Origin of the sequence: Pseudomonas silensiensis, from assembly GCF_050434865.1 — a bacterium.
In the GTDB taxonomy this organism is placed as follows: Bacteria; Pseudomonadota; Gammaproteobacteria; order Pseudomonadales; family Pseudomonadaceae; genus Aquipseudomonas; species Aquipseudomonas fluorescens_W.
On record NZ_JBNDJH010000013.1, the window covers coordinates 1 to 114,982 of the forward strand.

Consider the following 114,982-nt stretch of genomic DNA (forward strand, 5'->3'; position numbering starts at 1 on the left):
TCTGTCGGGTGGCATTCGCCCTGATGAAAAATCAGAGCGAATACTTGTCAGCCTGAGAATTCAGGGTTGCGGGGCAACATAGAATCTCCCACAGGGGGGTAGTGTTGTTTGGGCATCAGTGGATGTCAGGACCTTTTGTCATCGCCTGGCTCGCCACCCACATGCACACCATGGTCGTCACCCGGTTCACCGCCGACATGTACGCCGTGGTCGTCACCGATTTCACCCGCGCGATGCACGCCGTGATCGTCGCCGATTTCACCGGTGTGATGAACCCCGCGATTGTGGCCCACTTCACCGGCGCGATGCACACCGTGATCGTCGCCGATTTCACCAGCGCGATGAACCCCGCGATTGTGGCCCACTTCGCCCGCTTGATGAACGCCATGATCGTCACCCGGTTCGGCATGAGTGCCGCTACGCCCGGAGGAGGCTGTATTCCCTGAGTGTCCCGAGCCATGGTCGCTGCCGGCGTGACCGCTGCCACTGTTGCCACCACTGCCGCTTCCACCGTGACTGCCGCCATTGCCATTGCCACCGCCACCGCTTCCACCACTGCCGCCGCCACCGCCAGAGCCGCCCCCGCCACCACCAGAGCCTCCACCGCCAGAGCCACCACCGCCCCCGCCACCAGAGCCGCCACCACCTCCGCCACTCCCGCCGTCCTTGGCCTGTGCGCTCGATACACCGGACAGGCTGTCCGGAATCAATACGGTAGACGCCGACAGAACTGCGCCAATCGCTACTGCCAGTAAAAGCTTGTTGATGTGCATGTCGTTCTCCGTCTTCTTGATTCGGGTTGGAACGTTGATGAACAATGCAACGTGCTGCTTGATTCAATGGGTAAACACCGCAGCGCGCTGATTAATTCAGTGGCAACGTGGATGAACGATGAACGGTACAACTCGACCCCGCTCCAGAGGGTCAGTGAATACTCGAGGCCAGCTCGAAAATCGGGATGTACATCAGGATCACGATCACCCCGATCAGCAGACCGATGAAGGTCATGAGCAAGGGCTCGAACAGCCGCACGAACCATTCGATCCAGCGGCTGATTTCTTCGTCGTAGAAGTCGGCGCTACGCTCCATCATTTGCCCCAGGTTGCCGGACTGCTCACCGGCACGCAGCAAGCGCAGGGACACGGGGGTCACCAGATGATTGAGTTCCAGGGCGGTCGACAGTGACTGGCCCTCGCGCACCCGTTCACTGGCCTGGTCCAGGCGCGCGCGGGAGGCGACGGTGAGCAGGCCGCGAACCATGCCCATGGCGGTGACGAGGGGAATGCCGCCTTGCAGCAGAATTCCCAGCGAGCGATAGAAGCGCGCCAGTTCGTACATGAAAATGCGTTGATGGACCGCCGGGAGTTTTTCAATCACACGGTCCAGGCCTCGACGAAAGGCCGGTTGGCGCTGGAGCAAGGTGAGGGCGACGATGATCGCCAGCAATGCGCCGAAGAATTCGCCCTGATGGGCGTGCAGAAACATCCCGCTGCTCATCAGGATCTGCGACAGCCACGGCAGGTTCGATCCCAGCCCTTCGAACACCAGGCTGAAACGCGGCACCACGTAGCCCATCAGAAACAACACCACGCCACCGCCCACCACCAGCAACAGCAGGGGGTAGATCGAAGCGCTGACGATTTTTTGCCGAACCTCGTCCATGCGCTGGCGATAGCTGACATAGCGGCCCAGGGCATCGCCCACGGCGCCGGTCTTCTCGCTGGACTGAACCAGCGCTACGTAGAGCGGAGGGAAAACCGCCGACAACTGGGCCAGCGCCTGGGAGAACGATTTGCCTTCATAAAGCAGGCGCACCAGTTCGCTCAAGGTCTTGCGGGCCTGGGGCGCGTTCTCTTTTTCCGCGAGGCTTTCCAGCGCATCGATCAGCGGCAGGCCCGCATTGAGCAACGTCGTCAGTTCCTGGCTGAACAGCACCAGGTTGAAGGACTCGCGCTGTCGAACCCGCAGCGCACGCCAGTGACGTTCGGCGTACAGGCTGATCACCCGATAGCCCTGGTCTTCGACGATGCGCCGGGCTTCGCTGTGGCCCAGCGCCTCGACAGTCATCGAGACGACGCCGGCCTTGCCAACGGCTTTGAGATGAAAACGCATGATCGCCTCCCGTCATTGCCAGCTGGTGACTTCGGCGTTTTCGCCTTCGCCGCCGGGTTGACCGTCCTTGCCCATGGACAACAAGTCGTATTCGCCGTTTTCGCCGGGGCAGCGATAGGTGTAGTTACGGCCCCACGGGTCCTGCGGGAGTTTTTTCTGCAAGTAAGGACCGGTCCATTTGGTTTCATCGCTGGGCGCGGTGACCAGCGCCTGCAAACCCTGTTCGGTCGACGGGTAATGACCGACCTCCAGACGGTACAAGTCCAGTGCTTTGCCCAGGCCTTCTATTTGCGCCTTGGCCACCTTCACTTCGGAGCGGCCCAGTTGGGCGAAATACTTCGGCGCGACGATGCCAGCCAACAGCCCCAGCACCACCAACACCACCAACAGTTCGAGCAGGGTGAACCCGCGTTGAACACGCGGGGCGGATCGCAAACGCTGATTCATGATGACCTCACACAGTCGGCAGAAGGGTCGCCGTGAAGGCTTATGCAATTGCCATGCACATGCCCGGACACTCTTCTGCAACCCCTGAATTACCGGCCTTTGCGCATCCGGCGCAGGGCTTGCATATGGCTGGTTTACTACCGGCCATTGGGGCAATAGCCCCGTTTTTCGGGGCCGGGCAGGGGAGGCAGAAAAATGAAAACACTCACCACAGGACTGCTCGGTCTGCTGGTGCTGACCGGCGTCGTACAGGCCGATGTGTTCGTTTCCGTGGACGCCAAGGGCAGCTACGTTCTGTCCAATGTCCACCGTCCCGGCCGCACCTATGAACGGGTGATTCACGAGCCAGAACCCACCCGGGTCAGCATGGATCAACAACCCCAGATGATTGCCCGGCAGCCCTATGCCGAGCTGGTTTCGGCGGCTGCCACGGCCAATGAATTGCCGGCAGCGCTGTTGCATGCGGTGATCCAGGCCGAGTCCGCGTATGACTCCCGTGCGCGGTCACCCAAAGGCGCGGGCGGGTTGATGCAATTGATGCCTGGCACCGCCCGGGATTTGGGGGTGAAGAATGTCTACGACCCGAAAGCCAACATTCAGGGTGGCGCCAAGTACCTGAAGCACCTGATGACCCTGTTCGATAACGACATCAGCCTCGCCGTGGCGGCCTACAACGCCGGGCCGCAAGCGGTGCTCAGCCGTGGCGGGGTGATCCCGCCGTTCGCCGAAACCCAGCGTTACGTGCCCAGTGTCTTGCGCCAATACCGACGCTTGCAGGGCCTGGCCGCGGATGCGCCGTTGTGATTGGCGACAGTGGGGCACGTTCCCCAATAGTGGGGAATGATGGCCCCGACCGGAAAGTGGGGGAAATGGGTGGGGAATATCCCCCTAGTTGTTAAGTCGTTTATCTAACTGTTTGAAAAACAACAAAATTATTTGTGGCATGCGGATTGCTCAAGGGGATTTGTCGAGACTTATTCCTAATGAGTACCCCAGCGAGGCCCGTGATCATGACCGGCATACCCCACGCTCCGTCCTTGTTAAATCTGCTGCTGTTGGTGGCATCGATGCTGGGCATCGAACTGGCTGAGGCAGCCGTGCGCTGCGAGCGCAATCTGGTGGCCAACGTCGTGGCGCTGGATCAGCCGCTGATGTTCAACCGCCTCGGCGCGCAGAACGCCAACGGCATGATGTTCGCCCTGCGCCGCGATGTGGTCGATGACCACCAGATGTCCCTGGCCCAGGGCGGTGCGGCGGTGCCGGGCAAAGTCTCGCTGCGGCCCGACAAGCGTCCGCGTCCACTGGTACTGCGCGTCGCTGCCGGTGACTGCCTGACCATCAACCTGCAGAACCTGCTCGCCTACCAGGCCAACCCCGGCAGTCATGAAAACGGGGAGGAGGGTGAGATTGAGGGCGAAGTCGCCATCGGCAACGAAGAAAACTTCAAAGTCGATGAGCAAGTCACCGACCGTCACGTCGGCTTCCAGGTCAATGGCATGCAAGCGGTCAACAGCATCGACGACATTGCGTCCTATACCGGGCGCAACGCCAATACCCTGATTGCCCCCGGCGCCACCCGTTCCTACACCTTGTACGCCGAGCGCGAAGGGGCGTTTGCCGCCAGCAGCCGTGGCGCGACCTTCGGCGGAGAAGGGGATGCGGGCAACGTGGCCAACGGACTGTTCGGCCAAGTGGTAGTGGTGCCCAAGGGCGGCCGCACCTATCGCAACACCGTGACCGAAGAAGAGATGCGCCTGGCCAGCGTCGGCCGCACCCCGGCCGGTCAACCGATTGTCGATTACCAGGCGCGCTACCCGCAGCGCGAGCCGTGGATACGTGAAGGCAAGGCCGGCACGCCGATCATCAACATGGTCGACGGCAATGAAATCATTTCCAGCGAGAGCGACGCGATCGTGATGGGCAGTAACGCCGACGGCAGCTTCCCGCCCTCGACCTATCCGCTGGAAGCCATCGGCAAACGCAACCCGGCGATCCCGAATCGTCTGGAACCGTTCCGCGATTTCGCCTCGCAGTTCCAGGATGAAACCGCCGCGACCCAGGCGTTCCCCGCTTACTGGGCGGACCCGGTGATGGCCCATGTGCTGGAGCCGACCCGCGATTCGTTCATGATCAACTATGGCTCCGGTGGCATGGGCGCCGAAGTGGTCGCCAACCGTTTGGGCGTCGGGCCGATGCACGATTGCCTGTCCTGCGCCTATGAGGAATTTTTCCTCAGCTCGCACACCGTCGGCGACGTGGCGATGCTGGTTGACGTGCCGGCCAACGCCGGCCTGGAAAACATTCGTCCCGGTGAAACGCCGAGCGCCGATCAGATCGGGGTCAAGGCGACCATGGCGCTGTACCCGTCCGAGCCGTCCAACGTCAACCACAGCTACATCGGCGACTTCATCAAATTCCGCAACACCCACAACGGTCACGAGCAGCACATTTTCCACCTGCACGGGCACCAGTGGTTGTTCAACCCCAATGACGACAACTCCGACTATATGGACGCCCAAGGCATCGGTCCGGGCGCCGGTTACACCTACGAAATCGCCAACGGTGGTTCGGGCAACCGCAACCGGGTCGCGGGCGATGCGATCTATCACTGCCATTTCTATCCGCACTTTGCCCAAGGCATGTGGAGCATGTGGCGGGTGCATGACGTATTCGAAGAGGGCACCAAACTCGAGGTGTCCCAACAGGGCGCCGACGGTTATCACAGCGAACCTTATGCACTGCGCAGCGGTAAACCGGCCGCTGGCGCCCGGGCCTTGCCCGATGGCGAGATCGTTGCCGGTACACCGATTCCAGCCGTTGTGCCGCTGCCAGGCAAAGCCATGCCGCCGATGCCGGGCAAAGTCGCGGTCGTGCCGAAAATCGGCGAAACCCTGGTGGCCGGTGGTGATGACGACGATGACGAGGAGGATGACGACGAAGAACAACTCAGCGGCAACGGCGGCGCTAAGGCCATTGGTTCCCTGGCCCTGGTGGATCGCAGTGCAGCCAACCGCAATGCCGACGGCAGCCTGAAAAACCCAGGCTATCCGTTCTGGATCGGCGGCATGGAAAGCTCGGTCGGCCAACGCCCACCGACCCCACCGCTGGACATGCTCGACGCTGCCAAGGCACAGGCCTTGAAAACCAGCGGCAACGCTTTGTGGGCCAATCTCGACCCGGCTCAGTCCGGTGGCTGGGACGGCGGCCTGGGGCGCCATTCTCTGGACGGTTTCTCCTCCGGTGGCCAGGCGCACACCATTACCACGTCCCTGGATTTCTCCAAGGAAGTGACGCGCGCCAAACCGATTTACATGCCGGAAGAGGGCACCGAAGTCGAACAGGCGGCCATGGCGTTCCACGCCAAAAAAGACCACCCAAGCTTCGCCGTGCTGCCCGGTAATCAAATCGTGGCGCGCAACTTCCGCACCAACGGCGCCTTGCCGATCGCGGGCGCACCGTATTACGAACCGTGCATGGATGACCGGCAAAAACGCCTGACCAGCAGCGCCGGCACCGGTGAGTTCAACAGCGGTGAACGGATTGACGGCCTGTCCTTCAGCGGTTCCTCGACGTTCACCGCCGACCGTCCACGGGTCTATAAAGCTGCGAATATTCAGTTCGATGCGGTCTACAACAAGGTCGGTTATCACTTCCCGCAAGCGCGCATTCTCGCGCTGTGGGAAGACGCCTGGCCGGTGATTACCAAGCAGCGTCCGCCAGAGCCTTTGGTGATGCGCATGAACACTTTCGATTGCGTGCAGTACCAGCAAACCAACCTGGTGCCGGCCACTTATGAAATGGACGACTATCAGGTGCGCACGCCGACCGACGTCATCGGCCAGCACATTCACCTGCCGAAATGGGACCTGACGGCCGCCGACGGCTCGGCCAATGGCTGGAACTACGAAGACGGCGTGCTTTCCCCCGGTGCCGTGCAAGAACGCATCCACGCCATTCGCGAGTTCAACCAGTGCCAAGGCACCGATCCGCGTGACGGCACGCCGGCCTGCCCGAAAGCCAAGGCTCACCCGTTCTTCGGCCAATACGGCCGGGCCGACTGGGTCGGCGCGCGCACCGCGATGCAGCGCTGGTTTGCCGATCCGGTGGTGAACGCCAAAGGTGTCGACCGTGGCCTGGGAACCATTTTCACCCACGACCACCTCGGCCCATCGACTCACCAACAGATCGGTCTGTACGCCACCGTGTTGGCAGAACCGGCCGGTTCGACCTGGTTCCACGCCGAAACCGGCGAGCCGTTGTACAGCGGCGCGCGGCAGGACGGCGGGCCAACCTCGTGGCAAGCGGTGGTGTCCACCGGTGACCTGGACGGCGACGGCAAGAACGACAGCTTCCGTGAGTTCTTCCTCGAATACAGCGACTTCCAGCACGCCTATGAAGCCGGTGTGTACGTCGGCGCTGGCCCTAACGGCGTGCCGAATGCTCAAGCCTTCCCGGCCACCGCTGACAGCTTCCGCTACGCAATCAACCCGCCGGTGCGCAAAGAAGCCGAGACCTTGCTTGAACAGGTGGTCGAAGCCCGCGGTGGACTGATGCCCGGTTGCCCAAGCCGGCCATGCCCACAAGCCATCTCGGTCGATGACCCTGGCATGTTCGTGGTCAATTACCGCAACGAACCGCTGGCCCTGCGGGTGTACGACCCGAACAAGGTCGGCCCGGACGGCAAGCGCGGCATGCAGGCCGACGGCCTCGGTGGCGACCTGGCGTACGCCATGCAAAGCCGTACCGACCGCGCCATCCCGGCGATGAACCTGGCGCCGAACCTGGTGACTGCAGCCACCGGACCAACCGGCGGCACCACGCTGTTTCCGCCACACATCAACCGTGGCGGCGCCGAACCGGGTGACCCGTTTACGCCGATGCTGCGTACCTACACCGGTGACAACGTGCGGCTGCGGGTGCATGCCGGTGGTCATGAAGAAGAGCACAACGTGACCCTGCACGGCGTGAAGTGGCTGCAGAGCGGTTCCGGTTTCGGCAACAGCTCCAACTCCGGCTGGCGCTCGTCGCAGATGATCGGGATCTCCGAGCAGATGGGCTTCAATGCACCGGTGTCGATGATCTCCAGCGCGGCCGCGACCACCGGGGATTACCTGTACTCGATGGACGCCTCCCTGGAAGGTTACTGGAGCGGGATCTGGGGCGTGATGCGCAACTACACGGCCCAACGCAGCGATCTGTTCGCGCTGCCGAACAACGCGAAACCGGCCGGTATGCGCAACACCGTGGCGTTCGATGGCATCTGCCCACGGATCGGCGCCAACCCCAATGGCATCGGCACCCGGCCGACACCGCAACGTAATTATGAAGTGGTCGCGGCACTGGCCAACGACATCCTTCGCAATCCGTTGAATCTGTCGATGGCTGATCCAGCCGGCATCGGGCAACACGTCGGCGGGGCGTTGAATCCGGCGGGCGGAACCCTGGTGTACAACTCGCGGGCAGTGAACATTCCTCAGGTGACGGTGAACGATCCTGAGGATGGGACGACCTTCACCATCGGCGGGCAAAGTGGCCCGTTGCATGACCCGACGGCGATTCTTTATGTGCGCAAGGGCGATCTCGATCCGATCACCGGCAAGCTTAAACCCGGTGTGCCAGTCGAACCGCTGGTGCTGCGTGCGGCCGCCGGCGATTGCATCAACATCACGCTGGAAAACCGTCTGCCCATGGTGATGCCGGATCTGACTCAGACGGCTACGGTGATGGGTATGGTCAAGCGTGACCGCAATGATGGCGAGGGCTCGACCACCTTCAGCAACAACCTGTTGCGGCCATCCAGCACAGTGGGCCTGCACGCACAACTGCTGGCGTACGACATCACCAAATCCGACGGGACTAACGTCGGCACCAACCCGATCCAGACCGTGCCGCCGCGTGTCGGCTCTGTCGGCGCGTACCCGACGCGTACCTATCAGTACTACGCCGGGCACCTGGAGCGTGAAGGCAAACCGGTCACGCAATTGGGCCGCAGTGTCGACAACATCAACGCCACGGCAGTGGAGTTTGGCGGGTTGAATTTCACCCCGGCGGACGTCATCAAACAGCCGCAGAAAGGCCTGGGCGGGGCGATGAGCATCCTGCCGGTCGGCGCGACCTGGGTTGACGATGCACGCAAAGTCTCGGCGACGGTCACCGCACCGGGGCAGACCACCTACCGCGATTTTGCGATGGTCTGGCAGAAAGCGTTGAACATGCGCTGGGCCAATGGTCGTCCAGTGGAAGGTATTGCCTCGGAGGCCGGTGTACCGACCGATCCGCAGGACAACTCGAGCATGGCCATCAACTACAAGACCGAACCCATGTGGTTCCGCTTCGGCCTGCCACCGGATGCGCCGTTCGGGCACGCCGACGGTCATGGTTACGGCGACGTGCCTAACGCACACATGGCCTTCAGCAATGCGCTGGTGGGAGGCGATCCGCAGACGCCAGTGCTCTATGTGAAACCGGGGCAACCGTTCCGCACCCACATCATGATGCCCACCGGTGGCAGCCGTGGCACGACCTTCCAACTCGATGGTCACGTCTGGTCGCTCAACCCGTTCCAGTCGGAGAAGAGCGATACCGGTGGCTATCCAATGGCTACCCCAGGGGTGGGTTCGGTGCGGTTCGGTTTCAACCCGATGTCGATGTACATCGGCGCCCACGAAAGCATCTTGCCAGCGGCGCACTTCAGCTTCATGCACCCGAGCGCCGGGGGCAGCAACGCGATACCGGGCGACTACCTGTTCCGTGACTACGGCGCCTACGGCAACACTGCCGGGCTTTGGGGATTGCTGCGGGTGACCAACGAACCTGAACCGGCTCCGGCACCGTAGGTGTAGGAGCGAAGCTTGCTCGCGAAGGGTTCACCTCGGTTTTGGTGGGGTAGCGGATGACGCCTTCGCGGGCAAGCCTCGCTCCTACAAGGGAAAGGCAGACACAGATCTGAAGGGGAGAAGCAGTATGAACAGGACCATCAAAATCGCCGGATGTGCGCTCGTTTTAGGGATGGGGCTGATCTGGCTGGGCGTGTGGCGCACGGCGCACCCGGTCATGCTGAGCGAGGTCGCGCTGCCGGACACCTGGAGCGGCAAGACGCTTGAGCGCGACGGGGTGTCGGTGGCGCTCGAGGTGCGGCCGCTGGCGCAGGACGGCGTGCTGCGCGAGGGTGGATTCGCCGACGTGCGCTTTCGGGTCGCTGACAGCGCTTCGGGCCAACCACTGTCGGGTGTCGCACCCGGTGCCTGGCTCGATCCGGAAACCGTCGCCGCCGACCAGGCCCAGGGTCGCGAACACAGCTGCAAATCCCGGGTCGGGGTGTTTCTGAAATCGAGCATCGGCGCACGGCCGATGCTCGATCTGAACAGCTACTTCCTGCTGGTGATGAACCGCGATGCCAGCGTTTCGGTGGTCGATCCGTCGGTGTCGGTGGGCGGGATCACCAGCACGATGGCGCGGATCGATATCAAGCAGCCGCCGATGGATTGGGTCACGCCCAGAGACAACAAGCGGGCGTTCGTCTCGATGCCAACCGCCGATGAGATTGCGGTGATCGACAGCGAGCAATTCAAGTTGATCGACTCGGTGGCTGCCGGCAGCCACCCGGTACGGTTGGCATTACAACCGGATGAGCGTTTGCTGTGGGTCGGCAACAACGCTAAGTCGGCCGAGGCGTCCGGGGTGACGGTGATCGACACGCGCAGCCTCAAGACCCTCAAGCACCTGGCCACCGGTGCCGGGCATCACGAAATCGCCTTCAGCAAGGACAGTCGGTTTGCCTTCGTCACCAATCGCGATGACGGGACGGTGAGCCTCATCGACATCGCCAGCCTGACCATCAGCAAGCAACTCAAGACCGGCTCGCACCCGTTGTCCGTGGCGTACTCGCCGCTGTCCCAGGCGGTGTATGTCGCCGATGGCAAGGACGGCACGGTGACCGTGGTCGACACCGCCAGCCTCACGGTACGGCGGGTGATCAAGATGAAACAGGGCCTGGGCCCGATGGGTTTCAGCGCGGACGGTCGTTTCGGCATCGTGCTCAACACCCTGGAGAACCAGGCCTCGGTAATCGACGCGGCCACCGACTCGTTGATCCATGAACTGGACGTGTCCGCCGAACCTTATCAAGTGGTGTTCACCAAGGCCTACGCCTACATTCGCGGACTGGCCTCGGCCAAGGTCACGATGATCAATCTGTCGTCCTTGGGTGAAGGCCGCACGCCCATCAGCCAGGGCTTCGAAGCCGGGCCTCAGGCGCCACGGCTGGCCGGTGACCTGCCGCTGGCATCGAGCCTGGCGGTGTCTCGGGATGACAACGCGGTGTTTGTGGTCAACCCGGTGGACAACACCACTTATTTCTACGCCGAAGGCATGAACGCGCCGATGTCCGGCTACCCCAATCGCGGGCAAGTGGCGCGGGCGGCGATGGTCATCGACCGTAGCCTGCGCGAAGTCGAGCCGGGGCTGTACAGCGCCCGGATCAAACTGCCCGCCGCCGGCCGCTACGACGTGGCCTTCCTGCTGAACCAGCCGAACATCATCCATTGCTTCACGGCTTTGGTTGAGCCGGATAAAACCCTCGCCCGGCACCCGGGGGTGCCGAAGGTGGAATTCATGCTCGGCACGTCCACGGCCGCCCTCGGCAGTCCTTACGTGGTGCGTTTTCGCATCGTTCAGGGCCAGCAGAAGGCACAGCGCAGCGGGGTCAAGGACGTTCAGGTGCGCTATTTCCGGGCCCCGACGTCCCGGGTCCAGCAAGTCGCCGCGCAGGAAGTGGGCGACGGTGTTTATGAAGCCCCGGTGACCCTCGATCAGAACGGCGCCTGGTACCTGCACGTACGCGCGGCGTCGCTGGGCGCGAGTTTCGATGACAAGACGTTTGCCAGCGTTCGGGTCCTGCCCGGCGATGCCCACTAGAAAGGAGTTTCGACATGAACCGATTCGCACACCGTGGACTGCTGATGTTCTGTCTGCTGGCCGCCGGTATCGGCCAGGCCCTGGCCCACTCGGCGGATGAACACGCCGGTCACGAAATGCCAGCCCAAAGCACCCGTTCGGAAAGCGCCCAGGTCAAGTTCGCCGACGTGATGCTGGTGGACCAGAACGGCAAACCGGTGCGCCTGGAAAAGGACCTGGTGACCAACAAGATTGTGGTCATGAGCTTCATCTACACCAGCTGCACCACGGTGTGCCCGGTGGTGTCGTCGATCATGGGCAAGGTGCAAAAACAGCTGGGTGCCCGGGTCGGCGGCGAAGTGCAACTGGTGTCGATCAGCATCGACCCGCAGCGCGATGACGCCAAACGCCTGAACGACTACGCCCGCAGCTTTCAGAAAGGCCCGGGCTGGAGCTGGCTGACCGGCAGCTCGCAGTCGATCGACGAAACCCTCAAGGGACTGGGCACCTTCAGCGGCGACTTCAAAAGTCATCAGCCATTGATTCTGGTGGGGGATGGCAACAGCCGCCACTGGACCCGCTACTACGGCTTCACCGACCCGACGGTGCTGGCCCGTGAAGTGGAGAAACTCAGCGGCCAGCGCAACATCCACGCCAAGCACACGGTCATCGCGATGGAGCAGCAGCCATGAGAGCCGTCGACTGGATCTCCCTGACGGTTTGCTTTTGCCTGTTCAGTTCGCTGGCGTCCGCGCATGAAGGGCACGAAGAGCCGGCATCGGCGGTGGCCGCTGTTGCCGCACCGCCAGCTAGTGGCACCCGCGATGCAAAAACCTGGTTCACCGACACGCCGTTGCAGGACCAGAACGGCGAGACCCTGCGGTTCTACAGTGACGCGCTGCAGAACCGCGTGGTGCTGCTCAATGTGATTTTCACGCGTTGCAACGATGCCTGCCCGCTGATCACCCGCAAGCTCAAGGAAGTGCGTGAGTTGCTGGGCGACAAGGCGGACGGCATCACGTTTATCTCCCTTACCAGTGATCCGCTGCGCGACACGCCAGCGGTACTCAAGGCTTACACCTTGAAGCAGGGCGTCGATGGCCCCCACTGGCTTTTTCTTACTGGCGACAAGGCACAGATGGACCTTGTATTGGGGCGCATCGGCCAGATCGTACCGACCCCCGAACAGCATTCGACACAGCTGATCGTGGGTGACGTGGCCAACAAACGCTGGAGCAAAATCCGTCCCGATGCCCCGGCCGCCGCCATTGCCCAGCGCTTGCAGTTGCTGACAATGCCCGTGGCCGGTCGTTGAGCCCGCGCGATGAGAACTTCACTCGCTCTCGGCCTGCTACTGCTCGGCGGCCTGCATTTTGCCGCTGATGCGTTGCCGCTGAGCCCTGACGAAAGCGCCGGCAAACGGCTGTATCGCGAGGGTGTGTCGGCGAGTGGCGAGCCGATCATGGCGCGGGTCGGGGCGGCGGACATAGTGTTGCCCGCCACCAGCCTGCCGTGTGCCAACTGCCACGGCGCCGATGGCCTCGGGCGGCCCGAAGGCGGGGTGCGACCGCCGGATCTGCGCTGGTCGCGGCTCACCAGCACCTACGGCCAGCAGCACATCAATGGCCGTGCGTACCCGGCGTATACCGAAGGCACGTTGGCGAGGGCCATCCAGGAAGGACGTGATCCGGGCAACAACCGGCTCGACCCGGCGATGCCGCGCTTCGTCCTGTCGATGAATGATCAGCGCAACCTCACGGCCTACCTCAAGCGCGTGACCGATGACCGCGACCCCGGCCTGACCCCCGACAGTCTGCACCTGGGCACCTTGTTGCCTAGCCAGGGACCGTTGAGCGAGGAGGGCGCCACGGTGGCGGCGGTGCTCCAGGGCAGCGTGGCGCGAATCAACGAAGCGGGCGGGATTCATGGCCGGAAGTTGCGCCTGACCATCCTCGATCCGGGCCCGGACCGCGCCAGTGCCGAGCAGGCGCTGGATCAATTGATCGATCAGGAGCAAGTGTTCGCCCTGATCGCGCCGCTGGCACCGGCACTGGACTCGGACCTGGCCGCGCGCCTGGAACGGGCCGGCGTTCCACTGATCGGACCGTTGTCATTGCTGGGCACGGCGCAGGCCAGTCGGCAGATTTTCGAACCGCTGCCGGGGTTGCGCGAGCAACTGATCGCCCTGGCCGATTACGCCATCGCTAATTTACGGGTGCTCCAGGGACCGACGCTGATCACTTACCCGGATGAACCCAGTCAGCGGTTGGCGGCGCAGAGCCTCGGCCAGTACTTGCAGGACCACGACTGGCAAAAAGTCAGTCTGAAAGTCTACGACTCGGCGCAAGACGAATTGCCACTGGGCTCGCGGTCGGTGTTTTACCTGGGCAGCGGCGGCGGTTTCAGTCGCCTCGCCGAGCGTTTGCAGGCAGCGGGACAAGTGCCTTATCTGTTCGCTGCGTCGAACCAGGTGGCGGGTGATCTGTTGCAGGTGCCCAGTGAATTTTCCCGGCGGGTGTTTCTGGCTTATCCGTTCGTGCCCAGTGACTGGACGCTGGCCGGACGCCTGGCGCTGACCCAACTGCGCCAACGCCAAGGGCTCGGCGGTCAGCATGCGATGCTGCAAGTCGGCGCGTTCAGTTCGATGTTGCTGCTCAGCGAAGGCATGAAACAGGCCGGGCGCGACGCCAGCCGCGAGAAACTCATCAGTGCGCTGGAAGGCCTGCATGACTTCGATACCGGGCTGACCCCGCTGATCAGCTTCGGTCCGGGCCGCCGCCTCGGCTTGCGGGGCGCGCATATCGTCACCGTGGACCTGCCCGACCAGCGATTTTATCTGGTGGCGCCCTATAAACCCGTTGCCGCTACACCCTGACTGGAGGTCTCGATCATGGCGCTCAAGACTCTGTTGCTCCTGCTCACGCTGTGGGTTCCCGTGGCGTTCTGCAGCAATGGCCCGGCCGCCGCGCGGGTCAATGGCGAGGTAATTTCCGCGTTTCGCCTGGAGCGTTATTTCGCCGAATACCTGGAGGATCAGGGCCGGGCGGTGGGCAACATCCGCAACCCCAAGGCCTACAAACAATTACGTCAGGCGGCACTGACAGCCTTGATTGACAAAGAACTGCTGTGGCAGGAAGCCGTCAAGCGCGGGGTGGTGGTCAGTGACGCGGTGGTGCAGCGCCAGGTCGATCAGACCCGGCAGGCTATGGGCGGTGCCGACGTGTTCGCCCGGCGCCTGGAAGACGCCGGTTTCGACGAAGTCGGCTACACCGAATACACCCGCCGTGAGCTCGCGGCCCAGCAAGTGTTTGCCAACCTCACGCAGGTCGCCGGGCCTGACGAAAAACAGGTCCGTGCGTTCTATGAAGAGCATCGCGCCGAGATGAGCCGGCCGGAACACATCCAGGCACGGCATATCCTGATCAAAGTGCCTCAAGGCGCGGATGCCGCCGCAGTTGAAACTGCCCGGCTACGCTTAGAGGAGATGCGTGTGAAAATCAGTGCGGGTGAGGATTTTGCCAGCGTGGCCCGGGCCGGTTCCGAAGACGCTTCCGCCAGCGAGGGCGGTGATCTGGGCTATTTTCCTCGTGGGCGGATGATGCCTGAATTCGAAGCAGCGGCTTTTGCCCTGGCACCGGGGGCTGTCAGTACACCGGTGCGAACACCGCTGGGCTGGCATTTGATCTACGTGCAGAACCACTTGGAGGCGACCGATGTCTCAGAGGTTCAAGGGCTTGAAATGGTCCGGGCTTACCTCGCCCGACAGCAACAGGCTCAGGCTCGCCTACAGGTGCTCGCGCAACTGCGATCAAACAATCGAATCGAACGGGTTGATGATGATTGAAGGTTCCCCCCCAATAGTGGGGAAATGCTTCAAGGTACATCCGAGTGCTTCCCCGCCTTTGGGGGATGGAGTTTCTGGACGAAATGGTTTTTTCATGAAAATCAAAGACGTGCAACGGTAAAAAACCGACGCTCAGCCTGGCATGAAGTGTGCGTTAGCCTCAGTGAAGGCGCGTACTCCCAGGGCTGGAACATCGGACCTGCGGCTTCAAGGAGTCGACCTTGTTAAACAAAATACTGGTTGTCGAAGACGAACAGCTACTTGCCGAAAACCTCAAGGATTACCTTCAGGCGCAAGCGCTGGACGTCCGGATAGCTCACGACGGTGCGATGGCAATCGGCGAGGCCGAGCGTTTTTCACCCGATGTGATGGTGTTCGATTACCGCTTGCCTGACATGGAAGGCTTTGAGGTGCTCGATGCTGTCCGCCAGAACAGGAAGTGTCATTTTGTGCTGATTACCGGGCACCCAACCGCTGAAGTCTGTGAGCGGGCCCGGCAACTGGGAGTCAGCCATATCCTGTTCAAACCGTTTCCAATGGCGGAATTGGCCCGAGCAGTCTGCGACCTTCTGGGGATGGAGCGCGAACCCAAAGCAGGCATGAGCCATTCGCAAGGTTTTGTCGAACGACGCCAGAGCAGGTCCGAGAGTTTCCCGCTGCAGTTGTACGACGGCAGTTGGGTGCTGGCAGATCGTCGACGGAACACATCGACCTCCAAGGCACCAGACGACGAACAATTGCTCACCGGGGAGTAGTGGCGCGACAAGACGTTCCGGCATCTGCCGCAATGGCCTGCCGCGTCGACAGGGCTCAAAGCCCCCGGCGTTGGAGAGCATGCCATGGACCGTCTATTCCTTGCCGTCGAACCGGCGCTGTTGGACTGTGTACCGTCTCGCTTTTCCAGTGAACAACTGGCCCAGGCACGCTCCCTGGCCGCCAGTTCCGGCGAACGGGTACTGGAAGCCCTCGGGGGGTTGTGTGAACTGGCCCCCATGCCCTTCATCCAGTGCCTCGGCGCGACCCTGCATTATCCGGTGCTCGACACCGACAGCCTGTTCAAAGCCACCCCGGTGTTCGACCGGGTCACCCTGGCCCAATGCCTCAAACGCGAATTCATCCTGCTGCGTCACGACGATGCGGTCATTGGCGTGTTTGCCGACCCCTTCGATACCTCACGCCTGGCCTGGATCGACGACTGCCTGCACGGCGCGCCGCTGTACCTGGTGCATACCGACGACCTGAAAGCCTACCTGGCGCGTCATGAAGAGAGCTTCCACGCGGTGGAATCGCTCAACGCCCAGGCCGACGCCAATGTCGAAACCGATACCCTGCAAAGCCTGTCCCTGACCAGCATCAGCGAGGACGCCAGCGTCGTCGTCAAACTGGTCAACTCGACCCTCTACGACGCGCTGAAAATGCACGCCAGCGATATCCATCTGGGCACTACCGGTAGCGGCCTGGTGATCAAGTACCGGATCGATGGCGTGCTGAACAACATCAGCAAAATCCAGGGCAGCGAATTTGCCGAACAAGTGATTTCCCGGGTCAAGGTCATGGCCGAACTGGACATCGGCGAAAAACGCGTGCCCCAGGACGGTCGCTTCAAGATCGGCATCAGCGGCCGGCAGATCGACTTTCGGGTGTCGATCATGCCGAGCATTTTCGGCGAAGACGCGGTGCTGCGGGTCCTCGACAAACAGGACCTGGCGGACAAGGTCTGCGGCGTTCAGTTGCAAGCCTTGGGTTTTGAAGAAGAAACCCTGCGCCACCTGCGTCGGCTGGCGGCCGAACCTTACGGCATGGTGCTGGTGACGGGCCCCACCGGTAGCGGTAAAACCACCACGCTGTACGCGATGATCACCGAGATCAACCACGGCGTGGAAAAGATCATCACCATTGAAGACCCGGTGGAATACCAACTGCCGGGCGTGCTGCAAATCCCGGTCAACGAAAAGAAAGGCCTGACCTTCGCCCGTGGTTTGCGCTCGATCCTGCGCCATGACCCGGACAAGATCATGGTCGGTGAAATCCGCGACCCCGACACCGCGCAGATCGCCGTGCAATCGGCGCTCACCGGGCACCTGGTGTTCACCACCATTCACGCCAACAACGTGTTCGACGTGATCGGCCGGTTCACCCAGATGGAAATCGACCCTTACAGCCTCGTGTCGGCACTCAATGCGGTGCTGGCCCAGCGGCTAATCCGCCTGGTCTGCTCCAGTTGCAGCGCGCCGGCTTACCCGACCGATGAAGAATTGCGCCTCTCCGGTCTCGATCCGCAGCAGGTCGATCACTACCACTTCGTCCACGGCAAGGGCTGCGGTCATTGCCGGGGCACCGGTTACCGCGGGCGTACGGCGATTGCCGAACTGCTGCACCTCGACGACGAGCTGCGGCAAATGATCGTCGAGCGCCAACCCATTTCGAAAATCAAGGCCCTGGCGTGCAGTCGTGGCTTGCGTCTGTTGCGCGAGTCGGCACTGGAGCTGGTTGCAGAGGGGCGGACCACGCTTGAGGAGATCAATCGTGTCACTTTTATCTCGTGATCGTTTTGTCGCCGTGCTCGGCGCCAGTGGTGTCGGTCTGGGCCAGCGCCGTGGCAGTGAAACCTTGTGGCTGGGCAGCGTCGGTTTTATCGACGAAGGTTTCCATGCCTGGGCCGTGGCGCTGGAAACCCTCGACCGTCTGCTGGGCGAACACACCCGTCCCGGTGCCGAATTGAGTGTGGTGATCTCCGGCCACTTCAGCCGCTTTTGTCTGGTGCCCTGGAGCGAACAAATCAGCAGCCCGGCCGAATTGCTCGGGTTTGCCCAACTGTGTTTCGAAGACCTATATGGCGTACCGACGCAACCCTGGAGCATGGTTCTGTCGGCTGAGCCGACGGGTTATGACCGGGTCGCCACCGCGCTGCCGCAAGACTTGTTGACGCATCTGCGCACGCTGGTCACGGGGCGTGGCCTGCGCCTGCGCTCGGTGCAGCCGTACCTGATGGCGGCGTTCAATCACTTCGACAAAAGCTTCGACGCCGGCGACTTCCTGTTCGTGGTCGCCGAGCCGGTGCGCAGTGTGTTGTTGCTGGCGCGGGAAGGGCGCTGGGCGGCGGTGCGTTCGGTGGGCAGCGGCGACAGCGACATCGCGCTGACCGCGTTGATCGGTCGTGAAAGCCAATTGCAGGCGTCCACCAGCGAGCGGCCGCTGAACGTTTACCTGCACGCGCCGGCACGCATTGACTCGCGTCCTGACGTACCCGGTGTGCACCTGCGCACCCTCGAAGTAGACCGGACATCTGTACGCGATGGCTTGTACGTCATGTCCCGGGCGGTGGCCTGACATGCGCGCCCTGATGCTCGACTTCCAGCCGCGCCGTCGCTCGGGCCCTTTGGGCTGGAGCCTGCTGGTCGGTGGCGTGGTGCTGACGCTGACCTGCGTGCTGGTGCAGCAGCACCTCAGCGAACAGGCCGCGCAACAGCAAGGCCACTTGCAAACCACTCAGCGCGTACTCACCGGCGACACGGGCGGCAAGGTCAGCCTGACCCCGGCCGAAACCCGCGAACAGGCGCACAACCTGGCCGAGATGCGCAAGGTGTCCCAGCAATTGCGCCGGCCTTGGGAGCGTCTGTTCGCCATGCTCGAAGCCATGCCCCGGGACGACATTGCGTTGTTGACCCTGACCCCGGATGCCCGCAAAGGCCAGGTGCGAATCAGCGCCGAAGCGCGGGATCTGGAAGCCATGCTCGACTTCCACCGCCGCCTCGAAGCCAGCGACGAGTTGTCCGATGTGTCGCTGCTCAGCCACGAAATCGTCGCGAACGTGCCGGAACACCCGGTGCAATTCAACCTGTCGGCTAGCTGGGAGATTGGCGATGCAAATCCCTAGATTGATCGTCCACGAATACCTGCAAGGCCTGGGCATTCCCGGCCTGGCAGGGCTGGCGATGTTGCTGCTGGCGCTGGTGTATGGCCTGGCCGGCCTGTTGCCGGACTGGCAGTCGCTGCAAACGCTTAGCCAGCAGACGCGCGAAGCCGGTGAATACCTGGCCAAAGTCGAAGACGGCAGTATCGCCGCGCCGGTGGTGCCGCAACGTCAGCTGGATGATTTCCGCAGCAAGTTGCCGTCCCAGCCGCAGGCCACCGTCGCCATCGACAAGATTTACGCGCTGGCGGCTCAGGAGCACATCACCCTGGCCCGTGGCGAATATTCCCTGGGCATCGACCCCAAGACGCACCTGGCCCGTTATCAGATTCTGCTGCCGGTGCGCGGCAGCTACCCGCAACTGCGGCGCTTCCTGCATGCCTTGCTCGGCCAGTTACCGGCGGTGGTGGTGGAGGACGTGGAGTTCCAGCGTAAAAAAATCGTCGACACCGACCTGACCGGGCGGATCCGCATGACCCTTTACCTGTCGAGGTCATGATGAATATCAAACGCGTAGGGGGGTGGGTGGCGTTCTTCGGCGTGGCGGCGGCGCTGACCTGGTTGCCTGAATACTTCACGTCGTCGTCCGAGGAGGGCGATGTTTCGGTGGCCGCCGTGGCCACCCCGACCCAAAGCAAAATCCGTGGTGCGTTGCCCGCCGCATCCGCCGGTAAAACACCGGCAGAGGTCAAGGACCTGAGCCCGGTGGGCGACCTGTTCGCCGCCCGCAGCTGGAAGGTTGAGCCGCAGGTCGCCAGCGTCACCGAACAACCCGTCAACCTGACCCAGGTGGTGCAAGTCCCCACGGCTCCACCGATGCCTTTCCAGTTCATTGGCAAGCTGAATGACCGTTCCGACCTGCAAGTGTTTTTGCAGAACGGCGAAAAAATATACGTCGTGCGCAAGGGGGATGTGATCGACGACACCTGGCGGATCGAGGGGATTTCCGACGTGGAACTCAGCTTCGTCTACCTGCCTCTGCATTTGTCTCAGACTTTGTCTGTGGGGAGCACGCAATGAACAGAACCCGTTTGCTGATGAACCTTTGCCTTTGTGCAGGACTGGCCGCGTGCAGTTCGGCGCAGGTTGCCAAGCAAGAGGCGACCGACCTGATGGAGTCGGGGCAATACGAAGCTGGCCTGGCCCGCATCGAGGAAGGGTTGAAGGAAAACCCTCGCGACACCGAGCTGCACCTGGCCCTGAACAGTGGCCGTGCCCGTGCAGTGACGGCGCTGTTGACCCAGGGCGACATGGATCGCGCCCAGCGTGATTTTGCTTCTGCCCGCCAGGCTTTCAGCCGGGTATTGACCATCGAACCGAACAACCGCCGTGCCCAGGACTCGCTGCGCCAGCTCGATCACATGCGCAGCCTGGATGAAAAACTCGAACTGGCCCGTGGCGACCTGCGTCGCGGTGACATCTACGGTGCCGACCGCCAGGTGAAACAGATCCTCGAACTGGACCCGACGAATGAAGGGGCGCTGGAGCTGCAAAGCGACATCCGCTTGGTGCAAAGCCGCAACGTGATTCCGTATCCACAACTGCGGACCCGACTCGATCGGCCGGTGACCCTGGAGTTTCGCGAAGCCAACCTGAAGACCATCTTCGAAGTGCTGTCGCAGGTCGCCGGTTTGAATTTCATCTTCGACAAGGACCTGCGCCCGGACATGAAAGCCACCATTTTCGTGCGTGACGTGCGCATCGAAGACGCGGTGGAACTGCTGCTGCAACAGAACCAGCTGCACCAGAAAGTGGTGAACGAAAACACCTTGCTGATCTACCCGGACTCACCACAGAAGCTCAAGGATTACCAAGAGCTGGTGATGCGCACCTTCTACCTGACCAGCATCGATGCCAACACCGCGCTGAACATGATCAAAACCATGCTCAAGACCCGCGATGTGTTCGTCGACGAGCGCCTCAATACCCTGACCATGCGCGACTCCGAAGACGCTGTGCGCATGGCTGAAAAACTCCTGCAATCGCAGGACCAGTCCAACCCTGAAGTGGTGCTGGAAGTGGAGGTGATGGAAGTCGCCACCCAGCGGATTCTCGACCTTGGCCTGCAATGGCCGAACACCTTCGGCGTGGTCAACAGCGACGGCTCGGCCGTGACCCTGCTCGATCAACTCAAAGGCATCAACTCCAGCCGGATTTCCATCTCGCCGTCGCCGCAGGCCAAGATCAACGCCCAGGACAATGACATCAACACCCTGGCCAGCCCGGTGATTCGCGTCAGCAACCGCGAACAGGCGCGCATCCACATTGGTCAGCGCGTACCGATCATCAGCGCCACCTCGGTGCCTTCGACTCAAGGCCCGGTGATCACCGAAAGCGTCACCTACCTCGATGTCGGTCTTAAACTTGAAGTACAGCCGACCGTGCACCTGAACAACGAAGTGGCGATCAAAATCGCCCTGGAAGTGAGTAACGCCACGCCGCTGGAACCGACCCGCCAAGGCACGATTCCGGTTCAGGTCGACACCCGCAACGCCCAGACCACCCTGCGTCTGCATGACGGCGAAACCCAAATCCTCGCCGGCCTGATGCGCAACGACCATGGCGCCACCGGCAACAAAATCCCTGGCCTTGGCGACATTCCAGGTCTAGGCCGTTTGTTCGGCAGCAACAAGGACACCGTCGGCAAGTCGGAGCTGGTGCTGTCGATCACGCCGCGGATTGTGCGCAACCTGCCGTACCAGAGCCCGTCGGACATGGAGTTCACCACCGGCACCGAAACCAGCATGCACATCCAGGCGCCGGACCGCCGCATGGAAACGCCGATCCAGAACGAACACATCGATCGGCCGGTGGCTTCCACTTCCACCACTGTTGTCGTCAAGAAGCCTTGATCATGAACGCCTCGCAACGTGGTTTTACCTTGATCGAAGTTGTGGTGACGCTGGCCCTGATCGGCCTGCTGGCCGGCATGGCCGCGCCGCTGACCGAGACCGTGGTGCGTCGGGGCAAAGAGCAGGAATTGCGCACGGCGCTGTATCAGATTCGCGATGCCATCGACGCCTACAAACGTGCATTCGACGCCGGCTACATCGAGAAAACCCTGAACAGCAGCGGCTACCCGCCGAACCTGCAAGTGCTGGTGGACGGTGTGCGCGATGTGCGCAGCGCCAAGGGGGCCAAGTTCTACTTTTTACGGCGCGTGCCGCATGACCCGCTGACGCCGGTCAAGCGTGATGACGAAGGTGGCTGGGGCATGCGCTCCTACGACAGTACGGCTCAAAACCCGCGCGAAGGTGAAGACGTTTTTGACGTCTATTCCAAGGCGCGCGGCAAGGGGCTCAATGGCATCGCTTACCGGGAGTGGTGAGATTATGCGTCGGGAAAAGGGTTTTACCCTGCTGGAACTGATGGTGGTCATGGCAATTATCGCCACCCTGATGACGATCGCCTTGCCACGCTATTTCACCAGCCTCGAGGTCTCGAAAGAGACCACGCTGCGCCAGAGCCTGTCGGCCATGCGCGAAGCACTGGATCACTACTACGGCGACACCGGGCGCTATCCCGACTCCCTCGAGCAACTGGTCGAGCAGCGTTACCTGCGCAATCCGCCGATGGACCCGATTGCCGAACGCAAAGACCTTTGGGTGCTGGTGGCGCCGCCGGACGGCGTCCCGGGCGGAGTCGCCGATATCAAAAGCGGGGCCACAGGGAGGGCGCGGGATGGCAGCCTTTATTCCGAGTGGTAAGCCCTCGAACGAGGCCGGGTTCACTTATCTGGGCGTGCTGTTTCTGATCATGCTGATGGGCCTGGGCCTGGCCAGCGCCGGCGAGTTGTGGTCCACCGCGTCGCGCCGTGATCGTGAACGTCAGTTGCTCTGGGTCGGTACTCAATACGCTCAGGCATTGCGCAGTTATTACCGCAGTTCACCTGGCCTGGCCCAGTACCCGAAAGAACTGGCGGACCTGTTGCAGGACGAGCGTTTCCCATCGCCCAAACACCACTTGCGCAACCTCTACCCGGACCCGATTGGTGGCGGCGAATGGACATTGATGCGCGGGTTCGACGGGCGCATCACCGGCCTCAACAGCCCCTCCACGGACACGCCGCTCAAGCAGGCGGATTTCCCCAGTCAATGGTCGGACTTCACCGGTATGGCGAGCTACAAGGACTGGCAGTTCGTGGCCGAGAAAGCCTTCCTCGATGGCGCGTCCGCGCCCAAAGGCCAATCCAATACGCCTCAGGCACTGGGGCAGTGACGCCATGAACAGACACTGGCTGCCGGCCCTGGTCCTGATGCTGATGACGTCCTTCGTCTCGGCCGCCGAAGAAGACGAAATGCTGGGTTTTATCGTCGACGACACGATCTCGCACATCGGCCACGACTTTTACTACTCGTTCAGTGAACGCCTGCGCGCCACCAGTCCGATGGACTTCAACCTGGTGGTGCGTGAACGACCTTCGGCACGCTGGGGTAGCCTGGTGACCGTGGAATATCAGCAACGCCTGGTTTATCGGCGCTTCCTGCCGCCGAACACTGTGGAGTTGAAGGACGAGGCCTATGAGGCTGCCGATCTGGTCCGCGTGCAGATCGTCCAGCGCAGGCTGGAAGCCTTGTTGCAGGACACCACCGACCTTGAGAGGGACGAACTATGAGTACTGGAACTTTCTCGAAACGCACGGGCATGTGGTTGTTGGGTTTCTGGTTTGCAGGGGCAGGCAGCTGTGGGCTGGTCCAGGCCACGGAGCTGGTCTACACGCCGATCAACCCGTCGTTTGGCGGCAACCCGTTGAACGGGACCTGGTTGCTCAACAACGCCCAGGCGCAGAACGATTATGACGATCCTGACTTGAAGAACCGTACCGGCGCGGCCGGCACGTCGGCCCTGGAGCGCTTCACCAGTCAACTGCAATCACGGCTGCTAGGGCAGTTGATGGACAACATCTCCGCGGGCAATGCCGGGAGCCTGACCACTGACGCTTTTGTTGTGAACGTCATCGACGACTCCGGTGCACTGACTATTGAAGTGACCGACCGAGCGACCGGTGAAGTTTCCGAAATCCAGGTGAATGGCCTGGCCCCTTGACGGGGACTTGGATCGATTGGGGAGTTAAGGACATGAAAAAAATAATAGCGCTGGGGCTGATGTTGGCGGCATTGCAAGGGTGCAGTTTGCGCGAGCCGGTGGGGGCTGAGCAGGACACCGAATCACCGACCCTGACACCTCGGGCGTCGACCTATTACGACTTGCTGAACATGCCACGACCCAAGGGGCGGTTGATGGCGGTGGTGTATGGCTTCCGGGATCAGACCGGGCAGTACAAACCGACCCCGGCCAGTTCGTTTTCCACCAGCGTGACCCAGGGCGCGGCGAGCATGTTGATGGATGCGTTGCAGGCCAGTGGCTGGTTTGTGGTGCTGGAACGTGAGGGGCTGCAGAACCTGTTGACCGAGCGCAAGATCATTCGCGCCTCGCAGAAAAAGCCGAATACGCCGGTGAATATCCAGGGTGAGTTGCCACCGTTGCAGGCGGCCAATTTGATGCTTGAGGGCGGGATTATTGCCTATGACACCAACGTGCGCAGCGGCGGGGAAGGGGCGCGGTATCTGGGGATCGATATTTCCCGGGAGTATCGGGTGGATCAGGTGTCGGTGAATCTTCGTGCGGTGGATGTGCGCAGCGGGCAGGTGTTGGCCAATGTGATGACCAGCAAGACGATTTACTCTGTCGGGCGCAGTGCGGGGGTGTTCAAGTTTATCGAGTTCAAGAAGTTGCTGGAGGCTGAGGTCGGGTACACCACGAATGAGCCGGCGCAGTTGTGTGTGTTGTCGGCGATCGAGGCGGCCGTTGGGCATTTGCTGGCGCAGGGGATTGAGCGGCGGTTGTGGCAGGTGGCCGGGGACAGTGCTTCGCCGGATAACAATGCGACGCTTGACCGCTATTTGACTCAGAACAAGGTTGTGCCTGAGGGTGAGGAGGAGTGAGCCGAGGCGGCCTTACAGCCGACCAGTCTCCCCCGGATGTACCCAGATCAACTGTGGGAGCCGAGCTTGCTCGCGATGGCGGCCTGACAGCCGACCAGCCTCCCCCAGGTGTACCCAGTCCAACTGTGGGAGCGAGCTTGCTCGCGATGGCGGCCTGATAGCCGACCTGTTTCTTTCAGGTGTACATATCCATTCCTGCGGTAACGGCCACTTACGGTTTCGCTCTTACAGCGAGTCACTTTTTCAAACGACAAAAAGTAACCAAAAGTCTTCGCCCCAAGCGTCCGGCCCCTCGCTGAGGCTCGGCGTTCCTTCGTTCCGGTATCCATCCGGGGACACTGCCCTCCGGTCTGCTGCGCGACGACCTACATGCAGCGTGTTCGACTGCGTCGAACGGCGCTGCGCGCCACTCCCCGGATGAACACCTCCACTCAGCCTCCCGACGGGGCGGGCAGATCAAAATCAAAAGCCAGATCAAGAGCTGCAGGCGAGCTAACGCTCGGCCTGTTGAGTGGTGAAGGGCGGAGTGTGCGCCGATTCGTTGTGGGAGCTGGCTTGTCGGGTCTCCGCATCGCTGCGAAGGCGGCGTGACAGCCGACCTATTTCTTTGAGGTGTACATATCCATTCCTGCGGCAACAGCCACTTAGGTTTTCGCCCTTGCGGCTAGTCCTTTCAAGGACTTCGCGTTTTAGCGGTCTTTAGTATCTGGATGAAAAAATCTAGATATGCGTCTAAGCGTTGCGTGTTAGCCCAGTAGTCCAGTGACCTTCCCCAGACCCCAAAGTGCTACCAAACCGAAGAATGAACAGGCAGTAAATTTCTGCGAGATTTCGATCCATCGTCGAAGATGGCCAGGAAACGTCTTAACGGCTTTTATCACCTGGGCATCACTGCCAAAAACAAAATCGCTATCTGGTGCCAGCATCAAAGAAATGTGAGTCAAGCGGCGGAGGCGACCGAGTACCCCATCACCCAACACCCGGCGGTTGCGGCCGATGAAGTATGAACTCTCAAGATAGGATTCGAATTCCTCAAGCTTGAAAAAAGAGAGTCCGGCGCGCAATGACATAGCCATTAAAAAGACGATCGCGGAAGCAGCCCAAGCTGCAGTGAAGGCTAACGCCATTTCACCCATAGGATTGGAGATGGTCCAAATTAAGTTCAAATATCCGTCGCATACCCACCAAAACAAGATGATTCCAAATGCGATAAATATTAAGGTTCTCGGGATGACGACCCATCGCTTCAGCTGCGTTGGCAAAAGCTCCGCCTCTCGAAAGGACTCATGATCAAACATGCAAAAACGATTGGGTGTGCCCATTAATTCACCAATTTCCCTAAGTCGCCTCATTCGATCAATCGGGCCATTTCGAACATTTGATCGAGCGCGCCTCCAACCATAAGAACTGAAGTGTTTTTCAATGTGATCGAGCTTGAAATAGGCGGCGTACAAAAGAATCCCTTGGCTGATAAAAATTAATAAAAACATACCCATACCTAAGATAAGAGAAATGTCTTTGGCTTCATTCATGACTGTAGGGACTCGTATTGGGGCGTAGAATTAGCTGCTGGTTCTTCATTTGAGTAGGCCGGTGTATTTCCCATATAACCAAAGAACCACCACCGCACCTGTAACGAAATAGGCAATATGAAATGGATACGCTGCCCAGCGCTTAAGCCTTTTAGGTAACCGTTTCACTTCTTCAACTGATAAGGGTTCCTGGCGCTGAATTTTTTTAGACGAGATTAAAGCGCTGATTGCGGCCAGACGAAAAATTCTTCCATGATGCCCCTTGCCCCACGTGAGGCGGTTGACGCATATGGAATCCAGTTGTTTGAAATGCTTTTCCAGCGCTTCGAGTTTTGTGTGAGCAGCATAAAAAATGATAACTACGTCGAAGAGGCTCAGCAGGATAAGTGCTCCCCAGACCCAGGCGAGTGTTGTTCTAGTGAGTTCCATTATTCAGAGTGCTCATAGAGTTCTTGCCCAATCAGTTCGCTGCCGTCGGTCATCAGCGTTCCGGTTCCGGTGGCGCCTACCGCGCCGGCAACGAGTACACAAACGAGTTTTCCGAGTCCTTTTACTTTTGCACACACAGCGGTGCCTATTTTCGAGCCTGCTGCACCCCCGGCAACAGCTCCGGCTGTACCGCCCACCATTTTTGCGCCCTCAACAAATTTCATTTGCTTGCATTCATCCTCGCGACCAGTAGTGCATACCTCGTGAATTTTTAAACTGGATGCGCCTAACTGCAGACCAATCCCGACATAACCACCAGCTTTGATATATTTTGCCGCTCGTGAGACACCCTCAATGTTCGTTGCGTACCCAGGCAACTGTGTTGGTGCCCCAGCCTTGTCCCAACGATGAATGGTTCTGCGAGTTGATAACCCCAAGGCTCGCTTGAGTTTCGGGTGATCCGCAATGCCGGTGCCTTTGCGTACGAGTGACCCAAGGCTGGCATCAAGCTTCGCCATAAGTCGTTTACGTTTGGAAAAAAACTCTGGCGAATGCAGATTGCGGTACTGGCGATATTGTTGCTGATGCAGCTCCTCCAGTTCTCTGAGGGCATTTTTCAAGCCCTCCAGATGCTGCCCAATCATGAACGACGCCACACCCAACGATCCCGCCGACACCTCCAGAAACGGCTCAATCACTTCATGGTGTTCAACCATAAACGAAGCCTCTTCATCACTCAGATCCTTGAGCGCCTCGTTGACCTTCTCGGCAGCGATCATCATCTGTGCCTCTTCACGCCGGCACATGTAATGCCGTGAATCGCTGAATATCACCATTTGCCCCGGTTTCACCCGCTCGCCGAGATGGCGATTGAGCGAACGAAATTCGCGACGCAGTGCATCACTTGGCGAGCTCTCGTACAGCGAGCGTTCCAGCGCCTCAAGACTCATGGGCTTTTCAATTATGTGAAATCCGGACTCCGCCGGTTTGGGCTGCGTGAAGGCGTGATCTTCGATCAGATGTTGCGCTGGTGGTGGTTCGGGTTTGGACTTGAAACCATTCCATGAACCGCCACTGTTATCCAGATTGACGCGAGGCGTGACCATTACCCAATCGCCGTTGCTCACGGCCTGAATCAGTTTTTGCTGGTGGGCGGCTTGCATGTAGTTGGAGCTGTTGGCGCCCACTGCATTCAGTAGGTCGTCGAAGCCTTGCAAGTCGTATGGGTAGTTCAGGGCCTGACGAAGAGCATCGGCAGCTTGATGGCTGTCGAGTACTTGGCCGCTCTGGCCGGCGAGTTGGAGTTGGGGGATAAGTTTGGTCACGCTTTGTGCCCGGTCCTTGGAAACGGGGCACTTTGGCGATAGGGCTCAGGAGTGGATGCCGGGGGATTCTGTTTGGCTTGTAGGGGAAGTCCGAATTTTTCTCGGTGTTTGGGGGAGGGTGGTTTGTCAGTAGGTTATTGGCTGAATGACAGGGCCAATCGCGGGCAAGCCACGCTCCCACAGGGAATGTGTGCTGTTTCGAGGGGTGTGTTTAATGGCGTTTAGCGTTACTTCCTGAAAGCTACGGATCCTTGCGCCGTTGCCTACGACTACGCCAGAATCCGCCGGCTTGTGCGCTTTGTACCTGGTCTTTATCGTTTTCGGGCCGCTGAATTCAACGGCCGGGTTTAGCGACCCGGACTATCCAAAGTGCATCAGTGCTCCAGACTTTCTTGCAGACTTTTGATGTCTGCAATTACGTTATGGTGGCTGTATGCGGGAGATCTTCGGGTCTACCGGGTGCCTTTGGCCGGTTCGCTAACCTGCATACAGTCGCCACCCTTACTTGTTTAGCGACAGGTTCTGGTGGCGCTATTTTCCAAAGGAGCTTCACCATGTTCAAACCCACACCCAATCCCCCCGAATCAGAAACCGAAAGCACTACCGCCGCCCCCCACCTCAACCCCGCCATTATCAAAAACTCCGCCCCGCACAACCCAAGCAGAATGTTCGCTATCGCCCCGGACATCGACACCGAAAGCCTGTTGGCCCACGCCTGTGAATCGTTGGCTTCGGCGAGTGTCATGGCCAGTGATTTTGCGGTGTTTGTGGAGGGGCCACAGCGCAGCATGTTATTGGGCATCCAGCAGGTCATCATGCTGGCCGACCTGGCGGTGAATCGGGCGATGGATAATATTGATCCGCAAAACTCACCCATGTAGCTGATCGGCACAGACAAAAAAACCGCGACCCTCCAAGGGCCGCGGTTTTTTATGCAGTGCGATTATTGCTGCAGCACAGTCGCCTTGTTGTCAGTACCCATCTGCTGCACGGTGGCAGTCTGGGTCATGCCACTCTGAGTGACAGTGGCAATGTTGCCGGTGCCGCCCTGAGTGACGTAGGCCACGTTCAGGGTGCCGGACTGGTCGAAGTTGGTGGTGTTGCCGATGCCGGTGCTGCTGCCCTGGGCCAGGTTGGTGGTGCCGCGCTGGTCGGCGATGAGGATGTTGTCGCTGCCGTTCTGGTCGAAGTACAGCTCGTTGTAGTTTTCGGCCTGGGTGACGGTGGTTTTGTTGCCGTAGCCGGTCTGGTGGGTCGTCATCACGTGGCCGATGCCGTCCTGTTTGAAGCTGGCGGTGTTGTTGGTGCCGTTCTGGTAGACGGTTGCACGTTGGTTGCTGCCGAACTGGCCACCCTTTTGCGGGCCTTTCCAGTCGCTGGCGTAGACCTTGTTATCGCTACCCACGGAGGTGGCGTTCAGCACATGGCTGTCGCCCTTCTGGTAGGTGAAGTGCACGTTGCCGGTGCCTTGCTGGTACAGCGCCAGGACCGAGCCGACCGATTCGAACTGGTCAGCGTAGATCGCGTTGAGGTCGCCGACTTGCAGCACCTGGGCGACGTTGTTTTCGCCGAAGCTTTGGTCGACCACGGTTTCGTTGGTTTGCCCGTACTGGTTGACGGTGGCCGCGCTGGCGGTTTGCCCGCCTTGCCAGACTTCGGCGCCGTTGAAGTCGCCGAACTGGTTAATGTTCACGGTGCCGCCATTGCCATCGCGCTGGTCGCCATAGGCGTAGTTGCCTTCGCCCGACTGGTTGAGGTTGATCTGGCCACCCATGTGGGCGATCTGTTCGGCGGTGGCGTAGTTGGCGGTGCCGTACTGGATGATCACGGCGTTGTTGGCAGTGCCCAGTTGGATCTGTTCGATATTGGCCTCGTTGCTGTCACCCAACTGGAAGGTTTGAGCTTGGGTGCCTTCCTGAGTGTCCTGATAAATGAACGAGAAGTTGCCGCTGCCATGCTGTTGTTGCAGCGCTTCGTTGCCGCCCACGCCTATCGACTGGCTGGCGTGGCTGGTGTTGGTGCTGCCGACCTGTTGCTGGGTGATGGTGTCGCCATTTTCGAACAGTTGCTCGGCGTAACCGGCGTTGTAGTCGCCGTGTTGATCCTGGGTGATGGTGCCGGTGGCGTTGTCTTGCACCGCGGCGGCATCGTTACCCTCGCCGAGTTGTTGTTGGGTGGCCGTACTGTACGGGGCTGCGGTCTGTTTCACGTCGGCGATGTTGGCTGTACCGACCTGGTCCTGGGTGGAAACGCTGTCGTCGGCCATCGCCTGGGCACTGATCAGGACCAGGATGGTGGCGGTGAGGGGCGTCAGTTTGAACATGATGAAACCTCCATGTGGTGCAGTGCTTTAGCGGGATTGTTTGACCGAAACGCTCATGCCGTTTCCGGACTGGGTCACGGCGCTTGAAAGCCCCGTGCCGGCCTGATCGATGCTGGCGTCGTTGTTGTTGCCGTTCTGGGAAATCTGCGCGCGGTTGTGGCTGCCGGTCTGGGTGATCGAGGCGGCGTTGCCGGAACCTTGCTGAGTGATCATTGCCATCAGGTCGCTGCCTTGTTGCAGGATGTAGGCTTCCTGATTACTGCCCGACTGGACGATGCGACCGAGCAGCGACTGGCCGTTCTGTTGCAGCAGCGCAACGTTGGCCTGGCCGTTCTGATCGATCAGCGCTTGCTGGCCAATCGGTGGTGGTAGCTCGCCGAGGTCGCCACCGGGACCCACGTCATCGTTTTCCATCAAGTCATCGGCGCGCACACCCGCACTGCTGCAAAGCAGAAGCAGGCAGAGCAGGGCGGCGGTCGAGGTTTTCATGGCTGCGTCCTTTGCAAGAGACCGGCCCCACCCACCGTATCGGCGGGTGGGGCGAGGGCTCAGTTGGAGGTCACCGAGACCGTGCGCACGGTGCCTTGGGACGAGGTGATGGTGGCTGTCGGGTTCGCCGATGGAATCACCGTAGTGGTGTTGTTCACTGTCAGCCTCCAGCGACCGGTCGCCGCTACCGTGGTGGTGCCCAGGGTTGCCAGCCCGGTCGGAGTCGAGACCCTGATGGTGATGGTGTTGCCGGTGACCACCGATGAAGTCCCTGCAAAGTCCCAGGTGAAACGGTTATTGGAGCGAGCCGACACCGTAGCCGTGGTCACCGTGAAGGTTTCCGCAGCAGGCCTTGGCGAGACTTGCACGGTGACCGTGGCCGGTGTCGACAGGGCGCCGAAGCTGTCCCGGGCGATGTAGGTGAAGGTCGTCGTGAAGGCCGTCGTGACCGTGGCCGGTGGGGTGTAGGTGATCACCGTGCCGTTGCTGCTGACCGTGCCTCGGCCGGCCGCAGGTTGGGTCAGGCTGGCGACCGCCAACGGCACGTTGCCTTCCGGATCGGTGTCGTTGGCCAACACGTTGATCGGTATCGCCACGCCCAGTGTCGCGACGGCGTCGGCGACTGCCACCGGTGGCCGATTAGGCGCCACGGTGATGGTCACGGTCGCTGGGGTAGTCGAAGCCAGGCCTTTGATGTCTTGAGCCTTGTAGGTGAAGGTCGTGGTTAACGGCACAGTGACTACGGCGGGCGGGGTGTAGACCACCGCAGTGGTGCCGCTCAACGCCACGGTGCCTTGGCCTGCGGCCGGTTGGGTCAGCGCGGTGATGCTCAGCGGTGTGTTGCCGTCCGGGTCGCTGTCGTTGGCCAGCAGGTTGAGGGTGAGGGGCACGCCGAAGCTGGTATTGCCGGTGTCGGCAACGTTTACCGGCGCCTGATTCTCGCCGCTATCCGGTGCGGTACCGACGACCACGACAGGCTCGGTATCGCTGCCACCCGCGGCGGATTTGACCGTCACAGTGGCGGGTGGTTGAGACAGATCGGCGACGGTGATTTTTTGCAGGGTGCCGGTTTTTGACAGACGTCCGTAACCCTGCGCGACCATGTCTGGCACCGCCACTTCGTCAGTGGACGTGGCCTCGATCAGCAGGCTGTGATTGCTCCAGTTGTAGCGAGCGGTCTGGATTTTCACCAGGTCAACGAGTTTGCTCGAGACCGCCGTAGGGCGGGTGGTGCCGGCCGGGTTGGTGGCGGTGAGCACCACGACCGGGGGCACGGGGCCGCTGAGCAGATGTTGGCCGAAGTACAACCCGGTGCCGTCACCCACCATGTTGGTCAGGCAGGGTGAAGGCGGTGGGCCTGACACAAGGGCGAGGGTTTCGCGGAAGCACAATGTAGAGCTGTTGTCCGCTTTGCCAAAGACTTCGACCCGGGTGCTGGTACCGGTGCCCGAGGTGATGCGACGGTAGGTTGCACGGCTAAGGTCGACATGGGTTTGCGCACGATTGTCGAGGACTTTACCGGACAGCGTGAACAGGTTGCTCTGGATCGTCCCGGCCGGGCCCTGAATGCGCACAAAGTTGGTGTTGTTGGGGCTGCCGGTGACTTGTTCCGTGAGGTTCGGGTCGCCGACGAAGGTTTCGATTGCGCCGGTGTCCGGGTTCACTTCGGTGTAGGGGCCGTTGACGCTGCGCAGGAATGGCCCGATAGCACCGTTAAGTGCCCCGCTGAAATTCCCTGGCGCACCGACGCCGATGTCTCTGGTGATGTTGATTGCACGACGACCGGGTGTGGTGACATTGACCGTTTCCACGCCATAAGGGTGAGTAATGGTGTAGGTTCCGGCGACGGGTACGTTGATCCGCATACGTATCCGCGCAAAGCTGATTTGATCGCCATCGAGCGGATTTCCGCCGGCAAAAGCGGCTTCTATCCCGGCCACGTAGGCGTCCATTCCATAGCCAGCGGCGTTGTTGGGAATGTTGGTCTCGGCGAGGAACCAGAAGGCTTCGTCTGGCCAGTTATCCGGGAACACCATCGGCAGGGTGTCGTCGAAAATGCCCGGTGCCGGCAGCAGGGTACACATGTAGGCCGGTGGCGTGGCCGCCGGCACTCGCGAGCTGGTGGCCCGGGACTGGCACAGTTCCATCGACAGAAGATTGTTGTCCTGATACCACATCGGGAATTTCCCGGTAGCGAAGGTGTAAGGACCGGGGTCAACAGCAGCGAGTTGCGCGAATGCACTGCCGGACAGCGATAGAGTCAGTCCCAGTGCGTTGAGCGCCAGGCGTGGCCAATTGTTCATGATGCCTCCTGATGAGGATCTGGGCATGTGAGCGTTCATTGCACGATGACCACTTCTTCGGTGTCGCTGCCGCCATTGGATGACGTCACTCGAACCTTGGCGGGTGGTATCGGCGAGATGCCGGTGGCCAGGGATTTCACTGCGCCATCGCCACTGAGGGCGCCAATGGCGACACCGGTGCCAGAGGTGGCAGTGAGCACCGGTGGCGAAGTTTCGTCGCTGGTCGAGGCCACGACCGTTATTTGCCCGGTGCTGAGGCTGTATTCGGCACGTGAAATCACCACCAGGTCCGTCAGGGGCATGGGTAAGGTGGTCGGTGTGCTGCTAGCGATGGCCAGGTGGTTGTCGGCGGTCACTTGCAACGTGCTCGGCAAGCTCGGGTTGGTCGAAGACTGCGCATACCAACTGCCGGTGGTGTTGGCCTCGGTAAGGTTCAATACCGGGTTGTTGCTGTCCAGAGTCACTTTGGCCGGTGGCGGCGGGGCCAGGACGAACACGTCTTGCTGGGCCACAGGAGCGCTGGCGCCGGGTTTACGCGAGTAGGTGCTGCGCTGGGTAATCATTGGCGTCGGCCGTGCCATTGTCGCCAACTTGCCGGAGATGGCCATCACCGTAGTGCGCAAATCCAGCCCGTTGGGTCCTTCAATGCGGATGTAGTTGGTATTGAAAGGGCTGCCGGTGAAGGCTTCCACCAGGTTCGGGTCGCCGACGAATTGCTCGGCTGAACCGGTGAGCGGATTGGTCTCGGTGTAGGGGCCATTGATGCTGCGCAAGAACGGCCCGACATCGCCCTTGAGGGCACCGTCGTAGGTTTTCGGCACGCCGATGCCGATGTCCCGGGTCATGTTGATCGCCCGACGCCCGGGGGTGTCGATGTTGAAGACATCGACGCCGTAGGGGTGGGTAATGACGTAGGTGCCCGCGGTCGGTACATCGACCCGTATGCGGATGCGGGCGAAGCTGATCTGGTCACCTTCGATGGGGTCGCCACCGCTGAAGGCAGCTTCAACGGCGCTGACATAGGTCAGGTCGATTCCTCGGGCTGCGTCGACGATGGTGCCGTCGCCGGTGAACCAGAACGCCTCGTCGGGAAAGTTGGTCGGGAAGACGAGCGGTTGCGCGTCGTCGAAAATCCCGGGTGCCGGAAGCAAATTGCACATGTACGTCGGTGCGCCCGGTGCGCTGGGCACTCGCGAGCTTACGGCCTTGGACAGGCAAAGCTCAAGGGTTCGTCCATGAGTGTCCTGATACCAGGCGGCGAACGAGCCGTTGGCTGGCACGTAGGGGCCAGGGTCGACGGCAAACAGCGCCGCCTGGGCGACGCCTTGGGCCAGTGCGCTAACGACCAGGGCGGCCGCGGTTTTGGACAGTAAAGGGTGCATGAGTTAAGCCCTCTATATCGGAATGCCTGCCCCATGGGGACGGGTCAGTTGCGAGGGTTCGGCAACTTCCATACCAACCGGCGAAAACGGCCGGCAGAGGCCCGAGTCATGGGCGTGTCACTCACAAGCGGCATCGGAGCGCGGTTTTTGGGCGCGGGCCACTGTCCCCAGGATTGGGGGTAGATGGGGATGAGGAAGAAGGGGGGGGACGAGACCCAAGGTCGGGCAAACGACCCTGAGTGGGCTATAACCCTATAGGGGATTCGTCGGGGACACGTCCATGAACATGCCTACTCAAACACTCCAGGCCGAGGGGGGTGATATTCGCCTGAGCTCGCGCAAGCAGCCGTTCAATTTACTGCGCTGGTTTTCGCTCATCAGCATGGCGGTGATTGGCACGGTTGCGTTGGCGTTGGGGGCGGTGTCCACCCGGTTTGTGATTACCGAAAGCGTGCAACGCGATGCGTTGTTGACGTCCCAGTTCATTCAGGCGATTGCCTTGGTCGAGGTGCGCCACGTATCGATTCCCAACGTGCGGACCATGGGCGAGCTGCTCGATCCGCGTAACGACAAAAACGTTTCCGACGTCGACCCGCTGGCCCGCGCCATTGCCCGGGGCGAATTCCTCGACCATATCGAGCACTTGCCGGATGTGATTCTGGCCAACATCTATGCCCCCGACCGCAGGGTGATCTGGTCGACCAACCCGGCGTTAATGGGCACCACGATCCACGCCGACGAAGACCTGGAGAAAGCCTTTGCTTCCAGGGTTCCTGTGTCGGCCAGTTATCACGATGTGGACAAGAACCGCCTGGAACAGAAGTTCGTGACGCCTCCGGAATACATCTTCATCGAGAACTACATTCCGTTGTTCGATGCCGACGGCGACAAAGTCACGGCGATGGTCGAGATCTACAAGGAGCCCAAGGACCTGATCAGCCGCATGGAGCGAGGCCTGGTGTTGATCTGGCTGGCCACTGCGCTGGGCGGCGGGCTGATTTACCTGGGGCTGTACTGGATCGTGCGCCGGGCGGCCAATTTGCTGGCCACGCAACAAAAGCAACTGATCACCAACGAAACCTTTGTCGTCCTGGGCGAGATGTCGTCGGCGGTCGCCCACAGTTTGCGTAATCCGCTGGCGACCATCCGTTCAAGCGCCGAACTGGCGCTGGAGTTCGACAGCGGCCCGGCCCACAAGAACATCAACGACATCATCGGCCAAGTGGATCGCATGTCGAAGTGGGTGAGGGAGCTGCTGCAATCCTTGCGTCCGCTCAACGATGACGCCGAGCCTGTCAATCTGGTGGCGGCGCTGCATGACAGCCTGATGGCCTTCGAGCATCAAATCGCCAAAGCCTCTGTCCATGTGGTGTTCGACCCGAAGCTGACGCCCATGGTCCTGAGCCAGCAGGTGCAGTTGACACAGATCCTCAACAGCTTGCTGGCCAATGCACTGGAGGCCATGGGCAAGAGCGGCACGTTAACCATCACATTGGAGCCAACCGATTGCCGTGGCCTCAGCGTGGTGGTGAGCGACACCGGCAAAGGCATGAACGAAGAACAGCGCAGCATGGCCTTCCGGCCGTTTTTCACCACCAAACAAGGTGGGCTGGGTGTCGGGCTGGTGCTGGTCAAACGGATCATGGAGCGGTTTGGCGGTGCGGTGACCCTGGAAAGCCGTGAAGGCGAAGGCACGAGTGTCCGTCTGTCGTTCAAATTGGTCCCCTGAAAACGGGTGTGAACTTTCCCCGTTAGCGGGTGTCATTCCCCAGTCGTTCCCCCGCTAATGGCATGTTGATGTTGATAAGCCATTGTTTTGACAAGTATTAATACTTTCGTAAAAACCGGTAACAACTCTGGCGAGGTCCTTGCACCACCCCCATTACCCCCTTCATAACTTCGAGGCGGCTGGTGATGGACAGAAAAGCGCGGTACCCCTTCAAATGGTTCGGCCTCCTGACGCCTCTGAGCGTTCTTCTGACAATGACGCTGGGCACAGCGACTCTGCGCGCCAGCCCCATCGACGACGAGCGACAGCCAGAACCTTCTGACCCCTCGGCTTACCAAGATGAACCGGCTGACAAAGCGGCGGCGTTGAACGCCATTTTGACCATGCCCGAGGCTAATCTGGATTCCTTCGATTTGCCGGGTGGCGTCAAAGGCAGCAAAGACACCACGCGGGTGGAAAACATCCTGCCGCCGACGGTGCAGACCAGTTTCAACTACCCCACCAACGGCAAGCCGAGCCCGCTGTATGGCGCTCAGCCGTTTACTCAGCAGTTGGTGCTGTTCGAAGAATTCGGCCCGGAAAAACTCGACCCCACCACGCCGGCGGCGCCGTTGGGTTTTCCACCGCCGGCCATCGGCCCGTTGCCACAGCAGGACCCCACCAGTGCAGCCCGCAGTGCGCCACCGAGTGCGGCACTCGACGCCTTTCTCCGTCAACCGGGGCTGACACCGTTCCCGAGTCTGTACTCCAACGTGGTCGACCGTAACCCGTGGCAGAAGCAGATCGAATTTTTCCTCAACCGCCGTATCGGCTCTTCGGCTGAAGGCCGTCCGCCAGGAAAAGGCTGGTCGCACCAGCGCTGGAACGAGTTTTACCCGCAGGCCGCCTACAAGACGGTGCAAACCGGCGCACGGTTGAATACCGGTTTACGTGACAGTCGTCAGATGCACCGCTATGCCGTGGGCGAGTTTGGCCCAGGCGGCCTCTATCACAACGTGGCTGGCATACCGGCGACCGATGGCACCGCCAAGGGCGTCGATGCGCGTTTCCACCCGAAAATGCCGGTGCAGAACCACAACTCTGTCTGGACCTTTGACGGCACCTTGCCGCCAAAATTGTTGATGGTGCGTTACGGGCAACCCACGTTAATGCGTCATTACAACGGCTTGCCGATCGACCCGTCGGCGAACATGGGGTTCGGTTTGCACACCATCACCACCCACGAACACAACGGTCACACACCGGCGGAAAGCGACGGTTATGCCAATGCGTTTTTCTTCCCCGGGCAATTCTACGACTATCGCTGGCCGATCCAGTTGGCCGGCTACGACAGCATCAACACCAAGGCTGAAGACCCGCGTGCAGCCTTTCCGTGCGCGCCGGGCGAAACCCTGTGGACCAACGACCTTATCCCCAGCCGCAAGACCTGCAACAACGGCACGATCAAGATCCGCGGCGACTGGCGCGAAACCATGAGCACCCACTGGTTCCACGACCACATGCTCGATTTCACCGCGCAGAACGTCTACAAGGGCAACGCGGCGATGATGAACTACTACAGCGCCCTGGACCGCGGCAATGAATCGGTGAATGACGGCGTCAACCTGCGCTTTCCCAGTGGTAGCGCCTTGCCTTGGGGTAACCGCGACTATGACGTCAACCTGCTGTTTGCCGACAAGGCGTGGGATAAAAACGGTCAACTGTGGTTCAACCCGTTCAATACCGACGGCTTCCTTGGTGATCAGGTGCTGGTCAACTGGCAGTGGAAACCGTCCCTGGATGTGCGTGCCCGAAGCTATCGGTTCCGCATGCTCAATGGCTCAGTGTCGCGCTTCTTCAAAATGGCACTCGTGCGCGAGATCAAGGGCACCAGCGGGGAGTTCCAAGGGCCGGCCGGGTCGGGAGTGTCGTATGCCCGTGTGCCGTTCCACATGATTGCCAACGACGGCAACATCATGGAACACAGCGTGCCGTTCGACGGCAGCATGGACCTGGATGCCGACGGCGATAAACAGAATCACAACGCGATCCTGCCAACCCTGGGCATCGCCGAACGTTTCGACATCATCGTCAACTTCTCGAAAAACGGGGTCAAAGCGGGCGACAAGCTGTTCTTCGTCAACCTGCTGGTACACGAAGACGGCAAGGGCCCGGAAGAACCCGTCTCCCTGGCTGACGTGCTGTCCGAGAAATACAAGGCGGTCATCAAGCAAACCAGCAAGGGGCCGAAATGGGAAGACGGTGACCCGGCGGTCGGCAAGGTGTTGCAACTCAACGTCAAGGCGTACACCGGCCAGGACCTGGCCATGGACCCGGCCGCTTATGAACCGGCCAAACCGGGCAAGGCTGAAGGCCTGGTGATGATCCCGTTGAAGATTCACCGCGACAACATCGCCGACAAGGCGCTGCTGGCCAAGGCCCGTCACCGCACCTTCACCTTCGGCCGTTCCGATGGCACTGATGAAGCACCGTGGACGGTCAAGACGGATGGCGGTTTCGGTTTCCACATGGACCCACGGCGTTTGAACGCTTCGACCCAACTGGCCAGTGGCCCCACCGATGCCGGTGCCACCGGTTTCGGCACCCTGGAAGTATGGAACATCAAGCTCGGCGGCGAGGGCTGGAGCCACCCGGTGCATGTGCACTTCGAGGAGGGGATCATCCTCAGTCGCGGCGGCAAGGCGCCACCGGAATGGGAAAAATGGGCACGCAAGGACGTGTACCGCATCGGCTCGGAAAAGGATGGCCTGGACAGCGTCGAGATGGCGATCAGCTTCCGCGAATTCGCCGGGACGTACATGGAGCACTGTCACAACACTCAGCATGAGGACAACTCCATGCTGCTGCGCTGGGACATTGAAAAACCCGGGCAATTCCAGCTGATGCCGACACCGCTGCCGAGCTGGGATGGTGTGCGCTACGTGAACTCCGCCGCGCTGCCAACCTTCCGCACCGGTGACGGCTTCGGCCCTAAAGTGGTGGTCAAGCCATGAACCGCGAGGGAGCCGACATGAAACTGCATACGCCGCGCTCCCGCGCCCTGGGCATGCACCTGGTGTTGATGCTGGTCACCTGTCTGCTGGCCAGTCGGGTGCTGGTGGCTCATGAAGTTGCTCCGTCGGGTTCAGCGTCACCGACGGAGTCGGCGACACCCTGGGGCGGCGATTACTTCCCCAACACCTTGCTGACCGATCAGGACGGTCGGCAGGTGCGTTTCTTCGATGATTTGATCAAGGACAAAGTGGTGGTGATCAATTTCATCTTCACGTCATGCAGCGACTCTTGCCCGCTGGAAACCGCGCGCCTGCGTCAGGTGCAGAAGTTGTTGGGGGACCGGGTCGGCCAGGACATTTTTTTCTATTCCATCAGCATCGACCCCTTAAGCGATACACCTGATGTGCTCAAGGCCTACGCACAACGCTTCAAGGTCGGGCCGGGCTGGAAGTTTCTCACCGGGGAATTTGCCGACGTCACCGAACTGCGGAAAAAACTCGGGCTGTTCATCGAAGGCGTCGATAACGGGCGCAGCAAGGACCACAACCTGAGCCTGATTGTCGGCAACCAGACCACGGGCCGATGGATGAAAGCTTCACCTTTCGAGAATCCGTGGATTCTGGCCGACCAGTTGGCCAACACGCTGCACAACTGGAAACAGCCCAGTATTGAAGAAAACTACGCGGATGCGCCCGATATTCGTCCGCCGAGCAACGGCGAAGAACTGTTTCGCACCCGTTGCGCATCGTGTCACAGCCTGGGTCCTATGGACGGGCAGGGCCTCGGCATGCGCAGCATCGGCCCGGACCTGGTCGGCGTCACTCGCCTGCGTGATCCGGCCTGGCTGAGTCGCTGGATTCGCGAGCCGGACCGCATGCTGGCGGAAAAAGACCCGATCGCCATGGAGCTGTTTGAACGTTTCGACAAAATCCCCATGCCCAACCTGCGCCTGGATGAGAACGCGGCGCAGTCCATCCTGGGTTTTTTGCAGGAAGAAACCGATCGTCAGCAACCGCTACAGGCGGCGCAAACGCAATAGCGGCTTAATACTACATTGGGGCCGTCAGTCTCGATCAATGCCACCTACACTGATCCGAAACGCGGCTGAAAAGGCTTGATGCAAGGCAACCGGGAAGGTCCTATGCAGATACCAGAACAACAAAAAACACCTGCGTCGACGATGTCGGCAGCAGAAAGCAAGGGCTGGCGGGGACAGTTCAACTTGCTGCGCTGGTTTTCCCTGGGCAGCTTTTTCATCATCGCCGCCGTGGCGCTGGGGTTGGGCTACGTGTCCACGCGTTTCGTCGTCGATGAGAGCATCGAGCGTGATTCCATGCTGACTGCGCAGTTCATTCAGGCCATTGGTGATGCAGAAATTCGCCATGCCGGCATCCCGCTGCAAAGAACCATGGGCGAAATGCTCGATCCGCGCGATGACATTGCCTATCCCGACGTAGATCCGGCGGCCCGTGCCGCTGCCCGCATAGAGTTTCTCGATCATGTCGAACACCTGCCGGACACGCTGTTGGCGGTGGTGTACGCCCTGGATCGCACCGTGGTCTGGTCGACCAATGCGAAAATGATTGGCATGCGCGTCGAAGGTGATGAGGAACTGGACGAGTCTTTCGAAATGAAGGAGCCCGTGTCCACCAGCTACCACCAAATTGATGAGGAACGTCCCGAGCAGCAACTGCTGCGCGAGCCTGAATACCTGTTCATCGAGAACTACATCCCGATGTTCAATGCCGACAAAAGCAAAGTGATCGCCATGGTGGAGATCTACAAGGAACCCGCGGACCTGGTGGAACGCATCCAGCGTGGCTTCAAATCGATCTGGCTGGCAACCCTGCTCGGCGGCCTGGCCATCTACCTCGGACTGTTCTGGATTGTGCGGCATGCGGCCACGCTGCTGCAGAGCCAGCAGAAACAACTGATCAGCAACGAGACCTTCGTCGCGCTGGGGGAAATGTCCTCGGCGGTGGCCCACAGCTTGCGCAATCCGTTGGCCAACATTCGTTCCAGCGCCGAACTGGCTCAGGAAATCGCCAGCCAGAATGCGCAGAAGAACATCGGCGACATCATCAATCAGGTCGACCGCATGTCGCGTTGGGTCCGGGAGTTGCTGGTGTCATTGCGACCCGTGAACGACGACTACGAAACGGTAGACCTGGTGCTGGTCATCGACGACACGTTGAGTGCCTTTGACGCGCTGATCAAACGCTCCGGCATCGACGTGCGTTTCACCCCGCAGAGTTGTCCGCCGGTCATCAGCCAACAGGTGTTGCTCACGCAAATTCTTAATAGCCTGTTTGCCAATGCCCTGGAAGCCATGCCCAAGGGCGGCGTGCTGAGCATCGATATCGAAACGCCGCAGCCGGGACTTGTGCGCATGACCCTGAGCGATACCGGCAAGGGCATGACCACACAGCAACAACAAATGGCCTTCAAGCCGTTTTTCACCACCAAACAAGGAGGGTTGGGCGTGGGCCTGGCCCTGGTCAAAAGAATAATGGAGCGTTTCGAAGGCTCGGTCGAACTGACCAGCCAAGAGCAGGAAGGAACCCGCGTCTGTCTCAATTTTAAAGTGGCAACGGGAGGGGTATATGGAGCACAGCATTCTGCTGGTCGAGGATGATGAACTCCTTGCCGAGAATATTCAGACCTACCTGGAGCGTAAGGACTTCGAGGTGACGGTCTGCCACTCGGCTGAGGACGCGCTGGACCAATTGGGCACTTTCGTCCCGGACGTGGTGCTGACCGATAACTCGCTGCCGGGCATGAGCGGTCACGACCTGATCCAGAAGCTGCGCATCAGCGCGCCGGATCTGAAAGTGATCATGATGACCGGCTACGGCAACGTCGAAGACGCCGTGGTGGCGATGAAAGAGGGCGCTTTCCATTACGTCACCAAACCGGTGGCGCTGCCGGAGCTCAAGCTGCTGCTGGACAAGGCCCTGGCCACCGACCGAATGGAACGCACACTGTCGTTCTATCAGGAGCGCGAAGCGCAGAAGTCAGGGGTGCAGGCATTGATCGGCGAATCGGCACCGATGCAGTACCTCAAAAGCACCATTGGCCAGTTGATCGACGCCGAGCGGCGCATGGCCAATACCGATCTGCCTCCGGTGTTGGTGGAAGGCGAGACCGGCACCGGCAAGGAACTGGTGGCCCGTGCGTTGCACTTCGACGGCCCGCGCAGCAAAGGCCCGTTCATTGAATTCAACTGTGCCTCGATTCCTTCCAACCTGGTGGAGTCGGAGCTGTTCGGTCACGAGAAGGGCGCCTTCACCGACGCCAAGGACCGCCGCGTCGGGCTGGTGGAAGCGGCCGATGGCGGGACGCTGTTTCTCGATGAAGTCGGCGAGATGGACCTGTTGCTGCAAGCCAAACTGCTGAAGCTGCTGGAGGACCGGACGATCCGCCGGGTCGGCTCGGTGAAGGAGCGCAAGGTCGATTTGCGGGTGATCAGTGCGACCAACTGCAACCTCGAACAAATGGTCCAGCAGGGCAAGTTCCGCCGCGATCTGTTCTTCCGTTTGCGGATCATCTCGATCAAGGTGCCGCGCCTGTATGCCCGCGGTGCAGACATCCTGTTGCTGGCCCGGCACTTCCTGGCGGTCCACGGCAAACGCTATGGCAAACCGAACCTGCATTTCAGCGATCAGGCCGAGGAATTGCTGCTCAGCTACAGCTGGCCGGGCAACGTGCGCGAGTTGCGCAACATGCTTGAGCAAACCGTGCTGCTGGCCCAGAGCGACACCATCGCCGCCCATCAATTGAACGTGTGCCTGAGCCTGGTGGATGAGCCACTGGTGTTCCAGCAAGAGCCGCAACACTACGAACCGCGTCCGGTCTACAACGGCACCGAGTCCATGAACCTGCCGGAAGTGGAACGCGACATGGTGCGCAAGATGCTCGACAAGACCGACTGGAACGTCACCAAGTCCGCACGGCTGCTGGGCCTGAGCCGCGACATGCTGCGCTACCGAATCGAGAAGCTCGGCCTCGCGCGCCCGGAGAAACGCCAGTGGTAGGCCTTATTGCATCAATGGCCCCTGACGGCTGAGGCACGCGAGCAGGCACGTGGGGTCGAAGACTTCTTCGTTCACGTAGACACCGCGTTGCTGATCGTAGGAGCGGATGAACACTCGAACCGTGGCATCCGCTACCGTCGGCAATCTTGAGTCGTAGAAATTATGCTGACTCGAAATGGGGATGAAGTCCTGAGGTGCTGTCGGGATGTACGAGCCGGGCGGCACGGTGCTCAGTGACGGTGGCACGGGGTGAGCGAAGGGTTGGTCGGCCCCGTAATAGTTGAACCCACTGCTGTAATCGGTAGTGGGTGTCAGGCTGTCGTCCGCGTGAGCACCGGTTGTGGTGATCAGGCAGAGGGCGAGCAATAGCCTCGGATCGGTGGTTTTCATGGCAGCACCTGCGAAATCGGTTTTTCCCGCAAATCCCCAAGGTCATTAACTATAGCTGCCGTACGTTGGCGTTGCCGGCTTACAACATTCCAACAAACGCCACATGGGTTCTTCAAAATCGTTGATCTAGACTCGGGCCGGTCAATCAAGACCCGAATTCTGGAGCGAGCAATGGAAATGCCATCAACCGAAACAGTCATCGCCAGCAACCGCGATGCCTGGAATGACTCTGCTAGACACCATAAAGATAATCCCGAATGGCCGTCACTCTTGCAGGACGTGGCACAGCGTGATTTCTGCTGTATCGACGACACCTTGCGCGGCTTGCTGGCGCAGGTCAGTGTCGACGGCAAGGACGTGGTGCAACTGGGCTGCAACAACGGCCGCGAAAGCTTGTCGTTGTTTGCGTTGGGTGCCCGAAGCGTCGTAGGCGTCGACCAGTCCGAGGCGTTTCTTGATCAGGCACGGGAACTGGCGTCACGCTCGCCCCATGCGCCTGAGTTCATCGAGGCAGACATCCATCACTTGCCGCCAGAGCTTCATGGCCGCTTCGACGTGACCCTGATCACCATCGGTGTGTTGAACTGGATGCCGGACATCGGCGAATTCTTCCGCCACGTCGCGCAAACCCTCAAGCCCGGTGGCAGCCTGGTGGTGTACGAAACCCATCCCTTCCTCGAAATGTTCGACCCCGAGTCCGCCGATCCGTATCGGCCGGACAGCTCGTACTTTCGCAGCGAACCATTCGTGCAGGACCAACCGATCGTCTACGAAGGCAAAGTCGACCAGCAGGCGGCGCCGTCCTACTGGTTCGTCCACACCTTGGGCGCCATCTTCACCGGCGCCATCGACGCCGGATTGCTGATCAGCCACTTCAAGGAGTACCCGCATTCCAACCGCGAGGAACTCTATGATCGGTATGAGCAGCAAACGGCGCAGTTGCCGTTGTGTTTTACGTGGGTGGCGGTGAAGCGATAGGTTCCAGGATCGGGACCTATTCGCGGTGCAGCTGTCGTCCGCTATCCTTGCTCCACGCACATCGAACGGTTTTCCCCATGCTTTCGGTCCAAGGCGTCTTCAAAAGCTACGCCACTCCCCAGGGCCCACTGCCGGTTCTGCAAGGTGTCGACCTCACCTTGAAACCCGGCAGCAGCCTGGCGTTGATGGGGGAGTCGGGCAGTGGCAAGAGCACCTTGCTGCACCTGATTGCCGGACTGGACAAGCTCGATCGCGGCAGCATCCGCAGCGGCGAATATCGGCTGGAGCAGATGAACGAAGGGCAACTGGCGAACTGGCGGCGGACCGAAATCGGCCTGGTGTTTCAGCAGTTCAACCTGATCGGCAGTCTGCGCGTGGAGGACAATCTGGCGTTCCAGGCGCGACTGGCCGGGCGCCATGATCCGCGCTGGCAGGCGCATCTGGTGCAACGTCTGGGCTTGGCTGAGTTGCTGCAGCGTTATCCGGAACAGCTGTCCGGCGGCCAGCAGCAACGGGTCGCGCTGGGCCGGGCCCTGGCGTCGCAGCCAAAACTGCTGCTGGCGGACGAGCCCACCGGCAGCCTCGATGAAGCCACCAGCGATGAGGTCTTGAAGTTATTGCTGGAGTTGCTCGACGACAGTCCCACCACCTTGTTGATGGTCACCCACAGCCCTCGGGTTGCCGCGCGGCTGGCAGAGAAGGTGGTGCTCCACGGTGGCCGTCTGGCTGGCGCGGACGAGCGCTGAAGTGCGGGTCTTTCGCGAGACGCTGCGCGCGCTGCTCAGTCATTGGCGACAGCATCCGGTGCAGTTTTTCAGTGTGCTGACCGGACTTTGGCTCGCCACCAGTCTGCTGACCGGCGTGCAGGCGCTGAACAGCCAGGCGCGCGAAAGCTATGCCCGGGCCAGTCAGTTGATCGGCGGCGAACCCCAGGCCAGCCTCAGCTCACCCAGTAGCGCAACCTTTTCCCAGCAGGTGTTTGTCGACTTGCGCCGTTTGGGTTGGCCGGTGTCGCCGGTCCTGCAAGGCCGGGTGACGCTCAAGGGTCATGACGACCAACGCTTGCAGTTGATGGGCATCGAGCCGGTGTCGCTGCCCGCCGGTTCCTCAGTGGCCGGGCAGGCGTTGGCGATTGAGCAGGTTGTCAAGTTTTTCAGCCCGCCGGGCAGTACCTGGATTTCGTCGCAGACGTTGCAGGTTTTGGGTCTGCATGAAGGCGAGCGCCCCCTGACTTTGGGTGGTCAGGCCTTGCCGCCGCTGCATGCCCAACCCGACATGGCCCCCGGTGTGTTGTTGGTAGACATCGGCTTCGCCCAGCAGATTCTCGGCCTGTCGGATCAGCTGTCGCGCCTGCTGCTGCCGAAGGGTTTCACCGCGCCGCTGCCTGAGCAATTCAAGGGACAACTGCAGCTCAAAACCAGCGGCGAAGAGAACAATTTGTCGCGCCTGACCGAGAGCTTTCACCTGAACCTCGATGCGCTGGGGTTTCTGTCATTCGTGGTCGGGCTGTTCATCGTCCACGCCGCGATCGGCCTGGCGCTGGAACAACGCCGTGGCTTGCTCAGAACCCTGCGCGCCTGCGGTGTCAGTGCACGGATGCTGATTGCCTGTCTGGCGGTTGAACTGGGTGGTCTGGCGTTGATCGGCGGACTGGTCGGCGTCGCCAGCGGCTACCTGCTGGCCAGCGTGCTGCTGCCGGATGTCGCCGCGAGTCTGCGCGGGTTGTACGGCGCCGAAGTGGCGGGGCAGTTGAGCCTCAGTCCGTGGTGGTGGCTCAGCGGCGTCGGCCTGAGTCTGTTGGGGGCGTCGTTGGCGGGGGCCAACAGTTTGTTGCGGGCCGCGCGCCTGCCTTTGCTGGCCCTGGCCGACCCGCAAGCCTGGCATCAGGCTCACGCGCGCTGGTTGCGGCGCCAGGGTTGGGTTGCCGCGATTGCCGCGGTGATCGCAACGCTGGCGTTGATCTTTGGCGACAGCCTGGGCAGTGGCTTCGTGCTGATGGCGGCACTGTTGATCGGCGCTGCGCTGGCGTTGCCGGTGGTGCTCAACTGGGTGCTGAACCGAGTGCTGCATCGCAGTCGCTCGGTGCTCGGCCAATGGTTTCTCGCCGACTGCCGCCAGCAACTACCGGCCCTGAGCCTGGCGCTGATGGCGCTGTTGTTGGCACTGGCGGCGAACATTGGCGCGGGCAGCATGACGGCCGGTTTTCGTCAGACCTTCAGCGATTGGCTGGAACAACGCCTGACCGCCGAACTCTACGTTAATCCGCAAAATCCGGCCCAGGCCAGAGAGCTGCAAACCTGGCTCAAGCAGCAACCCGGACTCACGGCGGTGCTGCCCAACTGGCAAGTGTCGATCCAGTTGCAAGGCTGGCCGGCGGACGTCTTCGGCGTGATCGATCACCCGACGTATCGCCAGCATTGGCCGCTGCTGGAAGCCTTGGGCGACAACCCGTGGGACCGTCTGGCCAAGGACGATGCGCTGATGCTCAGCGAACAACTGGCCCGTCGGCTGAAGGTGCGCCTTGGCGATCACCTGACGATCCCCACACCCAATGGCACCTGGTCGCCACGGATCGTCGGCATCTACGCCGACTACGGCAATCCCAAGGGCCACCTGCTGGTCAACGTCAACCATCTGCTGCGCGGCTGGCCGCAGCTGACACCGAGCCGTTTCAACCTGCGCATCGACCCGACGTTGATCCCTGATTTCCTGACCGCGCTGCAAACACGCTTCACGCTGGAGGACAGCCGCATCGTCGATCAGGCCCGGCTCAAGGGTTGGTCCACGCAAGTGTTCGAACGCACCTTTGCCGCGACCGCCGCGCTCAACAGCCTGACCCTCTGCGTGGCGGGCGTGGCGCTGTTCATCAGCCTGTTGACGCAAAGTCAGAGCCGCCTCGGGCAACTCGCCCCCCTGTGGGCGCTGGGTGTGACTCGCCGGCAACTGATGCTGCTCAATCTCGGACAGACCTGGTTGCTGGCGGTGCTGACTCTGGTGCTGGCGTTGCCGTTGGGGATCGCGCTGGCGTGGTGCCTGGACACGGTGATCAACGTCCAGGCCTTCGGTTGGCGCTTGCCGCTGCGGGTGTTTCCGATGCAGCTATTGCAGTTGATGGGGCTGGCACTGCTGGCGACTTTACTGGCGTCGGCGTGGCCGCTGTATTCGCTGTACCGCACGCAACCGGCGAATCTGCTTAGGACGTTTGCTCATGAAGATTAAGGTCGGTGTGTTGATATTGGCGTTATTGAGCGGGTGCGATAACTCGGCGCCGGTTGAGAAAGGCTTCGCCGGGCTGGGTCATCAGGCCGCTGCGTTCACCCCGGTGGTGCCCGGTCGGGTGTTCAGCTTTCCGGCGGATCACGGTCCTCATGACGGTTTTCGCATTGAATGGTGGTACGTCACCGCCAACCTCAAGGACGATCAGGGACGCGAGTTCGGCGCCCAATGGACGCTGTTTCGCAGCGCCTTGAAAGCGACGTCCGAAGTGGCCGGCTGGGGTAATCAAATTATCTGGCTTGGCCACGCAGCCGTGACATCGTCGACCGTGCATCACGCCGCCGAGCGTTACGCCCGTGGTGGCGTTGGCCAGGCTGGCGTGAGTCTCGAACCGTTCAACGCGTGGATCGATGATTGGCGTTTCAGCAGTCAGGGCTCCGAGCCTATGGTGCAGCTTCAACTCAACGCCCGGGACAAGGATTTTGGCTATCAACTGCGGCTGACCTCCACACGTCCTTTGGTGCTTCAGGGCGACAAAGGCTTCAGCCAGAAATCCGAACAAGGGCAAGCGTCGTACTACTACAGTCAGCCGTTTTTTCAGGCCAGCGGCACACTGGAAATCGACGGCAAAACCTATCAAGTCAGTGGCCCGGCCTGGCTCGACCGCGAGTGGAGCAGCCAACCCCTGACCGCTAACCAGACCGGGTGGGACTGGTTTTCCCTGCACCTGGACAGCGGCGAACAGGTGATGCTCTACCGCATGCGGCAAAAGGACGGCGCGCCTTACCTCACCGGCACCTGGATCGACGCTCAAGGCCAGACGCAGCTATTGCACGCTGCCGACATCAGCCTCACACCGCAAGACACCGCGAAAGTCGCCGGACGTTTGATGCCGGTACGCTGGTCGATCAAAATCCCCGACAAACACCTCGACATCACGATCAGCGCGCTCAACCCCAACGCGTGGATGGCTTTGCGCATTCCCTATTGGGAAGGCCCCGTGCAATTCAGCGGCGGGACGGGCTACCTCGAAATGACCGGCTACTAACCCCCTGTAGCAGCTGTCGAGTGAAACGAGGCTGCGATCCTTTGACCCTCCTTCTCACCAAATCCCCCGGAACTCCAAACGGTGCGCAAGCCTCTACCGTTAGAACGCCTCGCAGGAGCTCACTCATGAGCGAAGACCTAAAACCCCCCGACCTCGATGCCTGGCAGCGCCTGTTCGAAGACAAGGCCTACTGGCAACAATCCCCCGACGCCCATTACGCCGAACTGCTGCGGGTGGCCGACGACTTGCTGGGGCAGGGCGCCATTGACCTGGAACAGTGGCAAGCCTTGAAGGCCCAGGCCGATCAATCCCATAAAGATTCGCCTGCCGTGAACGTCGCCCAGGAAGTCGACGATCCCGAGGCTTGAGGAGCGCTCCAAGAAATTTCGAACACTCCCTGATCAGCGTCTATGCTCATTTGCGCAGAGGGCGCTGAACGGTGGTTCAGCGCTCGTTGCTGCCTCCAATTCACAGGGAATGTACCGCTTATGAAACTTCACACACTGACTAAAGCCATCACCCTCGCAACGCTGCTGTCTGCCGCCAGCCTTAGCGCTATGGCTGCGGACATCCCGCTGTCTGCCGTTGTGGAGGCGGATCAGGTCACCACCAAAGTTGTCTCGGTCGATGCTGCCAACCATCAGGTCGTTCTTGAAGGGCCGGAAGGTCGTCAGGTCCATGTGCAATTGACCGAAAAGGCCAAAAACCTCAAAGCTCTGAAAGTCGGCGATCAAGTTAACGTCAAGGTTACCCGCTCCGTCGCTGCCTACCTCGACACCGATGTCGACAAGGGCCTGCCAGGCACCGTCGAACGCGCTGGCGAAGTCCGCGCAGCCCCCGGCAGCGACAACCCGGGCGGCGAAGCCTACCGTCAGGTGCAGGTCCAACTGAAAATCACCAAAATCGACCTGAAGAAAAACCGGGTAACCTTCGAAAACCCCGCCGGCCAGTCCAAGACCGTTGACGTCGTAAGGCCCGAAGTTCAAGCGAAATTGAAAGACCTGAAAGTTGGACAGAGTGTCGTCGTGACCTATACCGACATATTGACAGTGACCAGCAAGCACTGAAGTTGAGTATTAGCTCTATATATTGATTGTTCTTGTACAACTTTTCTGTATAAGAACAATCAGTTTTAATGGTCTAACTGGTGAGTTTGCGGGTTTGTAAAATAGTATTTGGGCCGACATTTAATCAAATGTTGTTTCGATAAATTTCATGTTCATATACGCGGACATATTCGAAGACTTCAATTAAAATACTTCCCGTTCGCCCAGTGTCAGGGCTCTTTACCGGTGCATGGATTGCCAGGCCATTACACTGGGCGAACACCTTATCGACGTGCGACACACACCTGCAGCAATACGTTAAGATGCGCGGCATTTTGCAGATCAAGGAAGAAAACGGCAGCCGCCGTTCTGACACGGATGAAACCACTCTCCCTTTACCACCCGGCGCTCTACTGGCTCCGCGTGTGGCAAAAAAGACTGTTCCGGCACTTGGCGTGGCGCTTCTCCCGCAAGCAATACGCTGTTTCGCTGAACACCGTTTCCCGCTTGCCATTTCGCTACCTCAAGCACACCTCCAAACTGATCCGCAAACTCGGCAACTCCGATCTTGCCCTGCAACACAACAAAGTCATCAACCTGAAACTGGCCGTCGATTCGATGGACGGCGTCATCATCGGCCCAGGCGAGTACTTTTCATTCTGCCGCCTCGTGGGCCGACCCACCCGCAAACGCGGTTATGTCGAAGGCATGGAGCTGTCATTTGGTGAAGCACGCAGCGGGCATCGGCGGCGGGATCTGCCAACTGAGCAACCTGATTCACTGGATGGCGATTCACTCGCCGCTGGTCGTGGTTGAACGGTCGAACCACAGCTTCGATCCCTTTCCTGACGAAGGGCGAGTTCTGCCATTCGGGTCCGGGGCTGCGATCTTCTACAACTACATTGACCTGGTATTGCATAACCCGACTAATCGCCATTTTCAGTTGAAGCTCAATGTCGCCGAGCAACAGTTGGAAGGGGAGTTGTTGTGCGATCAGGCGAGAGAGTTTCGATATCACGTTTATCAACTCGGGCATCGGTTTGTGCGGGACGGTGGGCGGGTTTTTCGCGAGAACGAGATATGGCGGGAGATCAGGAGCAAGGGGCAGGAGAGTCAGGTGTTGAAGAGTGAGCGGCTTTATAAGAATCGGGTGGTGGTTAAGTATGAGGTTGAGGAAGGGTTGCTGACTTGAAATGCATAAAAAACGGGCGATCGTTAGATCGCCCGTACCTGTAATCGTCGGTCGACTACGTACAACTGGTGTGAACCTTCGAGTTCACCGGCCAGGTCAGTGGTGAGCATGTTTGATTTCGCGCCACCTCTGTGAGGTGGGGAGATCGGCCAGATGATTCCTAGATTTATTTTCAGCGGGATTTGCAGTCGAAAGAAGAGAGAGTTATTTTCGAGTGTGTAGAAAAAATCTGACAACTTTATATGAAGTCTAAGTATAAAAAAAGGGGGCGGATTTATTTTCGTGGTTACATAGAAAATAAATCAGTCCCCTTTGTTTTTATTTTCCCTTAAAGAGCCTCTAGTTCGATGGTGCAGCCGTTTCTTTTTAATTTTTGAATTTCTTGATCGAAAGAGTAATTTGGTAGATTTTTGTTCTTTCTGTCGTAATCTTTTCTTAAGAGTCTAAATAGGCGGCCTATGTTTTCTTTGTCTTTTGTCTCGAGGCTCTCAATAAGGTCGTAGTTGTCGGTCGATAAAAATTGAAACATGTCTCTTGCAATGTAAAAGGCTGCTATGTTGGAAAATAGCCCCTCAGCATCTTCGTAGTTTTCATCCAGGCATTGAACGTATTCTTGAAATAAAGTTGTCAGTAAGCTCTGCGCCGTGTTTTGGGTTTTTAGTACGCCGCACATCTCCTGCCAGTTGCTTATGTATAGATGGTCGCCCCATTCGGATCCCTTGGCGAAATAGATGCCATCTCCTTTGAAAAAATCGGAAATTTCATGCTGATTTAAGGCGATTTCAAACGTGGTTTTCATTGGGGATTTTCCCAGTAGGCAAAGTTTTTCAACAGCGCTCCCAAGCCACTATCCATGGGGTGATGCTTTCAGATCCGATCAGCGCTGCTTCTTTGTTCCGCGTTTGATGACTAAAGTGGGACTAACTAAAAGGGCGGGTTTATTTTTGTGAGTGCGTAGAAATTAATCTGTCCCCCCTTAATCTCATTTAATCCGCACTCGTAATGCCTTGTGGCGTTCGATTTTTTATGGTCACAGGTTTCTGAAATTTTTTGGTCCGCCATCATTGGCAAGCTTTGTTATGCGTCGATTGTAAGTTTCAATATCCTGTGCATTATTGATTTTATAAATTTCTTGATGCAGAAATTCCATACAATTGGAAATTATTTGTTTTTCGTTGTGTGATAGGTCGCGAATTAGATCAAACCCGTTTTCAGATAAGGTTGGAATCTTTTTTCGCATGTAGTAGTAGCAGCCTATGTTTTCTAGAAGATCGTTTGCATCCACTATACTGTTTGTGATGGTTTTTAGGTATTTTTCGAATGCGTTTTTCAGGGTTGCAACTGGATTTTTTTGTGTTTTTAGAAACCCACAAAGACCTTGCCAATTAATGACGTGAAGCTGGGTTCCCCAGTCGGGGGCTTTCGTAAAGTAAATGCCACTACCTCTGAAGTATTCCGGGAATTCATCTCTGTTTAGCGCTTTTTCAAAATTGCTGATCATTGAAGTTGCTCCCAGGCATCAAATTGGCTCAACTCAAAAGGGACTATTTAATGGAATTTGGGGATAGCGTATCAATGACTGCAATTTGCTCCGCCATCTGCAACAATTCCTTAACTTCGCCGGCAGAATAGCCTTCCAATTGCACTACCTGTTTATCCTTTAGTGTGATAATGACTTTTCGGCTGGAGCGAACTTTGAGCCAAGCTACAATTATGGTAGCCATTGATCCCGCTATGGCGGCTGTCTGACCAAGAACAATCATGGTACCCGATGCCATTACAGAGCCATAAGCCGGATACAGCTTCTCATAGGAAACATCAGCATCGTTAAGTAGCTGCAAGAAGGATACTTCGCTGTTTTTAAACAATGCTACACGCACTATACTGCCCCCCAACTATCTGGCGTGGTGTATGCAAAACCGGATCACGGGATTGCACGACTTTTTTCGCTACTCCTCCTATTCACTCCACGAGTTAACAAAATCATCAAAATCACTAGCAATAAAGTAAGTACTGCTTGAGTTTGGATCGAAAATCTCAACAGTAATGGAGGGCGTTTTGAAATTCAGGCAAACCAGGTAACCACCTGCATCCCTTGCTATAGGGACCATTCCTTTGGGAAGCCCCGGAGGTTTTCCTGCCCCTAAGTACCATGAGATGGTATATGGGGTCACATCAGGCGAGAACGAAAAGAACTCGCTTATGCAAGTCCCTTCGTCGCCATATGAAAATGCAGATACCTCTGGAGAGGCTTCGTCGGAATATGTGACCAAGTCCAAGTATGACTTTGGAAAGCTTACACCAAGTAGTTTTTGTACTTGGGAAATCGTATTGCTATCAACTGAGGAACCTTGTTCAATCCCAAAAGAGCTCCAGTCAAATTTCATTTCAGACCTCCGTAATTATTTTTTTCCATCTGCAAAGCCCCCTTTGTTTCCAGGATGGAACAGCTTCTGCCAAAGAGCATTCCATTGAGGGCCTTTCGATTGTTCATGTTGATAGCGCCATACCAGTTGGAGTGTATCCGTTCCTGGTACGTGATGCCATGTGACTTCTTTACCAGGGCTAATACCTTTGGTAGGTATCTTGGTGCCCTTTACACGCCTGAATCCTGGCACCATGGTTTCCATGATTTTATTAAAGTCTGCATCGGTGTTGGCTGATTTTAAAAGGCTTTCGTTTGCAACCTTAAAATGTTCTGCGCGGTTTGGAACGGCTAGAACATCCGGGCCAATTTTGGCCTCGTACAAAACGCTATAAGCATGAGGGTCCAATGGCGTTGCCATACCACTTAAGGCTTCGTTGCGGTTTACCGTGGGCGGATCCTCCGCCCCATTAATACTTGGCTTACACCCTGGAGCCCCTGGGCACTGATCCAACCCCAACGGATCCACCCAACTCGTTGGGTTATGTACGTATTGGTAGTTGTTCAACCCACCTGCCAGCTTGATCGGATCCGGCGTCAGAAACCGCCCAGTGCCCGGATTGTAATAACGATGCCGGTTGTAGTGCAGCCCAGTTTCCGCATCGAAGTACTGGCCCTGGAAGCGCAGCGGGTTGTCGATTTCAGCGACATCCAGCGTAGCGAGGTTGCCGTAGGCGCGGTATTTCGCCGACCACATGATCTCGCCGCTGTAGTCGGTGAGTTCCTGCGGGGTGCCGAGGTGGTCGAGTTGATAGTAGAACGGCGTGGCTTTCAGCGGACCTTCGCCATCGAGCATCGCCAATGGGCGGAAGCTACCCGGTTCGTAGATGTAGCTGCGATAGCGGTTGTGAGCGCTTTCGGCGATGAGGCGTTCGCCCTGCCACAGAAATTCTGTGGTGTGGCCGTCAACGGTTTTGGCGATACGGCGGCCAAAGGCGTCGTACTGGTAGCTCGCGACGCTGCCGCCGGGCAGGGTCACTCCAATCAGGCGATGCTGGCAGTCGTAGCGGTACTCGGTAACTAGTTTCTGTCCGACGCCGCGACGTTCGCGGATCAGGTTGCCGTGGGCGTCGTAGTCGTAGTGGCGGTCGCCTTGCATCAGCAGGCGGTTGCCTTTGACATTGACCAGGTTCGCAGTCGGCTGGTCGCTTTGGCCGAGGAGGTTGCCCGCGGGGTCGTGAGCGAAGCTTTCCGGGGTGGTGCCACGAACATTGATCAAGCGGTCAAGCGGATCGTAGTGGTAGCTGCGGTTTCCTTTGCGACTGTCGTCGATTCCGGCGAGGTTGCCGTTAGCATCGTAGGCGTAGCGGCGCTGGAATAGGTAGTGTTCTTGCTGGCTGACGCTGTGGGCTTGCAGGCGACCTTGTTCGTCGTACTGGTATTGGCTGAGCAACAAGCCTTGCTGACGCTGCTGTTCACGCCCGGCACTGAACTTGTGCGTGGTCAGGCGGGAGCCATTGAGGTCGATGCTGCTCAGACGGCCACCGGTTTGGTGGCGGTAGTCGAGTGCGCTGCCGTCGGGGAGGCGGAAATGGCTCAACTGGCCGAGGGTGTCGTACTCATAACGCAAGGTGCCCCAGCCCTGGTGTTCGGTGATCAGGCGGTCTTGACGGTCGTACTCGTAGGCGAGCGGCCATTGGCCGTCGTCGACGTTGACCAAACGGCCGAGGGCGTCGTAGCTGTAGTGAATTTCCTGGCCGTCGGCCAAGGTTTTCACCTGCAGACGGCCAGCGGCGTCGCGCTGGTACTCCGTGACCAGCTCACTACCGTCGTCGCCGAATTCGGTTTTCTTCAGCAGTTGGCCGTTGAGGTCGTACTCATAGGCAGTACGGCGACCGTCGAACCCGATTTCCTGCTGGATTAGGCCGTTTGGGTAGTAATCGAGGTGGTACTGCTCGCCACGTTCGTTTTCGATGTCGCTGAGCAATAGGCGCGCGTTGTCGTAGTGGTAGCGCAGTTGGCTGCCGTCTGGATTGATACGACGGCTGACCAAGTGCAGGCCGTCGGCGTATTCGTAGCGGGTGACGCGGCCCAGTTCATCGCATTCAGCAGTGACTTTGCTATAGGCGTTATAGGTGAAGGTGCGTGTAGCACCACCAGGTAGGGTGATTTGCGCGAGGCGGTTGGCAGCGTCCCATTGGTAGTGAGTGATCGCGCTGCTTTCTTCCTGACGAGTGATCAGCCGACCCAAGGTGTCGTAGCGGTATTTGCGTTGGCCGCCATCCGGTAGCTGTTCTTCGAGCAGTTGGCCAAGGTTGTTCCAGCCCAGTTGATGGCGGCTACCGTCGGGGTGGCGGATCTCCAGCAGACGGCCCTGGCGGTTGTAGCTGTAGTGGGTTGAGTTGCCATTCGGGTCGACTTGTTCGGTGATGTCGCCCTGATCGTTGCGCCAGTATGTCCACTTTGCCGGGCCGCGGTTTACCACACGGACAAACCCGCGGTAGTACTCGTAAGTGGTCGGGGTGTCTTCCGGTGGAATGACCGTGACCAGTCGGCCGGCGTCGTTGTACTGGTATTCGGTGACTGCACCGAGTGGGTCTTTTTCGGCGATCAGGCGACCTTTGTCATCATAGGCCTTGAGGTGTTCCGCACCGTCCGGATCGACTTTGGCGACCAGTCGAGCCTTATCGTCGTGGGTGTAGACCTCTTCGCTGCCGTCAGCGTTGGTAACCGTGACGCTGCCTTTGTCATCCCAGGCGTAATGCGCGTCCATCTGCGAGAAGCTTGCCCAGTGATGGATGCAGCGCGCCGATTTACCTTCTTTTTCCCATTCCCAGTAGAAACTGGCGCCCCCGGCCAGTTGACGCTCGAGAATGACGTTTTGGTCGTTGTAGGCATAACGCTCGGCTTCACCGGCAGCGTTTTTGGCTTCGATCAAGCGGCGCTGGGCATCGTAGCCATAGGTGACCAACGTCTGGATGGTGCTCCAGGCATCTTCCAGATTGTCTGCCGGGCTGAACTGCTGATAGTCGATGGCGACGATGTGTTTTCGATCGTAACGCACGAGGAGGGCGCGACCGGCACCGTTATCGACACGTTTGATTCGACCGTGGATGTCACGGGTAATGTGCAGCCGGTTGTCATAGTCGTCGCTGATAGCGATCAGCGTGGCGCCATTACTGTTGTAGCGGAAGTGGTAGAACCGCGTGCGTTCGTCGGCTTGGGTGAGGATCAGCTCGGAAGGATCGTCACCGATGAAGATTGCAGCTTCTGACAGGCTGTTGGTGATTGCTGGTCGCTGCACAGTGGGCAACGGAAACGTGGTAACGCGGTTTTCGTGGTCGGTCCAGATCACTTCGCCGTCGTTGACGTCGACGCGTTGCGCCAAGGCGTGGCTCCAGCCGTAACCGAGACCGCAATCGATTTCTGCGGCGCTGGTGCGATAGAGGCGCGTCCAGCTGAACGGTAGCAGACCGCCGAGTTCGCCGTCGGTCAGGGTCAGCAGCTCTTCTCCCGTGACCATGGAAACCGGGCAGTTGTTGGTGCAGGTATTCTTGGCGCAGGCGGCACTTTTGTCGTCCGGTGTTTTCGACTGAGTAGAAACGTCGTCGACCTTCTCCTTTGGCTGAAGGCTGGTTTGTTGCTCTGCCTTTTTACGAGGAAACGAAGAAGCGTCTTTCACTTCCTGCTTCGGTGTATCCGTTGTTTTCGGTACCTGACTTTTAGAACCATTGGCGGCGGCCTTGTCGATTTTGAGTGCCGCCGTTTTAGCCGGCTTCATTGGCACATTCTTGGCACTGGCAATCAATGGCTTCGACACTTCGGCGTGGGCTGGCAGGCTGTGTTTGCCGCTCAACGTCAATAGCTTCGCGGCCAGCTCTTCGAGGTATTTGATCGCCGTACCGGTCTTGACCGTGGACAGGGTTTTGGTCCCCACTCGCACTGCGATCCCCATACCACCAGTCAGGCAAATGCCCAGCACCACGTTGATCAGGAACTCCGACGCAATGGCTGTCACTACGTCGACGACGACCTGCGGCGGCAACATGCCGACCCAAGCCACGATCGCCGAGATGTAGATGAACATCAGCGGTTCGTCACTAAGGATCAACAGGCCTGACGCAAGCGATTCCTTGGATGCGGCATAAATCTTGTCGATCTCGGCGTCTGACAAGAAATCGCGGAGCCTTTCGAGGTTTTTCTTAACTTCAGGGTTCGCGAGAAGTTCGAACAGGCTTTTGATGTCATCCCACAGCCTGAGTAATGCTTTCTCCAAGCCATCCATCGCTTGTTTCACGAGGATGACGGAGCGGCCCATGCGATCAGCGGCGGAGTAGCTGGCCCACAGTGGCTGAAACTTGCCCGACCATTCACTTTGCAACCAACCATTGAGATTGCCGATCACGCCCTGGTAGGAGTCGTACAGCGCTTTGACATTGCTTTGGGATACGTTTGGGAAAAAGGTGATGCGGTACATCTGGCCTTTCTTGCAACGGTCGATAACCTTGATGCCGCTTGGGCCAATTGTTGTTTCAATGACAGGGCCAGTGACGTCATCGTAGAAGGTGCCTTTGGTGACAGGTTCCAGTTTCACTGGTGTGTTGCCGATCGGTACAAATCGCGCCGACTCGAACATGTGGATCAGTGTGAAGTCGCCTACCAGCGGGCAGGTGGCGTAGGTTTCAACCGGTCCCGTCTTGGTCTTTCGCTTGGTGAGGCTGACTTCATTGCCTACCTTGAAGGTCTGATCCACGTCCAACGCCCAACCGGTCCAGAAGCCGTCTGCCCAGTCCTTGTAGTCGCTCAGGCAATTCTTGAAGTCCTTGAGGATAAGGCTCACGTCAGGCGTCTTGGCGTCCAGGACTTGAAGGACCAATTTACCGATGGGATCAATCATGACGTGACTTCCTTTGTCAGCTCAGCAGCAAGACGCTCTGCCATATCTTCTGTATTGGATTGTTGGCGCACGAAGCGCTCGACCTTGTGGCGCAAGTTACTTTCGGGGAAGGCGAAGAACAGTTCCGGGCAGTCCTCTCCCAGCCACTGCATCAGGTTGTCGACGACGGTGGTGTGGTCTTTTTCGGCCAGCGTGTCGACTAACTTCTGCGGCACCTCCCACCACGGCCAGGCCTTGGCCGGTGGCACTCCCCTCGGTCCCACTTCCAGTGTCTGGCCATTGATCAGGTAGCGGTCGAACACCGGCAAAACTTCTCCCGCGCCAGCACCCAATCCTTCTAGAATCGGGTAAATATGCCGCCCATCCCAGAACCGAAAAAACACCTCGGTCCCATCGGGCATACGCACCTGAGTCAAACTGCGAAGATGTTCGAAGACCACATCCGGAGTGCTGATGGACACCGCCAGCCAGCCCCAATCCTGAGCGTCGGTTTCAGCAATCCACTGAAGGAAACCGGCGCTGGGTTTTAGCTCGGCGAGGTAGGGCATCACGGGCTGCCAATCGGCGTACGGCGTGCCGCTCCAGATCGAGATCAGTTCCGGTGCCATCTCCTGCTGGTAGAAGGCCTTCAGTGGCTCGGCATCGCTCGACGCACTGACAATCAAATAAAGACGTTCATTAGCCTGCAACGGCCGTTCAGCCAGCCAATCCTGCGGGGTCAAAAGATCAGATCGCACAAGCACCTGCCTTGCATTTTTCGCACTCTTCACAGAACGGCGCGTTGCGTTTGAGGGTGTTGATCTGTGCCGGGGTCAGGACCGCGCCAGCCTTATCCGCGTCGGCCTGTTTCAGCACGCCGGGCATCAGTGGTGCGGCGCCGGTGCCGTTGCCGGGGCTGCCACCCGAGTTCATGTTGATCACCGGCCCGCTCAGGGTCACGCCGCTGCCATCAATCTTGATGAAGCTGCCGCCGCCCTTGAGGGTCAGTTCACTGCCGGCTTCGAGCACGACTTTCATGCCGCTGCTCAGGTGGATTTCCTGGCCGGCTTCGATGAATTGGCCGGTGCCGACTTTGATGTGCTGGTTGACGCCCACGGTGAGGTGGTCGTTGGCGCGGGTTTCGACTTTGCGGTCGGCGTAGACGGTGTGGTGTTCTTCGGCCTTGAATTCGCTGTAGCTGTTTTGCTCGACGGTGTCGTGGCGTTCGTTGCCGACGCGAATCTTCTGGTCGTGTTCGACGTTTTCGTCCCAGTCGCGTTGGGCGTGCAGGAAGATTTGTTCCTGGCCCTTTTTGTCTTCGATGCGCAGTTCGTTGTAACCGCCGCCACCGGGGGAACTCAGGGTTTTGAAGGTGCTGCGGGTTTTGTTCGCCGGCAGGTCGTACGGGACGACGTTTTCCTTGTGGTACAGGCAGCCGCTGATCAGTGGTTGGTCGGGGTCGCCTTCGAGGAAGGTGACGAGCACTTCCATGCCGATGCGCGGGATGGCGATGCCGCCGTAGTGGGCGCCGGCCCAGGCGGAGGAGACGCGCAGCCAGCAACTGGTCTTGTCGTCGGCCTGGCCTTCGCGGTCCCAGTGGAATTGCACTTTGACGCGACCGTATGGGTCGCAGTGGATTTCTTCACCTTTTGGCCCAGTGACCACGGCGCTTTGGCTGCCGAGGATGCGCGGTTTCTTTTGAGTCAGAGGCGGGCGGTTCGGCACGTCCCACGGGGTGGCCTGGAAGCGGTTGCGGTAGCCCTGGTGGAAATCGCCTTTCAGGTTGGTGGTGTCGCTGGTGACCGACTCTTCCAGCACTTGCGGCTGTTTGCCTTCGTGGAGGATTTCGGTCAGCAGCCACAGGTCGTTCCATTTGGCTTTCGGGTGTTGGGTCAGGGCCAGGAAGTGGCCGCTGACCAGCAACGGCTGATCGCTTTTGCCTTCGGCGAGCTGGAAGTCACTGCGGTGGCGTTCGAGGGCGCGTTTGGCCAGGTGCTTGCCGCGTTCGCGGTCGATGAAGCGGCCGGGGTAGTCGTAGTCTTCGAGGTCGGGCAGGGCGTCGCCACGGTTTTCGCTTTCCAGGGTCAGGCGCGGTTTTTCGAAGTCGTAGTCGCGGCGGGTGGTGCGGCTGGTGCGGGTTTCCAGGCGCAGGTCAAAGCGCTTGATCACCGGGTCGTTGGCGACCATGCCGGAGTCTTGCTGGTAGGCCACGGGCGCGAGTTTCGGGAACACCGTCTGGTCATCGCCGAACACCAGCTTGTGGGCCGTGGCGCTGTGCTGGAAGTGGTAGTGGATACCTTCCTCCTCGCACAGGCGCTGGATGAATTGCAGGTCCGATTCATCGTACTGAACGCAGTAAATGCGCTCGGGATAAATCGCCCCGACTTTGAATTCATAGGCATTGCTTTGGATGCCGTGCTCTTCGAGGACGCTGCCAATGATTTTCGGCACGGTGAGGTTCTGGAAGATGCGTTGGTTGATGCGATGCGCGAGGTAAGACAGTTGCGGGCGCAGGGTCACCGCGTAGCGGGTCAGGCGTTTGCCGGAATCACCCTGGGCAGCACGATAGATCTGGCCATGAATGCCGCTGCCGTCAGGCGAGAGCTGCAAAAAGGCCGGTTTGTGCAGCAGGGTCTCGAGGTCCAGGGACGGCTGTTCACTGACAAGCTCCACCTCAAACACAAAAGGCTGGCTGATGGCTTCCCGACCTTGCAGGGAGAAAACCTGGAAGTCGCTGGAAAGACCTTCGATGGTCAGGGCAAAGTGAGTTTGATTGGCCGGCGCGAACATCCCTTGTTCCTCGTGCAGTGCAGCGGCGCTCGCCGGCACCCGTGCAGGGAGCTTGCGGACGCGAAAATTCTGGAAGGGCGAAAACAACATCGACCAGCAGAGCTGGCCGATGCTTGAGACGGTCGGCCTGAGTTAGGCGACCGGCAGACGCCAGTCATCGGAACCCGAAGTACCGGATACTTCGTGGGTCCAGGTGATTTTGCGGTAGGTGAATTGCACTTCTTCCAGGTGAGTGAAGTGCGAGTTCGACGGGTCCTGGCAGTTGTGCATTTTGTTGTTGATGGCGACGATGATCGCGTCTTCCAGTTTGGTGGTGTAGTAGTGCTCTTGGGTACCTTGAGCCGAAGTGCGGTACCACTGGATAACGATTTCGCTCATGCGCTCGCCGGAGGTCAGAGCCGCCTGCAGCAGTGGCGAAGCCTTGTCGTACACCTTGGTGATCACGACTGGCTTGTGGACGCGCTGACCGGTCGGTTGGCCGGACTGTGGGTCACGCGGGATGATCACGTCGTGGCTGAAAGCCTGAACCATGACCTGGTCTTCGTGACCTTCCTGGTAGGTGTTGCCAACCGAGTCGGCGGTGAATGCGCCGGCAGTGATCAGACCTTGTTTTTCGCCAGTGACGGACATGTACGCTGGTGTAGCCATGGATGTGCTCCTTGCTAAAAGTTAGGGTGCCCGGGAGGCGGTATCGCCCGGTGGGTGCCTGACTGTTATCAAGGTCCGTGCCAGAAACGATAAAGGCTATATAAATCAGGTGGTTGAGAGAATTTCAGGAGCTCGCGGAGGATGTTCGGCAGCGATCGCTGGTGAATGTGCGCAAGAAGTTGCGCAGTACTGCGCAACTTCTTGCGCACTTGGCTGGGGCGCCTGACAGGCTGGGCGATCAGCGACCGGGGAAGGGCGTTTGCAGCGCTGAGTGCGCAACTTCTTGCGCATCAAGGCGCTTAGCCATCATTCGGTGACCAATCGTCTCATTCGCCGAAAAGTGGCAGCAGAAGCGCTAGGGTGACAGGTGCAACGAATGCTGCAGCCTGGAGGTCAAACTCAGCGCCGAGATGAATGAACATCTGCGAACTCAAGGAGAACGACATGAAAATCCTGATGGTTCTAACGTCACACGATCAATTGGGTAACACGGGTAGGAAAACCGGCTTCTGGCTGGAAGAATTCGCCGCACCTTACTTTGCCTTCAAGGACGCCGGCGCTCAGTTGACCCTGGCCTCGCCCAAGGGTGGTCAACCACCGCTGGACCCAAAAAGCGACGAGCCGGACGCTCAAACCGCGGCCACCGAGCGCTTTCGCAAAGATTCTGCCGCCCAGTCCGCATTGGCCTCTACCGCTCTGCTGAGCAGCGTGAGAGCTGAAGATTACGACGCGGTTTTTTATCCGGGCGGCCATGGCCCGCTGTGGGATTTGGCCGAAGACAACATTTCGATCGCTCTGATCGAGGCGTTTTACAAGGCAGGCAAACCGGTCGCGGCCGTCTGCCACGCACCGGGTGTGTTGCGTCACGTCAAGGGCGCGGACGGCCAGCCGCTGGTCAAAGGCAAGCGCGTGACGGGCTTTACCAACACTGAGGAAGAGGCTGTGCAACTGACGAAGGTTGTGCCGTTTTTGGTGGAGGACATGCTTAAGGAGAAGGGGGGTGTCTATTCCAAAGGTGCTGACTGGGCGAGTTATGTGCTCACTGATGGTTTACTGATTACCGGTCAGAATCCGGCATCGTCCGAGGCTGCGGCACAAGAACTGCTGGCGAAGCTCCGCTAAATCTAACGTGTAGCAGCCTGCGTCCGGCTGCGCAGCAGTCGTAAAACCGGCAAACACGGTTTGTCTGAAGACCGCGGCGGCTGAAACAACGACTGCTTCGCAGCCGGACGCAGGCTGCGCCAGTTGCTACACGTTCGTGCCACGCCTCAGATCGCGAGGCTCGACGCAGCGAAACATTCCTCGATCGAGCGCCGCTGCGTCTCGGCATACAACGCCAACTCATCAATCGTCGCTCGCCCCAGCGCCTTCTCGAACACCTGCCGGTTTGACTGCACGCCATAGTGGGTTTGCGCCGCATCCCCCAGGTTCGACTGAAAAATCCCCGCAGCGCTCACGGGCAGGAAATCTTCGTACACCAACGGTTCAACCCGCAAATAGCCGCCGCTGAGCAGATCCTCCAGCGACCACGATTTCAGCTCATCGGCCCCCAAACCTTTTTCCGTGACGAAGTAGCGAAAGTACGCCAGTTCCTGTTGGCGCATGCCCTCAACGGTGTCAGGGAATTCTGCAAAGTGCTGCGCCATCAGCGCGTTGTAACGTGCGGCATTGGCCTCATTGGGGAAGTCTTTCAATTCATCCCGGGCAGAGTTGAGCAAACGGTCGTAAAGCGCCCGGCCTTTGGGGGTGAGCGCCGCGCCGCGTTGTTCGATTTCGCCGAAACGGGCGCTGTGGCTGCCACGATTCTCGGCTTGATCGGTGAAGGCGACAGGCTCGTCCAGGGCTTTGAAACTGGTCTGGCGCAACAGGATCGGGCACTGACGGCGGGGCGGGCCTTCGATCACCGCTTTGGGGGTGATGCCGTGGGCAGGCATTTGCGCCTGGACGATGTCGATGTCCAGGGTGCGCGGCGTCAGGTGGTTGATATGCGGGCCAGTGAACGCCACCACGTCGGCGATCAGGCGATGCTGGGCGCTGAGTTTGCGGTACTGCTCGGCGGTCACGGTGGCGGTGTGATGCCAGCGGAACGTTTCCAGCGCCTGCTCGACGAAGTCCTGGGCCTCCTGTTCGGTGAGGCCGCCCTGGGTTTCGGCGCGCTCGATGAGCATCAGCGCCGTGGGCGTGAAGATCGAACGCTTATCCAGCACCGATTGGGCAAACGCTCGCAGTTCCGTGTCTTCGATCAGTTCCAGGCGCAGCAGGGAGGTGAATACCCGGAACGGGCTGACCTGCAACGCCGCTTCATGCACCGCGCGAAAAGCCGTGGAGTGCACCGGCACACCGGCCGGGGTCAGGTCGTAATAACCCACCGGCTGCATGCCCATCACCGCAAACAGCCGGGCGAGGGTGGCCAGTTCATCGGCGGTGCCGACACGGATCGCGCCATGCCGCTCCAGGTCCAGGCGCTGGATTTCACCGGTGCTGTTCAACTGTCGGGCGATCTGTGGATCGCTGTCCAGCACGTGACGGTTGGTCTGTTCCACCAGTTCCATCAGCGCGCCATAGAGCGGCACTTCTTCGCGGTACATGTCGGACATCGCTTTGGAAAAGCGTTGGCGGATCAGGTCAGGGCTGACGAAGTTCGGGTGGCTCATGAAAACAATTCCTGGTGCGGTGACGTAAAGGATGCGGGAAAAGATCGCAGCCTTGCGCGGCGCCGACAAACGAAGAATCTTACGAACTTCATTCTTCAAAGGACTGCATGCTCAGTGCAACCGCTGGTCCTGAGGGCTTTCCGAGCGCAGCGATGCCAAAAATTCCCGATACAGTCGCGCCGCAATCGTCGGATGTTCCACCATCGGCATATGGCCGGTGTGGTCCCAGACTTCCACTCGCAGATCAGCGATGCCTTTGCTCCAGATCGCCACGCTGCTGACATCGATCAAGCGGTCCTTGCGCCCCCACAGCAACAGCGCCTGGCACTTGATGTCGGGCAGTTTCGGCTCCATCGGCGGGCTGGCGCGAAAGTCCCTGAAGATTTCTTCCAGCTCCTCGCATTGCTGTTCATAGCGTTGCGCGATGGCGTCCAGCACCACTTTGGGTACCCATGGCGGTTCGGCCATGGTCATGGCGTAGAAACGCTGGAATTCTTCCCGTGAATGAATCAGGAACGGGTTGTGGCCCTTGGCCAAATGCCGCTCCAGGTCGCTGGCTTCGGGGGCGGTGACACCCGCGGGGTCGATCAGGGCCACCGAAACAATGCGGTCCGGGTACGTGGCCGCGAGCCAGGCAGCCATGTAGCCGCCCATCGAGTTGCCGATCACGTGGACTTTCTCGACGCCGCAGACATCGAGCAACTGGATCATCCGCTTGGCCTGCAACGGAATGTCATAGCCGCCGCCCGCCTTGAAGCCGGTTTCGCCATGGCCGGCGATGTCGGGGATGATCACCCGATAGTTGCCGACAAAGTGCCGGGCAAAGCGCAGCCAGATATTTTTGTCGGCGCTGTAGCCGTGGAGCATCAGCACGCTGCTGGACGCTTCGTACGGCCCGCCTTGCCAGGTCGAGACGGTCATTTCGGCGATCGGCACGACAATTTTGTGCAGTCCATACAGCTTGGCCTCTATCGACATGTTCAAGTCATAGAGCCAATGACCGATGGCCGGGTAACTCAACCAGCTCCAGGCCACGAAAACTGCGAATGCGACAACCAACAAAAGCATCAGGCATCTTCCTTTTACGTGATCAGGACAGAATGTGATCGGCGGGTTTCAGCGCCCTGGTCAACCGGTGATAGCTGAAACTGAACCCCGGAAACATCGCAATCACATGACCGCTCTTGCTTTGATACCAACTGTGGCAGCCCCCGGACTTCCAGACGGTGCGTTCCATCTCCCGGTGGATCATTTCAGTGTAGGTACGTTCTGCTTCGGGGCGTACTTCGATACTGCGCAAACCGTGTTCTTTTAACGTGCGAATACAATCGAGAATGTAGTTCATCTGAGACTCGATGATGAACAGCGCCGAGGTATGGCCGATGCCCGTGTTGGGGCCGGTGACGATAAACAGGTTGGGGAAGTCTGGCAGGCTGGTGCCGAGGTAGGCCCGCGGATACTGGGCCCAGAAATCTTTGAGTTGTGTGCCGTTTTTGCCGGTGACCGGGTAGGAAATCACCCCGTCGGTGGCGTCGTAACCGGTTGACCAGACGATCAGGTCCAGGTCGATGTGTTGGCCGTCCTGGGTGACGATGCCGGTTTCATCGATGGCGGCGATGCCTTGCTCGCGGCTGTGCAGGCTCACGTTACTGCGACCCAGCGCCGGGTACAGGGTGCTGGAGATGATCACCCGTTTGCAGCCGATGACGTAGTCGGGTGTCAGTTTCTGCCGCAATTGGGGGTCGGGCACTTGCCGTTTGAGGAACCGCAGGGCGTGTTGCTGGACCAGGCGGATCGCTGGTTTCGAATACTTGAAGGCAATCACCCGGGTTTCGAACAGCCAGTAGATGATCCAGCGCAACAGTTTGTAGGCCGGTTTGAGCCCCAGCAACCAACGCTGGAAGGGCCCAAAGGCACGGTCGGCCCGAGGCAACACCCAGTGAGGCGTGCGCTGGAACACATGCAGATGCTCGACGTCCGGGGCAATCGTCGGAATCACCTGGGCCGCGCTGGCGCCGCTGCCAACGATGGCCACGCGTTTTTGCCGGTAATCGTAGGTGTGATCCCAGTTGTTGGTGTGAAAAGTCTTGCCCTGAAACCGCTCCTGGCCCTGGAAGTGTGGAATCACGGGTTGGCTCAATGGCCCGGTGGCGTTGATCAGGAACTGCGCATGGAACGTGCCTTTGCTGGCGGTGTGCACCGCCCAGCATTTGCTGTCGTCGTCCCATTCGATGCGCTCGACATTGGCCTGCAGTTCCACCTTGTCTCGCAGGCCGAAGTGCTCCACCACGTACTGGGTGTAGTGGTGCAGTTCGGCCTGCCCGGCGAACATTTGTGTCCAGCGGTAGGGCGCGAAGGACAGCGAATAGAGCGGCGAGGGCACGTCGACCGCGGCACCGGGGTAGGTGTTTTGGCACCAGGTGCCGCCGAAAAAGTCCCGTCGTTCCAGCAAGCGGAAATCGCTGATGCCTGCCTTGAGCAAATTGATCGCCGCGCACTGACCGCCAAAACCGCTGCCGATGATCAACACTTGAAAGGTTTGCATGGGCCTCCTTTTTTATCGTTATTGATCGAACCCTCCTTTCATGTATAGCCAAACATTGGGCCCTCGCCTCATGGCGATGCCTTGGTATTCAGACCGCCAGCCGGTGATGGCTATTTGCCGTTGCCCTGATAGACTCTCACCACACTTGAAACCCTAGTGTTTTCAGGTTCCGTTCAGTGGCGCAGAGGCCTCTATGGAAAAAACGGGAGGAAAAGGACTTTCACTGGCCAGGAGGCTCTATACATCGCGAACCCTGGGTCTGGCTTTGGGGCTGTTGCTCGTGAGCGCGGCGATGTATCCACTCAACCCTGCACCGTGGGTCTGGGTGGCGATGCTGCTCAACGCCGTACTCTGGCCGCACCTGGCTTATCAATGGGCGCGCCGCGCGCAAGTGCCTTATCACGCCGAACACCGCAACCTGCTGGTGGACGCCTTTCTCGGCGGCTTTTGGGTCGCCGCCATGCACTTCAATCCGCTGCCCGGCGCGACGACCCTGGCCATGATGGCGATGAACAATGTGGCCATTGGCGGTTTACGTTTCCTGTTGGCGGGCACCGTGGCACAGATTCTCGGGATGGGCGTGGGACTGCTGATTTTCTCCCCCGCCTTCGTCCCGCAAACCAGCCAACTGCAGATGTATGCCTGTTTGCCCTTGATGTGTTTGTATCCGCTGGCACTGGGCTGGATCTGCTTCCGCCAGGCCCACACCCTCGGCCGGCAAAAGCGTGAATTGCTGGCCCTGAGCCGCACCGACAGCCTCACCGGCCTGCTGAATCACGGCGCCTGGAAGGATCAACTGGAAGTCGAATTCCAGCGTTGCAAACGTCAGCAGCGGGGCGGGGCGATCGCGCTGATCGACATCGACCATTTCAAATCCATCAACGACACCTATGGCCACGTTGCCGGGGATGTCGTGCTGCGCCAGTTGAGCAAAATGCTCAAGCAGAACCTGCGCGCGGCGGATGTTGCCGGGCGTTACGGTGGCGACGAGTTTTGCGTGATCCTTCCGGACCTTCCGCTCACGAGCGCTGCGGTCGCCATGGATGCCTTGCGTGATCGTTTCGCTACCTTGGGCTACGAGCAGAACCCGGCGCTGACAGTCAGCCTGAGCATCGGACTGGCCGCCTTCAACCCGGCACACACCGACGCGACCCGGTGGCTCAACGACGCCGACCAGGCGCTCTACGAAGCCAAAGCCACCGGTCGCAACCGTGTCATCTGTTGCGGTGATGGCGAACCGCATTACGAATTACTCGATTCGGTGTGAAACGTGATCGTTCCCACGCTCGCATTCGGTCTAGAGCCTTGCGCCGTAGTCAGGTAGGGTGTTTTTCACCCCCGACACGAAACAAGGATTGATTCATGACGCTAAATCTCCCTCGCTCCCTGCTGGCCACCAGCCTTGGCCTGACCCTCGCCCTTGGCGCTTTCGCTCCCGCAGTTTCCGCCGAACCGCACAAACAAGTCCTCGCCGATTCCGAACAGTACAAGGGTGAGGCCCTGAAGTTACTGGAACGTTTGGTGAACATTGACTCCGGTTCCGGCTATGAACCGGGCCTGACGAAAGTCAGCGACATCGCCATCGACGAACTGAAAAAACTCGGCGCGACCATCGAGCTTGTGCCCAATACCCCGGACAAAAGCAGCCACGTGATCGCGACCCTGAAAGGCACCGGCAAGGCAAAAATCCTGCTGATGGCGCACATGGATACCGTCTTCAAGGAGGGGGCAGCCGCCGAGCGTCCGTTCCACATCAAGGACGGTCGCGCCTACGGGCCGGGCGTGATGGACGACAAGGGCGGCATCGTTGCCGGGATCTACGCGCTGAAAGTCCTGAAAAACCTCGACTTCAAGGACTACGCGCAAATCACCTTCCTGCTCGACGCCAGCGAAGAAACCGGCTCGGACATCGCCACCGACCTGATCAAGAAAACCGCCAAGGCCCACGACGTCACCCTCAACCTCGAACCCGGTCGCCCGGCGGATGGCCTGGTGGTGTGGCGCAAAGGCAGTGCCACCGCCGTGGTCGAGGTCAAGGGCAAGGCGGCTCATGCCGGTGTCGCCCCGGAACTGGGACGTAACGCCGCCATGGAAGCGGCGCACCAGATTTTGCAGCTCGGCAAACTTGGCGACGCGGAGAAGAAAACCACCATCAACTTCACCGTGCTCAAGGCCGGCGATCGCACCAACGTGATTCCAGATCAAGCCACCGCCAAAGCAGACGTACGGGTGGCGGTGCCGGAAGAGTTTGACCGGATCGAGAAGGACCTGGCGCGGGTTTCGAAAGACAAGCTGATTGCTGACACCGACGTCACCACCACACTGCAGCGCGGATTGCCGCCGATGCCGCAAACACCGGAATCGGATCGGTTGATGGCCATGGCTCAGGGGATTTATGGGGAGATTGGCCGCAAGTTGACGGAAGAGGGAAGTGGTGGGGCGGCGGATGCCAGCTTGTCAGCGGGTGTGGGTACGCCGACGCTGGATGGGTTCGGGATTGTGGGCGGCAATATTCATACGCCTGAGGAGTACGCGGAGGTAGAGAGCGTGGCGCCGCGGATTTATCTGTTGTCGCGGATGATTATGGAGTTGGCTAAGGCTCACTGAATTGCGTGCGGTTTTGAGGGGGGGTGGTCTGTTCGATCGCCCCCTCACCCTAACCCTCTCCCCAAGGGGGCGAGGGGACTGACTGTGGGTTTCTTGAGGAATCCGGCGACGTGAACGACCGAGTTGAATGCGATTTTTGCTTTGCTGTTGGCCGAATCCAAGTTCGACTCAACCTCTCAGGTCGCAGCAAATAGCCAAAACAACTCGGTCAGTCCCCTCTACCCTCTGGGGCGGTCCGACGTTTCGGGAGGGTTAGGGTGAGGGGTGTTTCTCAAGCCAGACACAGCCGTCAAAACCGCCCCACAACTTTCCAAGACGTTTCCTACGACGTGCCCTGTTGCCGCGTTTCGGCATCGACCCCTATAGTTGCGTCTCGCGGCAACCCTCCGCGACGATCTTGGCCGGTCGAACACCAGGAAAACTCATTAATAAGGAGCTACCCATATGTTCGACCAAGTCATGCCCCGTTACCTCCCCATCGACACCTACGACGCCGAAACCCCGGTGCTCTTCATCAACACCCACAAAGAACTCAGCGACATCGCCGCTTGCGCTGCGCATCGCTTCACCGTGGTTCGCGATCTGGCGGACACCTTGTCCAGCCTGAACCTCAAAGACATTTCCGATTGCGATCTGACGCGCGTTACCCGGGCGGTTCATCTGCTGATGCGCGAAGGCTGCGCGATGCTGAATGTGGTTCAGGCGCGGGCGTTGCAGCGGGAGGTGGAGTTCAAGACTCCGGCCTGACAGGCGAGTGAGTTTTGTGGCGAGGGAGTTAAGCTCCGTCGCCACCGGTAAACACTCTCGCTGTAGTTACTCCTTGACGCTCATAAACTCTTCCGCCCAACGGATGTATTCCTCAGGCTGCGTATAGGTATGAGTCAGCTCGGTAGCGCTCAAGTCCGACGCCTGGGTAAAGATCTGCCGTTGTTCCCGCAGGCTGTCGTAAGTCGCCTTGATCGCCGCGAAATAGGCGCCATGACCATCGATGGTGACCCGCACACCCAGCTCGGCCAGGCGTTTGTCGTCGCGCAGCAACGGGTTGCCGTAGGTGACCAGCATCAACGGCACGCTCAGGTGCTCGGCGATTTGTTCGAGGTGGTCGAAGTCCCGCACGCCCACCATGCAAATCCCGTCCGCACCGGCCTGCTGGTAATGACACGTACGGCTGATGACTTCCTGCACTGGCAGAATCCCTGCGTTGGTGCGGGCGATGATCGCCATCTCCGAGTCGACCCGGGCTTCCAGTGCTGCACGAATCTTGCCGACACCTTCGGCGACGCCGATCAGGTCGGTGGACTTGCGGCCGAACTGGGCGGGCAGCAGCGTATCTTCGATGGTCAGGGCGGCCACACCGGCCCGTTCGAGTTCGACGATGGTGCGCATGACGTTGAGCGCGTTGCCGTAGCCGTGGTCGGCGTCGGCGATGACCGGCAGTTGGGCAACACGGCCAATACGAGTGGCCTGCTCGGCAAACTCGCTGAGGGTGATCAGGGCGAAGTCAGGCGCACCCAGTACCTGCAACGATGCGACCGAACCGCCCAGGATCCCCACTTCAAAGCCCAGGTCAGCGGCAATACGGGCCGACATCGGGTCGAAGACCGACGCCGTGTGATAGCAGGTGTTGGAGGCGAACAGCTCGCGAAAGTTACGGCGTAAATCTTGATGAGAGAGCCTGGACATATGAGTTCCACCACTGCAATGGGAATGGAAGGGCTTGAGCAAAAGTGTCAACGCCGAAGGAACAAAAGGCTATCACGCGAGCGGGGGAAGGATGATGACGAATTTGCAGAGGTGGACGGACCACCGTCGGTTACGCCGCCACCAACTGCTGTTGTTGATTGAGCAGCGGCACGGCGCGTACCGAGTTGCCGGGCTGCAGTTGCAGGCGTTTGGCGGTGAGGCGGTCGACGATCAGGCTGTTGCCCACTTGCCTGGCCTGGGCGGCGGTGATGCGGCAGTTTTCCAGGCGACGGTTGTGGATCAGCCACACCGGGGCCTGCTCGTCGGGCGTGCCGATGGCCAGCAGCAGCGGTTGGCTGTCGCGCACCGCGCGGATATTCGAGACAGGGGCTTCGATCACCGGGCCGGCGTCGAAGATGTCGATGTAACCCTTATGGGCAAAGCCTTCGGCGGTGAGGATTTTCAACGCCGGTTCCGTGTTCGGGTGCGCCTTGCCGATCACGGCCTGGGCCTGTTCGGTGAGCAGGCAGGTGTAGAGCGGTTGGCGTGGCATCAGCTCAGCGATGAACGACTTGCTGCCCAGCCCCGACAAGTGATCGGCGTGGCTGAAATCCATCTTGAAGAAGTGCCGGCCCAGGCTGTCCCAGAACGGTGAACAGCCATGTTCGTCGGCACTGCCACGCAGTTCGGCGATCAGTTTGTCGCCGAACAGGTGCGGAAACTCGGCCACAAACAACAACCGCCCCAACGACAGCAATCGACCGTTACTGCCGTGGCGTTGATCGGGTCGCAGAAACAGCGAGCAAATCTCCGATTGGCCGGTCATTTCATTGTTCAGGAACAACGTCGGAATCTGTCGCCGGATACCCAGGTCCGGTGACGAACTGACCGTGAGCCCGACCCGGTAGTTGTACCAGGGCTCGCGCAGGCCCACGGCGCCCACCAGGGCACTGACGCCCACCAGTTGCTGATCGTCGTCTTCGAGCACGAAGAGGTAATCGGCATCGGCGCGTTCGACCTGTTCGGCGAAGGTTCGTTGGGCCCAGCGCACCCGGTGGGTCAGGCGTTCCTCGTTGGCCGGCAGGGTGGTGAAGCCGGGGCCAGCCTGGCGCACCAGGTTCAGCAGGGCGGGCAGGTCGGTGACCTGAACCGGGCGGACAATCATGATGCAACTCCTTCTGCACGCCCGCTCGGGCGCTGTCGTTGGGCGCGGGGCGGGGTAATGCTCACAGTGCGATCAGCCGGATCGGGCTGCCTTCGGTCACGTTCAGGGCGGCGCACATCTCGGTGCTCAACCCCACAGGTTGCCCGGTCTGGTAATCCAGATCGGCGACGATGGCGCGATAGTCCTTCAGCGAATCGTTGCTCACCAGATAGCTGCCACGGGCGTCGATCGGCGAGCCCGGTTTCGCCGTGCCGGTCTGGCTCTGGGCGATGGAGCGGATGCCGGGAGTGCGCGCATACAACGTCGGACCGCCGTCGAACAGGTCGATGTAGCTGTTGGTCTCGAAACCTTCGCGCTCGAGGATATCGAAGGCCTCCTGGCCATCGGGGTGGATGCGGCCGATGCAGTCTTGCGCCTCCTTGGGCAGCATCGGCACGTAGATCGGGTATTGCGGCATCAGTTCGGCGAGGAAGGTTCGGCTTTCCAGGCCGCAAAGTCGCTCGGCCTCGACGTAGGGCAGGTCAAAGAAATGCTTGCCCACCGCATCCCAGAACGGCGAGTGCCCTTCATCGCTGCTGAAGCCGACGATCTCGGTGATGACGGCTTCGGAAAAGCGCTGCGAGTGGGCGGCGATGAACAATAGCCGCGCCCGGGACAACAGTTCAGAGAACCGTGTTCGCACCAGCGCCGCGTCAATATGAAAACCCCGCAGCAAGGTATGGCCGCTGAGGTCGTGGCACAACGACAGCGCGGGCACGCCGTGCTCGATGTTCAGCTCCCGCGAGGCGCTGGTGAAATGCCGGTTGCGCAGGCTGTAGAACGGCTCGCTGAAACCAGCGGTGGCAAGGATCTCCGAGCAGCCCACCAAACGCTCTCGGGTCAGATCTTCCAGCACGAAGAAGTAGTTCTCCGGGCCATGACCCTCAACGTCTTTTTCAAATGAGGCGCAGGAGTCGAGAATCTTTTCGCGCAGGCATTCGGTGTCGTCCGGCAAAGACGTGACGCCTACCAGACTGTCGCGCGCCAGTTGCTGCAACTGGGGCAGGTCGGTTAACTCGACTGGGCGTAAGACCAGCATGGATGCACTCCTGTATCAAAGGGTTCGGCGGTTGGTACCGAACCTGACTATCACTGTCGGTTTCCACGCATTACATCGGCGGTCGCCCGAATGGTTGTCAGACGCCGCTCTTTTTCTCGTCAGCCGTTGCTTGGGTCGGGCAGTACCGCACGGGTGCCCAGTTTGTTGAGCACAAGCAGGTAGACCAGGCCCAGGGCAATCCAGATCAGGCCGAGTTTCTGTGCATCGACGCCCATGTTGTACATGATGGCCGCGACGATGATGAAGCCGATCACCGGGCAGATCAGGTGACGGATCACCTGGCCGGATTTCTGCCGACGCCAGTAGTAGTTGATGACCGTCAGGTGCAGCAACATGAAGCCGCTCAGTGCGCCGAAGTTCACCAGTGAGGTGAGGGTGTCCCCCGAGTTGATGAACAGGTAGCAGATCACCAGCGACAGCACGGCCACCAGGTAGATGCTCACGTACGGCGTGTTGTGTTTGGGATGAACCTTGGCCAGTACCTTTGGCAACTTGCCGTCTCGGGCCATGCCGAACAGCAGGCGAGACACCGCTGCTTGAGAGGTGATTGCCACCGCCACACCCCAGGCCAGCGCCGTCGCCACGGCGGTCAGGGTGGCCAGCCAGCTGCCGGCCGCGAGTTCAGCGATTTCATAAAAAGCCGTGTCAGCCGATTTGAAACCCATGCCGGCCGCCAGATCCGTCGCAATCCAGGTCTGCACGACGAAGATCACGCCCATGACCACCAGCGTGATCAACGCGGCATTGCCGACGCTGCGGCCCGGGTCACCCTTGATCTCTTCGGCGAGGGTGGAAATCGCATCGAAACCGAGGAACGACAGCACCGCAATCGACACCGCTTGCATCAGCAGGGCGAAATTGAATGTCTCGGGGTTGTACAACGGCGCCAGAGTCAGCTGACCGTTACCGCCGCCACTGTGCAGCGCGTTCCAGGCGTAAAACAGGAAGATCCCCAGCACCACCAGTTGCGCCAGCAGAAAGACGATGTTCATTCGCGCGGTGAAGGTGATGCCGCGCAAGTTGACGAAGGTCGCGCTGACCAGGAACGCCAGGATGAAGCCGACCTTCGGAATGTCCGGGTACAAATGATTCAGGGCCATGGCCGCGTACACATACAACAGAGGCGGAATCAGCAGGTAATCGAGGAGCATCAGCCAACCGGCGATAAACCCTACGTGCTGGTTCAGGCCGCGTTGGGCGTAGGAATAAACCGAGCCGGCAATCGGAAAGGCCCGAGCCATGCTGCCGTAACTCAGGGCTGTGAAGAGCATCGCCACCATGCCGATGATGTAGGCCAGTGGTACCAGCCCTGGGGCCTCGGCGTTGACGTAGCCATACACACCAAACGGTGCGATGGGGATCATGAAGATCATCCCGTACACCACCAGGTCGGTCAGCGACAGGCTGCGTTTCAACTCTTGCTTGTAGCCGAACTCTTCTATTTCCATGAAGCCTTTCTCCTTGGGATGACAGCAGCTGCAAGCCGCGAGTTTGAAGCGATTCCTTTACAACAGCGGCGCCAGGTATTTGGTAAAGCGATTGACGTCTTCAGGCGTACGCAGCAGGTCGTTGCGCACCTCGATCAACACCGATTCCAGGCCGCGTGCATCGCCGTGGACCGGCACGGTCATGTCGCCCAGCGGGTTGATTTTGTACGGCTCATTACCGGCAACCTTCAATGGGTGCTGGCTCAAGCCATCGATCAAGCGCTGGGCATATTTCCAGGCCTCTCCAAACAACACGCCGACTTCCAGCGTGCGAGGCTGACCGTGATAGACCGGCGTGAAGCTGTGAATCCCCACCACCCGCACCGGTCGTCCTTGAGCGACACGTTCGTCGATCAAGTCTGTCAGACGCGAGTGAAACGGCTCGAACAGGGATTTCCGACGGTACTCGCGGGTGGCTTCGTCCAGGTCCCGGTTGCCCGGCACCTGATAAATCTCGCTCTGCGCCGGAATGCTGTCCGGGGCTTGGCGCGGTCGGTTGAGGTCGACCAACAGTCGCGAATAATTGGCCGCCAACAGGGTGGCGCCCAGTGCTCGGGACAAGCCCTCGGCCAGCGCCAGGGCGCCGATGTCCCAGGCGATGTGCTCGCGGGCCGCCGCGTGACTCAGGCCCAGGTCATTTAACCCGGCCGGAATAAAACGGCTGGCGTGCTCGCACACCAGAATCAACGGGTGGCCGGAGTCTTCCCGGCTCAGGGTGTACGCGGGCTCGGTGTAAAGACCGAGCTCAGCCGATTCAGTACAGGCGCGCATAGTGCTCACAGCGTTCGGCGGACGACAGCTGTTCCGTCAGCGTCAGTTCCTCGGTTTTAAGGGCGAAGTAGGTGTCCAGCAACGCGCTCGGCAGGGCTTCAATCAGTGCCTCGTTGTTGCGCAGGCAGTCCAGGGCCTGGGCAAGGGACGCGGGCAAGGCGACGATGCCGCGCGCCTGGCGTTGTTCTTCGTTCAGGGAGTCGGGGACGTCATCGGTGATTGCGTTCAAGGCCAGGCGTTGCTCAATGCCCAGCCGACCGGCAATCAGCAGCGCGGCCATGGCCAGGTGCGGTGAGGACGTGGCGTCCATGGCGCGAAATTCGAGGTTGTATTGCGATGCCACCGATTTGCCGCCCAGGCTTGTCGTCGGACAGATTCGCAGCGCCGCTTCGCGGTTGCGTTGCCCGAGGCACGCGTAGGACGCGCTCCAGTGATGAGGCTGCAAACGTTCGTAGGACACCGGTGTCGGCGCGGTAAACGCACAGAGTGCGGGCAGGTGATGCAGGATGCCGGCGGCCCAGTGCTGACCGAGGGTCGACAAGCCATTGGTGGTGCCGGCGTCGTACATCACCGGTTGGCCAGCCAGGTCCAGCAGGCTGACGTGCAGGTGCACGCCGTTGCACACCGCATGCTCCGAGGTCTTGGGCGCGAAGCTCAACGCCAGGCCCATTTGCCGGGCGATCTCGCGGGTGATTTCACGCACGTTCACCGCGCGGTCGGCAGCGGCCACCCCCAAAGTCGGGCGACAGGTGATTTCGTATTGATGCTTGCCGTACTCGGGCAGGAACATTTCCGGCTCGACACCACCGGCACGCAGGGCGCTGAGCAGCCAACCGCCAAACTCGGCACCCTGACGCTGGGCTTGCAGCGAAAACGCCAGGTGTTCAACGTCGCCGGTGTTCAAGTTGAATTCATGCTCGAACGCCGCATTGACCTGCAAGCCCAACTCGGCGCGATAACGCTCTACCTCGTTGTGCAGCACCGTACGCGGGCAGGCTCCCCACGGGCGGCCATCGGTTTCGCGAATGTCACTGTGCATAAAATCCAGCGCCGGAGCGTTGGCATCCGGGCCGTTATTGACCGTCACTCGGCTGGCCGGATCGGGTATCAGCCGCAAATCGCCATAAGCACCCCACGGGTTGGCGTAGGCAATGATGTCTTGCGGGGTCAGCGCGCTGTTGGCCGGCACCCAGCCACAACCCGTCCTTTGATAGTGCTCGAGTTCGTCCGTGGGAAAGGAACGCCCGCGTGTCACGCCGATCAGGTCGGTGGTGACGAGGGTGGTCATGGGCAGTGGCAACAGGCGTTCGCTCATGGCTGCATCTCCTGCAACCGGCCGAGCACAGTCTGGGTATTGGTGATCCAGCAGTAACCCTTGATTGCATTCAGGCAGGCCTGATGCCGCGCGGGCGTGTAAGTCGCGCAGGCATCTTCCACCAGCGTCACCAGATAACCGCGGTCCGCGGCGTCACGCACGGCCATGTCCACACACTGGTCGGTGACGATGCCGGCAATGATCAGGTGCCGCGTCCCGAGGTTGCGCAGCACGTAGTCAATGTTGGTGGAGTTGAAGACCCCGGACGAGGTCTTGGGCAGCACGATTTCGTTTTCTGCCGGGGTCAGGTCGTCGATGATCCGCGCTTGCGGGCTGCCCTTGGGCAAGTGCATGTCCGAGAGTTTGTGGTCCAGCGAGCGGTCGCGGCCATCGGCGGTGAGGCTTTCGATGATCGTGTGCAGCACGTTTTGCCGGGCGCTGCGAAAGGCGCTGAGCAACCGGCGTTGATTGGGCACCACCTGCATGTGGGTGCGGGTCAGGAAGTACTCGGCGTCCGGTCCGTTGAGGTGCGGGTCGAACTGCGGCTCAAGCCAGGCGCGTTGCATGTCCACCAGCAACAGCGCGGTGTGATCGGTGACGAATGGCAAATCCCGAGGCGAGTGGTGGGGGAGCGTGAACATCCTTATTTATCCTCCAGCAGGTGGGTATCGAAGTCGGTCCGCAGGGCGTCGATGCCTTCCAGTCGATCGGCCAGATCCGGACTGCGCAGGGACAGGCAGGCAATCAGCGCCTCGACCTGGGCCAGCGCCGGAACCAGGGAGTCGAAGGCCGACACCGAATCCACCGGCGCACTGATAATCAGGTCGGCCATTTCCCGCAACGGTGAAGCATAGATGTCGGTGAACAACACCACGCGTGCATATCGACTTTTCGCCGCATTGGCCACGCGCAGGGCCTGTGACTGGTAGCGGCGATAGTCGAACACCAGCACCACGTCCTGACGTTGCACGTCGAACAAACGGTCGGGCAGTTGCGCGTTGTCTTCCAGGGCCAAACAGCCTGGACGCAGCAGGCGCAGGTGATTGAGTAAATAACTGGCGAGGAAACTGCTGAAACGCCCGCCGAAGCAATGCACCTGATGGCGGGTGTCGAGCAGCCATTCCACCAGAATCCGCACATCTTCGGGTTGGGTCAGCGCATGAGTGTCCACCAGCGCTCGATGGCTGTGCGCCAGATATTGGCTCCAGGCGTCGCCTTTCTGAAGATGAGCACGAGGTTGCAACAGGGCGCTGGGAGAACGGAGGCGGTGGTCCATGTCGCTGAGCAGGGCATCCTGAAAATCGGCATAACCGCTGAAACCCAGTTTTTTGACCAGTCGCACGATGGTGGGATCGCTGACACCGGCATGTTCGGCCAAACGTGACATCGGGCCCAGCCCGTTACGCGGGTACTGGTCCAGCAAGGCACGGATGACTTTGCGTTCCGACGGCGTAAGGTCCAGGCCGGGATCGGTGATCAGGTCTCTGAGAGAAGGCATCCGGGCTCCTGCTGGATGGATATGTCGGTTTCATTTCATAAATTGCTAAAACAGTATTTATGTAGCGGACTCAACATGTCTAGTGAATTTTTTCATGGTTTTTTAAAGCACCAAAACAGGGCGAAAACCCCGTGGGCATTGGGCTACATGGAAGTCGACTGGGCTTGTAGTCCATTGCCCATAGTGGTGTCGGACATCGACGATTTTTTCAGGCGTATCAAGTTTTCGAACCTGAATGGCCGGATCAAACGAAACGCCCTGGATCGCGCTTCTTGCGGCACAATTGGGTCATTATTTTCGGCGTGACGCCGTTTCAATTTCCATCGACAGAGTGATCCTTCGTGCAGGCGACCCGTTTAACCTTGATGTGCCACGCTCGAACCGTCGCACAAAAATTGGCGTGTTTTCCTACGAATGATCCCATTGAGATGGATTGGCAATCGGCAAGGGGATCGCGTCGTGCTCAGTTCAAGGGGACGCCGCGACTGATGTGTGGACCTGAACTGCGAACCCGGCAAACCGCCGAACTGTTCGGCAGTGACGTGGAGATTGTCGAGGCATTGAGGGATTGCGATTTCGGGCGCTGGAAAGGCGTACGGATCGACGATCTGCAAAAAACCGCAGCCGAAACGCTGCAGATCTGGCTCGATGACCCGAATTCGGCGCCCCACGGTGGCGAATCGGTGGTGCAACTCGGTGAGCGGGTGGCCGCTTGGCTGAAAACGCTGGAGGCCACACCGGGGCATATCGTTGCCATCACCCATCCGTTTGTCATTCGCGCCGCGCTGACGCAGGTGCTGCAAGGCACAGCGTTCAACCTGATCGACGTTGAACCGCTGTCGGCCATCGAACTGCGGTTCAACGGCCGCTGGCGCTTACGCTTGCTGGGCACTGACCCTGAAGGAGCACATTGATGAAAAAACTTCTGGTCATCGGCATCGGCGCCGGCAACCCCGACTACATCACGATGCAAGCCGTGAAAGCACTGAACCTCGTCGATGTGTTTTTCCTCATGGACAAGGGCCAGAGCAAAGACAAACTGATCGACCTGCGCCGCGAGATCTGCGAACGCTACATCACCGATCGCGACTACCGCTTCGTCGAAGCCCACAGCCCGGAGCGCGAACGCGGTGATGTGGACTACAAGGCCAGCGTGGAAGACCTGAACCTGGCCAAGCAGCAGACTTTCGAACGGCTGATCAGCGAGGAAATGACGGATGACCAGTGCGCCGGTTTTCTGGTGTGGGGCGATCCGGCGTTGTACGACAGCACCATTCGGATCTTGCAGGCGATTCTGGCCTCGGGCCGGTGCGTCTTCGAATTTGAAGTGATCCCGGGTATCACCAGTGTCCAGGCGCTGGCGGCGCAGCATAAGGTGCCGCTGAACCGCATTGGCCGCTCGATTGAAATCACCACGGGTCGACGGCTGGCGGCGGGGCAGGTGAGCGATGCCGACAGCCTGGTGGTGATGCTCGATGCAGAAGATTCCTACCATCGGGTGGCGGATCAGGAGACAGAGATTTACTGGGGGGCCTACCTGGGGACGCCGGATGAAATCCTGATCAGCGGCAAGCTCAAGGATGTGGCGGATGAGATCGAGCGGGTGCGCAAGGCGGCTCGATTGGAGAATGGGTGGATTATGGATACCTATTTGTTGCGCAAGCCTTGATCTCCCGCCCAAACCGCTCTCGATACACCGACGGCGGCACGCCGACCACGCTGCGAAACGCCACCCGAAAACTCTCCACCGAGCGATAACCGCAGTGTTGGGCAATCTGGTCGGTGTTTTGGCTCGTGCTCTCAAGCAGCTCGCGAGCCCGGCCCAGACGCTCATGCTGCAACCACGCCTTGGGCGGCATGCCGGTAGCTTCAGTGAAGCGGCGCAGGAAAGTCCGTTCACTCATCGCCGCCTCGCTCGCCAACTCGCGCACCTCCAGCGGTTCATGCAAACGCTCGCGTGCCCACTGCATGACGCGCGACAAATCGCTACGCGGCGTAGGACTGACCGGTGTCGGAATGAACTGCGCCTGACCGCCGGTGCGTTGCGGCGACATCACCAGCCGCCGCGCCACCGAGTTGGCCACTTGCGTGCCGAAGTCCCGCGCCACCAAGTGCAGGCAGGCATCGATGCCGGCAGCACTGCCGGCCGAGGTGATCAGCTGACCTGAATCGACATAGAGCACGTCCGGGTCCACCAGAATGTTCGGAAAACGCTCGGCCAACTCAGCGGTGTAACGCCAGTGCGTGGTGGCGCCGCGACCGTCGAGCAAACCGGTGGCCGCGAGTACGAACACGCCCGAGCAGATCGACAGCAGCCGCGCACCCCGCGCATGGGCCTGGCGCAGGGCCGCGATCAATGCCTCAGGCACCGGGGCGCTGCGATCACGCCAGCCGGGAATGATGATGGTGCGGGCGTCCTCAAGCAGCTCCATGCCGCCATCGGCCAGCACCTGAATGCCACCCATGGCGCGCATCGGGCCTTGATCCACGGCGGCGATCCGGTGCTCGTACCAAGGGAAGTCGAACTCCGGACGGGCCAGGCCGAAGATCTCCACGGCGATGCCGAACTCGAATGTACAGAGGCCGTCGTAGGCCAGAATCGCGACCAATCCAGGGGTGGGCTGCATTTGGCGGAAAGTTCCCGGTGAGTGTCTTGTGCGCCACTGTAGCCGCACGCGTCGGGCGGATAAAGTCTTCTCACACCCACCGAGACTTTGGAGTACAGCCCATGACCAGCCTGGTCCGCGAGATTCCCGCCGCCCCATCGGCCATCGCCCTGATGCATTTCAGCAACCGTCTGACCTTCGAAACCGACTGTTCCGACGTCCACGGCAGCCAACAGGCTGGCGAAGTGGATTTTGTCCTGGTGGACGTGCGCGGCCCGCTCGCGTTCGAGCGTGGCCATGTGCCGGGAGCGATCAATATTCCGGGGCGACTGCTGAGCGCTGAAAGTCTGGCGGCTTACCCGAAAACCAGCGTGTTTGTGGTGTATTGCGCCGGGCCCCACTGCAACGGCGCCAACAAGGCTGCCGTGAAACTGGCGACGCTGGGTTACCCGGTCAAGGAAATGATCGGCGGAGTGACCGGGTGGCTGGATGAAGGGTTTGAGTTGAGTGTTGCGGTGCAACGTCCCAACACCGCCGCCATTGGTTGCGAATGCTGATCTAGCCGAAAAGATCGCAGCCTCGTTTCACTCGACAGCTGCTACGGGGGGATTGCGTAGACCTGTAGCAGCTGTCGAGTGAAACGAGGCTGCGATCTGTTGATCTTGCTTCTAAGCGGAAGCCCACCACCCGTCCAGCGTCGCCTGCAACCACTCGAACACCGCTGCATAGGCGGCGCTGTCCTGTTGACCTCGGGGCAGCGGTGACTCGTCGGCAAAGTGTTCATTGAGCGTTGCCACCGATTCAGCCGTCCACTCCGGATGAAACTGCAAACCCACCCGCGTCGGCCCGACGCGATACATCTGCTGCTCGCACTGATCACTGCTGGCCAGCAACTGCGCGTCTGGCGGCAGGTCGATGGCGTCTTCGTGCCATTCCAGCACCTTCAGTGGCTGACCATCGGCGAACGTCACGCGGGTCCAACCGGTTTCGGTTCGATCCATCCGCCGCACATTCCCGCCCAGACTCAGCGCCAGCAACTGCGCCCCCAGGCAAATCGCAAACACCGCCGCGCCTTGATCCAGGCTGCCCGCCAACCACTGGCGTTCGGCTTCCAGCCACTCTGGCCCGCCGTTGGACTCATAAGGCCCGCCCAACAAAATCACGGGTACTGCACTGACTGACGGCAACTGGCCGAGGTCGGCGCGAAACACGTTCAAGGTCAAACCTCGGGACGCAGCCCACGTGGCAATGGCACCGGGACCTTCGGCGGGGTGGTGCTGGATCAGGTTCAGCGTGGGCATAAGAGCTCTCTTGTAGTTTTTGCTTGTAGGTTTTGTCTGAAAAAAGGGCTTGTCCTACAGTCTTTGCACTGGCTTGGCGCACGCTTCAAGGTACTTGAATCCGTCGGCCACTTTTCTATAAGTATTTGTCGCTTAAATACAATTTGCCCTCCTTGAGCCGCTCTAGACTGCCCGCCACTTCGGTCTTCACCTACCGAAAGAAAATCGAAAGCTGCCAATAAAAGCCTCCGCACACAGGAGTTATAAATGAAGAAGCTAGTGATGTTCGGTGCCCTGGCACTGTCGATGTTGTCCCTGACGGCTGTGGCCGAAGACGCCAAGCCGATCCGCCTCGGTATCGAAGCCGGTTACCCGCCATTCTCGATGAAAACCCCTGACGGCAAACTCACCGGCTTCGACGTGGACATCGGCGACGCGCTGTGCGAGCAGATGAAAGTGAAGTGCACTTGGGTCGAGCAAGAGTTCGACGGCCTGATCCCGGCGCTGAAGGTCAAGAAAATCGACGCGATCCTGTCGTCCATGACCATCACCGATGATCGCAAAAAGAACGTCGACTTCACCATCAAGTACTACCACACCCCGGCGCGCTTCGTGATGAAGGAAGGCACCGACATCAAGGACCCGCTGAGCGAACTCAAAGGCAAGAAAGTCGGTGTGCTGCGCGCCAGTACCCACGACCGCTTCGCCACTGAAGTGCTGGTGCCGGCCGGCATCAATCTGGTTCGCTACGGCTCGCAGCAGGAAGCCAACCTGGACATGGTCGCCGGTCGTCTCGACGCGATGCTGGCCGACTCGGTCAACCTGGACGACGGTTTCCTGAAAACCGACGCCGGTAAAGGCTTCGCTTTCGTCGGCCCGACCTACGAAGACGCCAAGTACTTCGGCGGCGGCGCCGGTATTGCGGTGCGCAAGGGCGATACCGAGCTGGCAGAGAAATTCAACACCGCCATCACCGAAATCCGCGCCAACGGCAAGTACAAGCAAGTGCAAGACAAGTACTTCGACTTTGACGTTTACGGCCAGTAATCACGCCGTTCAAAAAAGTGGCAACCGTTGACGCGGTTGCCACTTTTTTTATGCCTTGATGATTTATTCTGCGCAGCACGCGAACACAGGAGCACCCCATGCAACGCATCGATCATTCACTGCCCTGGAGCCACCTGGGCACCGAGCGCACCCTCAGCGTGTTTCGTTTTGGCGCGGGCACTCGCAAGGTCTACATCCAGGCCAGCCTGCACGCTGATGAACTGCCGGGCATGCGCACGGCGTGGGAACTGAAAAAGCGTCTGGCCGAACTCGAAACCCAGGGTCAGTTGCAGGGCGTGATCGAACTGGTCCCGGTGGCCAATCCCATCGGCCTCGATCAACACCTGCAAGGCAGCCACATGGGCCGTTTCGAGCTGGGCAGCGGCAAGAACTTCAACCGCTCCTTCGTCGAACTCAGCGCACAGGTGGCCGAGTTGATCGGTGATCAGCTAGGCAGTGATGCGGCTGCCAACATTGCGCTGATTCGCCAGACCATGGGTCAGGTACTCGACGGCCTTCCGGCACCCGCCTCGCAGCTTGAAGCCATGCACTGCTTGCTGCTGCGCCACGCCTGTGAGGCCGACATCACCCTCGATCTGCATTGTGATTTCGACGCGGCGATTCATCTGTATGCCTTGCCGCAACACTGGCCGCAGTGGCAATCCCTGGCGGCGCGTTTGAAGGCAGGGGTGGCGTTGCTCTGTGAAGACTCCGGCGGCAGCTCATTCGATGAGTCGTGTTCAACGCCGTGGTTGCGTCTGGCCAGGGCTTTCCCTGAGGCCGCGATCCCGCCGGCCAATCTGGCGACGACACTGGAACTGGGGAGCATGGGTGACACTCGAGTCGATCAGGCTCAAGCCAATTGCGAGGCGATTCTCGGGTTCCTCGCCGAGCAGGGTTTCATCACAGGTACTTGGCCTGCGGCCCCGAGCGAATGCTGTGAAGGCATGCCGTTCGAAGGCACCCAATACCTGTTCGCGCCGCATCACGGGGTCGTCAGTTTCCTGCGCGATTCCGGTGAATGGGTGGAGAAGGGTGATGCGCTGTTCGAAGTGGTTGATCCGCTGAATGATCGGGTCACGACTGTTTGCGCCGGGACCAGTGGCGTGTTGTTTGCCATCGATCGCGGGCGCTACACCCAGCCGGGCACCTGGCAGGCGAAGGTCGCGGGGCGAGAGCCGATTCGGGTCGGAAAACTCATTAACGATTGAGGCTTTTCCGATCGTTCCCACGCAGAGCGTGGGAACGATCAAGCGGTGTATCCGGGAAGAGATGTTAGGCTCTGCCCCGAATCCTGCGCTCTGTGAAGGAAGGTTTATGTTGAAGTTTCTCGCTCTGCTGACACTCCTGGCGTCGGCCGCCGTCCACGCTCAAACCCCGCTGCAAACCGATCTGCCGCTCAAGTACCTGGAGCAGGCCAACCCCGAATCGCGCAATCAGCCCCTGGTGATTTTCCTCCACGGTTTTGGCAGTAACGAGGAGGACCTGTTCGATATGAAGGATGAACTGCCCGCGTCATACAACTACCTGTCGGTACGTGCACCAATGGTGATGGAGGAGGACAGTTACAAGTGGTTTCGCCAGAAGGGCAACGCTGCCTACAACGGTGAGACCGATGATCTGAAGGCCAGCGGCCAGGTGCTGCAGGATTTCGTCGCACAAGCGGCGAAGAAATATCACACCGAACCGAACAAGGTGTTCCTGGTGGGTTTCAGCCAAGGCGCGATCATGTCCTACGAGGTGGCCCTGCGTCATCCCGAGGCGGTGGGCGGGATCGCGGCGTTGAGCGGGCGGATTCTGCCGGTACTCCAGTCCGAACTGAAACCGGATGAAAAGCGCCAGAAACTGGCGATTTTTATCGGTCATGGCACTGCGGATAAACGCCTTCCGTACATTGACGGTACGGACGCCGACAGCCTGTTGCAAAGCCTGTCACTCAAGCCTGAATTTCATGCCTACCCTGGCGTCGGTCACAGCATCAGTGCTGTCGAATTGCAGGACTTGAGCGCCTGGTTGCAGCGCCTCAATCCCTGATGCTTACTTGCCGGTGACGATCTGTTTGACCAGCGTCTCGTGGCCAGCATTGTCACTGAGGCGGGAGATCACCTGAACGATCGCCATGCGCGTGTTGGACGCGGCCATCAGCGTGGTGTCGAGGGTTTTGCCGCCGCCCTGGGTGGCGGTGCTGTCGATCTGCCGCAGCCCCAGGCCAGTGCCTTTCTGGGTCAGGCTTTTTTCGCTGAGCTTGGTGAAGTCCGGCAGCGCCGTGGCTTGTTCGGTGGCGAAGGCGGACGCCGTGGAGTCGAGGAACTGACCGTCGTTGTCCTTGACGTTGAGGCCGCCGGGGATGGTGTTTTCAGCGGCGATCACAACGGTTTTAGTGGCTTGATTGGTGTACATGGTGCCCGTTGCCCCGGCGGTGCCGGTGGTCGCGTCGCCGGCAGGTAACGGGTTGGCGACGAAGCCTTTAGGCAGGGTGAACGTGAACTTGCCGCCGAGCATCGAGACTTTCTGTGCGGGCGCGGTATCGCTTGCAGTGGCCTTGGCGGCCTGCGCATTCAGCGCTCCCAGACTGGCAACCGCCGTCAACAACAGGACAACGGCTTTTTTACTCAACAATGACATTCAGAAACTCCAGGGGATGGTCGGTCTCGCGGTGGGGGGCGATCATCCCATGGAGGTTGCGGCGCATTCCAGCGCGGTCTAACGGACGGTCACGTTCCTTTGGCCGGCGCAATTACCAATGGCTACTTATGGACCAGCTCCAACCAACCACGAGGAAGCGTCCGACATTTTTCCGGGGGCGCGATCTTTGGAAAGCTTTCACGCGTTTAACGTACGCGTTTAAAGACACCCGCTGTTACGTCCTAACGGCTACAACGCCTTGCGTCGTTACCTACGCGTACGCCAGAATTCGCCGGCTTGTGCGCCTTGGTACTGGGCCTTATCGTTTCCCCGTCGCTGAAAAACAGCGATCGGGTTTGGTAGCCCGGATGTAAGGAGTGCACAGCATCACCATTCGCGGCGTTTTTTTCGTCTCGGCATTATGGTGGTCGTGCGCAGGGCACCTTCGGGTGCGCCGGTTTCCTTATGTCCCGGTCTACCAACCTGCGTATGGCCACCACCCTTCGTTTGGTAGCGAGGTTGGTTGGCTCTTTATTCACGGCATAAGGAGTTCTAACTATGTTCAAGGTAACGCCCAACCCCCCGAATACCGTTCCGTTACCCTACGACGCCTTTCTTGATCTTGACCCCAAGAAAATGAAAGAGGCGGCCGACCGCGCACTCAGCTTTTACCTCGACCCCGGGGCGTCGAAAACGCAGATACCGCCCCGCAAGCCCAGCACCATTTTCACCATCGACGCAGCGGTGGATGACGAAACGTTGCTCGTCGAGGCCTGCGAATCGTTGGCATCCGCCAGCGCCATGGTCAACGATCTCACCGACTTGACGGACGGCCCACGACGGCAAACGATGCTGGTGCTGCAACGGGTCATCATGTTGGGGGAGTTAGCGGTCAATCGCTTACTGGATAACCACAAGCCTGGGTAGTCGCCAGGCACTGTAGGAGCGAAGCTTGCTCGCGAAGGCGTCAGGTCTGACACACCGCGTTATCGTTCTTCGCGGGCAAGCCTCGCTCCTACACCACAATCAGGTCATCTGTCCCGTTGCGGCGAAGTTCGCACACGAAATCCCTTCCTTGAACCCGATTAGAATCCAGCATCGACGCCAAGCGACATCATCAGGGCTCCCCATTTGGAGCACCTTTGATGACCGACGCAATTAGCTTCACCCTCAAATTCCCCTTCAACAGTGCCAGCGGCGAGCTGATCTCATTTCATCACCTTCGCACGCTGTGAATGGGTTACTGCGCCTGGTTCTGCGGGAACAGGTTGCGACGGGTTTCTTCGTCGAATTCAGCCTTCAGCACCAGTTTCTCTTTAAGACCGTGGGCACGTTGGGCGGCCGGGCGGGCGCTGATTTCATCGAACAGGCGCTTGACGTTCGGGTACGCCGCCAGGCCGTTCTCGCCGAGGATGTACGGCGCGTAATTGGCCCAACCCCAGAGCGCCATGTCGGCGATGCTGTAGGTGTCTCCGGCCAGGTACTGATGGTCGCTCAGGCGCTGATCGAGCACGCGGTAGTGACGTTCGACTTCCTTGAGGTAGCGGTTTTTCGCATACGCAAGGTCTTCCGGTGCGTGGTGCAGGAAATGCACCGCCTGGCCGGAAAATGGCGACAGGCCAGTGGCGATGAACATCAGCCATGACAGTAGCTCGGCCTGACCTGCGACGGAGGTCGGCAGGAAGCGCTGATGTTTTTGCGCCAGGTGCAGCAGGATCGCCTGGGAGTCGAAGACAGTCGCGTCGCCATCGACCAGGGCTGGCACCTTGGCGTTCGGGTTGATCGCCAAAAAGGCCGGCAAGTGTTGCTCGCCCTTGAAGGTGTCGACGCCGATCAATTCGTAGGGCGTTTGCAGTTCTTCGAGCAGCAGGGCGACTTTCATCGGGTTGGGCGAAGGGTGGAAAAAGAACTTCATGGTGTAGGCCTCAGTCAGTGATTGGTTTTGAACTGAGGCTGATGTTGAAGTAAACCCGTTCGAATGACGTGCGAGCTTTTTGCTTTACTCGTTCGAAACTATCGAACGTGTTATCGGCACTTTGACGGTTGATCGCGACGTGGCGATGACTGCCCCGGCGATAATCAGCAGCGCGGGGACGATCAAAATCGGGCTGGCATGGCTGCGCCCCACGGTGATCAGCAGCAACGTGGACATCAACGGCGCCAGGTAGGACAGCGCCCCCAGCGTCGCCAGACTGCCGTGTTTGGTGGCGTGGTCCCAGGCAAAAAACGCCAGGCCTACCGGTCCCAGCCCAAGGACGACAATCGCGGTCCATTGGCTGAAGTCGGGTTGTATCGTGATTTCGAACATCAGGTGACAAACCAGTCCGGCCACGGCGACCAGGCCACAGATGCCACCAATGATGCTGCTCGGTACTTCGCTGAACCGGCGGTTGATCACCGAGTAAACCGACCAGATCAGCGCACAGCCAAACGCCGCGAGATAACCGGCGATGGGCATCGCGGCGCCAGCATTCGGGGTACGCTGTTGCATAATGAAGGCCGTGCCGGCCAGGCCCAGCAGTGCGCCGAGCAATTGCCGCTTGTGCAGCTTTTCGCCGACCGAAAACGCCGACAGCAACACCAGCAACAGCGGCCAAAGGTAGTTGATCAGACTGGCTTCAGCCGCCGGCGCGGCTTTGAGTGCGAAAAAGTACAGCGCGTGATAAACGAAAATTCCCACGAACCCGGTCGCCCAAACGGCCCAGGGCTGGCGCCAACTGGTGAACCCGGCGAGCCCGTGTCGGCCCAGAATCACCAGGCTCGCCGCGAACGCCGCGCCGAAACTCAGCGTCAGCACTTCAAACGGTGGAATACCTTCGGTGAGGGTGGTCAGCAACGCCAGGGAGGACCAGAGCACAATCGCAATCACGCCGACGGCCGTCGCGCTGTGGCTGTTTCGAAGCGGAGTCATGTCTGTTCCTTCAGCGCGATGAGCGGGCGGCCATCCTGGCCCGATGACATCAAGCAGCTTAGCGTTTGATCGCCGTACGTCCAGCGTCCGCTACCGGGCTCGCCGGCTTGGCCAACAAACGCTTGGTCACCCCGAGCATACCCACTGACACCGCAACGCCCAGGGCGAACGCGCTCAAACCCATGCCTGGCAAGGCCAGCGCCAACACCAGGCAAAACGCGGCGAACGAATACATCCCGGTCGCCGTCGCCCGCAGCAAAGCAGCGGTAAACGCCGGCCCGCGGGTTTGCTGGGAGAACACTGCCATCACGCTGCCCAGCACCGGGAACACCGCGAGCAGGCCGCTCCAGCGTTCGCCAACGGTGCTGGCCAACAACGTGACGGCGAGGGTGAGCAGGGCGCCGGCAATCATGCGCAACAGCAATTTGTCGGACTTCGGCGCCGGGCCCGATACGATCGGCTGTACCGAAGGAAACAGATATGGCGCGGCCAGCAGGGCGGTCGCGGCCGCGATCACCGAGAACACCAGGGACGGCGCAATCAACGACAGCACAACGGCCGCCGTCGCCCAGACCAACAGCGAAATCACCAGCGCCCACGGCCAACCCGCGCGCTGTGCAACCTGAGCGTAGGTCACGCAAAAGGCAATCATCGCGAACATCGCCGACAGCGCTGCCGTCGCCGATTGAGCGGCGAACACCTGGCCTTGTTCGATGGCCAGAAAGAACAGAATCGGCCCGACCACCACCGGCAACCCCGACAGCCAACCGGCGACACTCGGTCCCCAGCGTTTACCGGCCAGGGAAATCAGCAAGAGAAATCCTGGGATGACCAGCAGTTTGAGTAACAGCACGCACGTACCTCCGACCTGAGTGAGGCGGCAACGTTAGCATTGCGTGGGATTGATTGCTCTATAGATGTCGTGATTTTGTATACAAAAATGAGGGTGTTGAGCGATTCCACGTTCTGCGTGGAAACGATCAGTTGTGCGTAAACGCCTCGACCACAAAGTCGATAAACACCCGGGTCTTGGCCGGCATCAACGTCCGGCTCGGGTAGTACAGCGAAATCGGCCCCGCGTCGGCGTGCCAGTCGGGCAGCAGGCGTACCAGTTCGCCACGCTGGATACTCGCCAGCACATCCGGCAACACCAGCAGTGTGACGCCCAGGCCGAGTATCGCCGCTTCGCGCATGGCGGCTGGATCATTGAGCACAATGTTTTCATTCAGATTGGCCGGTGCTTCGTGGCCCGCGCCATCGTGCATCAGCCATTGGCGAATCTGCCCGGTGCGGGTGCCGCGCATCACAATGCCGGTGTGTCCGGACAGGTCTGTCGGACTGTCGGGCAGGCTGCGTCCTGCGAGGTAGGCGGGAGAGGCGACCGCCACCACATGCGCCGCCGCCAACGTCCTCGACACCACACCGGGCGTCAACTTGAAGCCGCCGCCAATGGCCGCGTCATACCCTTCGGCAATCAAATCCACGGGGCGGTTTTCGAAGTGCCATTCCGGGCGAATCAGCGGGTAGCGCGCCAGGAACGCCGGCAGCAAAGGCAAGACATGATCGATGCCAAACGTCGGCGCGAGGCTGACTTTGAGCACGCCCGCCGGCTCGCCTTGGTCGCTGCTTGCCGCGCTGATTGCTGTCTGTAGCGCTTGCAGATTACCGCCGATACTCGTCAGAAAGCGTTCCCCGGCTTCGGTCAGGGATAGCTTGCGGGTCGAGCGCTGGAACAGCCGCACGCCGATGTTGCGTTCGAGCATCGCCACGTTGCGGCTGACAGCGGCAGGGGTCAGCGCGAGCACCCGTGCGGCGGCGGAAAAACTGCCGGTTTCGGCACTGCGGACGAAGGATTCGAGGTTGGCGAGGGTTTCCATGGCAGGCACCTGCTAGTCATGCTTGAAAATCATTCAAGGCATTACCCGCTAATCAATCGCTAATGGCAAGCGCAGTATTCACTCCAACGACAACCCACGGAGTGAACAACCATGAGCACCATCGGAATCATCGGCGCCGGCGCAATCGGCGCAGCCTTTGCCAGAGCACTGACACGTCAAGGTATTGAAGTGGTTATCGCCAACAGTCGTGGCCCGCAAAGCCTGGCCTCGCTGGTGGAAGAACTCGGACCAACGGCGCGTGCCGGAACTCGCGAGGAAGCCGCCGCACAAGCCATCGTGTTGGTCGCGGTCAACTGGTCGAAGTTGCCGACCGCGCTCGCCGGTCTGCCGGATTTTGGCGGACGGATTGTCATCGACGCCAACAACTCAATCGAGGCGCCGTCGTTCAAGGCGGTGGATTTGCAGGGGCGGACGTCCAGCGAAGTGTTTGCCGAATGGGTGCCCGGTGCGCGGGTGGTGAAAGCGTTCAATCACCTTCAGGCGCGGTTTCTGGAAAGCGATCCAGCGGCGGAGGGCGGGCGGCGGGTGCTGTTTCTCTCGGGTGATGATGCCGATGCAAAAGCTCAAGTGGCGGCGCTGATCGAACAGCTGGGCTTCTTCGGGATTGATCTGGGGGAATTGAGCGTCGGGGCGCGGCTGGTGCAGTTTCCAGGCGGTCCGCTGCCGGTGCTGAATCTGGTGAAATTTGCCTGACGACTCGTTCACCAAGCTGAAACGCGATCTGTGTAGCAGCTGGCGAAGCCTGCGTTCGGCTGCGCAGCAGTCGTTAATTCAGACAATGCGGTGTCTCAGGAAGACCGCGCACTCAGGTTTGACGACTGCTGCGCAGCCGAACGCAGGCTTCGCCAGCTGCTACAAAGTATGCGGCGCAGCGTAGATTTATGACTGACTGTAGGACCCGGTGCGACGTGAGTCGCACCGGGTGTTTTGCCAGACGGCGAACGGATATTCGTGGGTCCCCGCGCCGTCTGTTGAACGCTTTACGCCCGTTCGATCGCCAGTGCCACGCCCTGACCACCACCGATACACAGGGTGGCGAGGCCTTTCTTGGCGTCACGCTTGATCATTTCATGCAGCAAAGTCACCAGCACCCGGCAACCCGACGCACCGATCGGGTGGCCCAGGGCGATAGCGCCGCCGTTGACGTTGACCTTGTTCAGGTCCCATTCCAGGTCCTTGGCCACCGCCAGAGATTGCGCCGCGAAGGCTTCGTTGGCTTCGATCAGGTCCAGTTGGTCGATGGACCAGCCGGCCTTGTCCAGGCAACGACGAGTCGCACTGACCGGGCCGATGCCCATGATCGCCGGGTCGACGCCAGCATTGGCGTAGGCAGCGATTTTCGCCAGCACGGGCAGGCCGAGGGCCTTGGCTTTTTCCGCGCTCATCAGGATCACGGCGGCGGCACCGTCGTTCAGGGACGAGGCGTTACCGGCGGTCACCGAACCGTCCTTCTTAAAGGCCGGTTTCAGTTTGCCCAGGGAGTCGGCGGTGGTGCCGGCCCGTGGCTGTTCGTCTACCTGGAAGGCGACCGGATCGCCTTTGCGCTGAGGAATCAGGATCGGCGTGATCTCATCGGCAAAACGCCCGGCTTCGATGGCGGCCGTGGCTTTCTGCTGCGAGGCCGCGGCGAAGGCGTCTTGCTGTTCACGGGTCAGGTTGTACTTCTCAGCCAGGTTTTCGGCGGTGATGCCCATGTGGTAATCGTTGAACGCATCCCACAGGCCGTCGCTGATCATGGTGTCGACGATTTGCGCGTGACCCATGCGCAGACCGGTGCGAGCACCCGGCATGACGTAGTTGGACAGGCTCATGTTTTCCTGGCCGCCGGCAATGATCACGTCGGCATCGCCGCAGCGAATCGCCTGAGTGGCCAGATGCAGCGCTTTGAGGCCCGAACCGCAGACCTTGTTCAGGGTCATCGCTGGCACGGTGAAGGGCAGGCCGGCCTTGATCGCGGACTGGCGCGCAGGGTTTTGCCCGGCACCGGCGGTCAACACCTGGCCCATGATCACTTCATCGACTTCAGCAACGTCCAGGCCGGTTTGCGCCAGCAACTGGCGGATCACCGCAGCACCGAGGTCAACCGCGGACACGTTGGCCAGGGCACCCTGGAAACTGCCGATGGCGGTGCGGGTGGCGGCGACAATGACGACTTCTTGCATGGAATGATTCCTCACTGGGCAGCGAACTGCATTTCCGGAACGTGATCCGGCACGATCAGTTTACCGGCGGTCTTGGCGACAATCTCCTCGACGCTGACGCCCGGTGCACGTTCCTTGAGAATGAACGCGCCGTTTTCGATTTCCAGGTAAGCCAGGTCGGTCAGCACACGCTTGATGCACCCGGCACCGGTCAGCGGCAGGCTGCATTTGGACAGGAGCTTGGACTCCCCGTCCTTGGACGCGTGGGTCATGATGACGATGATGTTGTCTGCGCCGGCCACCAGGTCCATCGCGCCGCCCATGCCCTTGACCAGTTTGCCGGGAATCATCCACGAGGCGATGTTGCCTTGCACGTCTACTTCAAAGGCGCCCAGCACGGTCAGGTCGACATGACCACCGCGGATCATCGCAAAGGACTCAGCCGAGGAAAAGATCGACGCGCCGATACGCGCGGTCACGGTTTGTTTGCCGGCGTTGATCATGTCGGCATCGATGGTTTCTTCAGTAGGAAAGGGGCCCATGCCCAGCAGGCCGTTTTCCGACTGCAGCATGACTTCCATGCCTTCAGGAATGTAGTTGGCGACCAGGGTCGGAATGCCGATGCCCAGGTTCACGTAGAAGCCGTCCTGCATTTCGCGGGCGACGCGTTGAGCCATTTGTTCGCGGGAAAGTGCCATTGTTGTTATTCCTTCATTCGGTCCGGGGGCAGGGGATCACTTACGCACGGTGCGCTGTTCGATGCGCTTCTCGAACGTGCCGCAAATGACCCGGTCGACGTAGATGCCAGGGGTGTGGATCTGCGCCGGGTCCAGCTCGCCGGGTTCGACGATTTCTTCGACTTCGACCACGGTGATCTTGCCGGCAGTGGCGGCCAGCGGGTTGAAGTTCTGAGCGGTGTGGCGGTAGATGACGTTGCCGAAGTGGTCGGCTTTCCAGCCTTTGACGATGGCGAAGTCACCGGTGATGGATTCTTCCATCAGGTATTTGCGGCCATGGAATTCGCGGACTTCCTTGCCGTCGGCCACAGGGGTGCCGACGCCGGTGGCGGTGAAGAACGCGGGGATGCCGGCACCGCCTGCGCGCATTTTTTCGGCGAGGGTGCCTTGCGGGGTCAGGACGACTTCGATTTCGCCTTTGAGCAGTTGGTCTTCGAACAGTTTGTTCTCGCCAACATAGGAGGCCACCACCTTGCGGATCTGCCGGTCTTCCAGCAGCACGCCGAGGCCGAAACCGTCGACGCCGCAGTTGTTGGACACCACGGTGAGGTCGCGTGTGCCTTTGCGCTTGATCTCGGCGATGAGGTTTTCCGGGATTCCGCACAGGCCGAAGCCGCCGGCGATCACGGTCATGCCGTCTTCAAGACCTGCAAGGGCTTCCTCGTAGGAACTCACGCGCTTGTCGAAACCTGCCATATGCACCTCTTTTATTCTTTGTGGGCGGCTGGCTAGCCGTATGGGATAGGAGTGTCTCGCTGAAGAATTCATTTGTTAAGTTGATTTTTAAGGTTGATTGATAGATAAAACTCACCAATCAACCATCCGTACTACGTTGGAGCCAGTGGTCATGACAGTCAAGCAGATCAGGGCATTTTTGGCCGTGGCCCAGAGTTTGAGTTTTGCCGTGGCCTGCGAGCGGTTGCACCTGTCGCAATCGGCGCTGAGCCTGACCATCAAGGCGCTGGAGGAGGGGCTGGGCGGGCGCCTGTTCACCCGCAACACGCGCAATGTCGCGCTGACGGCGGAGGGAGAATCGCTGGTTCCTTTGGCACGTCGCCTGATCGCTGACTGGGACAATGCCGAGGATGAGCTGCGCCAACGCTTCACCCTCCAGCGCGGTCGCGTGACGTTGGCGGCGATGCCCTCATTTGCCGGCAACCTGCTGCCGCCGATCCTGAAAACCTTCCGCGCGCGCTATCCCAAGGTCAACGTCACGGTGAATGACGTGATCAACGAGCAGGTGCTGGAGATGGTGCGTGACCGGCAGGTTGAGCTGGGGGTGGCGTTTGAACCGAATCAGAGTTCGTCGCTGGCATTCACGCCGTTGTACATGGATCGTTTCGTTGCCGTGGTGCCGAAGGATTCTCCTTTTGCCGAACGGGAAGACATCGACTGGCAGACCTTGCTTAAGGAACCGTTCATCACCTTGCAGCGTCCGTCGACGGTTCGGGTGATGCTCGAAGAGCACTTGCAGGCGCGTGGGATGAAGTTGCCGGTAGAGTTTGAAAGTCATCAATTGGCGACCGTGGGAAGGATGGTTGCCAGTGGATTGGGGGTGAGCGCGGTGCCGGCGTTGTGTGTCGGGCAGATGCTGGAGCTCGGGGCGCGGTGCATTACCTTGCGCGATCCGGTGGTGGAGCGGGCGATCGGGGTGTTGACCAAGCCTGGGGTTGAGTTGTCGGCGGCGGCGCAGGCTTTATTCGACATTCTGAGAGAACCACCCCTCACCCTAACCCTCTCCCCAGAGGGGCGAGGGGACTGACCGAGGTGTTCTCGGGAGTTACATCGACCTGAGATAACGAGTCGAACTCAGGACTTGAAAGCACTGGAGATCTGCCCCCTTTCCCCCTATCCCCGCTGGGGAGAGGGCTGGGGTGAGGGGTGGATCTAAAGTCGAACCCCGAGCTCAAGACATCATCGATCCAGCCTTTGCACCAATTCCGGCAAAAGCCGTTCACAAGACCCCTCAATCTTCAAATCCAGGAGGTCATCCGCCCGAGTCTTCCCCAAATTAATCGCAATCAACGGTTTCCCCTGATCCGCCACGGCCCGACACAACCGAAACGCCGAATACGCCATCAACGAAGACCCCACCACCAGCAATCCCGCAGCCTTTTCGACCGCCGCCATCGCTTTGGCCGCCGTCACCTGTGCCACATTCTCGCCAAAGAAAACCACGTCCGGCTTCATCCGCTCACCCGCGCAATGCGGGCAATGCGGTACCTGAAACCGCGCCTCAAACGCCGCATCCAGCAGCGTGTCGCCATCCGGCGCTTGCACCGCATCCACCCCGGCCAGGTACGGATTCTGCGCTTCCATCAGTTGCTGGATCGAATCCCGTTCGCTGCGTTTTCCGCAGTCCAGGCACAACACCCGGTGCAGGCTGCCGTGAAGTTCGATGACGTCATGGCTGCCAGCCTGGTCGTGCAGGGTGTCGACGTTTTGAGTGATCAGCCCGCTGATCTGCTGCGAACTTTGCAAACGGGCCAAGGCCTCATGGGCCACGTTTGGCTGGGCCTGGCGTACTCGCGGCCAACCGAGCATCGCCCGCGCCCAATAGCGACGCCGGGATTCGGGGGCGGAGAGAAACTCCTGATACATCATCGGTTGCCGGCCACGCCGCACGCCCTGGTTGTCGCGGTAGTCCGGAATGCCCGACGGAGTGCTGATGCCGGCGCCGGTCAGGACCACAAACGTCTGGTCAGCCATTAACTGCTGAAGGCGGTCGAGTTGTTCGCGGATGAGGCTGTCGAGCATGTTCAACACTCCGGAGGGCCATGAGTGTTTGCAGGGTAGCATTTGCCAGACACCCGGACAGGTTGCCCGTCCGGGTGATGATCCGGCACCTATTTACGCGCCTCCAGAATCAGGTTGAACGGCGTTTCCGTGGCCCGTCGGAACGTCTTGAACCCCGCCTCGGTGAAGACCTTGCGCAAACGCGCCTCGCCAGCCTGGGCACCAAGCCCGAGGCCGACCTCCTGGGACAGCGAGTTCGGGGTGCAGATGAAGGTCGAGGCGGCGTAGAACAAGCGGCCAACCGGGTTGACGTTGTCGTCGAGCTTGTCGTTGGCGAACGGTTCCACCAGCAGCACCGTGCCATCCGGTTTCAGTGCGTCATACGCATGTTTCGCCGCGCCCACCGGGTCGCCCATGTCGTGCAGGCAGTCGAAATAGCACACCAGGTCATAGTCATCGCCGGGGAAGCTTTTTGCCGTGCCCTGGAAGAACCGCGCACGCCCGGCCACGCCACCTTCTTCGGCGCGCTGCGTGGCGACGGTGACGGAGGGCGCGTGGTAGTCGAAACCGACGAACCGCGAATCCGGAAACGACTGGGCCATGATCACGGTGGATGCGCCATGGCCGCAGCCGATATCGGCCACCTTGGCGCCAGCCTCCAGTTTGGCGACCACGCCTTCGAGCGCCGGCAGCCATTCGGCGACCAAGTGTGCTTTGTAACCGGGCCGGAAGAACCGCTCCGTGCCGCTGAACATGCACGGATGGTGATCGCCCCAGGCGAGGGCACCGTCGCCGCGCATGGCGCTGACCAGTTTGTCCTTGTCATGGAAAAACGATGCAACCACCCCGATACCACCCGCGATATAGACCGGTGAGTCTTCGATCGCCAACGCCAGGGCCTGCTCTTCAGGCAGCCGGAACTGGCCGTCGCGGTGTTCCATGTAACCGGAAGCGGCGTGGGCGCTGAGCCATTCGCGCAGCAGGCGGGTGTTGCAGCCGGTTTTGTCGGCGAGGGCTTCAGGGGTGATTGGCTGACTGTCGGCCATGGCCCGGTACAGTCCGAGCTCTTCGCCAAGGATGACGTTGGCGAGCATCGCCGCGCCGCCCATGTCGTTCACCAGTTTGCCCATGAAATCATTGAGTCTGGCCTCGTCCATCACGTGTGCTCCTTCAGCAGGATCAGGGTCCAGAGGCCTTGTTTTTCGAGGCGTTCACCTCTGGGCGGTGGTCGTGGGAATGAACAGGACGATAAGCACGCCCTGCGTGCAGTAAGTTTAGTCCGGGGGCCGTGCACCGCTGCCTTGAGCGACGAAAGCCCCATTCCCCTGACCACCACAAATCCCCTGTAGGAGTGAGCCTGCTCGCGATAGCGGAGTGTCAGTTGGCATCAGTGTTATCTGACACACCGCTATCGCGAGCAGGCTCACTCCTACAAGGGGATTGGTGGTGTGTATCCCACTGTATCTAATCGGCCTGTCGATACAGTGCCCGCTAACTCAGGGGCCCTGCCGAACACAGGCGAGATACAAACCTGCGATGAACTGCGTAGGCCATTTGGCACCCTATACACCGTGAAGGGGACAACAATGACCACGCTCCTGCCTGAAACCGACCTGAAATCTACACCCGTCAATCGCCTGCGCGTCGACCAATACACCAGCGGCATCATCGGCCCCAGCCAGCCGATGCTCGGGCCACTGGCCGACGGCGGCACCCTGATCACCGGTACACCGCCGGGCTGCTGGGGGCCGATGATCACGCCGGCCTTCGAGGGTGGCCACGAAGTGACGCAACCGGTGGCCATCGCCGGTGCGGAAATCGGCGACGCGGTGGCGATCAAAATCAAAAGCATGCGCGTCACCTCACTCGCCACTTCGTCCGGGGTGATGAAATTCGTTGAAGGTCGCTACAACGGCGATCCGTTCGTGTCCAAATTCTGCGCCAAGTGCGGCACCGAACACCCGGCCAGCCATGTCGAAGGCATTGGCGAGGACGCGATTCGCTGCAACACCTGTGGCGCCGAGGTCAGCGCGTTTCGCTTCAGCCACGGCTACGTGATCGTGTTCGATGCGCAGAATCAGGTCAGCCTGACCGTCAATCAGGACATCGCCAATCAACTGGCCGGCAACGCATCCGAGATGTCGGCGTTGCCGGAATTCGCCGCGCAACATTCGATCCTGTCCCTGGCGCGCGCCGACATCCCCGGTGTGGCGGCGCACATGCGGCCATTCCTCGGCAACATCGGCACCACGCCGTCCCGTGATTTGCCCGACTCCCATAACTGCGCCGATTTCGGCCAATACCTGATCGGCGCACCGCACCGTTTCGGCATGACTCGCGAAGAACTGCACGCGGCCAAGACTGACGGTCACATGGACACCAACTCGATCCGCGAGGGCTGCGTGTTGATCTGCCCGGTCAAGGTGCCAGGCGCTGGCGTGTACATGGGCGACATGCACGCCCAGCAGGGCAACGGCGAGATCGCCGGGCATGCCACCGATTGCTCCGGGGAAACCGAAGTGGTGGTGGAAGTGGTGAAGAACCTGACGCTGGAAGGACCGATCCTGCTGCAAAACCTCGACGACTTGCCGCCCATGGCCCGGCCGATGAATGCCCTGCAGCGGCAAAAAGTCCGCGAGCTGGGCGAGCGCTGGGGCCAGCACGATATCGAGCAGAGCGGACCGATCACCTTTATCGGCAGCGGCGAAAACCTCAACGTCGCGGTAGAGAACGGCTTGAAACGCGCCGCCTCGGTCACCGGTCTGCCGTACGACGAAGTGCTCAACCGCGCGACCATCACCGGCTCGATCGACATCAGCCGCTTGCCGGGCACCGTCCGCGTGACGTTCCTGTGCCCGATGACCGTGCTGGATCGCATGGGCATTGGCCATCTGGTGCGTGAGAAGTACGACCTGGCGTAACGCGCAACGGCGGGTCTGTACCACAGTGTGTACAGACCCGCTGGCGATACAACCCCTGCGATTTTCTGCCGGAGCGCAACACAGACCCGATACACCCTTTCGGTTAACTGTGATTCCGTTCTGACAATCATTGAGATCGACATCATGCAGACCCCCATCACATCAGCGAAGGCGACCGTCGGGCTCGGTTTGCGTCGCGGTTTAATGAAGGACCTTCAGGCAGCCCGCGTGGGCGATTTCGATTTTCTGGAAGTCGCGCCGGAGAACTGGATCGGTATCGGCGGTGCTCATGGTCATGCGTTACGCGCCCTGGCCGAGCGTTATCCGTTGTCCTGTCATGGCTTGTCCTTGTCACTGGGCGGCCCGGCGCCGCTGGATGTCGGGTTTCTGCAGGAAGTCCGGATTTTTCTCGATCAATACAACGTGCCGCTGTACAGCGAACATTTGAGCTACTGCAGCGATGACGGCCACCTTTACGACCTGCTGCCGTTGCCCTTTACCGAAGAAGCGGTGCTCCACGTCGCCGCGCGAATTCGCCAGGCCCAGGACATTCTGGGGCGGCGCCTGGCGGTGGAAAACGTTTCCTACTACGCCGCGCCACAGCAAGACATGGACGAGGTGACCTTCACCAACGCGGTGCTGCGCGAAGCCGATTGCGACCTGCTGCTGGACGTCAACAACGTCTACGTCAACTCAATCAATCACGGTTGCGATCCGCAGACCTTTCTGGCCGGCATCGATTCGGGCCGGGTGGTGGCCATGCACGTGGCCGGGCATTTCGATGAGTCCGATACCTTGAAAATCGATACCCACGGCGCTTCGGTCAAACCGGTGGTCTGGTCGTTGCTGGCTGAGGCTTACGCTCGATTCGGCGCGCAGCCGACGCTACTGGAACGGGATTTCAACTTCCCGGCATTTTCCGAATTGGTGGCTGAGTTGCAGACCATTCGCCGCCTGCAAACCGAGGGGGTGAACCGTGGATAAGCCGAGTCTGTTTCAGCAGCAAAACACCCTGGGCCTTTACCTGCGCGATCCCGATCATTGCGCGCCACCGGCCGGGATGGACGTGACACGGGCGCAGGTTTACCGCGACCTGATTTTCGCGAACCTGTCGTCGTTGCTCAGCGGGACCTTTCCGGTGTTAATCAAGATTCTCGGTGATGAACGCTGGCGTTCACTGGTACGGATTTTCCTGCGCGACTACCGCGCGCACACGCCGAAATTCGGCGAGATCGCCCAGGAGTTTGTCGAGTTCCTGGCCTCGGAACCGCAAGCGTTGGCCGAAGGGGCGTGGCCGCCGTTCATGGTGGAACTGGCGCATTACGAGTGGATCGAGATGGCGTTGCAGCAGTCCGAGGCGGAACCGTTGCTGCTGAGCGATGCCGGGTTGTCGCTGGATCAACCGTTGCAGGTTTCACCGCTGGCCTGGCCGCTGGCGTATGCCTGGCCGGTGCAGTTAGTGGGGCCGGATTATCAACCGCAGACCGCGCCGGCTCAGCCGACCTTGTTGCTGGTACGTCGGGCTGAGGACTGGAGCGTGAAGTTTTCTGCACTGAGCCCGTTGGCCTGGAGGTTGTTGCAGCGGATTGAGGAATTTCCTCAACTGGACGGGCGTGAGCAGCTGGAAGGATTGGCGGTGGAGGCGGGGATGGCTGGGTCGCCGGAGTTTATGGAAAGTGGGGTGGTGTTGTTGCGGCAGATGCATGAAGAAGGAGTTTTGGGCTTGGCATGATCGTTCTTGCGCAGAGCGTGGGAACGATCAAGTGGGAGGAATCAAACTCTGCCGGCAGTCGAGCACCAACCGCGCACCGCCGAGTTCACTGGTGCCCACCTCAAGCGTAAACCCATGCAGGCTGACAATCGCCGCAACGATCGACAGCCCCAGCCCGAACCCGCTTTTCTGGTTGCCGCCATCGGCACGATAGAAGCGCTGGAACACCGCTACCTGTTCGCTCTCAGGTATTCCGGGCCCCGAATCGAGCACTTCGATCCGCGTATGCCCGCCCTCATGGATCCCACGCAAAATCACCTCGCCACCCGGCGGCGTAAATTTGATCGAGTTGCTCAGCAAATTCGCCACCGCCTCAAACAACAGCGCTCGATCACCGTTCAGCGAAGGCAACGACTCCGGCAGTTGCAGCTTGAAAACCAGTTCGCCTTCTTCGGCCAACGGCAAATAAAAGTCGTGCAGCTCTTGCAGTAACGGCAGCGGATCCAGCTGCACAAACCCCGAACGGCGCTGACGATCTTCCAGTTCTGAAATCCGCAACAACCCTCGAAAGCGAGCCATCAGGGTGTCCGCTTCACCGAGCACTGAGTCCAGTTGCACCGCCAGCGTCGAACCTTCATCAGCCTGTTGCTGAATCCGGTACAGCTGCGCCCGCAGGCGCGTCAGGGGCGTGCGCAGGTCGTGGGCGATGTTGTCGCAGACGCCCTTGACCTCGTTCATCAAACGTTCGATACGTTCGAGCATGGCGTTGACGATGGCGGCGAGCATGTCCAGCTCATCGCGGCGATTGGACAGCGGCAGACGGCGGGTCAGGTCGCCGGCGACGATGGCCTCGGCGCTGGCCTGGATCGCACGAATCCGCCGCAACGGACGCCGCCGCAACAGGTGCCAACCCGCGATGCCGGGCAAGATGGTCAGCGTCACCCCCCAGAACAATGCGTGAAGAATGATCCGGGTCACGGCAAACAACGAACCGTTATCCCGCACCAGCACGAGCCAGCGACCGTCCTTCGTCTGGGTCGCTACCGCGTCGCAGCTGTCGGCGGGCAGGCTTGGGTCGTCAGAATCGGCGCAGTCGTCGAGCATGTGAATCTTGCCATCCAGCGGCAGGCCTTCGGGCATGTGGCGCAGCGCACCGCTGAGGTAGCGGTGCTGAGTATCGAACAGGCCATAAGCATCGATGCCGCGAATGTCGAAGGTCATGCTGACGGCGAGGGCGTCCGCCAATTGTTCGCCCTGAAAGTGCGAAAACAAATGCTGACGTTGCATCAGCGAGTGTTTGGCCAGGTTGTCCAGGTAAGCGGAAACCTCGTAGTACATGACCCCCATGAGAATCCCGCTCCAGAGCACGAACAGCGAACTGTAGAGCGCCAGCAAACGGCTGCTGGATGAACGCCAGCCGTTAGAGGGGTTCAGCAATGACATAACCCGAGCCTCGCACGGTCCGTATCAGTGGGACATTGCCTGGCGGGTCGATCTTCTTGCGCAGCCGGCCGATGTGCACGTCGATCAGGTTGGTGCCGGGGTCGAAGTGGTAACCCCAGACCTCTTCGAAAATCATCATCCGCGACAGAATCTGCCCGGTGTTGCGCATCAGGAATTCCAGCAACTTGTACTCGGTGGGCAACAGCGTCAGCAACTGACCGTCGCGGCTGGCTTCATGGCTGATCAGGTTCAACTCCAGATCCGCTACCCGCAAGGTGGTGGCCTGGGCGGTCACGGTATTTTGCCGGCGCAGCAGGACTTCTACCCGAGCGGCCATTTCATCGGTGGCGAACGGTTTGGTCAGGTAGTCGTCACCGCCCGCGCGCAAGCCGCGCACACGCTCATCGACGTCGGAGAGGGCGCTGATCATCAAAATCGGCGTGGCCACACCCATGGTCCGCAACGTGGTGACAATCGCCAGACCATCGAGCTCGGGCAGCATGCGGTCGAGGGTGATCAAGTCGTAATTGCCGCTGACTGCGCGCGCCAGACCTTCGCGGCCGTTATCGACCCAATCCACGTCGAGCCCGTGGCTGCTCAGTTCGGCGACGATTTCCCGGGCAGTCACGGCGTCGTCTTCGATGGTCAAGATGCGGGTCATAGGGCGGGCCTGATTAGGAGTACTCAACGTTGAGCGGCATTTTGCCAAGAAATGATGGCAGGCTTTCTAAATAAAACTTCATGTGAATCGAAAAGATCACAGGCTGCGGCAGCTCCGGGGATGGGGGTAGGTTGGTTGTTTGGCCATGATGGCGCTGAACAACGTGGATTCCAGAATCACTTGAAGCCACACTTACAGATGCCGAGAAGGCGTCTGCGCAAACCACTCGCGGTCGACATGCGCGAACTGGCGTATGAACGGCGCCAGTGGCATATCCGCCAGGCTCACATGATCGGCCACCGGATAAGTTCGCTGTTGCAGCAACTCATCCAGCGTGCGCAAAAACACTTCCTCCTTTGTGCGGTAATGTTCCATGGGATATTTCCGATATTCCACATCCCTCTCGCTGTTTTTGTAGGTCGTCAGGATTAACTATAAACCAGGCTTTGATTGCCCTTTCAAAGGCTGGTTTATCGTGGTCTGCCCTTTGCATCATCATCATCAGCTAGCTAGCAGGAAGTGCCATTCAGGTCCGTCCTCTTGATTGATTGAAAGCCGGGCGTATTACAGAGGTTTAAGCCAGTAATAACTTCTCGTGCCGTAGTACAGGTCTCCCATACCAGAATGAACAATGAAAGCTATCCCCCATTGCGTCCCGGCACTGTCGGCCAGTCTGAGAATGTCCGTATCTCTTCGATTCGGGCGCGCAGGTGAAGCGTATTGGGATGGGTAACTAGGTCCGCATAGCCATCCGAAACCTGATTTACTCCCGGTTCCCGTCTCGGAATTAACCATTAGGTATTTCGTGGAAAGTGCTTGCAGAAATCCGGGAACCGTAGTGGGTGAGATGCCTTGGGCGGCGGACATTCGTGCGCTCATGGTCTCGAAAGGAGTCGGGCGAGGCTCATACCCGTATGACTGATGACCTTGTACGACGAAATTGTTGGAACAACTGACTAAGATACTTTTTTGATTCCCTCCAGCATCGTGAACCTTAATCGTAGTCGAGCCATTACGGTGGCCGATGATGAGGCCTGTGCTGTCGACGGACACTACCTGGATATTATCCGAGGAGTAAGTGTAGGGGGGCGTGCCGCCCGAGGCGCTACGCCGAACTGTGGTTCCGGCGGGATAATTACCACTCAGCCGCCAGTTGAGTTCCGGGGCAGCCGTCAGGTTGAGCCCGTTCAGGGTGACGGGTGATGTATCTACGATGAAATTCGGGACTATCGTAAAGGTCCGAGCCGCAGACGGTACGCCATTGCCGTACATCGGCTTGGCGGTGAAGCTGTGCGGCGCCACGCTCAGGTCGGTGACCTTTTTGATCCAGATGCCGGAGATTGGGTCGGCGATGGTGTCGCCCTTGTCGACGGTCCCGTCCAGGAGCTGCACGGTCTGGCCCTTGCTGGCTGTGCCGCTCAGGGTTACTGCGGTTTCCACGGTGGTGCCACCCGGAGGAATCTCGACCCCGCTCGGCGAGCCTTTGACCGAGCTGATGGTCGGCGCCACGACTGCGGTGACGGTAAAGGTTCGGGGCGGTGCTGAAACCGGTTGCGGGTTGCCGTAAACGCCCCTGATAGTGATGCTGTGCGCTCCAACGGTGGTGCGAAAGCCCGTTGTTGTCCAATCGCCGTTGCCATCGACGGGTCGGCTACCCTGTGAAACACCGTGATCCAACACTTCGACTCTCTGATTCTTGCTCGCCTTGCCGCTCAGAGTCAGCGCGGTATCGACGGTGGTGCCACCCTCGGGAACAGGCCCTTTGGAGTCCGTCACGGTGGTAAGGGTGGGGGTGATCTGCGCGGCAACGGTAAAGGTCCGCGCCGCTGACGGTGTGCCGCTGCCATACAGCGCTTTGGCGGTGAAGCTGTGAAGCGTCGCACTCAGCCCCGAGACCGGCAGGGTCCAGATCCCGGTGACCGGGTCAGCCGTCGCCTGGCCTTTGGAGTTGATGCCGTCGAGCACATCGACTTTCTGCCCTTTGCTGGCCTTGCCACTCAGGGTCACCGCGGTTTCCACGGTGGTGCCTCCCGGAGGAATATCGACTCCGCTGGGCGAGCCTTTCACCGACACAATGGTCGGCGGATCCAGGCTCAGCGCTTCACCCACCACAAATTCCAACGCATTCGAATAACTCGTCTCATTCGTCGCCGCGCGCCAGATCCGGTAGCTCGCGCTCACCTTTTTCCCACGATTGGGTTCGATGTGTTCAGCCACGAACGCCGCGTTGAGAGTGAAAGGCACGTCTTTGTCCTTGGACAGTGCCGTGAGGGTGATCGAGTTTTCCTTCTTGCCGGTCACTTCGCCGGTCCAGGTGTAGGTCACCACATCCTTGGCCTGGGTCGGTTTCGCGACAGGCCGTGGCGCGGTCAGTTTGCTGACGCCGCCGGGCAGGTCCTTGGGTTCCAGCCTGCCGTCCTTCTCGCCGAGGACGATGGGTTTGACCAGTTCGAACTGTGGCTCGCCAACGTTCAACAGCGTGGCGTGCAAGGATTCACGCTTGACGATCGTGTCCGCTTCCTCACTGAGCAGGATGTACCACAACTCCAGCGTGCCGCCTTCGAGGGTCTTGAGGTGTTCGCCCTCGACGGTGACGAGGAAGCCCTCGGGATCATGGGCTTCCTCCTCGCTGAGAGGGAACCACTTCAGTTGCGGGTCGTAAATGGTCTGATCGGGCCGCTTGCCGAACCATTTGAGGTCGATCGCCATGCCGGCCTGAATGAGCGGGTCAAACGGAATGCGAATACGGGTGTTCGGCAGGTCAGGGTCGAGGGCGCCGTGCTGTGCGTCCTCGGCAAGCGGCGCCGCCAGGCGTTTGGGTTCGCCGACGATGTTGATGAAGCGACCTTTGGAGCGCTGGATGATCACGCCCGCGCGTTCCAGTTCGTAAGAAAACACCCCTTGGGTTTTTGCCAGGGCCCGGGCGGCGGCGTTGGACAGCAGCACCTCGACCACCACCGGCGGTTTTTTCTCGATGGGTTGGCGCACCTTGAGGTCGATGGCGTCACCGTCGAGGGTGGTGCCCTTGAGGTTCATGATGATGACATCGTCCTGCCGGAACTCGGCCGACGCCGCCCAGACCTGCAAGTCCAGTGCTTCATCGCCCAGCGTGTCGAGGTCAAGCTCGTTGCCGTTGGCCTGTTTGAGGATGGGCGCATCCAGCCGCGAGTTGCCGGTGTCGACGACGATGCGCGTTTCCTTGCACCAGTCCTCGGACTGGTTGTGCACCCGGTCACGCACCATGAACGTGACGGCCAGGCCTTCGAGGCCGGAGTCCCCGGCCGCGAGGATGGTTTGTTCGTCGACGTGGACCTTGATCGGGTTGTTCACCGGGGTGTCGATCTGCGCCTGGGTGACCGGCGCCGACAGCACCAGCTTGCCGCCCCAGCTCGCCGTGATCACATCGCCCAGCGCAATGTTGGGGTAAGGCAGGTGGGTGCCGCTGCCGGGTCGGGCCTGGATGAGGAGGTCGACGCCTTTTTTGGCGCTGTCCTTGTCCACGCCATCCTGGACGATCTCCGGTGGGAGGAGCGTCATGAACAGCTCGGAGTGACCGTAATCGGGGTCGGTGTCCTGGCCACCGGGAAGGTCGAGTTTGACGTAGAGCTTGAGCGGCGGGGTGAAGGGTTCAGGTTGCTGATGCAGCCGCGTCACCCGGTAGGACAGGGTCCAGGGCCCTGTCTGCAGGCGGCCCGGGGCGACGAACAGGGTGGCGCGCTCGGTCAGTTCGACGGGGGCGCTGATGGTGTGTTGATCGACCACGTTGTTGTTGAGCAGCAGCTCGACCTTGTCGCCCAGGTTCTTGTTCGACCAGATCGGGATCTGGACCTTCAGGCCCTGGTCCGGAAAGTTGAGCCGGGCGGCGGCGAGGTTGATGCCCCACTCCTCAGCCGGTGGCCGGGGTTCGAGCGCGCCGGGGATTTCCGGGGCGAGCAGGGCGAGCGGGCTGAGGTTTTTCAGGGCTTGGACGAGCATGACGGCACTCCGGTCGGTACAAGGCGATGGAGTGATTTAAGGCCGGGCGCGGGCGGGTTGGCTACTGTCAGAAATAACAGGTTGGCGTAGTTTTGCGACGAGTGGTCGGGGCGGCGGGTGGCTTCAGATTGGCTCGTAACGCCAAAAGATTGCAGCCTTCGGCAGCTCCATTGGATCGCGTTCGAAATGAGCTGCCGCAGGCTGCGATCTTTTGATTTTTCCATTGAAAACGCCGCTCCCGGCCAATGCATAAAACCCGCTGCTAATGCCGGTTCCCTGCAATTTGCATGGCCATCAGAAGTTCAAACTTTATAACTTATTGAAAAAACGCAATTTATTTAAAGTTGGCGACTGGCACGGTGACTGCACTTCTTCCGTTGAAGAGTTGTAACACCATCTTTCCTGCCTGGAGCGATATAACAATGAATAGATCCTCTGATGGTTTCTATCCTGCCTTAGAAGAATCAAGCACGCTTTCGGGTGTGTCTTGGGGCGCGATCTTCGCCGGGGCCGCTGCGGCGGCGGCGTTGTCGTTGATTCTCGTGCTGCTCGGCTTTGGCCTGGGTTTTTCCGCGGTATCGCCGTGGGCCCATGAAGGGGTAAGCGCCAAGGGCCTGGGGATTTCAACAATTGTCTGGTTGGCTGTGACACAAATCGTGGCTTCCGGGCTCGGCGGTTACATCGCGGGTCGTCTGCGGGTGAAGTGGGCCAACATGCACGGGGATGAAGTGTATTTCCGTGATACCGCCCATGGCTTCCTGGCCTGGTGCGTGGCGACGCTGGTGACCGCGACATTGGTCGTCGGCTCGGTCAGCAGCATTGTCAGCGGTGGCGTGCAGGCCGGGGCGAGCGTGGTTGGCGGTGCCGCGAGTGCAGCGACTCAAGCCGCTGGCACGGCTGCCGGCAACACTGGCAGTGATCAGTACGGTTACTTCGTCGACAGCCTGTTCCGCGATGATCGTCCGGCGGCGATCAGTGATGACGCCGTTCATGGCACTGTGACGCGCATCTTTGTGCGCAGCCTGAGCAACGACGGTCAACTGGCTGCCGAAGACCGCACCTACCTGGCGCAACTGGTCGCCCAACGGACCAACCTCACTCAAGCGGACGCCGAACGTCGCGTTGATGAAGTGTATGCCCGCACGCAAAAAGCCGTGGCCGACGCCAAACTCGCCGCCCAACAAGCCGCCGATACCGCCGCCAAAGTCGCTGCCTGGACTTCGCTGTGGATGTTCATTGCGCTGCTGATCGGTGCGTTTTTCGCCAGCCTCGCTGCCACCTTTGGCGGCCGTCGTCGGGATGCCGTGGTGTATCTGGAATCCGACGCTTACGTAACCACCACTTCACTGCCTGTTCGCTAACCCAGGAGAACTACCATGCGCTCACTACTGCTGTTCTTTCTCGGCGTACCGATCCCGATCATCATCCTGATCGCGCTGTTCATGCACTGACTTACGCTGAGGCATATGCCTCTGCCGCTTCTACCTCAGGTAGAAGCGGCGTTTTGCGTTTTGGGGGACGAAGCAAAGTCAAAAGATCACTCAATCGGTGTACTGACAAACTCCTCAAGCCCCTCGGCATACGCCGTAAACGCACTGATCTGTGGAAACCGATTCACATCCACCTGATCCGGCACCACCAGATTGGTGAAACTCCACGCCACCGCCAGCGTAATCCCGTCTTGAGCAATCGTCCCGTCAGTGTTCAGCGGCTGCATTTCCAGCTCCCGCTCCAGCGCTGAATAGGCGGCCGCCAATTGCCCTTCGACCCGCTCCACCCAAGGTTCAAACTGAATGTTCGCTGGCCGCAGGTTGCGTTCGTAGTAGAGCTGCACGGACTTTTCGCACGCCGCCAGTGCCAGGCCGATCAGGCGCAATGAGCGCAGGCGTTGATCGAGATCGGCGGGCATCAGGCTGTTGCCAGGACCGGCCAAGGCCTCCAGATAATCGATGATCAGCGTCGAGTCGATCAACACCTCGCCGTCGTCGAGCACCAGGGTGGGCGCCTTGACCACCGGGTTGATCTGCTGGAATTGCTCGAAATGCCGAAACACCGAAACCGACTGGTGTTTCAGGGGGATGCCAAGGCGTTTGGCGGAGATGGCGACGCGCCGCACGTAAGGCGAATCCAGCATACCGATCAGCTTCATTGAACCGCTCCTTCAGATGTCCATTTCGGGATGGACAACCTTAGTTTAGCTTCAGCGAGCTGCAAACGGCGTGGGCGCTAATCCTCGAAGCCGACCTGTTCGTGAATCTCATCGACCTTCAATTCCAGCCGATACGCCACGGCGATAAACAGCGCCTGGCACAGACACAGCGTCGCACTCAACGAGCGGAAGGCAAACGAACTGCCTTCGTTGACCAGCAGCACAGTGTTGGCGCGCTTGGCCAGGGGCGAGAGGTTGCTGTCGGTGATGATCAGGGTTTTGGCCTGATGGTGCTGGGCAATGCGCAGGCAGTGCTGGGTTTCCTTTCCGTAGGGCGTGAAGCTGATGGCGATCACCAGGTCATTGGCGCGCACGCTGCGCATCTGCTCGCGGTAGCTGCCGCCGAGCCCCGAAACCAGATGGATGCGCTTGTTGGTGTGTTGCAGGTTGTAGACCAGGTAGTCGGCCACCGCGAACGAACGGCGTACCCCGACCACGTAGATATTGTCGGCATTCACCACCAGGTCGACGGCCTTGTCGAAGGCCTGGTCATCGAGTTCCAGCCCCAGCCGTTCGATACCCGAGAGGGTCGCATTGATGCACTCGCGCGCCAGGTCGCCGCCGCTGGCCTTCTGCGACTTGTTGGCGATCATGCTGCGAATGCGCTGCTGGTAGTTCTGAACCGGCGTGGTCTTGTGGGTATAGGCCTCGCGGAACAGCGCCTGCATTTCGCTGAAGCCACTGAACCCGAAGCGCTGGGAAAACCGCACGATCGCCGACGGGTGCACTTCGCACTCGCGGGCGATGTCGCTGATGCGGTCGACCATGATCCGGTCGCTCTGCTGGCTCATGTAACTGGCGATGCGCTTGAGCTGGCGCGGCAGGCTTTCGTACTCATTGGTGATCAGCTGCAGCAGACGCTCGGCATTGATCGGGGGGCTGGCGAGATCGCTGTCGGGCGTGCTCTCGGTCGTCGCCGGCTGATCGGTGCGGGTCATAAGGAATCCTTCTGGCTTGTTCTTATAGGGAGGACAGAGAGCGTCATCCCCTGACAATAGGTTGGCTGTGCGCAGTCTACAGGGTAGGCCGGAATAAAATCTTGAGCTTGCGGTCAGTACGAGGTGTGCTGAAACGATGCACTGCCTCTGAAACACCTGTACCAAAGTTTATTGGAAAAAATATTCCACGTAAAAAATATTTGGAATAATTATTGATTGTTCGGTCCCGGACGTTTTAGTCTGCATCCACCAAGAGTGTTCGGCGCGGCCATCGCCCCGAACGCAGGCTGATAAAAATAACAGGAGCCAGCATGGGCCAGACTCGTTTTGCCAGTGGGCGTCAATTGGATCTGATTTGCCTGGGGCGCCTGGGCGTCGACCTCTATGCGCAGCAAGTCGGAGCGCGGTTGGAAGATGTTTCAAGCTTCGCCAAATACCTCGGTGGATCGTCCGCCAACATCGCTTTCGGCACGGCTCGGCTGGGCCTGAAATCGGCGATGCTGAGCCGGGTAGGGGACGACCACATGGGTCGCTTCCTCGTTGAATCCCTGACCCGCGAAGGTTGCGATGTCAGCGGCATCAAGGTCGATCCGGAACGCCTGACCGCCATGGTCCTGCTGGGCCTCAAGGATCGCGAAACCTTTCCTTTGGTCTTCTACCGCGAAAACTGCGCCGACATGGCGCTGCGGGCCGAAGACATCAGCGAAGCCTTCATCGCTTCCAGCAAAGCCTTGCTGATCACCGGCACCCATTTCTCCACCGACGGCGTCTACAAGGCGAGCATCCAGGCGCTGGATTACGCCGAGAAGCACAACGTCAAACGGGTGCTGGACATCGACTATCGCCCGGTGCTCTGGGGCCTGGCCGGCAAGGCCGACGGTGAAACCCGTTTCGTCGCCGACCAGAACGTCAGCCAGCATGTGCAGAAAATCCTCCCGCGTTTCGACCTGATCGTCGGTACGGAAGAAGAGTTTTTGATTGCCGGCGGCTCCGAGGATTTGCTAACCGCGCTGCGCAATGTGCGGCGCCTGAGCGCGGCGACCCTGGTGGTCAAGCTCGGCCCCCAGGGCTGCACGGTGATTCACGGGGAGATCCCGGCACGTCTTGAGGACGGCGCGATTTATCCCGGTGTTCGGGTGGAAGTGTTGAACGTGCTGGGCGCTGGCGATGCGTTCATGTCGGGCTTCCTCGCCGGTTGGCTGGAGGATGCGAGCGACGAGCGCTGCTGCCAGTTGGCCAATGCCTGTGGCGGTCTGGTGGTGTCGCGCCATGCCTGCGCGCCGGCCATGCCGACCCGCGCCGAACTCGACTATCTGTTCAACAGTCCGGTGCCGATTACCCGGCCGGATCAGGACGCGGTGTTGCAGCGTCTGCATCAGGTCAGCGTGCCGCGCAAACAGTGGAAGCAACTGTTCATTTTTGCTTTCGACCATCGCGGGCAACTGGTGGAGCTTGCGCACAAGGGCGGTCGCGACCTAAGCGCCATCGGCGAACTCAAGCAACTGTTTATCAAGGCTGTGGAGCGGGTCGAAGCCGATTTGCGCGAGCAGGGCATCGAGGCCGATGTCGGGCTGCTGGCCGATCAACGCTTCGGCCAGGACTCGCTGAACGCTGCCACCGGTCGCGGCTGGTGGGTGGCGCGTCCGGTGGAAGTGCAGGGTTCGCGGCCATTGGCTTTCGAACATGGGCGCTCCATCGGCAGCAACCTGATCGCCTGGCCGCAGGAACAAATCATCAAGTGCCTGGTGCAATTCCACCCTGACGATGAGCCGTTGCTGCGACTGGAACAGGAAGCGCAGATCAAGGGTTTGTACCAGGCCTCGCAGGTCAGTGGTCATGAACTGCTGCTGGAAATCATCCCGCCCAAGGATCATCCCTCGATCCATCCGGACGTGCTCTATCGCGCGCTGAAACGCCTCTACAACCTGGGCATTTACCCGGCGTGGTGGAAGATCGAAGCGCAGAGCGCCGAGGAGTGGAAACAACTCGACGAGCTGATTCAGGAACGTGATCCGTACTGCCGAGGCGTTGTGTTGCTGGGGCTGAATGCACCGGCAGCGGCACTGGCCGAAGGGTTTCAACAGGCCAGCCAGAGCCAGACTTGCCGTGGTTTCGCCGTGGGCCGGACGATATTCCAGGAGCCGAGCCGCGCGTGGATGGCCGGTGAAATCGACGACGAGGCGCTGATCCGTCAGGTGCAGGGCACGTTCGTTGAACTGATCGATGCCTGGCGTACAGCCCGCGCATGACGCCACACCGCAAATCCCTGTAGGAGTGAGCCTGCTCGCGATAGCGGACTGCCAGTCAACATAAATGGCGCCTGACACACCGCTATCGCGAGCAGGCTCACTCCTACAAGGGTTCGCGTCGTATTCAATGGTTAGGTAAAACAATAAAAGGTGCAGCCATGCCCGCTATTCGAATTGGCATCAACCCGATCTCCTGGAGCAACGACGACTTGCCGTCCCTCGGTGGCGAGACGCCGCTGAGCACCGCCCTGAGCGAAGGCAAGGACATCGGCTACGAAGGTTTCGAGCTCAACGGCAAATTCCCCAAGGACGCCAAAGGCGTCGGTGACGTGCTGCGGCCATACGACTTGGCCCTGGTGTCCGGCTGGTATTCCAGCCGTCTGGCCCGCCGCTCGGTGGCCGAAGAAATCGACGCCATCGGCAGTCATGTCGAGCTGTTGGCGAAGAACGGCGCCAAAGTGTTGGTGTACGGTGAAGTCGCCGACTCCATTCAAGGCCAGCGCATTCCGCTGGTCGAGCGTCCACGTTTCCACACCGAACACGCCTGGCAAGCATACGCCGATAAGCTCACTGAGCTGGCGCGCTTCACCTTGTCCCAAGGCGTGCGCCTGGCCTACCACCACCACATGGGCGCCTACGTCGAATCCCCGGCAGACATCGACAAGTTGATGGCGTTGACCGGCAGTGAAGTCGGTCTGCTGTTCGATTCGGGCCATTGCTACATGGGCGGCGGCGAACCGTTGCAGGTGCTGCGCAAACACATCGAACGCATCTGCCACGTGCATTTCAAGGACGTGCGCAAACCGGTGGTGCAACTGGCACGCAACAACCTGTGGAGCTTCCCGGACTGCATCATCAACGGCACGTTCACCGTGCCCGGCGATGGCGACATCGACTTCGGCGCCTTGCTCGACGTGCTGCTGGCGGCCGATTACCACGGCTGGCTGGTGGTCGAAGCCGAGCAGGATCCGGCGGTGGCGCCGAGTTATGCCTACGCCAAAAAAGGCTACGACACCTTGCGTGCGCTGCTCAACGAGAGGATTAAGCGATGAGCCTGCTGGTCAAAAGCAATGCCCGTGGCCGGACCATGGTCGAGCTGGGCAAAGGTGAACTGGAATACGTCGGCTTCGCCGCTTACCGCTTGAGCCTGGGCGAAACACTGCCGATTTGCGCCGGTGATGAAGAACTGTGCCTGGTGCTGCTCAGCGGTCGAGTCAGCATCAAGGGCGAAGCGCCGGGGCAGGGCGCGTTCGACTGGGACAACATCGGCGATCGCCAGTCGGTGTTCGAAGACAAATCCCCCTTCGCCGCGTACTTGCCACCCGGCAGTCAGGCGCAAGTGGTCGCCCTCAGCGATGTGCAAATTGCTGTGTGCGCCGCGCCCGGCTCAACGAGCAACGGCCTCGGCCCACGACTGATCAAACCCGACAGCATGAAGCGCAGTGTGCGCGGCAAAGGCGCCAACACGCGTTACGTCTGCGACATCTTGCCGGACACCGAAGCGGCCCATTCGCTGCTGGTGGTGGAAGTGCGCACGCCGTCGGGTCATTCGTCGAGCTACCCGCCGCACAAGCACGACACCGACGATTTGCCGCACCAGAGTTTTCTTGAAGAAACCTACTACCACCAGATCAACCCGCCCCAGGGCTTCGTGTTCCAGCGGGTGTACACCGATGACCGCAGCATCGATCAAGCCATGGCCGTGGAAAACAGCGACCTCGTGGTTGTGCCCAAGGGCTATCACCCGGTCAGCGTGCCGTACGGCTACGAGTCGTACTACCTGAACGTGATGGCCGGCCCGAAACGTGTCTGGCAGTTCCATAAC

General features: G+C 59.9%; 99 protein-coding genes and 2 pseudogenes (1 of these 101 cut by a window edge). 53 read left to right on the forward strand and 48 right to left on the reverse strand.

Features of this window, described 5'->3' with window-relative positions:
• Positions 1-125: 125 nt before the first annotated feature.
• The 3 genes from QF010_RS18850 to gspG all read right to left on the reverse strand — a co-directional run bounded on the left by QF010_RS18850 (position 126) and on the right by gspG (position 2,559).
• Positions 126-773 (reverse strand): hypothetical protein, encoded by a 648-nt coding sequence (locus QF010_RS18850; protein ID WP_429533672.1) that lies wholly within the window; start codon positions 771-773, stop codon positions 126-128.
• A gap of 151 nt (positions 774-924) precedes the next feature.
• Entirely contained in the window at positions 925-2,112 is a 1,188-nt protein-coding gene (locus QF010_RS18855; protein WP_429533673.1) for a type II secretion system F family protein, read from the reverse strand.
• Between the two features lie 12 nt (positions 2,113-2,124).
• The gene (gene gspG, locus QF010_RS18860; protein ID WP_033058866.1) at positions 2,125-2,559 is read right to left on the reverse strand and encodes a type II secretion system major pseudopilin GspG; all 435 of its coding nucleotides are present in this window, start codon (positions 2,557-2,559) and stop codon (positions 2,125-2,127) included.
• Between the two features lie 195 nt (positions 2,560-2,754).
• Between gspG and QF010_RS18865 the strand changes: the two genes are divergently transcribed.
• The 20 genes from QF010_RS18865 (at position 2,755) to QF010_RS18960 (ending at position 25,156) form a co-directional block, all read left to right on the forward strand.
• Positions 2,755-3,363, forward strand: coding sequence for a lytic transglycosylase domain-containing protein (locus QF010_RS18865; protein ID WP_033058864.1), 609 nt, complete (start codon positions 2,755-2,757; stop codon positions 3,361-3,363).
• Between the two features lie 206 nt (positions 3,364-3,569).
• Positions 3,570-9,395 (forward strand): manganese-oxidizing multicopper oxidase MnxG, encoded by a 5,826-nt coding sequence (gene mnxG / locus QF010_RS18870; protein ID WP_429533674.1) that lies wholly within the window; start codon positions 3,570-3,572, stop codon positions 9,393-9,395.
• Positions 9,396-9,522: 127 nt separating this feature from the next.
• Entirely contained in the window at positions 9,523-11,475 is a 1,953-nt protein-coding gene (locus tag QF010_RS18875; protein WP_429533675.1) for a YncE family protein, read from the forward strand.
• Between the two features lie 14 nt (positions 11,476-11,489).
• On the forward strand, positions 11,490-12,146 hold the full coding sequence (locus QF010_RS18880) for an SCO family protein (protein WP_033058857.1): 657 nt from the start codon (positions 11,490-11,492) through the stop codon (positions 12,144-12,146).
• Positions 12,143-12,769, forward strand: coding sequence for an SCO family protein (locus QF010_RS18885; protein ID WP_429509254.1), 627 nt, complete (start codon positions 12,143-12,145; stop codon positions 12,767-12,769). Before QF010_RS18880 ends, QF010_RS18885 begins: the two co-directional genes overlap by 4 nt.
• A 9-nt stretch (positions 12,770-12,778) precedes the next feature.
• The gene (locus QF010_RS18890; protein WP_033058854.1) at positions 12,779-14,329 is read left to right on the forward strand and encodes a cytochrome c/ABC transporter substrate-binding protein; all 1,551 of its coding nucleotides are present in this window, start codon (positions 12,779-12,781) and stop codon (positions 14,327-14,329) included.
• 15 nt (positions 14,330-14,344) lie between these two features.
• A complete protein-coding gene (locus tag QF010_RS18895; RefSeq protein ID WP_033058852.1) occupies positions 14,345-15,298 on the forward strand; it encodes a peptidylprolyl isomerase in 954 nt (317 codons plus the stop codon).
• Between the two features lie 221 nt (positions 15,299-15,519).
• A complete protein-coding gene (locus QF010_RS18900) occupies positions 15,520-16,053 on the forward strand; it encodes a response regulator (RefSeq protein WP_033058851.1) in 534 nt (177 codons plus the stop codon).
• 84 nt (positions 16,054-16,137) lie between these two features.
• A complete protein-coding gene (locus tag QF010_RS18905) occupies positions 16,138-17,844 on the forward strand; it encodes a GspE/PulE family protein (protein WP_429509255.1) in 1,707 nt (568 codons plus the stop codon).
• On the forward strand, positions 17,825-18,628 hold the full coding sequence (locus QF010_RS18910; RefSeq protein WP_033058847.1) for a hypothetical protein: 804 nt from the start codon (positions 17,825-17,827) through the stop codon (positions 18,626-18,628). The genes QF010_RS18905 and QF010_RS18910 overlap by 20 nt, the downstream gene beginning before the upstream one ends.
• Before the next feature lies 1 nt (position 18,629).
• Positions 18,630-19,175: a PilN domain-containing protein gene (locus QF010_RS18915; protein ID WP_429533676.1), complete on the forward strand. Its 546-nt coding sequence runs from the start codon at positions 18,630-18,632 to the stop codon at positions 19,173-19,175.
• Complete coding sequence (locus QF010_RS18920; protein WP_033058844.1) at positions 19,162-19,710, forward strand: type IV pilus inner membrane component PilO; 549 nt, start codon at positions 19,162-19,164, stop codon at positions 19,708-19,710. Before QF010_RS18915 ends, QF010_RS18920 begins: the two co-directional genes overlap by 14 nt.
• Positions 19,710-20,231 carry a hypothetical protein gene (locus QF010_RS18925; protein WP_429533677.1) on the forward strand — a complete coding sequence of 174 codons (522 nt, stop codon included), beginning with the start codon at positions 19,710-19,712 and terminating at the stop codon, positions 20,229-20,231. Before QF010_RS18920 ends, QF010_RS18925 begins: the two co-directional genes overlap by 1 nt.
• Positions 20,228-22,063 (forward strand): secretin N-terminal domain-containing protein, encoded by a 1,836-nt coding sequence (locus QF010_RS18930; protein ID WP_429509260.1) that lies wholly within the window; start codon positions 20,228-20,230, stop codon positions 22,061-22,063. The genes QF010_RS18925 and QF010_RS18930 overlap by 4 nt, the downstream gene beginning before the upstream one ends.
• 2 nt (positions 22,064-22,065) lie before the next feature.
• A complete protein-coding gene (locus QF010_RS18935) occupies positions 22,066-22,539 on the forward strand; it encodes a type II secretion system protein (protein ID WP_033058840.1) in 474 nt (157 codons plus the stop codon).
• 4 nt (positions 22,540-22,543) lie between these two features.
• On the forward strand, positions 22,544-22,918 hold the full coding sequence (locus QF010_RS18940; RefSeq protein ID WP_033058838.1) for a type II secretion system protein: 375 nt from the start codon (positions 22,544-22,546) through the stop codon (positions 22,916-22,918).
• On the forward strand, positions 22,893-23,429 hold the full coding sequence (locus QF010_RS18945; protein ID WP_033058836.1) for a type II secretion system protein: 537 nt from the start codon (positions 22,893-22,895) through the stop codon (positions 23,427-23,429). The genes QF010_RS18940 and QF010_RS18945 overlap by 26 nt, the downstream gene beginning before the upstream one ends.
• A 4-nt stretch (positions 23,430-23,433) precedes the next feature.
• Positions 23,434-23,826: a curli production assembly/transport protein CsgE gene (gene csgE / locus QF010_RS18950; protein WP_429509261.1), complete on the forward strand. Its 393-nt coding sequence runs from the start codon at positions 23,434-23,436 to the stop codon at positions 23,824-23,826.
• Positions 23,823-24,257, forward strand: coding sequence for a curli assembly protein CsgF (locus QF010_RS18955; protein WP_033058833.1), 435 nt, complete (start codon positions 23,823-23,825; stop codon positions 24,255-24,257). The genes csgE and QF010_RS18955 overlap by 4 nt, the downstream gene beginning before the upstream one ends.
• Before the next feature lie 32 nt (positions 24,258-24,289).
• Complete coding sequence (locus tag QF010_RS18960; RefSeq protein ID WP_033058831.1) at positions 24,290-25,156, forward strand: CsgG/HfaB family protein; 867 nt, start codon at positions 24,290-24,292, stop codon at positions 25,154-25,156.
• 746 nt (positions 25,157-25,902) lie between these two features.
• Here QF010_RS18960 and QF010_RS18965 read toward each other — a convergent pair.
• The 3 genes from QF010_RS18965 to QF010_RS18975 are packed head-to-tail and all read right to left on the reverse strand — an operon-like array spanning position 25,903 to position 28,442.
• Entirely contained in the window at positions 25,903-26,688 is a 786-nt protein-coding gene (locus QF010_RS18965; RefSeq protein ID WP_033058829.1) for a hypothetical protein, read from the reverse strand.
• Between the two features lie 45 nt (positions 26,689-26,733).
• A complete protein-coding gene (locus tag QF010_RS18970; protein ID WP_050482833.1) occupies positions 26,734-27,117 on the reverse strand; it encodes a hypothetical protein in 384 nt (127 codons plus the stop codon).
• Entirely contained in the window at positions 27,117-28,442 is a 1,326-nt protein-coding gene (locus QF010_RS18975; RefSeq protein ID WP_429533678.1) for a hypothetical protein, read from the reverse strand. The genes QF010_RS18970 and QF010_RS18975 overlap by 1 nt, the downstream gene beginning before the upstream one ends.
• A 554-nt stretch (positions 28,443-28,996) precedes the next feature.
• On the opposite strand from QF010_RS18975, the gene QF010_RS18980 reads away from it, so the two are divergent.
• Positions 28,997-29,323, forward strand: coding sequence for a DUF6124 family protein (locus tag QF010_RS18980; RefSeq protein WP_429509265.1), 327 nt, complete (start codon positions 28,997-28,999; stop codon positions 29,321-29,323).
• A gap of 62 nt (positions 29,324-29,385) precedes the next feature.
• Here the strand turns inward: QF010_RS18980 and QF010_RS18985 are convergent, their stop codons facing one another.
• Genes QF010_RS18985 through QF010_RS19000 form a run of 4 tightly spaced genes read right to left on the reverse strand, consistent with a single transcriptional unit; the run spans position 29,386 to position 34,939 of the window.
• On the reverse strand, positions 29,386-30,765 hold the full coding sequence (locus QF010_RS18985; protein WP_429533679.1) for a curlin: 1,380 nt from the start codon (positions 30,763-30,765) through the stop codon (positions 29,386-29,388).
• Between the two features lie 27 nt (positions 30,766-30,792).
• Positions 30,793-31,254, reverse strand: coding sequence for a curlin (locus QF010_RS18990; protein WP_429533680.1), 462 nt, complete (start codon positions 31,252-31,254; stop codon positions 30,793-30,795).
• Positions 31,255-31,313: 59 nt separating this feature from the next.
• On the reverse strand, positions 31,314-33,557 hold the full coding sequence (locus QF010_RS18995) for an Ig-like domain-containing protein (RefSeq protein ID WP_429533681.1): 2,244 nt from the start codon (positions 33,555-33,557) through the stop codon (positions 31,314-31,316).
• A gap of 35 nt (positions 33,558-33,592) precedes the next feature.
• Positions 33,593-34,939: a hypothetical protein gene (locus QF010_RS19000; protein ID WP_429533682.1), complete on the reverse strand. Its 1,347-nt coding sequence runs from the start codon at positions 34,937-34,939 to the stop codon at positions 33,593-33,595.
• Between the two features lie 280 nt (positions 34,940-35,219).
• Here QF010_RS19000 and QF010_RS19005 point away from each other — a divergent pair, with 280 nt between their 5' ends.
• The 5 genes from QF010_RS19005 to QF010_RS19025 all read left to right on the forward strand — a co-directional run bounded on the left by QF010_RS19005 (position 35,220) and on the right by QF010_RS19025 (position 43,696).
• On the forward strand, positions 35,220-36,668 hold the full coding sequence (locus tag QF010_RS19005) for a sensor histidine kinase (protein ID WP_429533683.1): 1,449 nt from the start codon (positions 35,220-35,222) through the stop codon (positions 36,666-36,668).
• A gap of 185 nt (positions 36,669-36,853) precedes the next feature.
• The gene (locus QF010_RS19010) at positions 36,854-39,661 is read left to right on the forward strand and encodes a multicopper oxidase domain-containing protein (RefSeq protein ID WP_429533684.1); all 2,808 of its coding nucleotides are present in this window, start codon (positions 36,854-36,856) and stop codon (positions 39,659-39,661) included.
• A 17-nt stretch (positions 39,662-39,678) separates the two neighbouring features.
• Positions 39,679-40,701 (forward strand): SCO family protein, encoded by a 1,023-nt coding sequence (locus QF010_RS19015; protein ID WP_429533685.1) that lies wholly within the window; start codon positions 39,679-39,681, stop codon positions 40,699-40,701.
• Between the two features lie 102 nt (positions 40,702-40,803).
• Entirely contained in the window at positions 40,804-42,297 is a 1,494-nt protein-coding gene (locus QF010_RS19020) for an ATP-binding protein (protein WP_033058815.1), read from the forward strand.
• Positions 42,266-43,696 (forward strand): sigma-54-dependent transcriptional regulator, encoded by a 1,431-nt coding sequence (locus tag QF010_RS19025; protein WP_033058813.1) that lies wholly within the window; start codon positions 42,266-42,268, stop codon positions 43,694-43,696. The genes QF010_RS19020 and QF010_RS19025 overlap by 32 nt, the downstream gene beginning before the upstream one ends.
• 3 nt (positions 43,697-43,699) lie before the next feature.
• Here QF010_RS19025 and QF010_RS19030 read toward each other — a convergent pair whose 3' ends face one another.
• Complete coding sequence (locus tag QF010_RS19030) at positions 43,700-44,086, reverse strand: hypothetical protein (protein WP_033058811.1); 387 nt, start codon at positions 44,084-44,086, stop codon at positions 43,700-43,702.
• Between the two features lie 171 nt (positions 44,087-44,257).
• Here QF010_RS19030 and QF010_RS19035 point away from each other — a divergent pair, with 171 nt between their 5' ends.
• The 7 genes and pseudogenes from QF010_RS19035 (at position 44,258) to QF010_RS19065 (ending at position 51,566) form a co-directional block, all read left to right on the forward strand.
• Positions 44,258-45,064: a class I SAM-dependent methyltransferase gene (locus tag QF010_RS19035; protein WP_033058809.1), complete on the forward strand. Its 807-nt coding sequence runs from the start codon at positions 44,258-44,260 to the stop codon at positions 45,062-45,064.
• A gap of 77 nt (positions 45,065-45,141) precedes the next feature.
• Positions 45,142-45,810: an ABC transporter ATP-binding protein gene (locus QF010_RS19040; RefSeq protein WP_033058807.1), complete on the forward strand. Its 669-nt coding sequence runs from the start codon at positions 45,142-45,144 to the stop codon at positions 45,808-45,810.
• A 1-nt stretch (position 45,811) separates the two neighbouring features.
• Positions 45,812-48,283, forward strand: coding sequence for an ABC transporter permease (locus QF010_RS19045; protein ID WP_033058899.1), 2,472 nt, complete (start codon positions 45,812-45,814; stop codon positions 48,281-48,283).
• Entirely contained in the window at positions 48,273-49,328 is a 1,056-nt protein-coding gene (locus QF010_RS19050) for a lipocalin-like domain-containing protein (protein ID WP_429533686.1), read from the forward strand. The genes QF010_RS19045 and QF010_RS19050 overlap by 11 nt, the downstream gene beginning before the upstream one ends.
• Before the next feature lie 125 nt (positions 49,329-49,453).
• Positions 49,454-49,696, forward strand: coding sequence for a hypothetical protein (locus tag QF010_RS19055; protein ID WP_046055418.1), 243 nt, complete (start codon positions 49,454-49,456; stop codon positions 49,694-49,696).
• Positions 49,697-49,816: 120 nt separating this feature from the next.
• Positions 49,817-50,395: a hypothetical protein gene (locus tag QF010_RS19060; RefSeq protein ID WP_429533687.1), complete on the forward strand. Its 579-nt coding sequence runs from the start codon at positions 49,817-49,819 to the stop codon at positions 50,393-50,395.
• A gap of 357 nt (positions 50,396-50,752) precedes the next feature.
• A pseudogene (locus tag QF010_RS19065) lies at positions 50,753-51,566 on the forward strand (VanW family protein).
• 328 nt (positions 51,567-51,894) lie between these two features.
• On the opposite strand, the gene QF010_RS19070 reads toward QF010_RS19065, so the two are convergent.
• The 8 genes from QF010_RS19070 to QF010_RS19105 form a co-directional block, all read right to left on the reverse strand.
• Complete coding sequence (locus tag QF010_RS19070; protein WP_429533688.1) at positions 51,895-52,365, reverse strand: hypothetical protein; 471 nt, start codon at positions 52,363-52,365, stop codon at positions 51,895-51,897.
• A gap of 231 nt (positions 52,366-52,596) precedes the next feature.
• On the reverse strand, positions 52,597-53,067 hold the full coding sequence (locus QF010_RS19075) for a hypothetical protein (protein WP_429533689.1): 471 nt from the start codon (positions 53,065-53,067) through the stop codon (positions 52,597-52,599).
• A 43-nt stretch (positions 53,068-53,110) separates the two neighbouring features.
• Positions 53,111-53,446, reverse strand: a complete 336-nt coding sequence (locus QF010_RS19080) for a hypothetical protein (protein ID WP_429533690.1) — start codon at positions 53,444-53,446, stop codon at positions 53,111-53,113.
• A gap of 78 nt (positions 53,447-53,524) precedes the next feature.
• Entirely contained in the window at positions 53,525-53,953 is a 429-nt protein-coding gene (locus QF010_RS19085; RefSeq protein ID WP_429533691.1) for an SMI1/KNR4 family protein, read from the reverse strand.
• Positions 53,954-53,968: 15 nt separating this feature from the next.
• Positions 53,969-58,828, reverse strand: a complete 4,860-nt coding sequence (locus QF010_RS19090) for an RHS repeat-associated core domain-containing protein (protein ID WP_429533692.1) — start codon at positions 58,826-58,828, stop codon at positions 53,969-53,971.
• Positions 58,825-59,565 (reverse strand): DUF4123 domain-containing protein, encoded by a 741-nt coding sequence (locus QF010_RS19095; RefSeq protein ID WP_429533756.1) that lies wholly within the window; start codon positions 59,563-59,565, stop codon positions 58,825-58,827. Before QF010_RS19095 ends, QF010_RS19090 begins: the two co-directional genes overlap by 4 nt.
• Entirely contained in the window at positions 59,555-61,597 is a 2,043-nt protein-coding gene (locus QF010_RS19100) for a type VI secretion system Vgr family protein (RefSeq protein ID WP_429533693.1), read from the reverse strand. Before QF010_RS19100 ends, QF010_RS19095 begins: the two co-directional genes overlap by 11 nt.
• A 132-nt stretch (positions 61,598-61,729) precedes the next feature.
• The gene (locus QF010_RS19105) at positions 61,730-62,245 is read right to left on the reverse strand and encodes an Hcp family type VI secretion system effector (protein WP_033058787.1); all 516 of its coding nucleotides are present in this window, start codon (positions 62,243-62,245) and stop codon (positions 61,730-61,732) included.
• 444 nt (positions 62,246-62,689) lie between these two features.
• On the opposite strand from QF010_RS19105, the gene QF010_RS19110 reads away from it, so the two are divergent.
• The gene (locus QF010_RS19110; RefSeq protein ID WP_429533694.1) at positions 62,690-63,367 is read left to right on the forward strand and encodes a type 1 glutamine amidotransferase domain-containing protein; all 678 of its coding nucleotides are present in this window, start codon (positions 62,690-62,692) and stop codon (positions 63,365-63,367) included.
• 146 nt (positions 63,368-63,513) lie between these two features.
• On the opposite strand, the gene hglS is transcribed toward QF010_RS19110, so the two are convergent.
• From hglS to QF010_RS19125, 3 genes are all read right to left on the reverse strand, one after another.
• Positions 63,514-64,899, reverse strand: coding sequence for a 2-oxoadipate dioxygenase/decarboxylase HglS (hglS, locus tag QF010_RS19115; protein WP_429533695.1), 1,386 nt, complete (start codon positions 64,897-64,899; stop codon positions 63,514-63,516).
• A gap of 111 nt (positions 64,900-65,010) precedes the next feature.
• Entirely contained in the window at positions 65,011-65,967 is a 957-nt protein-coding gene (locus tag QF010_RS19120) for an alpha/beta fold hydrolase (protein WP_429533696.1), read from the reverse strand.
• A gap of 22 nt (positions 65,968-65,989) precedes the next feature.
• Complete coding sequence (locus tag QF010_RS19125) at positions 65,990-67,444, reverse strand: flavin-containing monooxygenase (protein WP_429533697.1); 1,455 nt, start codon at positions 67,442-67,444, stop codon at positions 65,990-65,992.
• A 193-nt stretch (positions 67,445-67,637) separates the two neighbouring features.
• Between QF010_RS19125 and QF010_RS19130 the strand changes: the two genes are divergently transcribed.
• The 3 genes from QF010_RS19130 (at position 67,638) to QF010_RS19140 (ending at position 70,798) form a co-directional block, all read left to right on the forward strand.
• Positions 67,638-68,711, forward strand: a complete 1,074-nt coding sequence (locus QF010_RS19130; RefSeq protein WP_429533698.1) for a diguanylate cyclase — start codon at positions 67,638-67,640, stop codon at positions 68,709-68,711.
• Positions 68,712-68,806: 95 nt separating this feature from the next.
• Positions 68,807-70,051: a M20/M25/M40 family metallo-hydrolase gene (locus QF010_RS19135; RefSeq protein WP_429533699.1), complete on the forward strand. Its 1,245-nt coding sequence runs from the start codon at positions 68,807-68,809 to the stop codon at positions 70,049-70,051.
• 444 nt (positions 70,052-70,495) lie between these two features.
• Positions 70,496-70,798 carry a hypothetical protein gene (locus QF010_RS19140; RefSeq protein ID WP_033053983.1) on the forward strand — a complete coding sequence of 101 codons (303 nt, stop codon included), beginning with the start codon at positions 70,496-70,498 and terminating at the stop codon, positions 70,796-70,798.
• A gap of 66 nt (positions 70,799-70,864) precedes the next feature.
• On the opposite strand, the gene QF010_RS19145 is transcribed toward QF010_RS19140, so the two are convergent.
• The 8 genes from QF010_RS19145 to QF010_RS19180 form a co-directional block, all read right to left on the reverse strand.
• Positions 70,865-71,734 (reverse strand): isocitrate lyase/PEP mutase family protein, encoded by an 870-nt coding sequence (locus QF010_RS19145; protein WP_033053984.1) that lies wholly within the window; start codon positions 71,732-71,734, stop codon positions 70,865-70,867.
• A gap of 130 nt (positions 71,735-71,864) precedes the next feature.
• The gene (astA, locus tag QF010_RS19150) at positions 71,865-72,899 is read right to left on the reverse strand and encodes an arginine N-succinyltransferase (RefSeq protein WP_429509289.1); all 1,035 of its coding nucleotides are present in this window, start codon (positions 72,897-72,899) and stop codon (positions 71,865-71,867) included.
• A 61-nt stretch (positions 72,900-72,960) separates the two neighbouring features.
• Entirely contained in the window at positions 72,961-73,977 is a 1,017-nt protein-coding gene (locus tag QF010_RS19155) for an arginine N-succinyltransferase (protein ID WP_429533700.1), read from the reverse strand.
• Between the two features lie 119 nt (positions 73,978-74,096).
• Positions 74,097-75,446, reverse strand: coding sequence for an APC family permease (locus tag QF010_RS19160; RefSeq protein WP_429533701.1), 1,350 nt, complete (start codon positions 75,444-75,446; stop codon positions 74,097-74,099).
• Between the two features lie 57 nt (positions 75,447-75,503).
• A complete protein-coding gene (locus tag QF010_RS19165) occupies positions 75,504-76,256 on the reverse strand; it encodes an N-formylglutamate amidohydrolase (RefSeq protein ID WP_429533702.1) in 753 nt (250 codons plus the stop codon).
• The gene (locus QF010_RS19170) at positions 76,240-77,571 is read right to left on the reverse strand and encodes a glutamine synthetase family protein (protein WP_429533703.1); all 1,332 of its coding nucleotides are present in this window, start codon (positions 77,569-77,571) and stop codon (positions 76,240-76,242) included. Before QF010_RS19170 ends, QF010_RS19165 begins: the two co-directional genes overlap by 17 nt.
• A complete protein-coding gene (locus QF010_RS19175) occupies positions 77,568-78,212 on the reverse strand; it encodes a cysteine hydrolase family protein (protein WP_429509294.1) in 645 nt (214 codons plus the stop codon). Before QF010_RS19175 ends, QF010_RS19170 begins: the two co-directional genes overlap by 4 nt.
• A gap of 2 nt (positions 78,213-78,214) precedes the next feature.
• Positions 78,215-79,069, reverse strand: a complete 855-nt coding sequence (locus QF010_RS19180) for a MurR/RpiR family transcriptional regulator (RefSeq protein WP_033053992.1) — start codon at positions 79,067-79,069, stop codon at positions 78,215-78,217.
• 341 nt (positions 79,070-79,410) lie between these two features.
• On the opposite strand from QF010_RS19180, the gene QF010_RS19185 reads away from it, so the two are divergent.
• Together QF010_RS19185 and cobF are read left to right on the forward strand one after the other, a co-directional pair.
• Positions 79,411-79,983: a histidine phosphatase family protein gene (locus tag QF010_RS19185; protein WP_429533704.1), complete on the forward strand. Its 573-nt coding sequence runs from the start codon at positions 79,411-79,413 to the stop codon at positions 79,981-79,983.
• A complete protein-coding gene (gene cobF, locus QF010_RS19190; RefSeq protein ID WP_429533705.1) occupies positions 79,983-80,738 on the forward strand; it encodes a precorrin-6A synthase (deacetylating) in 756 nt (251 codons plus the stop codon). Before QF010_RS19185 ends, cobF begins: the two co-directional genes overlap by 1 nt.
• On the opposite strand, the gene ftrA is transcribed toward cobF, so the two are convergent.
• On the reverse strand, positions 80,707-81,696 hold the full coding sequence (ftrA, locus tag QF010_RS19195) for a transcriptional regulator FtrA (RefSeq protein WP_033053999.1): 990 nt from the start codon (positions 81,694-81,696) through the stop codon (positions 80,707-80,709). The two genes, cobF and ftrA, sit on opposite strands and share 32 nt — an antisense overlap.
• Before the next feature lie 101 nt (positions 81,697-81,797).
• Between ftrA and QF010_RS19200 the strand changes: the two genes are divergently transcribed.
• Positions 81,798-82,232 (forward strand): rhodanese-like domain-containing protein, encoded by a 435-nt coding sequence (locus tag QF010_RS19200; RefSeq protein WP_429533706.1) that lies wholly within the window; start codon positions 81,798-81,800, stop codon positions 82,230-82,232.
• 111 nt (positions 82,233-82,343) lie between these two features.
• Here QF010_RS19200 and QF010_RS19205 read toward each other — a convergent pair whose 3' ends face one another.
• On the reverse strand, positions 82,344-82,976 hold the full coding sequence (locus QF010_RS19205; RefSeq protein ID WP_429533707.1) for a type 1 glutamine amidotransferase: 633 nt from the start codon (positions 82,974-82,976) through the stop codon (positions 82,344-82,346).
• 246 nt (positions 82,977-83,222) lie between these two features.
• On the opposite strand from QF010_RS19205, the gene QF010_RS19210 reads away from it, so the two are divergent.
• The 3 genes from QF010_RS19210 to QF010_RS19220 all read left to right on the forward strand — a co-directional run bounded on the left by QF010_RS19210 (position 83,223) and on the right by QF010_RS19220 (position 86,036).
• Entirely contained in the window at positions 83,223-84,002 is a 780-nt protein-coding gene (locus QF010_RS19210; RefSeq protein WP_429533708.1) for an ABC transporter substrate-binding protein, read from the forward strand.
• Between the two features lie 98 nt (positions 84,003-84,100).
• On the forward strand, positions 84,101-85,213 hold the full coding sequence (locus QF010_RS19215; protein ID WP_429533709.1) for a succinylglutamate desuccinylase/aspartoacylase family protein: 1,113 nt from the start codon (positions 84,101-84,103) through the stop codon (positions 85,211-85,213).
• Positions 85,214-85,319: 106 nt separating this feature from the next.
• A complete protein-coding gene (locus QF010_RS19220; protein WP_429533710.1) occupies positions 85,320-86,036 on the forward strand; it encodes an alpha/beta hydrolase in 717 nt (238 codons plus the stop codon).
• A 3-nt stretch (positions 86,037-86,039) separates the two neighbouring features.
• Here QF010_RS19220 and QF010_RS19225 read toward each other — a convergent pair whose 3' ends face one another.
• The gene (locus tag QF010_RS19225; protein ID WP_429533711.1) at positions 86,040-86,627 is read right to left on the reverse strand and encodes a DcrB/PsbP domain-containing protein; all 588 of its coding nucleotides are present in this window, start codon (positions 86,625-86,627) and stop codon (positions 86,040-86,042) included.
• A 558-nt stretch (positions 86,628-87,185) separates the two neighbouring features.
• On the opposite strand from QF010_RS19225, the gene QF010_RS19230 reads away from it, so the two are divergent.
• Positions 87,186-87,554 (forward strand): DUF6124 family protein, encoded by a 369-nt coding sequence (locus QF010_RS19230; RefSeq protein ID WP_429533712.1) that lies wholly within the window; start codon positions 87,186-87,188, stop codon positions 87,552-87,554.
• A gap of 313 nt (positions 87,555-87,867) precedes the next feature.
• On the opposite strand, the gene QF010_RS19235 is transcribed toward QF010_RS19230, so the two are convergent.
• From QF010_RS19235 to QF010_RS19250, 4 genes are all read right to left on the reverse strand, one after another.
• Entirely contained in the window at positions 87,868-88,542 is a 675-nt protein-coding gene (locus QF010_RS19235) for a glutathione S-transferase family protein (RefSeq protein ID WP_149630458.1), read from the reverse strand.
• Positions 88,543-88,626: 84 nt separating this feature from the next.
• Positions 88,627-89,538 (reverse strand): aromatic amino acid exporter YddG, encoded by a 912-nt coding sequence (gene yddG, locus QF010_RS19240; RefSeq protein ID WP_429533713.1) that lies wholly within the window; start codon positions 89,536-89,538, stop codon positions 88,627-88,629.
• 58 nt (positions 89,539-89,596) lie between these two features.
• On the reverse strand, positions 89,597-90,391 hold the full coding sequence (locus QF010_RS19245) for a hypothetical protein (protein ID WP_429533714.1): 795 nt from the start codon (positions 90,389-90,391) through the stop codon (positions 89,597-89,599).
• Positions 90,392-90,518: 127 nt separating this feature from the next.
• Complete coding sequence (locus QF010_RS19250) at positions 90,519-91,415, reverse strand: LysR family transcriptional regulator (RefSeq protein ID WP_429533715.1); 897 nt, start codon at positions 91,413-91,415, stop codon at positions 90,519-90,521.
• Between the two features lie 111 nt (positions 91,416-91,526).
• Here QF010_RS19250 and QF010_RS19255 point away from each other — a divergent pair, with 111 nt between their 5' ends.
• Complete coding sequence (locus tag QF010_RS19255) at positions 91,527-92,129, forward strand: NADPH-dependent F420 reductase (RefSeq protein WP_429533716.1); 603 nt, start codon at positions 91,527-91,529, stop codon at positions 92,127-92,129.
• A 287-nt stretch (positions 92,130-92,416) separates the two neighbouring features.
• On the opposite strand, the gene QF010_RS19260 is transcribed toward QF010_RS19255, so the two are convergent.
• The 3 genes from QF010_RS19260 to QF010_RS19270 are packed head-to-tail and all read right to left on the reverse strand — an operon-like array spanning position 92,417 to position 95,010.
• Positions 92,417-93,598 carry an acetyl-CoA C-acetyltransferase gene (locus QF010_RS19260; RefSeq protein WP_429509306.1) on the reverse strand — a complete coding sequence of 394 codons (1,182 nt, stop codon included), beginning with the start codon at positions 93,596-93,598 and terminating at the stop codon, positions 92,417-92,419.
• Positions 93,599-93,609: 11 nt separating this feature from the next.
• Complete coding sequence (locus QF010_RS19265) at positions 93,610-94,275, reverse strand: CoA transferase subunit B (protein WP_010455523.1); 666 nt, start codon at positions 94,273-94,275, stop codon at positions 93,610-93,612.
• A 36-nt stretch (positions 94,276-94,311) separates the two neighbouring features.
• Positions 94,312-95,010 carry a CoA transferase subunit A gene (locus QF010_RS19270; protein ID WP_033058258.1) on the reverse strand — a complete coding sequence of 233 codons (699 nt, stop codon included), beginning with the start codon at positions 95,008-95,010 and terminating at the stop codon, positions 94,312-94,314.
• A 151-nt stretch (positions 95,011-95,161) separates the two neighbouring features.
• Between QF010_RS19270 and QF010_RS19275 the strand changes: the two genes are divergently transcribed.
• Positions 95,162-96,076, forward strand: a complete 915-nt coding sequence (locus QF010_RS19275) for a LysR family transcriptional regulator (protein WP_033058256.1) — start codon at positions 95,162-95,164, stop codon at positions 96,074-96,076.
• 152 nt (positions 96,077-96,228) lie between these two features.
• On the opposite strand, the gene QF010_RS19280 is transcribed toward QF010_RS19275, so the two are convergent.
• Both QF010_RS19280 and QF010_RS19285 read right to left on the reverse strand, forming a co-directional pair.
• Positions 96,229-97,071 carry an NAD-dependent protein deacetylase gene (locus tag QF010_RS19280; RefSeq protein WP_033058255.1) on the reverse strand — a complete coding sequence of 281 codons (843 nt, stop codon included), beginning with the start codon at positions 97,069-97,071 and terminating at the stop codon, positions 96,229-96,231.
• Positions 97,072-97,160: 89 nt separating this feature from the next.
• Positions 97,161-98,207, reverse strand: coding sequence for a class I SAM-dependent methyltransferase (locus tag QF010_RS19285; protein WP_033058254.1), 1,047 nt, complete (start codon positions 98,205-98,207; stop codon positions 97,161-97,163).
• A gap of 429 nt (positions 98,208-98,636) precedes the next feature.
• On the opposite strand from QF010_RS19285, the gene QF010_RS19290 reads away from it, so the two are divergent.
• The 3 genes from QF010_RS19290 to QF010_RS19300 all read left to right on the forward strand — a co-directional run bounded on the left by QF010_RS19290 (position 98,637) and on the right by QF010_RS19300 (position 101,703).
• On the forward strand, positions 98,637-99,971 hold the full coding sequence (locus QF010_RS19290) for an acetamidase/formamidase family protein (protein ID WP_429533717.1): 1,335 nt from the start codon (positions 98,637-98,639) through the stop codon (positions 99,969-99,971).
• Positions 99,972-100,115: 144 nt separating this feature from the next.
• Positions 100,116-100,955: an HvfB family MNIO-type RiPP peptide maturase gene (locus tag QF010_RS19295; RefSeq protein WP_429533718.1), complete on the forward strand. Its 840-nt coding sequence runs from the start codon at positions 100,116-100,118 to the stop codon at positions 100,953-100,955.
• A complete protein-coding gene (locus tag QF010_RS19300; protein ID WP_429533719.1) occupies positions 100,948-101,703 on the forward strand; it encodes an HvfC family RiPP maturation protein in 756 nt (251 codons plus the stop codon). Before QF010_RS19295 ends, QF010_RS19300 begins: the two co-directional genes overlap by 8 nt.
• Positions 101,704-101,730: 27 nt before the next feature.
• Here the strand turns inward: QF010_RS19300 and QF010_RS19305 are convergent, their stop codons facing one another.
• The 4 genes and pseudogenes from QF010_RS19305 to QF010_RS19320 all read right to left on the reverse strand — a co-directional run bounded on the left by QF010_RS19305 (position 101,731) and on the right by QF010_RS19320 (position 107,761).
• Complete coding sequence (locus QF010_RS19305; RefSeq protein WP_429533720.1) at positions 101,731-103,125, reverse strand: sensor histidine kinase; 1,395 nt, start codon at positions 103,123-103,125, stop codon at positions 101,731-101,733.
• Positions 103,103-103,786, reverse strand: coding sequence for a response regulator transcription factor (locus QF010_RS19310; RefSeq protein WP_033058247.1), 684 nt, complete (start codon positions 103,784-103,786; stop codon positions 103,103-103,105). Before QF010_RS19310 ends, QF010_RS19305 begins: the two co-directional genes overlap by 23 nt.
• 192 nt (positions 103,787-103,978) lie before the next feature.
• Positions 103,979-104,212: pseudogene (locus tag QF010_RS19315) on the reverse strand (glutathione S-transferase family protein); the annotation flags it as partial.
• A 138-nt stretch (positions 104,213-104,350) separates the two neighbouring features.
• On the reverse strand, positions 104,351-107,761 hold the full coding sequence (locus QF010_RS19320) for a hypothetical protein (RefSeq protein ID WP_429533721.1): 3,411 nt from the start codon (positions 107,759-107,761) through the stop codon (positions 104,351-104,353).
• Positions 107,762-108,183: 422 nt separating this feature from the next.
• On the opposite strand from QF010_RS19320, the gene QF010_RS19325 reads away from it, so the two are divergent.
• Positions 108,184-109,122 carry a hypothetical protein gene (locus QF010_RS19325; RefSeq protein ID WP_033057623.1) on the forward strand — a complete coding sequence of 313 codons (939 nt, stop codon included), beginning with the start codon at positions 108,184-108,186 and terminating at the stop codon, positions 109,120-109,122.
• Between the two features lie 176 nt (positions 109,123-109,298).
• Here the strand turns inward: QF010_RS19325 and QF010_RS19330 are convergent, their stop codons facing one another.
• Entirely contained in the window at positions 109,299-109,910 is a 612-nt protein-coding gene (locus QF010_RS19330; protein ID WP_033057625.1) for a glutathione S-transferase, read from the reverse strand.
• A 77-nt stretch (positions 109,911-109,987) separates the two neighbouring features.
• Positions 109,988-110,908, reverse strand: coding sequence for a MurR/RpiR family transcriptional regulator (locus tag QF010_RS19335; RefSeq protein ID WP_033057626.1), 921 nt, complete (start codon positions 110,906-110,908; stop codon positions 109,988-109,990).
• Positions 110,909-111,219: 311 nt separating this feature from the next.
• On the opposite strand from QF010_RS19335, the gene QF010_RS19340 reads away from it, so the two are divergent.
• The 3 genes from QF010_RS19340 to iolB all read left to right on the forward strand — a co-directional run.
• Positions 111,220-113,157 carry a bifunctional 5-dehydro-2-deoxygluconokinase/5-dehydro-2-deoxyphosphogluconate aldolase gene (locus QF010_RS19340; protein ID WP_429533722.1) on the forward strand — a complete coding sequence of 646 codons (1,938 nt, stop codon included), beginning with the start codon at positions 111,220-111,222 and terminating at the stop codon, positions 113,155-113,157.
• 158 nt (positions 113,158-113,315) lie between these two features.
• The gene (iolE, locus tag QF010_RS19345; RefSeq protein WP_429533723.1) at positions 113,316-114,209 is read left to right on the forward strand and encodes a myo-inosose-2 dehydratase; all 894 of its coding nucleotides are present in this window, start codon (positions 113,316-113,318) and stop codon (positions 114,207-114,209) included.
• Positions 114,206-114,982 carry the 5' portion of a 5-deoxy-glucuronate isomerase gene (gene iolB / locus QF010_RS19350; protein WP_429533724.1) on the forward strand. Its footprint extends 33 nt past the window's final position, so only the first 777 of its 810 coding nucleotides appear in the window; the start codon lies at positions 114,206-114,208; its stop codon lies off the right edge, out of view. Before iolE ends, iolB begins: the two co-directional genes overlap by 4 nt.

What these genes read in the sequence shown, in the direction of transcription:
- QF010_RS18985 (WP_429533679.1), bottom strand. Translation starts at nt 30,765, where the DNA reads ATGTTCAAACTGACGCCCCTCACCGCCACCATCCTGGTCCTGATCAGT.
- QF010_RS19125 (WP_429533697.1), bottom strand. Translation starts at nt 67,444, where the DNA reads ATGCAAACCTTTCAAGTGTTGATCATCGGCAGCGGTTTTGGCGGTCAG.
- QF010_RS19010 (WP_429533684.1), top strand. Translation starts at nt 36,854, where the DNA reads ATGGACAGAAAAGCGCGGTACCCCTTCAAATGGTTCGGCCTCCTGACG.
- QF010_RS19265 (WP_010455523.1), bottom strand. Translation starts at nt 94,275, where the DNA reads ATGGCACTTTCCCGCGAACAAATGGCTCAACGCGTCGCCCGCGAAATG.
- QF010_RS19220 (WP_429533710.1), top strand. Translation starts at nt 85,320, where the DNA reads ATGTTGAAGTTTCTCGCTCTGCTGACACTCCTGGCGTCGGCCGCCGTC.
- QF010_RS18960 (WP_033058831.1), top strand. Translation starts at nt 24,290, where the DNA reads ATGAAAAAAATAATAGCGCTGGGGCTGATGTTGGCGGCATTGCAAGGG.
- QF010_RS18935 (WP_033058840.1), top strand. Translation starts at nt 22,066, where the DNA reads ATGAACGCCTCGCAACGTGGTTTTACCTTGATCGAAGTTGTGGTGACG.
- QF010_RS19040 (WP_033058807.1), top strand. Translation starts at nt 45,142, where the DNA reads ATGCTTTCGGTCCAAGGCGTCTTCAAAAGCTACGCCACTCCCCAGGGC.
- QF010_RS19325 (WP_033057623.1), top strand. Translation starts at nt 108,184, where the DNA reads ATGAATAGATCCTCTGATGGTTTCTATCCTGCCTTAGAAGAATCAAGC.
- QF010_RS19060 (WP_429533687.1), top strand. Translation starts at nt 49,817, where the DNA reads ATGAAACTTCACACACTGACTAAAGCCATCACCCTCGCAACGCTGCTG.
- QF010_RS18955 (WP_033058833.1), top strand. Translation starts at nt 23,823, where the DNA reads ATGAGTACTGGAACTTTCTCGAAACGCACGGGCATGTGGTTGTTGGGT.
- QF010_RS19275 (WP_033058256.1), top strand. Translation starts at nt 95,162, where the DNA reads ATGACAGTCAAGCAGATCAGGGCATTTTTGGCCGTGGCCCAGAGTTTG.
- QF010_RS18945 (WP_033058836.1), top strand. Translation starts at nt 22,893, where the DNA reads ATGGCAGCCTTTATTCCGAGTGGTAAGCCCTCGAACGAGGCCGGGTTC.
- QF010_RS19145 (WP_033053984.1), bottom strand. Translation starts at nt 71,734, where the DNA reads ATGTCCAGGCTCTCTCATCAAGATTTACGCCGTAACTTTCGCGAGCTG.
- ftrA (WP_033053999.1), bottom strand. Translation starts at nt 81,696, where the DNA reads ATGCAGCCCACCCCTGGATTGGTCGCGATTCTGGCCTACGACGGCCTC.
- QF010_RS18920 (WP_033058844.1), top strand. Translation starts at nt 19,162, where the DNA reads ATGCAAATCCCTAGATTGATCGTCCACGAATACCTGCAAGGCCTGGGC.
- QF010_RS19205 (WP_429533707.1), bottom strand. Translation starts at nt 82,976, where the DNA reads ATGCCCACGCTGAACCTGATCCAGCACCACCCCGCCGAAGGTCCCGGT.
- QF010_RS19090 (WP_429533692.1), bottom strand. Translation starts at nt 58,828, where the DNA reads ATGATTGATCCCATCGGTAAATTGGTCCTTCAAGTCCTGGACGCCAAG.
- QF010_RS18965 (WP_033058829.1), bottom strand. Translation starts at nt 26,688, where the DNA reads ATGAATGAAGCCAAAGACATTTCTCTTATCTTAGGTATGGGTATGTTT.
- QF010_RS19015 (WP_429533685.1), top strand. Translation starts at nt 39,679, where the DNA reads ATGAAACTGCATACGCCGCGCTCCCGCGCCCTGGGCATGCACCTGGTG.
- QF010_RS19290 (WP_429533717.1), top strand. Translation starts at nt 98,637, where the DNA reads ATGACCACGCTCCTGCCTGAAACCGACCTGAAATCTACACCCGTCAAT.
- QF010_RS19110 (WP_429533694.1), top strand. Translation starts at nt 62,690, where the DNA reads ATGAAAATCCTGATGGTTCTAACGTCACACGATCAATTGGGTAACACG.
- QF010_RS19165 (WP_429533702.1), bottom strand. Translation starts at nt 76,256, where the DNA reads ATGCGCGCCTGTACTGAATCGGCTGAGCTCGGTCTTTACACCGAGCCC.
- cobF (WP_429533705.1), top strand. Translation starts at nt 79,983, where the DNA reads ATGAAAAAACTTCTGGTCATCGGCATCGGCGCCGGCAACCCCGACTAC.
- hglS (WP_429533695.1), bottom strand. Translation starts at nt 64,899, where the DNA reads ATGAGCCACCCGAACTTCGTCAGCCCTGACCTGATCCGCCAACGCTTT.
- QF010_RS19295 (WP_429533718.1), top strand. Translation starts at nt 100,116, where the DNA reads ATGCAGACCCCCATCACATCAGCGAAGGCGACCGTCGGGCTCGGTTTG.
- astA (WP_429509289.1), bottom strand. Translation starts at nt 72,899, where the DNA reads ATGATTGTCCGCCCGGTTCAGGTCACCGACCTGCCCGCCCTGCTGAAC.
- QF010_RS19020 (WP_033058815.1), top strand. Translation starts at nt 40,804, where the DNA reads ATGCAGATACCAGAACAACAAAAAACACCTGCGTCGACGATGTCGGCA.
- QF010_RS18850 (WP_429533672.1), bottom strand. Translation starts at nt 773, where the DNA reads ATGCACATCAACAAGCTTTTACTGGCAGTAGCGATTGGCGCAGTTCTG.
- QF010_RS19335 (WP_033057626.1), bottom strand. Translation starts at nt 110,908, where the DNA reads ATGACCCGCACCGATCAGCCGGCGACGACCGAGAGCACGCCCGACAGC.
- QF010_RS19215 (WP_429533709.1), top strand. Translation starts at nt 84,101, where the DNA reads ATGCAACGCATCGATCATTCACTGCCCTGGAGCCACCTGGGCACCGAG.
- QF010_RS19310 (WP_033058247.1), bottom strand. Translation starts at nt 103,786, where the DNA reads ATGACCCGCATCTTGACCATCGAAGACGACGCCGTGACTGCCCGGGAA.
- QF010_RS19075 (WP_429533689.1), bottom strand. Translation starts at nt 53,067, where the DNA reads ATGATCAGCAATTTTGAAAAAGCGCTAAACAGAGATGAATTCCCGGAA.
- QF010_RS19035 (WP_033058809.1), top strand. Translation starts at nt 44,258, where the DNA reads ATGGAAATGCCATCAACCGAAACAGTCATCGCCAGCAACCGCGATGCC.
- QF010_RS19100 (WP_429533693.1), bottom strand. Translation starts at nt 61,597, where the DNA reads ATGTTCGCGCCGGCCAATCAAACTCACTTTGCCCTGACCATCGAAGGT.
- QF010_RS19085 (WP_429533691.1), bottom strand. Translation starts at nt 53,953, where the DNA reads ATGAAATTTGACTGGAGCTCTTTTGGGATTGAACAAGGTTCCTCAGTT.
- QF010_RS19225 (WP_429533711.1), bottom strand. Translation starts at nt 86,627, where the DNA reads ATGTCATTGTTGAGTAAAAAAGCCGTTGTCCTGTTGTTGACGGCGGTT.
- QF010_RS18915 (WP_429533676.1), top strand. Translation starts at nt 18,630, where the DNA reads ATGCGCGCCCTGATGCTCGACTTCCAGCCGCGCCGTCGCTCGGGCCCT.
- QF010_RS19320 (WP_429533721.1), bottom strand. Translation starts at nt 107,761, where the DNA reads ATGCTCGTCCAAGCCCTGAAAAACCTCAGCCCGCTCGCCCTGCTCGCC.
- gspG (WP_033058866.1), bottom strand. Translation starts at nt 2,559, where the DNA reads ATGAATCAGCGTTTGCGATCCGCCCCGCGTGTTCAACGCGGGTTCACC.
- QF010_RS19235 (WP_149630458.1), bottom strand. Translation starts at nt 88,542, where the DNA reads ATGAAGTTCTTTTTCCACCCTTCGCCCAACCCGATGAAAGTCGCCCTG.
- QF010_RS19305 (WP_429533720.1), bottom strand. Translation starts at nt 103,125, where the DNA reads ATGTCATTGCTGAACCCCTCTAACGGCTGGCGTTCATCCAGCAGCCGT.
- mnxG (WP_429533674.1), top strand. Translation starts at nt 3,570, where the DNA reads ATGACCGGCATACCCCACGCTCCGTCCTTGTTAAATCTGCTGCTGTTG.
- QF010_RS18880 (WP_033058857.1), top strand. Translation starts at nt 11,490, where the DNA reads ATGAACCGATTCGCACACCGTGGACTGCTGATGTTCTGTCTGCTGGCC.
- QF010_RS19155 (WP_429533700.1), bottom strand. Translation starts at nt 73,977, where the DNA reads ATGCTGGTCTTACGCCCAGTCGAGTTAACCGACCTGCCCCAGTTGCAG.
- QF010_RS19030 (WP_033058811.1), bottom strand. Translation starts at nt 44,086, where the DNA reads ATGAAAACCACCGATCCGAGGCTATTGCTCGCCCTCTGCCTGATCACC.
- QF010_RS19330 (WP_033057625.1), bottom strand. Translation starts at nt 109,910, where the DNA reads ATGAAGCTGATCGGTATGCTGGATTCGCCTTACGTGCGGCGCGTCGCC.
- QF010_RS18980 (WP_429509265.1), top strand. Translation starts at nt 28,997, where the DNA reads ATGTTCAAACCCACACCCAATCCCCCCGAATCAGAAACCGAAAGCACT.
- QF010_RS19050 (WP_429533686.1), top strand. Translation starts at nt 48,273, where the DNA reads ATGAAGATTAAGGTCGGTGTGTTGATATTGGCGTTATTGAGCGGGTGC.
- QF010_RS19255 (WP_429533716.1), top strand. Translation starts at nt 91,527, where the DNA reads ATGAGCACCATCGGAATCATCGGCGCCGGCGCAATCGGCGCAGCCTTT.
- QF010_RS18990 (WP_429533680.1), bottom strand. Translation starts at nt 31,254, where the DNA reads ATGAAAACCTCGACCGCCGCCCTGCTCTGCCTGCTTCTGCTTTGCAGC.
- QF010_RS18970 (WP_050482833.1), bottom strand. Translation starts at nt 27,117, where the DNA reads ATGGAACTCACTAGAACAACACTCGCCTGGGTCTGGGGAGCACTTATC.
- QF010_RS18855 (WP_429533673.1), bottom strand. Translation starts at nt 2,112, where the DNA reads ATGCGTTTTCATCTCAAAGCCGTTGGCAAGGCCGGCGTCGTCTCGATG.
- QF010_RS19140 (WP_033053983.1), top strand. Translation starts at nt 70,496, where the DNA reads ATGTTCGACCAAGTCATGCCCCGTTACCTCCCCATCGACACCTACGAC.
- QF010_RS19170 (WP_429533703.1), bottom strand. Translation starts at nt 77,571, where the DNA reads ATGAGCGAACGCCTGTTGCCACTGCCCATGACCACCCTCGTCACCACC.
- QF010_RS18940 (WP_033058838.1), top strand. Translation starts at nt 22,544, where the DNA reads ATGCGTCGGGAAAAGGGTTTTACCCTGCTGGAACTGATGGTGGTCATG.
- iolE (WP_429533723.1), top strand. Translation starts at nt 113,316, where the DNA reads ATGCCCGCTATTCGAATTGGCATCAACCCGATCTCCTGGAGCAACGAC.
- QF010_RS19260 (WP_429509306.1), bottom strand. Translation starts at nt 93,598, where the DNA reads ATGCAAGAAGTCGTCATTGTCGCCGCCACCCGCACCGCCATCGGCAGT.
- QF010_RS19130 (WP_429533698.1), top strand. Translation starts at nt 67,638, where the DNA reads ATGGAAAAAACGGGAGGAAAAGGACTTTCACTGGCCAGGAGGCTCTAT.
- QF010_RS19105 (WP_033058787.1), bottom strand. Translation starts at nt 62,245, where the DNA reads ATGGCTACACCAGCGTACATGTCCGTCACTGGCGAAAAACAAGGTCTG.
- QF010_RS19005 (WP_429533683.1), top strand. Translation starts at nt 35,220, where the DNA reads ATGAACATGCCTACTCAAACACTCCAGGCCGAGGGGGGTGATATTCGC.
- QF010_RS19250 (WP_429533715.1), bottom strand. Translation starts at nt 91,415, where the DNA reads ATGGAAACCCTCGCCAACCTCGAATCCTTCGTCCGCAGTGCCGAAACC.
- QF010_RS19120 (WP_429533696.1), bottom strand. Translation starts at nt 65,967, where the DNA reads ATGCTTTTGTTGGTTGTCGCATTCGCAGTTTTCGTGGCCTGGAGCTGG.
- QF010_RS19340 (WP_429533722.1), top strand. Translation starts at nt 111,220, where the DNA reads ATGGGCCAGACTCGTTTTGCCAGTGGGCGTCAATTGGATCTGATTTGC.
- QF010_RS19280 (WP_033058255.1), bottom strand. Translation starts at nt 97,071, where the DNA reads ATGCTCGACAGCCTCATCCGCGAACAACTCGACCGCCTTCAGCAGTTA.
- QF010_RS18930 (WP_429509260.1), top strand. Translation starts at nt 20,228, where the DNA reads ATGAACAGAACCCGTTTGCTGATGAACCTTTGCCTTTGTGCAGGACTG.
- csgE (WP_429509261.1), top strand. Translation starts at nt 23,434, where the DNA reads ATGAACAGACACTGGCTGCCGGCCCTGGTCCTGATGCTGATGACGTCC.
- QF010_RS19230 (WP_429533712.1), top strand. Translation starts at nt 87,186, where the DNA reads ATGTTCAAGGTAACGCCCAACCCCCCGAATACCGTTCCGTTACCCTAC.
- QF010_RS19180 (WP_033053992.1), bottom strand. Translation starts at nt 79,069, where the DNA reads ATGCCTTCTCTCAGAGACCTGATCACCGATCCCGGCCTGGACCTTACG.
- QF010_RS19000 (WP_429533682.1), bottom strand. Translation starts at nt 34,939, where the DNA reads ATGCACCCTTTACTGTCCAAAACCGCGGCCGCCCTGGTCGTTAGCGCA.
- QF010_RS19210 (WP_429533708.1), top strand. Translation starts at nt 83,223, where the DNA reads ATGAAGAAGCTAGTGATGTTCGGTGCCCTGGCACTGTCGATGTTGTCC.
- QF010_RS18885 (WP_429509254.1), top strand. Translation starts at nt 12,143, where the DNA reads ATGAGAGCCGTCGACTGGATCTCCCTGACGGTTTGCTTTTGCCTGTTC.
- QF010_RS18895 (WP_033058852.1), top strand. Translation starts at nt 14,345, where the DNA reads ATGGCGCTCAAGACTCTGTTGCTCCTGCTCACGCTGTGGGTTCCCGTG.
- QF010_RS19270 (WP_033058258.1), bottom strand. Translation starts at nt 95,010, where the DNA reads ATGGCAGGTTTCGACAAGCGCGTGAGTTCCTACGAGGAAGCCCTTGCA.
- QF010_RS19070 (WP_429533688.1), bottom strand. Translation starts at nt 52,365, where the DNA reads ATGAAAACCACGTTTGAAATCGCCTTAAATCAGCATGAAATTTCCGAT.
- QF010_RS18875 (WP_429533675.1), top strand. Translation starts at nt 9,523, where the DNA reads ATGAACAGGACCATCAAAATCGCCGGATGTGCGCTCGTTTTAGGGATG.
- QF010_RS19160 (WP_429533701.1), bottom strand. Translation starts at nt 75,446, where the DNA reads ATGGAAATAGAAGAGTTCGGCTACAAGCAAGAGTTGAAACGCAGCCTG.
- QF010_RS18905 (WP_429509255.1), top strand. Translation starts at nt 16,138, where the DNA reads ATGGACCGTCTATTCCTTGCCGTCGAACCGGCGCTGTTGGACTGTGTA.
- QF010_RS19175 (WP_429509294.1), bottom strand. Translation starts at nt 78,212, where the DNA reads ATGTTCACGCTCCCCCACCACTCGCCTCGGGATTTGCCATTCGTCACC.
- yddG (WP_429533713.1), bottom strand. Translation starts at nt 89,538, where the DNA reads ATGACTCCGCTTCGAAACAGCCACAGCGCGACGGCCGTCGGCGTGATT.
- QF010_RS19135 (WP_429533699.1), top strand. Translation starts at nt 68,807, where the DNA reads ATGACGCTAAATCTCCCTCGCTCCCTGCTGGCCACCAGCCTTGGCCTG.
- QF010_RS18925 (WP_429533677.1), top strand. Translation starts at nt 19,710, where the DNA reads ATGAATATCAAACGCGTAGGGGGGTGGGTGGCGTTCTTCGGCGTGGCG.
- QF010_RS18865 (WP_033058864.1), top strand. Translation starts at nt 2,755, where the DNA reads ATGAAAACACTCACCACAGGACTGCTCGGTCTGCTGGTGCTGACCGGC.
- QF010_RS19025 (WP_033058813.1), top strand. Translation starts at nt 42,266, where the DNA reads ATGGAGCACAGCATTCTGCTGGTCGAGGATGATGAACTCCTTGCCGAG.
- QF010_RS19055 (WP_046055418.1), top strand. Translation starts at nt 49,454, where the DNA reads ATGAGCGAAGACCTAAAACCCCCCGACCTCGATGCCTGGCAGCGCCTG.
- QF010_RS19200 (WP_429533706.1), top strand. Translation starts at nt 81,798, where the DNA reads ATGACCAGCCTGGTCCGCGAGATTCCCGCCGCCCCATCGGCCATCGCC.
- QF010_RS19285 (WP_033058254.1), bottom strand. Translation starts at nt 98,207, where the DNA reads ATGGACGAGGCCAGACTCAATGATTTCATGGGCAAACTGGTGAACGAC.
- QF010_RS18995 (WP_429533681.1), bottom strand. Translation starts at nt 33,557, where the DNA reads ATGAACAATTGGCCACGCCTGGCGCTCAACGCACTGGGACTGACTCTA.
- QF010_RS18890 (WP_033058854.1), top strand. Translation starts at nt 12,779, where the DNA reads ATGAGAACTTCACTCGCTCTCGGCCTGCTACTGCTCGGCGGCCTGCAT.